Genomic DNA, 114902 nt, shown 5'->3' with positions numbered 1-114902 from the left:
GTCACCGAGGACTCCGTCGGTGGCTGGATCGCCAACAGCCTCAAGGCCATCGACTTCGCGGGCGGCACGGCCGTCCACATCAACGCGGGCGCCGCTGCGCTGGCCGTCGCGATCGTGCTCGGCAAGTCCGCCATGTTCGGCCAGCTGCGCAAGCCGCACAACGTCCCGCTGACGCTGCTCGGCGCGGGCCTGCTGTGGGCCGGCTGGTACGCGTTCAACGGCGGATCGGCCCTGGCCGCGGGCAACTCGGCCGCCATCGTCATGGTCACCACCTTCGTCGCCACCTGCGCTGCCACCCTCGCGTGGTTGGCCGTGGAGAAGATCAAGGACGGCCACGTCACGGGCGTCGGCGCGGCATCCGGTGCCATCACCGGCCTGGTCGCCATCACCCCCGCCTGTGGTGCCGTCACCCCCGTGGGCGCCATCTTCGTCGGCGCGATCGCCGGGGCGATCTGCGTCTACGCCGTGGGCCTGAAGTCGAAGTTCGGCTACGACGACTCGCTCGACGTGGTCGGCGTCCACCTCGTCGGCGGCGTGGTGGGCACCCTGTTGATCGGCTTCTTCGCCAGCGAGAGCATGCCCAACGCCACCAACGGCCTGTTCTACGGCGGCGGGGTCGAGCAGCTGTGGAAGCAGGCCGTGGCCGCGTTCGCCGTGATGGCGTACTCGTTCGTGGTCGCGTTCGCGATCGCCTTCGCCATCAAGAAGACGATCGGCATCCGCGTCGCTCCCGAGGACGAGGAAGCCGGCATCGACGCCAAGTTCCACCGGGACTCGTCCTACGACATGGCCGCCAGCTAGCCGATGCCCCGGCGGCGCGCACGCATTCGGGTGCGCGCCGACCGGGGTTTCTTCGCGCTGCGCAACGTTTCCTCTCCTGATACTTTGATTCTTGACATGAGACAAGGGCTGACATGACCAACGGGACCCTCGCTGAGCGCGCCGAAGAGGCGGGCACCAAGTTCATCCTCGCACTGTTCGTCGACCTGCGCGGAAAGCCGTGTGCCAAGCTGGTTCCCGTCGAGGCCATCGACATGCTGGCCACCGACGGCGTCGGCTTCGCCGGATATGCCGTCGGCGCGATGGGCCAGGAGCCCAAGGACCCCGACCTGGTCGCGATGCCGGACCCGGAGTCGTTCACCCCCATCCCGTTCATCAAGGACGGCCTCGCGATCGTGCACTGCAACCCGCACGTCGAGGGCAAGCCGTGGCCGTACGCGCCACGCAACATCCTCAAGTCACTGATCGCCCGCGCAGGCGACGCCGGCTTCGAGCCGTGGGTGGGTGCCGAGGTCGAGTACTTCCTGCTGCGGCGCGATGCCCGCGGCGAGCTGGCCACCGCCGACGCCGACGACACCGCCGATCAGCCGTGCTACGACGCCCGCGGGGTCACCCGCATGTACGACCACCTGACGACGATCTCCACGGCGATGAACACCCTCGGCTGGTCGAATTACGCCAACGACCACGAGGACGGCAACGGACAGTTCGAGCAGAACTTCCAGTTCGCCGACGCGCTCACCACCGCCGACCGCGTCGTCACCCTGCGCTATCTGCTGTCAATGATCGCCGCCGAGCGCGGCATGATCGCCACGTTCATGCCGAAGCCGTTCGCCGATCGCACGGGAAGTGGCCTGCACCTGCATCTCTCGTTGACCAGTGCCGGTGCTCCGGTGTTTCCTGCCGGTCCGGACGTCCCCGACTCACGTGGCCTCGGACTCTCGGACACCGCCTATGCGTTCATCGGCGGGATCCTCGACCACGCCTGCGCGCTGCAGGCCGTGATCGCCCCGACGGTCAACTCCTACAAGCGAACCGGCGCGGTCACCACTGCCTCGGGTGCATCGTGGGCGCCCAGGACGCCGACCTACGGCGGCAACGACCGCACGCACTACGTCCGCGTCCCGGACGACCAGCGGGTGGAACTGCGCGGCGGTGACGGTTCCGCCAACCCGTATCTCGCCATTGCGGCCGCACTCGGTGCGGGCATCGACGGCATCAAGCGCAGCCTCGACCCCGGCGCACTCGGCGCAGGGTCCGCCCGGACGCTGCCACCCACGCTGCTGCACGCCGTCGAGGACCTGCAGGCCGACCCCGTCGTCGCGGGCGTACTCGACGCCACGGGCGGCGGGGTGTGCGAGTACTTCGCCGGCCTCAAGCGCGAGGAGTTCTTCACCTACCACAGCACCGTCAGCCCGTGGGAGGTCGAGCAGTACCTCACCGCCTTCTAGCGATTCGTGCACGAAGAGGCGCGCTGAGCGCAACTGAACGTGCACGAATCACCCGTTACGAGAGGACAACACCCCATGTGCGGCATCGTCGGGTTGCATCTGCGCAACCCGGATTTCCACCCTCGCCTCGGCGAGCTGCTCACCGGAATGCTCTGCGAGATGGCCGACCGCGGCAGCGACTCCGCGGGCGTGGCCGTCTATGGCGACCCCACCTGGACGCCGCCCGGAACGGCGTGCGTCTCGGTACTCGAACTCACCGATGCCCCCGAGACCGTCGGGACCGCGGTAGGCGGAGCGCTCGGCACGCCCGCGATGGTGTCGGTGCTCGACGCCACGTACCTCGTCACCGCGGACACCACCCCGCAGGCGCTGCAGACCGCCGTCGCCGCCACCTACCCGGAGGCGCTGATCGCGGGGTTCGGCAACGACCTCGCCGTGCTCAAGGGCGTCGGTGATCCCAGGACGCTAGCCAACGCCTGGGGCCTGGCGACGGCGCAGGGCTGGCAGGGCGTCGGACACACCCGGATGGCCACGGAGTCGGCGGTGACCCCGTCGGGTGCGCACCCCTATGCCGTCGGACCGGATCAGTGTCTGGTGCACAACGGCTCGTTCGCCAACCACGCCACGATCCGACGCGAATTGCGCGCTGCGGGTGTGCACTTCGACAGCGAGAACGACACCGAGGTCGGCGCGCGGTTCGTCGCCCAGCAGCTCGCCGCGGGCCGCGACGTGCAGACCGCGTTGAAGGAGCTGTGCGCGACGTTCGACGGCTTCTACACGCTGCTGGTGTCCAACCGTGACTCGTTCGCCGTGGTCCGCGACGCCATCGCCTGCAAGCCCGCGGTCATCGCCGAGACCGACGACTGGGTCGCGATGGCCAGCGAGTACCGCGCGCTGTCGGGCCTGCCAGGAGTGCAGCGCGCAAAGATCTGGGAGCCCGAGCCCGAGGTGGTGTACGCGTGGACGCGTTGATCATGGATCTCGCCGAAACCCCACTGCGCGAGATCAACTCGGCACTGCACGCCGACGACCTGCGTGGCGAGTTCGTCATCGAGAACCCCGCAGGCGCACACAACGTGGCGGTCGGGCTCAACGCACCGGTCAAGGTCACCGTCGCCGGCCACGTCGGCTACTACGCGGGCGGCATGAATCAGCAGGCGGAGATCGTCGTCGACGGCAACGCGGGTACCGGTGTCGCCGAGAACATGATGAGCGGTGTCGTGTGGGTCAGGGGCAACGCCTCGCAGTCGGCGGGTGCGACCGCACACGGCGGCCTGCTCGTCATCGAGGGCAATGCCGCTGCGCGGTGCGGCATCTCGATGAAGGGCGTGGACATCGTCGTCGGCGGCGACATCGGCCACATGAGCGCATTCATGGCTCAGGCGGGCACGCTGGTGGTGCGGGGCAGTGCCGGTGAAGCGCTCGGTGACTCGATCTACGAGGCCAGGCTCTACGTACGTGGCGGCATCGCGTCGCTGGGCGCCGACTGCGTGGCCAAGCCGATGCGCGGCGAGCACCACGAAGAACTCGGCCGACTGCTCAAGGCTGCCGGATTCGGCGACGACGACACCGCGGCCTACACCCGCTACGGGTCGGCGCGCGAGCTGTACCACTTCCACGCCGACAACTCGGAGAGCTACTGATGACGACGTCCGACGACCGCGCGCGTGCCGGTCTGCGCGAGTCGGCCACGTTCGACCGCGCCACGATCGCCGCGATCCAGCGGGCTGCCGACACCGGCGTCTACGACATTCGCGGCTGGGGCGCCAAACGCCCGCTGCCGCACTTCGACGATCTGCTATTCCTCGGCGCGTCGATGTCCCGCTACCCGCTCGAGGGATACCGCGAACGGTGCGACACCGACGTGGTGCTCGGCGGTCGGCATGCGAAGCATCCGCTGCACCTCGACATTCCGGTGACCATCGCCGGCATGTCGTTCGGCGCGCTGTCCGGCCCGGCCAAGGAAGCACTGGGCCGTGGGGCCAGCGCGGTCGGCACGTCGACGACCACCGGCGACGGCGGCATGACACCGGAGGAACGCGGCCAGAGCAAGGCGCTGGTGTACCAGTACCTGCCGTCGCGATACGGGATGAACCCCGACGACCTGCGCAAGGCCGACGCGATCGAGGTCGTCCTCGGCCAGGGCGCCAAGCCGGGCGGTGGCGGAATGCTGCTGGGGCAGAAGATCTCCGACCGCGTCGCGGGCATGCGCACCCTGCCTGCTGGTATCGACCAGCGCTCGGCGTGCAGGCACCCGGACTGGACGGGCCCGGACGACCTGACCATCAAGATCAATGAGCTGCGGGAGATCACCGACTGGGAGAAGCCGATCTACGTCAAGGTCGGTGCCACCCGCACCTACTACGACGTGAAGCTCGCAGTGCACGCGGGCGCCGACGTCGTCGTGGTGGACGGCATGCAGGGCGGCACGGCGGCCACGCAGGAGGTGTTCATCGAGCACGTCGGCGTTCCGACGCTGGCGGCCATCCCGCAGGCCGTGCAGGCGCTGCAGGAACTCGGCGTGCACCGCAGCGGCGTGCAACTCATCGTCTCGGGCGGCATCCGCAACGGCGCCGACGTCGCCAAGGCGCTGGCGCTGGGCGCCGACGCGGTGGCCATCGGCACTGCCGCGCTGATCGCGCTCGGCGACAACCATCCGCGCTACGCCGCCGAGTACGAGAAGCTCGGTAGCGCAGCGGGTTTCTACGACGACTTCCAGGATGGCCGCGACCCCGCGGGCATCAGCACCCAGGACCCCGAACTGGCTGCCCGGTTCGACCCGGTCGAGGGTGGTCGCAGACTCGCGAACTACCTGCGCGTCATGACCATGGAGGCGCAGACGATCGCGCGGGCGTGCGGCAAGGCCCACGTCCGGCACCTCGAACCCGAGGACCTCGTCGCCATCACCATCGAGGCTGCGGCGATGGCGCGAATCCCGTTGGCGGGCACCAACTGGATCCCGGGCACGTGAACACGGCCGACGTCGTCATCGTCGGCGGCGGACTCGAGGGTGCCGCGGCCGCATGGGCACTGACCCAGCGCGGCGTCACCGACGTCGTGGTGTGCGAGCGCAACACCGTCGGTTCCGGCATGACGGGCAAGTCGTCGGGCATCGTGCGGTGTCACTACGGCGTCAGCTCGCTCGCGGCGATGGCCGTCGTCGGTCTCGAGGTGTTCGAGGACCCGCAGCAGTTCCTGGGCGATGAGGCGACTGACATCGGCTTCCGGCAGACCGGTTACGTCGTCGGCGTCGGCGAGCAGAACGTCGATGCCCTGCGCAAGAGCCTCGCCGCCCAGCGCGAGGTAGGCGTGGAGACCGAGGAGATCGACGCCGACGAGGTCGCCGCCATGTGGCCGCACGCCGACCTGACGCCGTTCGGCGCGTTCGGGTGGGAGGCGCGCGGCGGCTACGGCGACGCCTATCAGACCGCGCAGGCGTTCGCAGTGTCCGCGCGGGCCGCTGGCGCCCGGGTCCGTCAGGGCGCCGAGGTGACCGAGGTACTCCTCGACGGCGGGCGCGCCACCGGGGTGCGGCTGCGCGACGGCAGCGAGATCTCGGCGAACACGGTCGTCGTGGCCACCGGCGCGTGGACCCGCCCGTTCCTGGAACCCCTCGGCGTCGACGTCCCGGTCCGGGTGGTTCGCGAGCAGATCGTGATGATCGCGCCCGGCGCGAACGTCTCCGGCGTGCCGGTGTTCTCCGACCTGGTCTCGCTGCAGTACATCCGGCCCGAACCCAACGGCGACCTGCTGTTCGGCAACAGCGACCTGTCGCACTGCGAGACCGCCGACCCCGACGCCTACCCGAACCGGGCGTCGGAGGCGTTCGTCGACCTGGTCGTCGACCGGGTCGGCACGCGCTTCCCCGGCCTCGTCGACGCGGCGATCAGCAGCAGCTACGCCGGCTGCTACGACGTCACCCCGGACTGGAACCCCGTCATCTCGGCGACCGGGATCGACGGGCTGATCGTCGCCGCGGGATTCAGCGGGCACGGCTTCAAGATCGCGCCCGCGGTCGGGCGTCTGGTCGCCGACCTGGTGATCGACGGACGCAGCGCCGACCCGCGCATCCCCGAGAGCGACTTCCGGCTGTCCCGGTTCGACGAGGGCGACCTGCTCAAGTCGCCCTACCCGTACGTCGGTGCTGGCGAGATGCGCTGACCGTTGCGCGGGAGAATGGGACCGTGAGCCCATCCGACGTCGACGGGCCGTTGCTCCGCAACGTGTCCGGCATCGCGCGCGAACGCGACCCCGCCCAGCCCGTCGACGAGGTCGAACTCGAGACGGCGATCGGGCACAACGTGCGGCAGCTGCGTCAGCAGCACGGCCTCACCGTGGCTGATACCGCTGCGCGCGTTGGTATTTCGAAGGCCATGCTGTCGAAGATCGAGAATGCCCAGACGTCGTGCAGCCTGTCGACGCTGGCGCTGCTGGCCAAGGGCTTCGACGTCCCGGTGACGAGCCTGTTCCGCGGGGCCGACGTCGAGCGACCCGCGGCGTTCGTCGAGTCCGGCACCGGCGCCCACATCGTGCGCGAAGGCACCCGGGAGGGCCACGAGTACCGGCTGCTCGGGTCGCTGCGCGGTGAGCACAAGCGGCTGGAGTGCCTGCACGTCACGCTGTCGGAGAAGAGCCAGACCTATCCCCTGTTCCAGCACCCGGGCACCGAGTTCATCTACATGCTCGAGGGCGTCATGGACTACGGCCACAGCCGCTCGGTCTATCGGCTGCACCCTGGCGACTCGCTGCAGATGGACGGCGAGGGCGCCCACGGCCCCGTCGACCTGGTCGAGGTCCCCATCCGCTTCCTGTCGGTGATCGCGTTCCCGGATTCCCAGGTCTGACGGTGGCGTTTTGCCGCGCGGCGGGGCCGGAGTAAGGTCGACGCCGTGCAGCGTGTGCTCCTCCTCGGGCGCCGCGACGGAGTCTGAACCAGACTGGCTCTCCGTCGCGGGTGTTCGCGATGCGCCGGTCTGAAGTCAACACAGACGAACCCGGAGCCACCGCAATGACTACTTACGATCCCACCTCGGCCGATTCCGCCGATGCCTTCACCAGTGCCCGCAGCATCTCCACGCCCGCAGGTCCGGCCCACCCCGGCCAGCCCGCGTGGAACACCCAGCGTGCCTCGCAGATGCCGGTCAGCCGGTACCGCCCGTTCGCCGACGAGGTCGAGCCGATCACCCTCCCCGACCGCACCTGGCCGGACAAGGTCGTCGAGACCGCCCCGATGTGGTGTGCGGTCGACCTGCGCGACGGCAACCAGGCCCTGATCGACCCGATGAGCCCGGCCCGCAAGCGTCGCATGTTCGACCTGCTGGTCCGCATGGGCTACAAGGAGATCGAGGTCGGTTTCCCGTCGGCGAGCCAGACCGACTTCGACTTCGTCCGCGAGATCATCACCCAGGGCGCGGTACCCGAGGACGTGACGATCCAGGTACTGACGCAGTGCAGGCCCGAGCTGATCGCCCGGACGTTCGAGGCGTGCGCCGGTGCCCCGCGGGCCATCGTGCACTTCTACAACTCGACGTCGGTCCTGCAGCGCCGTGTCGTGTTCCGCGCCGACCGCGAGGCCGTCAAGAAGATCGCCACCGACGGTGCCCGGATGTGCGTCGAGGAGGCCAAGAAGTACCCCGACACGCTGTGGCGCTTCGAGTACAGCCCGGAGTCCTACACCGGCACCGAGCTGGAGTACGCCAAGGACGTCTGCGATGCGGTGAGCGAGATCGTCGGCGCCACGCCCGACGCCCCGCTGATCCTGAACCTGCCCGCCACCGTCGAGATGGCGACGCCCAACGTGTACGCAGACTCGATCGAGTGGATGAGCCGCAACCTGGCTCGCCGTGACTCGATCATCCTGAGCCTGCATCCGCACAATGACCGCGGAACCGCCGTCGCCGCAGCGGAATTGGGCTACCAGGCCGGAGCCGACCGCATCGAGGGCTGCCTGTTCGGCAACGGTGAGCGCACCGGCAACGTCTGCCTGGTGACACTCGGCCTGAACCTGTTCAGCCGCGGAATCGACCCGCAGATCGACTTCTCGAACATCGACGAGATCCGGCGCACGGTCGAGTACTGCAATCAGCTGCCCGTGCACGAGCGGCACCCCTACGGCGGCGACCTGGTGTACACGGCGTTCTCCGGCAGCCACCAGGACGCGATCAACAAGGGCCTGGACGCGATGAAGGTCGCCGCGGACGAGGCGGACTCCGACGTCGACGACCTGCTGTGGCAGGTGCCCTACCTGCCGATCGACCCGAAGGACGTCGGCCGCACGTACGAGGCCGTCATCAGGGTGAACTCGCAGTCAGGCAAGGGCGGCGTCGCCTACATCATGAAGGCCGACCACGGCCTGGCGCTGCCGCGGCGCCTGCAGATCGAGTTCAGCCAGGCGATCCAGAAGATCACCGACGGCGAGGGCGGCGAGGTGTCGCCCAAGGAGATGTGGGACGTCTTCGCCGAGGAGTACCTGGCCCCCATCCAGCCGCTCGAGCGCATCCGGCAGAAGGTCGACGCGTCCGAAGTCGACGGCGGCACCGACCGGATCACCGCGACGGTGAAGGTCGACGGCACCGAGCGCGAGATCGTCGGCGCGGGCAACGGTCCGCTGGCCGCGTTCTGCGACGCACTCGGCGCCATCGGGTACGACGTCTCGGTGCTGGACTACTCCGAGCACGCGCTGTCCGCGGGTGAGGAGGCCCAAGCCGCGGCCTACGTCGAGGCGTCGATCGGCGGCAAGACCGTGTGGGGTGTCGGCATCGCGACGTCGATCACGACGGCCTCGCTGCGTGCGGTGGTCTCCGCCGTCAACCGGGCGGCGCGCAGCTAGCGAACGCGAACGCCACGTCGTTGACGTAGGTCTGGCCGGGAAGCAGTGTGATGGACGGAAAGTGCGCGTGGTGTACGGCATCCGGGAAACCCTGTGCCTCCAGGGCCAGCCCCGCGAACGCCGGGTAGCCGGCCACCGCGCCCTTGCCGGTGAGACCCGCCAGGTGTTCGCCGGTGTAGACCTGCAGGCCGGGCTGGTTGCAGGACACCGTCATTCGGCGGCCGCTGCGGGGTTCGTCGACGACGGCCACGTCGCGCATGACGTCGGGCGCCCAGTCGTCGAGCACCCAGTTGTGGTCGAAGGCCACGCCTCGTCCACCGATCGGTGCCGGGGTCCGGAAGTCGAACGGGGTGCCGGCCACCGCGCGCACCTCGCCGGTGGGGATCAGTTCGTCGTCGACCGGTAGGTAGTGCGACGCGTGGACGGTCACGACGTGATCGTCGATGGTGCCCGCGTCGTGTCCGGCGAGGTTGAGGTACGAGTGGTGCACGACGTTGACGACGGTGGGGGCGTCGGTGCTTGCCCGGACTCCGACGTTCAGCGTCGAACCGGTCAGCCGGTAGGTCACCTGCGTCCTCAGCGTGCCCGGGTAGCCCTCCTCGCCTGCTGGGGAGACGCGGTGAAAGCTCACCTCGTCGTCGCTGACGTCGGCCGACCACGACCTGCGGTCGAATCCGCGGACCCCACCGTGCAGATGATGCCTGCCCTCGTTGATGCTCAACTGCACTGCCACACCGTCGATCTCGGCCTGGCCGAGCCGGGTCCGGTTGGCGCACCGTCCGACGGTGGCGCCCATGTAGGCGGGGTCGTCGGCGACGTCTGCGAAGGTCGGTCGCTGCAGCACGACGTCGGCCCACGTACCGTTGCGGTCGGGCACGTGCAGTTCGAGCAGCCGTGCGCCGAAATCGGTCAGTACGGCCCGGCAGGTGTCACTGGTCAGCGTGAACCGTCGAGCGTCGAACCCGCTGCCGTCAGCGGCCACGCAATCGGCTCAGTGCTCGCGCGGACGTTCCGCCGCGGCCTCCGCCGCGTCCGGTTCGATCGGCACGACGGGCCGAATCACCGCCCAAGCGAAGAACATTGCGGCCACGGCGAGCAGGATCAGCCCGACCCACCAGTTCGCGTCGGTGCCGACGTACAGGTCGACGCGGTTGCCCTCCGCGGCCGGATCGGTGTACTCGCCGAGAATCGACGGAACGAATCCGGCGATGGTCAGCAGCACACCGTAGATGGCCAGCAGAGCACCGATGATGTTGCGGATGTCGAAGAGGCTGAACCGCTTCGGCGCGGGAGAACCGGACGACGACGTCATGTTTCGCTCCTCCTAGTGGAAGACGATGTTGAGGATGATGGTGAGTACGAGTGCCACCGAGGCGAGCGGAACGGCCTTCATGTACCACGCCTTTCCGGCACTGTCGGGGTCGGCGAAGATGTCGTGCGAGGTCTCCGAGTACACCAGTCCGACCAGTTCGCTCACCGGCTTGGGTTGGGTCACCATGGTGACCACCACGCTGACGATGATGTCGACGACGAACGCGGTCGAGGCGGCCACGAACGGGACGCCTTGTCCGGGCAGGCTGAACACGCCCATCTCGGAGGCCACGAAGACGCTGACGGCCGAGAGCGTTCCGGCGACCAGGCCGGTCCAGCCGGCCGTCGCCGTCATCCGCTTCCAGAACATGCCGAGGATGAACGTCGCGAACAGCGGCGCGTTGAAGAACCCGAACAGCGTCTGCAGGTAGTCCATCAGGTTCGAGTAGCCGGCCGCGATCAGCGCGGTGAAGATCGCCATCACCGTGGCCGCGACCGTCGCTATGCGGCCCACCCCGATGTAGTAGCGGTCGGGCCTGTCCTTCACGACGTAGGTCTGCCAGATGTCATAGCTGAACACGGTGTTGAACGCCGAGATGTTCGCGGCCATACCGGCCATGAACGACGCGAGTAGACCGGCGATCGCAACGCCGAGCAGACCATTTGGCAGGACGTCGCGGATCATCAGCAACATCGCGTCGTTGTAGGTCACCCCACCTTCGCCAGTGGTCTTCAGCCGGATCACGTCTCCGATCGCAGCCGCGGCGATCATGCCGGGGATCACGACGACGAACGGGATGAACATCTTCGGAAACGACGCGATGATCGGTGCGCGGCGGGCCGAGGAGATCGAATCCGAGGCCATCGCGCGCTGCACCTCGACGAAGTTGGTGGTCCAGTAACCGAACGACAGCACGAAGCCGAGTCCGAACACGATGCCGACCACCGACCACACCGGACTCTCGAAACCGGACAGCGCCTGGCCCGGCCAGGTATTCAGTTGGTCGTTCACCGAAGCGGTCACCGCGCCGTCGGAGGTGGTCTCGACCACCCGTTCCTTCAGACCGCTCCAGCCGCCGACCTTGATCAGGCCGAAGACGGTGAGCGGGATCAGCGCGGCGCAGATGACGAAGAACTGCAGCACCTCGTTGTAGATGGCCGCCGACAGGCCACCGAGCGCGGTGTAGGTCAGCACGATCACGGCCGCGACGATCAGCGAGAGCCACCGGTTCCAGCCCAGCAGCACGTTGATGACCGTGGCCAGCAGGAACAGGTTCACACCGGCGATCAACACCTGCGCGACGGCGAAGCTGATCGCGTTGACCAGGTGGGCTCCCGGACCGAACCGTCTGCGCATGAACTCGGGCACGCTGCGGACCTTGGAGCCGTAGTAGAACGGCATCATGACCACGCCGAGGAACAGCATGGCGGGGACGGCGCCGATCCAGTAGTAGTGCATGGTCGACAGGCCGATTTGGGCGCCGTTGGCCGCCATGCCCATGATCTCGACGGCGCCGAGGTTCGCCGAGACGAACGCCAGGCCGGTGACCCAGGCGGGCAACTGCCGGCCGGAGAGGAAGAAGTCCAGGCTGGTGGAGATCTGGCTGCGCGCGATGACCCCGATGCCGAGCACGAAGACGAAGTACACGGCGATCAACGTGTAGTCGAGGAAACCGACGTTGAGCCGCAATACGGAGTCGGCGGCCAGGATGCTGGACGTCACGCATCTACCCCTTCGTTGGAGCGATCAATTTCACAAGTTCTAACAGGAACTCGCAGAAAGTAACAGGGTCTCGCGCCGAAAGGCGAAAAAACGGGCGATGTTGTTTGTTAATGTGCGGTTCCCACCAGCAGAGGACACGTCAGCCCATGCTCGCCGCCGATCGCCGCGCCGCAATCCTGCGCACGTTGCAGGCCGGTGGGTCCGCGCGCGTCGCCGACCTGGCGGCCCAGCTCGACGTGTCTGAGATGACCGTGCGCCGCGACCTCGACGCGTTGCATGCCCAGGACCTGCTGCGCAAGGTGCACGGCGGCGCGGTGGTCCGGCACAACCGCGGCGAGGAACCGTGGTCGTCGGTCAAGGCCTCTCAGCAGCGTGCCGAGAAGGAGGCGATCGCCGAGGTGGCCGCGAGCACCGTCGAGGACGGCATGACGATCGCGATCAGCGCGGGCACCACCACCACCGAACTCGCCCGCAGGCTCGCGAGGCGACCGAGCATCACGGTGATCACCAACTCGCTCCAGGTGTTCACGACGTTGACCGACCCGTCGGGTGACGGCGAGGACGGGCCACAGGCATATCTCAGCGGCGGCGTGCGCACGCCGTCGGACGCACTGGTCGGCCCCATCGCCGACAACGCGATCGCCTCGTTCCGGGTCGACGCCAGCTACCTCGGCGTGCACGGCTTCGATCCGCGGGTCGGGCTGACCTCCCCCAATGTCGCAGAGGCACAGACGAATCGGATGTTGATCGACATCGGCGCGCGACTGTTCGTCCTGGCCGACCACACCAAGTACCAGGAGATCGGCACCAACGTCTTCGCCCCGCTGGACCGGGTCGACACGTTGATCGTCGACGACGGACTCACCGACCCCGAGCGGCAACTCCTCGCCGCCGAGGTCGGCGAACTACGGATCGCCGAGGTGCATGCCGGATGACCGTACCACTGCACTGGACGCTGGCCGACGGCCGCGACGAGTACTTCTTCGCGCTGCCCGGCCACCCGCCCCGGCCGGTCGCCGACCGGCGTCCGCTTCCCGCCCGCACGGCAGGATCCTCCGAGGTCCGCTTCGACCGTCAGACCGGGGAGTGGGTGATCATCGCCGCGCTGCGGCAGGACCGCACCTATAAGCCGCCTGCCGACCAGTGTCCGCTGTGCCCGGGGCCGTGCGGGGACCGCAGCGAGATCCCGGCGCCAGACTATGACGTCGTGGTGTTCGAGAACCGCTTCCCCAGCCTGTCCGGCGCGAGCGCCGACGTCCCCTTCGCGCTACCGGACGGTGGCGTCGACGAATTCGTCACCGCACCGGGCCACGGACGCTGCGAGGTGATCTGCTTCTCCAGCGATCACACCGGGTCGTTCGCCGGACTGTCCCAGCCGCACGCCCGTCTCGTCGTCGACGCGTGGCGACACCGGACCGCGGACATGTTCGGCCGCAACGGGATCGAGCAGGTGTTCTGCTTCGAGAACCGCGGTGAGGAGATCGGTGTGACGCTCACCCACCCGCACGGCCAGATCTACGGCTACCCGTCGCTCACCCCGCGCACGGCCCACATGCTGGACCAGGCCGACGCGCACCACAGCCGGACCGGCACCAATCTGTTCGCGGATCTGCTGGCCGCCGAGGTCGCCGACGGCAGCCGTGTCATCGCGCGCACTGAGCTGTTCACCGCGTTCGTGCCGTTCGCCGCCCGCTGGCCGGTCGAGGTGCACGTCTACCCGAACCGGCTGGTGCCCAACCTGATCGAACTCACCGACGCCGAGAGCGACGACCTCGCCGCAATCTACCTCGACGTGCTCGGTCGGTTCGACAGGCTCTACCCGACCCCGCTGCCCTACATCTCGGCGCTGCACCAATACACCGGCGTCGGCGCCCAACGCAACGGCTACTTCCACGTCGAGTTCATGTCGATCCGCCGCAGCGCGACCAAGCTGAAGTTTCTCGCAGGATCGGAGTCGGCGATGGACGCCTTCATCAGTGACGTGACGCCCGAGAGCGTGGCGCAGCGGCTGCGGGAGGTGGCGCCGTGATCGCATGGGAGGCACCGGGCCGGATCAACCTGATCGGCGAGCACACCGACTACAACCTGGGCTTCGCGCTGCCGATCGCGTTGCCGCAGCGGACGATTGCGCGTTTCGAACCGTCCGACGACGACGTACTGACCGTCCGCAGCAACCAGTTCGACGGTGCGGTGGACATCGACCTCGGCACCCGGCCCGGCGACGTCGACGGCTGGGCGGCGTACGTCGCCGGGGTGGTGTGGGCGCTGCGCGAGGCCGGTCACCCGGTCCGGGGTGGGCGTCTCGACGTCAACAGCGACGTGGAGATCGGCGCCGGGCTGTCGTCGTCGGCCGCACTGGAGTGCGCGGCCCTCGGGGCGTTCGTCGCGGCCGGCGAGCTGTCGCTGGACCGCATCGAGCAGGCGCGCCTGGCACAGCGGGCCGAGAACGAGTACGTCGGCGCGCCAACGGGTTTGCTCGATCAACTGTCCGCACTGTTCGGCGCCTCGAAGCGTGCCCTGCTGATCGACTTCCGCGAAGTAGCCGTCCAGCAGGTGCCGTTCGATCCCGAGTCGGTCGGGGCGACGCTGCTGGTGATGAACTCCCACGCCGCCCACGAACACGCGGGTGGCGAGTACGCGGCCCGTCGCGACTCGTGCGAACGCGCAGCCCGCGATCTAGGCGTCGAGTCCCTGCGGGAGGTGGTCGACGTCGACGTTCTCGACGCCGTCGGCGACCAGGTGGACGCCCGCCGCGCCCGCCACATCGTCACCGAGAACGCGCGTGTGCTCGACTTCGTCGCGGCGATGCGCGAGTCGGATCTCGTCGCGGCGGGGGCGTTGATGACCGCGTCGCACGCGTCGATGCGCGACGACTTCGAGATCACCACTACACAGCTCGACGCAATCGCCGAAGCGGCTACGGCGACAGGCGCTTTCGGAGCCCGAATGACCGGCGGCGGGTTCGGTGGCTGCGTCATCGCGTTGGTCCCGACCGACCGGGTGGGCGCGGTGAGCGAGGCGGTCGAGGCGGCGATGCGCGACGGCGGCTACCGGGCGCCGACCATCACCGCGACGCGCGCGGCGGCGGGTGCCGGGGCCGTCACCGACTAGAAGAGGGCGTACTGGTCGCCCGTGACCGGGACGTCGACGAACGGCTCGACGTCGCGGCCGCCGACGACGCGCTCGAGCAGCGTCATGAACTCGGCGTCGTGGACGAGCGGAATGCCCATCTCGCCGGCCTGGAAGCCCTTGCCCTGCTCGGGGCGCGGCTGGTCGCACAGCACCAGCGACGTCTGCTGGTCGACGGCGTCGGTGTAGGCCAGACCCGCGTGCAGGATGCGCTCGATCAGCTCCTCGTAGGTGTGCGACACCTCCGCTAGCGCGACGCGCATGCCCTGGACCAGCGGCCGACCGGGCACGTAGAGCCCGGGGTTCTGGTACTCACACGGCATCCGCGCCGCCAGCGTCTTGAGCGGACGGAACTCCTCGTGCGTGACCCGCCCGTTGGGCCACCTGCGCCGGCTGACCGGCCGGACGGGGAGCCAGGCGCGGCGGTCGTGGGCGCCGGCGAGGCTCGGCTTGAGGATCTGCGCGAGCACCAGCGCGTCGTCGAGGGCGTCGTGCGGGCGCATCTGGGTTACGCCCCAGTGCGCGGCGAGCGTCTCCAGGCGGAGGTTCTCGACGCCGAGGCGGAGCCGCCGGGACAGCTCGACGGTGCACATCACGGTGTCGATGGGCAGTTCGACGTCGACGAGTTCGGCCTCGGCGGTCAGGAACGCGTAGTCGAAGCCGACGTTGTGCGCGACGAGGGTGCGACCGCGCAGCACGCCGGTCAGGTCGTCGACGACGTCGGCGAACGTCGGCGCACCCGCCAGCATCTCCGTGGTCAACCCGTGCACGTGCGTGGGTCCGGGGTCGACGCCTGGGTTGAGCAGGCTCGAGAAGCTGCCCTCGACGTTGCCGTCGTCACCGACCGCGAGCGCGGCGACGCTGACGATGCGAGCCTGCCCCGGGCGGAACCCGGTCGTCTCGACGTCGACGACCGCCCAGCCGGATCCCGGCTCGGTGGCCGGTCGGCCCCATCTCGTGCTCACGAATTCGAGGATGGCACGGCTGACTGACAACCCCGGGCCGTCAGCGCCGCGTGTCGCCGACGCACTCGTGCCCTCATAGACTGCCGGGGTGATCGGAGGGCAGCGCAGCGAACGGGCGAGGACCCTGACCGTCCGTGGCCGCGCCGCGTTGTGCGCGGGCGCCGCGGCACGCTGGGCGTCGCGGGTCAGCGGCCGGGGTGCGGGCGCGATGATCGGCGGCCTCGTCGCGATGACGCTCGACAAGTCGATCCTCGGCCAGCTCGGCTCGGGCCGCCGTTCGGTTGTCGTGACCGGGACGAACGGAAAGTCGACCACCACCCGGATGACGGCGGCGGCGCTCGCCACGATCGGGCCCGTCGCCACCAATGCCGAAGGCGCCAACATGGACGCCGGACTCATCGCCGCGCTGGCGGGCGCCAGGAACGCCGACCTGGCCGCACTCGAGGTCGACGAGATGCACGTCCCGCACGTCTTGGACGCGGTGGAAGCCGCCGTCGTCGTCTTACTGAACCTGTCGCGAGATCAGCTGGACCGGGTGGGTGAGATCAACCACATCGAGCGGACCCTGCGCGGCGGCCTGGCCCGCCATCGGGACACCGTCGTCGTCGCCAACTGCGACGACGTGCTGATGACGTCGGCGGCCTACGACAGCCCCAACGTGGTGTGGGTGGCCGCGGGCGGCAGCTGGGCCAACGACTCGGTCAGCTGCCCCAGAAGCGGCGAGGTGATCGTCCGCGAGGGCTCGCACTGGTACTCGACGGGAACTGACTTCGAGCGGCCACAGCCGCAGTGGTGGTACGACGACGCGTGCCTGTACGGGCCCGACGGGCTTGCGCTGCCGATGACGCTGGCGCTGCCTGGCGCGGTGAACCGTGGCAACGCGGCGCAGGCCGTCGCCGCCGCGGTGACCCTCGGCGCCGAACCCGCCGCGGCGGTCGCGGCGGTCGAGACCGTCGACGAGGTCGCCGGACGCTACTCGACGATCGACCTGGGCAGGCACACGGTGCGGATGCTGCTGGCCAAGAACCCGGCCGGATGGCAGGAGGCGCTGTCGATGGTCGACACCGACAAGGGATCGGTGGTCATCTCGGTCAACGGCCAGGTGCCCGACGGGGAGGACCTGTCGTGGCTGTGGGACGTCGACTTCGAGCACTTCGTGAACCACCCGGTGGTCGCGGCCGGTGAGCGCGGCACCGATCTCGCGGTGCGACTGGGGTACGCGGGCGTCGAGCACACGTTGGTGCACAACGCCGTCGAGGCGATCACGTCGTGTCCCCCCGGCCACGTCGAGGTGGTCGCCAACTACACCGCGTTCCTGCAGTTGAGCCGATTGCTGAAGCGGGTGGCGCGATGAGCGAGTCCACGGTCCGGATCGGGCTGGTGCTGCCCGACGTCATGGGGACCTACGGCGACGGCGGCAACTCGGTGGTGCTGCGAAAGCGCCTGCAGCTCAGGGGTATCGACGCCGAGGTCGTCGAGATCACGTTGAACGACCCGGTTCCCGCCGAGCTGGACCTGTACACGCTCGGCGGTGCGGAGGACTTCGCGCAGCGCCTGGCCACCAAGCATCTGATCCGCCATCCGGGGCTGCAGCAGGCTGCTGCGCGGGGCGCGCCGGTACTGGCGATCTGCGCGGCGATCCAGGTGCTGGGTCACTGGTACGAGACTGCGTCGGGTGAGCGCGTCGACGGCGTCGGTCTGCTGGACGTGACGACGTCGCCGCAACCCAAGCGCACGATCGGGGAAGTGGTGTCACAGCCACTGCTCCCCGGGATGACGCAGCGGCTCACCGGGTTCGAGAATCACCGTGGCGGAACGGTTCTCGGCCCGGAGGCGTCGCCGCTTGCCCGGGTGGTCACCGGTGCGGGGAACCGCGACGGCGACGGCTACGACGGTGCGGTGCAGGGCAGCGTGATCGCCACCTATCTGCACGGACCGTGCCTGGCGCGCAACCCGGAGCTGGCCGACCACCTGCTGTCCCAGGTCGTCGGAGACCTGCCGCCGCTGGAACTCGACGAGGTCGAGCAGCTGCGACGCGAACGGCTGGCGGCCCCGCGCCGGGCGTAGGTCACGCGGCGGCCGCGAGATTGCACCCACCGACACATCTACTCGCACTTTCCCGCGCTGCGTGCAATCTCGTGACGTGTCGGTGCGCGGTGGCACATTCCGGACATGGGTCGCCCCCGAATCTTCCTCGGCAGCGAGGCGCTCGCGCGTGGCGACGTGTCCGAGTACGAGCTGCGTCGGTGGCACCAACCGATCCTGCGAGACGTGTACGTCGCCAAACCATGGACACCGAACCTGCGCGACAGGATCGCCGCCGCCTACGTCTGGTCGAAGCGGCGGGGAGTGATCGCAGGCGTCGCCGCGTCGGCGCTGCACGGCGCGCAGTGGGTCGACGTCACGCACCCCGTCGAGTTGATCTGGAGGAACGGCCGCCCGCCTCGCGGGCTCGTCGTCCGCAATGAGGGACTGGCACCGGAGGAGATCACGACGGTCGGCGGCATCCCGGTGACCACGCCTGCGCGCACTGCCTTCGACCTCGGGCGCCATCTACCGCTCGATCAGGCGGTGGCCCGGCTCGACGCGTTGCTGTGGGTCGTGCCGTCGGCGCTGCGAGACCTTCCAGCGGTCATGGCGCGACATCCCGGCGCGCGTGGGATGAAGACGCTCCGCGCGGCGCTTCCTCTGGTCGACGGCGGCGCGGCCTCGCCACGCGAGACGAGGTTGCGGCTCTTGTTCGTCAACGCCGGTCTGCCCAGGCCGTCGACGCAAGTGCCGGTCTTCGACGGGCGGCAGCTGGTGCGGACACTCGACATGGCCTGGGAGGACTACCTCGTCGGCGCCGAGTACGACGGCGACCAGCACAGGACCGACCGGTTCCAGTACGCCAAAGACGTCCGGGTAAAGCGGAAGCTCGACTCCCTCGGCTGGCACGTGCTCTTCGTCATCAAGGAAGACTCGCCCGTGGAGATCGTCAGATCCGCACGCGCGGCGCTGACAGCGCGAGGATGGCGACCGTAGTAGCGCGAGATTGCACCCAGCGCGAGGAAGTGCGGGTGGCGGTGTCGGTGGCTTCAATCTCGCGACCGCAGCGCCCCCAAAACCCGCTTACAACCCCAGGTCGCGCAGGAACTCCGGCTTGTACGCCTCGAGGATCACGTAGCTCGGGTCCGGGGTGGGGCTCGCGGGGGCATCGTCGTCGACGACCTCACCGTCGGAGGGGTCGACCCACTCCTGCGCGGCGGCGTCCCAACGCGAGATCGCGTACTCCGCGGTGATGTCGTCGGCCACCACGAGTTCGCGCACGGTCTTCTCCGCCTGGCGCGCATCCTGCAGGCTGCTCGCGTAGAGCTGGATCCAGTTGCCGTCGCGGGTCACGGTCACGCGGCCACCGAGACGCGAGCGGGCGTCGTCGTCGAGGTTCAGCGTCCGCAGCTTCTCCCAGAACGACAGCCCATGCTCGTCGCTACCCAGCTCGACCTCGACCTTGAACTCTTCGTCAGCCACAGCCACGAACCTATGCCATCGCCCTGCGGCCGGCCAACGCCCTCCCGAGCGTCAGCTCGTCGGCGAACTCGAGGTCCCCACCCATCGGCAGGCCCGACGCGATCCGGGTGACGGAGAGTCCTGGGATGTCGCGCAGCATGCGCACCAGATAGGTGGCCGTGGCCTCGCCCTCGGTGTTCGGGTCGGTCGCGATGATGACCTCGGCGACGTCGACGCCGTCGACCCGCTCGCCGATGCGGTTGAGCAATTCGCGAATGCGCAGCTGGTCGGGTCCGATGCCCGACAACGGATCCAGCGCGCCGCCAAGCACGTGATAGCGGCCCCGGAACTCACGCGTGCGCTCCACGGCCTGCACGTCCTTGGGCTCCTCGACCACGCACACGATCGACGCGTCGCGCCGCGGGTCACTGCAGATGCGGCACCGCTCGTTGTCGGAGACGTTGCCGCACACCGAACAGAACGTCACGCCCTCGCGGACCCTGGTGAGCACCGCGGTCAACCGGTCGATGTCGGGCGGCTCCACCGACAGCAGATGGAATGCGATGCGCTGCGCGCTCTTCGGGCCGATGCCCGGCAGCTTGCCCAGTTCGTCGATCAGATCCTGGACGGGTCCCTCAAACATGGCGTGTCAACGCGTCAGGCCCCCGGGATGCCGAGTCCGCCAAGCCCACCGGCCAGCGGCCCGAGCTTGGACTGCGCGAGCAACGTCACCTGCTGTCCCGCGTCCTTGATGGCGCCGACGACGAGGTCCTGCAGCGTCTCGACGTCATTGGGGTCGACGACCTTGGGGTCGATCTCCACGCCTACCACCTCACCGCTGCCCTTCATCACGACCTGCACCAGGCCGCCGCCGCCCTGGCCGCGCACCTCGGCGTTGGCGAGCGCCTCCTGCGCCTCCATCAGCTGCTGCTGCACCTGCTGGGCCTGTGCCAGGAGCGCTGACATGTCGGGCTGTTGACCGGGTTGCATGACTTCGTCCCCTCGAACGGTGTGGATCGGGCCTTCGTTGAATTCAACTCTGTCGCGTCTTGGTCTCGACTTGGTTGCGCATGTCCGCACGAGCCCGTTTGGGGTTCAAGACTAGTCGCCCGCCGGGCTAGCGTGGCGCCGTGCCAGTCCCAGCCTGTCTGCGTGTCGGCGCCGCCAAGCGCGGCCTCGTGGCCGCGGCCGTCGGCGTACTCGTCGCGGCATCGTCGGTCGCCGGCCCGGTCGCCGTCCCCACCGCCGAGGCCGCGAGCCTCGCCGGGATGATCGTGTTCCTCGATCCGGGTCACAACGGCAGCAACGACGCCTCCATCAGCCGCCAGGTGCCCACCGGGCGCGGCGGCACCAAGGACTGCCAGGCCAGCGGCACGTCGTCGAACAGTGGCTACCCCGAGCACAGCTTCACCTGGGAGACCACGCTGCGCATCCGCCAGCAGCTCAATGCGCTCGGGGTGCGCACGGCGATGTCGCGCGGTGACGACACCGGCCTTGGCCCCTGCGTCGACGAACGCGCGATGATGGCGAACGCGCTCAAGCCGGACGCCATCGTGTCGATCCACGCCGACGGCGGCCCGGCCACCGGACGCGGGTTCCACGTCCTGTACTCGGCGCCACCGCTCAACGAGGCCCAGGCGGGACCGTCCGTGCAGTTCGCCAGGGTGATGCGCGACCAGTTGCAGGGCTCCGGCATCCCGCCTGCCAACTACATCGGCCAGAGCGGCCTCATGCCGCGCTCGGACATCGCCGGGCTGAACCTCGCGCAGTACCCGTCGGTGCTCGTCGAGTTGGGCAACATGAAGAACCCGGCCGACTCCGCACTCATCGAGAGCGCCGAGGGCAGGCAGAAGTACGCCGAGGCCGTGGTCCGAGGGATTGCCGGCTTCCTGGCGACCCGTCCGCAGCGGACCGCCTGACCGTTTCCCCCGTCGCTTCGCTCGCCTAGCCTTCGAGTTCCCTCTTCAGGTTCTCCAGCACCTCGGCCTGGATCTTGCGCAGGCCGAGAGGGGCGAACGTCTTCTCGAAGAAGCCGCCGATACCGCCCGCACCCTGCCACGACGTCTTGACGGTCACGGTCGATCCGGTTCCGGCGGGGGCCACGGTGTAGTTGGTGACCATGGTCGAGTTGGCGTCCTTCTCGATGACGGCGTGGCCTGCGACGTCGACGTTCGCCTTGACGTCGCGGACGCGCTTCTCGGTCGCCTGCAGCTTCCACGTGGCCACGGTGCCCGCACCCTGGCCACCCTCGAGCACCTGGTATCCGCTGTAGTGCGAGGAAAGGATCTTCGGCCGCACGGTCTGGTAGTCGGCGACCGCAGCGAGGACGGCATCCGGCGCTGCGTTGATCAAGACGGTGCTCGACGCACTGACCTGTCCCATCGGTGAAGACTCCTCGTCGATTCGGTGTCGAAGCGGGTCTACCCGCCCCGTGTGGTCGCACCGGGTGCCACCGGGGACTAGCGTATATGTGTGACTGTTGCATCCATGGAAGCGCAGTCGGCCCACGCAGCAGGCGTGGAGAGACTGCTGAAGAGCTATCGCGCCATCCCGCCCGACGCAACCGTCCGCCTGGCGAAGGCTACGTCGAACCTCTTTCGGGCTCGAGCGAAGGCGACCGCCAAGGGTCTCGACACCTCCGGCCTGACCGGGGTGATCTCCGTCGATCCGGAGGCCCGCACCGCCGACGTGGCCGGGATGTGCACCTACGAGGATCTGGTCGCCGCGACCCTGCCCTACGGGCTGTCGCCGCTGGTGGTTCCGCAGCTGAAGACCATCACCCTCGGCGGGGCGGTCACCGGTCTGGGCATCGAGTCGGCGTCCTTCCGCAACGGCCTACCGCACGAGTCGGTGCTGGAGATGGACATCCTGACCGGCACCGGCGAGGTGCTCACGGCATCGCGTGAGCAGCACGCCGATCTGTTCCGCGCCTTCCCCAACTCTTATGGCACGCTTGGCTACTCGGTCCGGCTGAAGATCGAACTCGAAGAGGTCAAGCCGTTCGTCGCGCTGCGGCACCTGCGCTTCACGTCGTTGACCGAACTCGTCGAGACGATGGAGCGCATCGTCGAGACCGGCGGAATCGACGGTGCCCCAGTCGACTACCTCGACGGCGTCGTGTTCAGCGCCGACGAGTGCTATCTGACCCTCGGGGTCAGGACGGGGACGGCGGGACCGGTCAGCGACTACACCGGCCAGGACGTGTACTACCGCTCGATCCAGCACGACGACGGCGTCAAGAGCGACCGCCTCACGATCCACGACTACCTGTGGCGCTGGGACACCGACTGGTTCTGGTGCTCCCGGGCGTTCGGCGCGCAGAACCCCAGGCTGCGCCGACTGTGGCCGCGACGGTTCCGGCGCAGCAGCTTCTACTGGAAGCTGATCGGCTACGACCAGCGGTTCGACATCGCCGACCGCCTCGAGAAGCGCAACGGTAGGCCGCCGCGCGAACGGGTGGTGCAGGACGTCGAGGTGCCGATCGGACGGACGGCCGAGTTCCTCGACTGGTTCCTCGCCAATGTCCCGATCGAGCCGATCTGGTTGTGTCCGTTGCGGTTGCGCGACGAGTCGGGGTGGCCGCTGTACCCGATCCGGCCGCAGCACACCTACGTCAACATCGGCTTCTGGTCGTCGGTTCCGGTCGGACCCGAGGAGGGTCACACCAACAGGCTGATCGAACACGAAGTCAGCGAACTCGAAGGCCACAAGTCGCTCTACTCCGATGCCTACTACTCCCCCGAGGAGTTTGGTGCGCTCTATGGCGGGGAGAAGTACCAGACCGTCAAGAAGACCTACGACCCCGATTCACGATTGCTCGACCTCTACGCGAAAGCGGTGCAGAGACGGTGAGCGCTTGCGCGAAGAGCGAAGGAACGCGATGACCACCCACAAGGAACGCCTGGACGGGCGGACGAGCAAGCTCACCCTGGCCGAGATCCTCGAGATCATGGCCGCCGGCTACGACCTCCCGCTGAAGTTCACCGCGTACGACGGCAGCTCTGCCGGCCCGGCCGAGGCCGAACTGGGCCTGGACCTGCTGACCCCGCGGGGCACCAGGTATCTGGCCACCGCGCCCGGTGAACTCGGCCTGGCCCGCGCGTACGTCTCCGGCGACGTCGAGCCCCACGGCGTGCATCCCGGCGACCCGTACGAACTGCTGCAGGCGCTGGCCAAGAAGCTGGACTTCAAGCGGCCTTCGGCGCTCACGCTGGCCAACGTCGTGCGGTCGATCGGCGTCGAGCAGCTGATGCCGATCGCGCCACCTCCGCAGGAGACCCTGCCGAAGTGGCGGCGAGTCGCAGAAGGGTTGCGTCACAGCAAGACCCGCGACGCCGAGGCAATTCACCACCACTACGACGTGTCGAACGAGTTCTACGAGTACGTACTCGGACCGTCGATGACCTACACGTGCGCCTGCTACGCCGATGCCGACTCGACGCTCGAAGAGGCGCAGGACAACAAGTACCGCCTGGTGTTCGAGAAGCTGCGGCTTCGGCCTGGCGACCGTCTGCTCGACGTCGGTTGCGGCTGGGGCAGCATGGTCCGCTACGCCGCACGGCACGGCGTCAACGCCATCGGCGTGACGCTGTCCAAGGAGCAGGCACTGTGGGCGCAGAAGGCCATCGCCGAGGAGGGGTTGAGCGACCTCGCCGAGGTTCGCCACGGTGACTATCGCGACATCCGTGAGATCGGGTTCGACGCGGTGTCGTCGATCGGCCTGACCGAACACATTGGCTTGCAGAACTATCCGGCATACTTCGGCTTTCTCGAGTCGAAGCTGCGCCATGGCGGGCTGCTGCTCAACCACTGCATCACCCGCTCCGACAATCGGTCCGGTGCGCACGCCCACGGCTTCATCGACCGCTACGTGTTCCCCGATGGGGAGCTGACCGGGTCGGGTCGCGTCATCGCCGAGGCGCAAGACGTCGGACTGGAGGTCCTTCACGAGGAGAACCTGCGGCACCACTATGCGATGACGTTGCGCGACTGGTGCGCGAACCTGGTCGACAACTGGGACGCCGCCGTTGCCGAGGTCGGGTTGCCCACCGCGAAGGTGTGGGGCCTATACATGGCCGGGTCGCGACTGGGCTTCGAGGTCAACATGATTCAGCTGCACCAGATTCTGGCGGTGAAGCTCGACGAGCACGGCGGCGACGGCGGACTGCCGCTGCGCCCGTGGTGGACGCCCTAGCCGGCGTCCTCGATCCGCCGGGCGCCCAGCTCGGTCTGCAGCAGCTCCAGCGCCACCTCCTCTGGATCGCGCCGTGGTGCGGGGTTCTCGCTCTGCGCCTCGGCGAGCATGCTCTCGACGTCGTCGGGCGGCGGCTCGAAGGCAGCCGATGGTTCGGACTGCGCCCGCTGCTGGTTCGGACTCGCCGCCGAGGGAGCGCCGGCCTCGCACCGGACGTTCCAGTTCACGCCGAGTGCGTCCTTGAGCGCCTCGCGGATGATCTCGACGTTGCGGGCTTCGTTGATGCGCTTGGCCAGCGGCGCCGACACGTGGTTGAGCACCAGGGTGTCACGCTCGACCGCGACCACTATTGCGCCGTCGAGCATCACGTCGGTGGTGCGACGACGCTCCCGGACCTTCTCGCGCACCGTCGACCACAGGTTGCGCACCGCGGCGGCATCGGGCTGCCCGGCCGTGGGTGCCTCCGCCTGCGGCGGCGGGGTGGCGGCCACCGGTTCCGGTCGAGCTGGGGGTTCCGGTCGAGCTGGGGGTTCCGGCCGCGCGACGGGCTGCGGCGGCGCGGCCGGTTCGGGCCGGACGGGTTCGGGCGCGGGCGGCGGTGCGGCCGGCTGCGGCGGCGCGGGTGGCGTGGGTTCGGCGACCTGTCGCGCTGCCGCGGACTGCCGCACCGGAGGTGGAGGCAGCGGCGCAGCTGCGGCGGGTGCGCGGGTCGGAGCGGGCGTGGGCGCCGAGGCGGCGGGTGCCGCTGCCGTAGGAGTCGCCGCAGCGGGTGCCTGATTACTGCGCCGGGCGTACTGCCTGGCGGGCGCACCGAGTGTCGATCCGCCCGAGCCGGACTGCGCTGCCTCGTCGGCGGGGATCGAGACGTCCAAACGGGTCTCGATGCGCTCGATGCGTTGCAGCAGTGCCGATTCCGTGTCGCTGGCTGACGGCAGCAGCAGCCGCGCGCACACCACTTCCAGCAGCAGTCGCGGTGCGGTGGCGCCACGCATCTCGCCGAGACCGGCGTGCACCACCTCGGCGTAGCGGGTCAGTGTCGCGGTGCCGAGCCGCTCGGCCTGACCCCGCATGCGCTCGAGGACGTCGGCGGGAGCGTCGACCACGCCGCGGGCAGCGGCATCGGGCACGGCCTGCAGGACGATCAGGTCGCGGAACCGCTCGAGCAGGTCGGTGCCGAAGCGCCGCGGGTCGTGCCCCGCGTCGATCACGGCCTCGACGGCGCCGAACAGCCCAGCCGCATCCCCGGCCGCCAGCGCGTCGACGGCGTCGTCGATCAGCGCCATGTCCGTGGCGCCCAGCAGCGACAGCGCACTCGGGTAGTCGACCCGGTTGCCGTCGGCGCCTGCGAGCAGCTGGTCCAATACCGACAGGGTGTCGCGGGGTGAGCCGCCGCCTGCCCGGATCACCAGAGGGAACACCGCATCGTCGACGACGACGCCCTCGCGCTCGCAGATCTGCTCGACCAGGCCGCGCATCGTCTTGGGCGCCAGCAGCCGAAACGGGTAGTGGTGGGTGCGCGACCGGATCGTCGTGAGCACCTTCTCGGGCTCGGTGGTCGCGAACACGAAGATGAGGTGTTCCGGCGGCTCCTCGACGATCTTGAGCAGCGCGTTGAACGCCTGAGGCGTGACCATGTGCGCCTCGTCGATGATGAAGATGCGGTAGCGCGACTGCGCGGGGGCGTAGAACGCGCGGTCGCGGAGTTCACGCGCGTCGTCGACACCGTTGTGGCTGGCCGCGTCGAGTTCGGTCACGTCCAGGTTGCCCGGCCCGTTGGGGGCCAGTGCCACGCACGAATCGCACACGCCACAGGGCGTCGGCGTCGGCCCCTGCTCGCAGTTCAGCGAGCGGGCCATGATGCGCGCCGACGACGTCTTGCCGCAGCCTCGCGGACCGGAGAACAGGTAGGCGTGGTTGATGCGCCCCGAGTTCAGCGCATTGGACAGTGGCTCGGTGACGTGTTCCTGCCCCACCACTTCGGCGAAGGAGGAGGGTCGGTACTTCCGGTAGAGAGCCACGGAAGCAGGCTACCGAGAATGGCCGACGAGCCGGAACCTAGTCGCGCGCCAGCAGCGACTCGGTCGCGGCCAGCAGCGCGCACGTCGCCAGGCCGTCGATCGCCTCGCGCAGGTCCGGCAGCGACGGGAACGTCGGCGCAATCCGAATGTTCTTGTCGTCCGGGTCCTTTCGGTACGGGAACGAGGCTCCGGCCTCGGTCACCGCGATGCCCGCGTCCTTGGCCAGCGCCACCGTGCGCTTGGCCGTTCCCGGCCACACGTCGAGGCTGACGAAGTACCCGCCCTTCGGGTCGGTCCAGGAGGCGATCTTCGACTCCCCCAACCGGTCGGCGAGGATCTCCGCGACGAGCGCGAACTTCGGCGCCAGCAGCTCCTGGTGGCGCCGCATCTGCAGGCGCACGCCGTCGGCGTCCTTGAAGAACTGCAGGTGGCGCAACTGGTTGACCTTGTCGGGGCCGATCGTCTTCTTCCCCGCGTGCTGCAGGTACCAGGCGATGTTGCCCAGCGATCCGCCGAAGAAGCTCACCCCCGCGCCAGCGAAGGTGATCTTCGACGTGGAGGCGAACACCAGCGGCCGGTTCTGGTTCCCTGCGGCCGCGGCCAGGCCCAGGACGTCGACCTGCCGGTCGAAGTCGTGCGTCAGCGTGTGCACGGCGTAGGCGTTGTCCCAGAAGAGGCGGAAATCGGCTGCCGCGGTACGCATCTGAACCAGACGGCGGACCTTCTCCCAGGAATAGGTCGCACCCGTCGGGTTCGCGTACATCGGCACGCACCACATGCCCTTGATCGCGGGATCCGCCCCGACGAGTTCCTCGATGAGGTCGACGTCGGGACCGTCCTCGTGCATCGGCACGGGGACCATCTCGATGCCGTAGCTCTCGGTGATCGCGAAGTGGCGGTCGTAACCCGGGGACGGGCACAGGAACTTGATGCCGGTGCCGTCGCGCTGGTCCTCGATCCAGGGCCGGGCCGAGTCGACGCCGCCGTGCAGCAGGGAGAACACGACGACGTCGTTCATCATCTCGAGGCTCGCGTTGTTGCCTGCGATGAGGTTGGGCACCGGGATGCCCAACAGCTCCCCGAAGATCGACCGCAGTTCGGGCAGTCCGTGCAGACCGCCGTAATTGCGGGTGTCGGTGCCGTCACCGTCGCGGAAGTCCTCGCCGGGCAGCGTCAGCAGGGCATTGGACAGATCCAACTGCGCGGGCGAGGGCTTGCCCCGGGTGAGGTCGAGAACCAGTTTCTTGGCCTGGAGTTCGGCGTAGTTGCGGCGTTGCAGCTCGTGCTGCGCCTGCAGTTCGTCGCGGCCGAGGGATTCAAACGACACGGCGCGCCTTTCACCGAAACCACCGGGCCACCACGGCCCTGAAAAGAAGGGGACCCCGCGCACCCGCCAGAGCCCATTGACCCTTGCTGCCTTCCGGCCCTGGGGGAGTTCACAGGATGGACGCCGCGCGGGGTCCGGAGACGAGTGTAGTACCCGGCCAGATCGGGCTCGACGGGTGCAGACGCGCTCGGCTGGTGGGAGTGACCGGCGGGGTCGGCTACCATGGCCCGCGGAGGATTCGCCTAGTGGCCTATGGCGCTCGCCTGGAACGCGGGTTGGGTTAATAGCCCTCAGGGGTTCAAATCCCCTATCCTCCGCACTCGGATTCGGGGTGCGATCGGCGGACTCGCCGGTCGCACTCCGGGTACCGAAGACACCTGACTCGAGGAGGAGCATGCGGCGCTGGATCGCGATCCTGTGGCACGCATCGTTCCTGATCCTTGCGGGTGGGTTGTACTTCTTCTTCGTTCTGCCCCGCTGGTACGAACTGACCGGCGAGTGGAACTCCACGCTCGGCACGGCGATGCGGATCCTCTGTGCCGTATTGATCGGTCTGGCCGCGTTGCCCGTGGTGTTCACGTGGCTCCGGTCTCGCAAGCCCGAGTACGGCACCCCGCAGCTGGCCCTGACCTTGCGCGTCGGCGCGATCGCACTGCACGTCCTCGCCGCGCTGCTCATCGCCGGCGCCGCGGTCAGCGAGATCTGGCTGAGCCTCGACGAGGTCGGCCAGTGGCTGTTCGGCGTCTACGGGGCGGCCGCCGCAGTCGCCCTCCTCGGTGCGCTGGCCTTCTACCTGGCGTACCTGGCGGAACTGCCACCTCCGCCGCCGAAACCGCTGAAGACCAAGAACAAGGCGTCGAGCCGCGGTCGCGGTCGGGGCAAGGTCGCCGAGACCACCCCCGAGACCGAGACCACCCCGGAGACCGAGACCACCGAGGTCACCGAGCCCGCTGACGCCACAACCGAGGGCACCGACCCGAACACCACCGACGACGCACCAGCCGACACCGAGGCCGACGCAACGGGAGTGACCGCAGCGACCGATGAGTCCGCTGAGACGGCGCCCGGCGCCGACGGTAACGCCGAGGGACCCGAGAGCGACAAGGACTCCGGGGGGTCCGTCGGCAGGCTGCGCAATCGCCGCTCGACCGGAAAGCCCTCGTCAGGACTGTTTCGCCGCAATCGCGGCGGGGTAGCCCTCGACGACTGACCAGCCGAGACGCCCGCGTCGACAGCTGGCCGTGCTGCCCCCACCATGGAGTAAGCGCGGGATCCAGCGAGTCGTAAGGCGGCGCATGACCAGAATTCTCTTCCGATGGCAGCTCGTCCTCGGTGCACTGTTGGCGATGACCTTGTCGCTGGTGGCACCGACGGCGGCCAACGCGGAACCGGCAGACCTCACTTCGGCCATCCGGGCCGTAGAGCCTGCGACGGTCCGCATCGACACCACCATCGAGTACCAAGGGGCGATCGGCTCGGGAACCGGTTTCGTCATCGACCCGAACGGTGCGGTCGTGACGAACTACCACGTCGTCGCCGGTGCGGACACCATCACGGCAACGGTCGCCGGCCGGTCGTTCACCGCTGACCTGGTCGGCTACGACAGGACCAGGGACATCGCCGTCCTGCAGCTGCGTGGCGCGGGCGGCCTGCCCACTGCGGCCATCGGTGACTCGTCGGCGCTGCGAGAGGGCGAACCCGTCGTCGCGCTGGGCAATGCCCGCGGCAGCGGCGGCCCGCTGACCAACGAGGCAGGCACCATCACGGGGTTCGGCCGCTCGATCAGTGCAAAGGACGAACTCACCGGCAGTTTCGAGCAGATGACCGGGTTGATCGAGTTCGCGGCCCCCGTGCGGGCGGGCGACTCGGGCGGACCGGTGGTCGACTCGTCGGGCCGCGTGGTCGGCGTGACGACCGCCGCGACCGTGAACTTCCGGATGGGCCCGGGCGGCGCCGGTTTCGCGATCCCGATCAACGACGCGCTCGCGACGGCCGGTCAGATCAGGGCGGGCGTGCGCTCCGACAGCATCCACATCGGGCGCCCGACACTGCTGGGCGTCGGCGTCAGCACCGGCGATCAGGATCCGTCGGTGAATGGCGTGATCGTGCGCGAGGTCATCCCCGGCGGACCCGCCCAGGCGGCCGGACTGCAGAACGGCGACGTGCTGATCAGCCTCGACGGCGCGCCCGTCGACTCCGCGACGACGCTGACCAACGTGCTCGATCGGCACTACCCGGGCGACGTCGTCGACCTGGTGTGGATCGACCGGGCGGGTCAGCAGATCAACGGCAAGGCGACGCTCACCTCGTAGTCTGGCCCGGTTCGACGATCTCGCGGATTCCCGGTTCTGGAAGCGCCGCGTCCCTATGCTGAGCGAGTGCCAAACAACACTCCCCTCCGCGTCGTCCAATGGACGACGGGCAACGTCGGCAAGAGTTCCGTCGCGGCGATCGCCGCCAACCCGGGCCTCGAACTCGTCGGTCTCTACGCGTGGTCGCAGGACAAGGTCGGCCGCGACGCCGGCGAACTGGCAGGCATAGAGCCGCTGGGCGTCGCGGCGACCAACGACGTGGATGCGTTGCTGAAACTGCAGCCCGACTGCGTGGTCTACAACCCGATGTGGATCGACGTCGACGAGTTGGTGAAGATCCTGTCCGCAGGCGTCAACGTCGTCGCGACGGCCTCGTTCATCACCGGACACAACCAGGGCGAGGGTCGCGATCGCATCGCCGAGGCCTGCGCACGCGGGGGCTCGACCATGTTCGGGTCGGGAATCAGCCCCGGCTACATCAACTTGCTGGCGATTCTGACGGCAAGTATCTGCGACCGGGTCGACAAGGTGACGATCGACGAAGCAGCCGACACCACCTTCTACGATTCGCCCGCCACCGAGAAGCCAGTCGGCTTCGGCAGGCCGATCGACGATCCCGATCTGCTGACGATGACGACTCAGGGCACCGGCGTATTCGGCGAGGCAGTACGTCTGATCGGTGATGCGCTCGGCGTCGAACTCGACGAAGTGCGCTGCGATGCCGAGTACGCGCAGACCACCGCCGACCTCGATTTGGGCTCCTGGACGATTCCCGCGGGCTGCGTCGCCGGGGTGTACGCCAGCTGGAAGGGCATCCTCGCTGGTAAGACCGTCGTCGAGATCAACGTTCGCTGGCGGAAGGGTCAGACGCTCGAGCCGGACTGGAAGATCGAGCAGGACGGCTGGGTGCTCCAGGTCGACGGCAGGCCGACGGTGAAGAACGTCATCAGCTTCCTTCCTCCCCCGGACTTCGAGGCGACGACGCTCGAGGAGTTCATGGTGCTGGGCCACATCATGACGGCGATGCCGGCGATCAACGCCATCTCCGCCGTCGTGGCCGCCGAGCCGGGCATCGCGACCTACAACGATCTGCCCCTGACACTGCCCCGCGGCGTGGTTGCCAGCAGCTAACGAATAGCCCGTAGCCAGGGCGTTTGCCAGCGCCGGAGATGCCCCGCCGGGCGAGGGAAGGTGCTTGTTGCCCCTCTGAGCCGTGGTTACATTGCATGAGACGGAGATCACTCGGCAAGGGAGTTGGGTCTTGATGGCGACGTGGGTGCTGGCTTACCTGGGTGGGTGGACGGTTAGCGCCGTTGTCGCCTACCTGGCGGCACGACGGCTGTGCGAGACCGGTACCCCGGCGGGACGAACCTTTGCTCTGGCCGTCGTCGGCGGACTGTTCTGGCCGCTGTTGCTGGTCGGCGTCATCGAGATGAGTTCGGTGGCCGTGTGGTCTGCCGCGAGGTCATGGCGCAAGCCGGCCACGGTCCCGGAGTCGTGGATGACCCGCACACCGGACCGCATGCTCCTGGCGATGCGCTAGGCGCTTACTTGACGGCGTTGCCATCGGCGTCCCAGTGAGCGTCCACCTTCTTGCTCGGCTGCACGCGGGGCGGCTCCCCTGGCATCTTCGGATAGCTCGGCGGGTACGGCAGGTCGCCCAGTCCGCGCTCCTCCTCGTCGGCCTTCACCATGTCCAGCAGCGGGTCGATCGAGTGGGCCACGTCCTCGATGGCCGCCCACGGGTTGGGCCGACCCGCCACGAAGTCGGGCACCGTGACGATGGTGTAGTCGTCGGGGTCGGCGTCGGCGAGTTCGTCCCACGACAGCGGCGTCGAGACCGTCGCGAGTTCGGTACGTCGCGCCGAGTACGCCGACGCGAACGTCCGGTCGCGCGCGTTCTGGTTGTAGTCGATGAACAACCGCTGCCCCCGCTCCTCCTTCCACCACGACGTCGTCACCGCGTCGGGCGCCCGCCGTTCCACCTCGCGCGCCAGAGCGATGCCCGCCCGCCGGACTTCAATGAAGTCCCAGTCGGGCTTGATTCGGATGAACACGTGTACGCCACGACCGCCGGAGGTCTTCGGGTACCCGGCCAGGCCCAGCTCGTCGAGCAGTGGCTTCAGCACGTCGACCGCGATCTCGCGGGCCTCGACGAAACCCGTGCCGGGCTGCGGGTCGAGGTCGATCCGCAGTTCGTCGGGGTGCTCGGTGTCAGGACAGCGCACCTGCCAGGGGTGCAGGGTCACGGTCCCCATCTGCGCTGCCCACACGATGGCGGCCGGGTGCGTCACCTTCAGCGCGTCGGCGGTGCGGCCCGAGGGGAACGTGACGGTGCAGGCCTCCAGGTAGTCGGGCCGCTTCACCGGCAGCCGCTTCTGGTAGATCTCCTCGCCGCCGATGCCGTCGGGGAAGCGCTGCAGATGCGTCGGACGGTCGCGCAGCAGCGCCACCATCGGTTCGGCGACGGCGCGGTAGTACTCGACGAGCTTGCCCTTGGTGCCCGCGGCGCCGAGCTTCGGAAAGTAGGGCTTGTCCGAATTCGTGAGGCGCACCATCACGCCGTCGACGTCCAATTCGGTTGCAGGACTGGGCATCCCTATCCCCTCTCCCCGTGGGCCGCGCCTTCCAGCACGTCGAACAGGTCGTAGTTGAGCGGTGTGTCCAACTGATCGAAGGTACAACTCGCCGGGTCGCGGTCGGGGCGCCAGCGGACGAACTTCACGGCATGCCGGAAGCGCTCCCCGTCACTGCCCGCGCCCTCCATCTGGTCGTAGGCCACCTCGCAGACCTTCTCGGGCCGGATCGGTATCCACCGCTTGTCGGCCGCGGAGTTCCAGCGCGACGGCTCGCCATCGTTGACCTGATCGCCCTCACGCAACGGCTCGAGTTCGGCCAGCATCTTCAGCCGGTCCTTCGTGGTGAACGACGCAGCGCCACCAACCATTTGGAGTTCACCGTCGGGACGGTAGAGCCCGAGCAGGAGGGATCCGATGCCCTCGCCGCTCTTGTGGATCCGGTAGCCGATCGCCACGCAGTCCGCGTCGCGGGCGTGCTTGACCTTCACCATGTCGCGCTTGCCGGGTAGGTAGCGGCCGTCGAGGCGCTTGGCGATCACGCCGTCGAGGCCTGCGCCCTCGAACGTCGTCAGCCAGTGCGTGCCCTGCTCGGCCTCCTCGGTGGTGCGGGTGACGTGACACCACGTCTTCTCGTGCACCGCATCCGCCAGGGCCTCCCGTCGCACCCGGAACGGTTCGGCGAGCAGCGACCGGTCGCCGGTGGCCAGCGCGTCGAAGCCGATGAAGTGGGCGGGCGTCTGCTGTGACAGCAGCTTCACCCGGCTTGCGGCTGGGTGGACGCGCTGGCTCAGCGACTCCCAGTCCAGCCGGGTGCGGCCGTCGATCTCGCGGGGCACCACGATCTCGCCGTCGAGGACGCAGCGGGGCGTCAGTTCCTCGCGCAGGGACTTGAGCAGCTCCGGGAAGTAGCGGCCGAGATCCTTGCCGTTGCGCGACTGCAGCATCACCTCGTCGCCGTCGCGGAACACCAGCGCGCGGAACCCGTCCCACTTGGGCTCGTACGACCAGACGCCGGGGTCGTCGGGCACCTTGGCAGCGGCCTTGGCCAGCATCGGTTCCACGGGGGGCATGACCGGTAGGTCTGCGGTGAAGGGCACGGTGTCCATCCTGGTTCACGGGTCGGCTCGCGGTAGGTGGACTACCCATCGCGGGGAAACTCATCACGAGGGCGCGACAATGGGCCGGTGCACCTACCCGTCATGCCCCCGGTGTCGCCGATGCTGGCGAAGTCGGTCCCGCACATCCCCGCAGGCCCGCCCGCGCTCTCCTACGAGCCGAAGTGGGACGGGTTCCGGTCGATTTGCTTCCGCGACGGTGACGAGGTGGAGTTCGGCAGCCGCAACGAACGGCCGCTGACGCGCTACTTCCCCGAACTCGTCGCCGCGGCGCTGGCCGAACTGCCCCCGCGCTGCGTGGTCGACGGTGAGATCGTGGTCGCGGGTGCCCAGAGTCTCGACTTCGACGCGCTGCAACTGCGGATGCATCCGGCGTCGTCACGCGTGCGCATGCTGGCCGAGAAGACACCGGCGGCGTTCATCGCGTTCGACCTGCTGGCAATCGGCGATGAGGACCTCACGGCGCGGCCGTTCGGCGAGCGGCGGGCAGCGCTCGAGCAGGCGATGGCGGCGTCGGGGCCGTCGTTCCACCTGACGCCGGTGACCACCGATGTCGGAACGGCGCACCGCTGGTTCGACGAGTTCGAAGGCGCAGGCCTCGACGGCGTCATCGCCAAGCCGCTGACCATCACCTATCAGCCCGACAAGCGAATCATGTTCAAGATCAAGCACGCTCGCACCGCCGACTGCGTGGTGGCGGGCTACCGCCTGCACAAGTCGGGTGCCGATGCGGTGGGTTCATTGATGCTGGGGCTCTACGACGACGCAGGCGACCTCGCCTCCGTGGGCGTCATCGGCGCATTCCCGATGGCCACCCGGCGCACGCTGTTGGCCGAATTGCAGCCGCTGGTAGTGCCGTTCGACGAGCACCCGTGGAACTGGGGCGGCCATGCGGTCGAGAGCCCAACGCCGCGCAATGCGGGCTCGCGGTGGAATGCCTGCAAGGATCTGTCCTTCGTGCCGTTGCGACCCGAACGCGTCGTCGAGGTGCGTTACGACCACATGGAGGGCCAAAGATTCCGGCATCTACCGCAATTCAACAGGTGGCGGCCTGACCGGGACCCACGGTCGTGCACCTTCGAGCAACTCGAGCAGCCGGTGGGATTCGACCTCGACGACATCGTGCCGGGGCTCGGGTCGACCAGGAGGTGACGGCCTCGGCGGTGCCCAGCCTCTATGGTGGGCCACGTGTCCTCGGCGTCCGTTCCTCCGGTAGAGCCCTCGCCGTGGACGCCGCGGGAGGCCGAGTTGCTCGCCGTGACGCTTTCGCTCTTGCAGGACCACGGTTACGAGCGGCTGACGCTGGAGGCTGTTGCCACCACCGCCCAGGCCAGCAAGGCCACGATGTACCGGCGGTGGCCCTCGAAGGCCGACCTGGTGCTCGCCGCCTTCATCGAAGGCGTTCGGCAGAGCGTCGTACCGCCCGACACCGGCACCCTGCGGGGTGATCTGCTCCACCTCGGCGGAGCCATCCGGGACCACTGCGCCAGGCATGCCGGCAGCATGCGGGCCGTGCTGGTCGAGGTGTCGAACAACCCGGCACTGCGCGACGCGATGCAGCACCAGTTCCTCGACCAGCGCAAGGCCCTGATCCAGTCCATCCTGATGCGGGCCGTCGACCGCGGCGAGATCCACCGCGCCGCGGTCAGCGACGAACTGTGGGACGTGCTCCCGGGCTATCTGATCTTCCGGGCGGTCTTCGCCAATCGGCAGCCCACCGCGGAGACGGTCACTGCTCTCGTCGACGACGTGATCATGCCTTCGCTGACGCGCACCATCGGCTGACCGACTCTCCTTCTCGCCCGGCGGGAACTGCGGTTTGCGCAGTTCACGGGGTGAATGTCAAGACTTGCCGACACCAGTCCCGTACCGTACCGTTCCGCTCGTTGGTCGATCTCGCGCCGCAGTGCTGCGACTGGAGTCGTCGCCACGAAGGTGTATCGATAACCGTTGAAAGGCGACCACGTGAAGCGGGTGTCGGTCGGTGGCGTCGTCAGGCGCCGGTGGGCTGTGATCGTGGCCGTCGTGGTCGTGGCGATCACGTCGTTCGCGGTCTACCGGTTGAACGGCATCTTCGGCTCCAACGACGTCGTCTCGCGGCCGAGCGCCGACTCGCTGGAGAACCCCGACTTCAACCCCAAGCAGGTGCTGTTCGAGGTGTTCGGCCCACCCGGCACGCTCGCCACCATCAACTACCTGGACAAGGACGCCCAGCCCCAGCGCGTCGACGACACGCCGCTGCCCTGGTCGACCACGTTGACCACCACTGACCCGACGTTGTTCGCCGACCTCCGCGCCCAGGGCGACGCCCAGCCCATCGGATGCCGCATCACCGTCAACGGCATCGTCAAGGACGAAAGGTCCACCGACAACGTGAACGGCTACATCGCCTGCCTGGACAAGTCCGCGTGAGCGCACACGCCGTCGAGGAGGTCCGGCAGTCCCGGGTCGCCCGCAACATCCGGCGCTTCGCCGTTCCCATCCTGCTGATCTGGGTGGCGATCGCCGCGCTGACGAACGTCGTCGCCCCGCAGTTGGAGGTGGTCGGAGAGGCCCGCTCGGTCGGGCTGAACGCGCCGGATTCGCCGTCCATCAAGGCGATGCGGCACATCGGTCAGGTCTTCGAGGAATTCGACTCGGACAGCGCCGCGATGATCGTGCTCGAGGGCGATCAGCCGCTGGGCGCCGACGCGCACGCGTTCTCCGACGTCCTGGTCGACAAACTCGGCGAGGACACCAAACACGTCCAGCACATCCAGGACTTCTGGGGCGACCCGCTGACCGCAGGCGGCTCGCAGAGCAAGGACGGCAAGGCCGCCCTGGTGCAGGTGTACCTCGCAGGCAATCAGGGCGAAGCGCTGGCCAACGAGTCCGTCGACTCGATCCGCGACATCGTCGCCAGCGTGCCGCCGCCGCCGGGGGTCAAGGCCTACGTCACCGGCGCCTCACCCCTGATCACCGACAACTTCGAGGTCGGCAACGAGGGCACGAATCAGGTCACCGCGATCACGTTCCTGGTGATCGCCGTGATGCTGCTGTTCGTCTACCGCTCGGTGGTGACGATGCTCATCATGCTGGTCGCCGTCGCGGTGGAGCTGGCCGCGGCGCGTGGCGTGGTCGCCTTTCTCGCCGACTCCGGTTTCATCGGCCTGTCGACCTACTCCACCAACCTGCTGACGCTGCTCGCGATCGCAGCGGGTACCGACTACGCCATCTTCGTCGTCGGCCGGTACCACGAAGCACGCTCGGTAGGCGAGGACCGAGAAGCGGCGTTCTACACGATGTTTCGCGGCACCGTCCACGTGATCGTCGGATCGGGACTCACCATCGCCGGTGCGGTGTACTGCCTGAGTTTCACCCGATTGCCCTACTTCCAGACCCTGGGGCTGCCCGCGGCCCTCGGCGTGCTCGTGACACTGGCGGCCGCGCTCACCCTCGGTCCGGCAGTGCTGGTGATCGCCAGCCACTTCGGCCTACTGGAACCCAAGCGCATCGTGCGGACCAGGGGCTGGCGGCGCATCGGAACGGTGATCGTCCGGTGGCCCGGGCCGGTGCTCGTTGTGACGCTCGCGCTGGCCGCGATCGGGCTGCTCGCCCTCCCCGGCTACAAGACCAGCTACGACGCACGGCCCTACCTGCCTGCCTACGCCCCGGCCAACGTGGGCTACGCCGCCGCCGAACGGCACTTCTCCGAGGCGCGGCTCAACCCCGAACTGCTGATGGTCGAGACCGACCACGACATGCGCAATCCCGCCGACATGCTGATCCTCGAACGCATCGCGAAGGCCGTGCTGCACACCCCCGGAGTGTCACTGGTGCAGTCGATCACGCGACCACTCGGGACGCCGATCACGCACAGTTCCATACCGTTTCAGATCAGCGCCACCAGTGCCAGCCAGATCATGAACCTGAGTTACCAGCAGGCACGGGCTCGCGACATCCTCAAGCAGGTCGACGCGACGTCGACGTCGATCGACATCCTGGAGAAGCAGCTGGCGTTGCAGCAGGCCAGCGCTGCTGCGACCGACGAACAGGTGCGGGCGTTCCACGAGACCGTCGAAGTGGTCAACGAAGTGCGGGACAACATCGCGAACTTCGACGACTTCTTCCGGCCCATTCGAAACTACTTCTACTGGGAACCGCACTGCTACGACATCCCGTCGTGCGCGGCGCTGCGGTCGGTGTTCGACACGCTCGACGGCATCAACGCACTGAGCGACAAGTTCACCCAGATCACTGCGAGCCTGGACAAGCTCAACGCCCTGCAACCCCAGCTCGTCGCGTTGATCCCGCCGCAGATCGCCGTGCAGGAAACCAATCGCGAGTTGCTGCAGTCGAATTACGCAACCACGGCAGGCACCGACGCGCAGTCGGAGGAGGCCTTGCAGAACGCGACGGCGATGGGTCAAGCCTTCGACGCCGCCAAGAACGACGACTCGTTCTACCTGCCGCCGGAGGCGTTCGACAACCCCGACTTCAAGCGTGGCCTCAAGCTGTTCCTGTCGCCGGACGGCAAGGCGGCCCGCATGACGATCACCCATGAGGGCAATCCGGCGACACCCGAGGGCATCTCGCACATCGACGCCATCAAGAACTCCGCGTTCGACGCGATCAAGGCGACGCCGCTGTCCGATGCCAGCATCTACGTGGCCGGTACCGCGTCCTCCTACAAGGACATTCAGGATGGCGCGAAGTACGACCTGATCATCTGCGCCCTGGCGGCGTTGGCGCTGATCCTGCTCATCATGATGTTCATCACCAAGAGCATCGTCGCCGCGTTGGTCATCGTGGGGACCGTCGCGCTATCGCTCGGTGCGTCGATCGGACTATCGGTACTGGTGTGGCAGTACATCTTCGGCATCCCGTTGTACTGGATCGTCGTTCCGCTGGGCATCATCCTGCTGCTCGCGGTCGGCGCCGACTACAACCTGCTGCTGATCTCCCGGTTCCAGGAGGAAGTGGGCGCCGGCCTGAAGACCGGCACCATCCGCGCCATGGCCGGAACGGGCGGGGTCGTCACGGCGGCCGGGCTGGTGTTCGCCGCGACCATGTCGTCGTTCATCTTCAGCAATCTGGTGGTGCTCGGGCAGATCGGCACCACCATCGGCCTCGGGCTGCTGTTCGACACGTTAATCGTGCGATCGTTCATGACGCCCGCCATCTCGACGCTGCTCGGCCGCTGGTTCTGGTGGCCGCAGATCGTCCGCACCAGGCCTGCCAGTCAGATGCTGCGCCCCTACGGGCCGCGACGCGCGGTGCGCGACCTGCTGGGACGGGAGCCGGGCGACAAGCCGGCGTGACTGGCGTAAAGGTGCACCAACCCGCTTGCCACGGCGTAGCGGGGACCGTGCACGCCGTCGACGTCGGCGCGGCCCACCGCGATCGGCACGCTGCGCAACGCCTCGGCGACCGCACGCAGCAATTCGTCGTCCATTGCGCCACCGCCGGCGAGCACCAGCGCCGTCGGCGGGGTGTCGAACGCCCGTAGGCACCGGGCGATGTTCGCGGCGATCGTCTGCCGCTTGATCGCCAACCGCAGGCTGCGCCACTCCTCGGCGGCCAGCCGGTTGGAGAACGGCACGAGGCCCGCGCTGCCGCGGGTGCAGAGCCTGCCGATCGCCTCCGACGCCGCGGGCGAGTCGAGGAACACACGACGCCCATCCTCCTCGTGCGCGACGTGCGGGCCCTCCACCCGGATCGCAGGCGTTCGCTTCACCTGCTCGGCGAGCGCGCGCGGGATACCGAGCACCCGGGCGACGGCGACCGTGATGGTCTCCCCCGCTCCCGCGGCGACGACCGTGCCGCCCCTGCCGACGAGATCGATGGTGCCGCCGCCGATGTCGCACACCACCGAGTCCGGCGGTAGGCCCGGCGTGGTGCGGGCACCCCAGGCCGCGGCCTCCGGCTCGGTCGCGAGGGTACGGGCCGGCCTACCGGTCAGTTCGGCGACTGTGACCGCCGCGTCGGACACCTCGTCGGCGGCGAGCATCGCGACGACGGTGCCGCGCGCGTCGGCCACGCCGCGGCGCAGCCAGGCGCCGTCGTCGATCGTCGCGAGGTCGGTGAAGAAGGCGTCGGAGACCGCGATGCCGTGTTCGGCGGTCGGTACGGCGCGCAGCCTGATGTGCGTCACGCAGCCCGGGGGTGCCAGGCGCAGGACCGCGTGCGCCTGGGCCGGGGTGTAGCGCACCACCTCTCCGTCGACCAGGCAGTCGACGTAGTCGTCGTCGACGGCGGGCTGCGGTGGCGGCTCAGTGCGAAGGGTGACGGCGATGGCCGAGGCGTCGGCCAGTTCGCGGCAGAACTCCGCGACGTCGTGGATCGCGCCGTGCTCGACGCCGAGCGCGGCCGACAGCGCGATCGGATCGGCCATCGCCCGGTAGGAGCGGCCCTCCTCGACCACTTCGACGGCGATCAGCGCACCGGCGGGCACGTCCACGTCGGCTTCGTCGACGACGGGGACGTCGACCGGGATGCGGTTGCGGATCAGCACGGCGTCGTCCTGGGCGACGACGACTCCGACCACGCGCCTGCCACGTCCCACCGCGTCGGTGATCGCGCGGGCCGCGTCCTCGAAGTCCGTTGTCGCGTCCACGGTTACGACGATCGGGCCGTCGGTCGCGTCGTCGGCGAGCGCGGCCAGCGGCACGTGCCTGCCCACCCCGTACCCCGCGCCGGCCGGGGTGCTGGCGTCCGGTCGACGCAGGCTCCGCACCGGCGCCCGTGGTGAGGTGGCCGGTGGCAGCGGCGCGGTCGAGGTGTCGACGGGGCGCAACGCCGAGAGCACCAGTTCGTCGGCGGCGATGTCCGCGTCGACTTCGATCCTGTGCAGCAGCGCTGCGGCGCCATGCAGCGAGTCCTGCGACCCCTTGCGCCCGCGCGTCGGCGCCTGGCCGTGTGCGAGCGGTGTCACCGATCCGTCAGTGACGCGGGCGAGGACGATCTCGGTGGTGTGGTTGCCGACGTCGATGCCGGCCAGCACGGTCAACGCAACAGGCCGCGCCGGGCGTACACCGTCGCGGCCTGTTCGACCAGTGCCGCGCAGCGGGTCGCGCCCCGCGCCTCCAGGGACGCCCGCAGCTCGTCGAGCTGGCCTGCCGTCGACCGGTACGGGCGCAGCGCCTCGTAGAGCGCCATGACGTCTTCGTCGTCGATGGTTGCGAGTTCAGCTGCGCGCAGGAAGTTCTCGGCAAGCTGCGGATTGCCGCCCTCCTCGGCGACCGCGGCCTGGTGCGCCAGGACGGCCGGGTCCATCCGCAGGTCCGACAGGCCGAGCTTGCCGTCGACGGCGTTCTCGACGGTGATGTCGACGCGTTCGCCGCTCATGGCCGACGCACCTCGACGGTGACGGGTGGTTCGCCGGGCTCGCACGCTTGGCGTTCGAGGGACACCAGCGCGACGGCGCGCGCGTGGTACCGCGCCGAGATCGACTCGTCGGTGCCGCCGGTGAAGATCGGCACGGGCGCCATCCCCTTGGCGTGGCGGGCCGCGTTCTTGCCGAGATCTCGGTACATGCCCGCGGTCAACAGCGGTGCCACGCTGAACAGTTCGAGGTTGGCCAGCGGCGCCAGGTCGCGCCGGTGGATCAGCGACGTGCCCTTGCCTTGCAACCCGATCCCGATGCCCGACCCGGACAGTCGCGCGGCGGTCAGCCCGATGAGTCCGACGTCGATGGTGGAGCGCACCCGCACCAGCCGGGGCACGCACCCCTCCTCCTCGAGACCGGCCGAGATCTGCCGGAGCACCTCGCCGACGGTCAGTCCGCACAGCGTGAGCCAGACGCTGCGGCCCCAGGCCGGCGACAGGCCGATGCACACCTCGCGTGGGTCGCTGCCCTGCCGCGCAGGCTCGACGTCGGTGACGATCACGTGCCCGTAGTGCTCGGCCTGGTCGGCGGTCAGCTCCGAGGACGTCCGAGCCTGCCGGATCCCGTCGATCTCCGATTGCCGGTGTGCAGTCGGCGCGTAACCGGTTCCCGGGCCCGCGTAGTCGTTGGGGTCGGTCAGCTTGGACAGCACGCGGAACTCGTCGTCGAAGATCGCCGAGGTCTGCAGCTGGTCACCGCGCAGCCGCTCCTCGGTGAGCCGCGTGATCGCCTGGGCCTCGTCGCCGAACCCGGTGCGGTGCAGCGCGGCGATCACGTCGAAGACCGTCAACTGCCGGGCCTCGATGGACGCGGCCGCCTCGGCCACGATCTTCGGGTGCCCGGGCGGCAGGTCGCGGGACCCGTTGGCGAACACCACCTCCTCGACGCGGTCGTCGTCGTAGTCGGCGAGCCCCAGGTCGCGGTAGACGGCCTGCACGGCCTGCGCCGCGCGGCGACGTACCGCCTCGAGGTGGTCGGCCGAAACGGTGCGCAGGCCGCCGTCGGCGCCCCAGTCGCGCTGCAGGACCAGGAAGTCGTCCATGTCGTCGGAGTTGAAGTTGGACAGCGCGAAGGCGTTGTCGTAGCGCGGGATCGACCCGAATCCGGAGAAGACGAAGTCGGCACCGGCCAGCAGCACGGGCAGCGTGTGGGCACTGCGCCGGATGTCGGATTCGGAGATCAAGTTGTCGTTGCCCGCGCACGACTCGAGGTCGCGCATCATGACCATGAGGTTCTCGGCGAGCAGTTCCTTCATGCCCTCGGGCACCGATGCCACCACGCCGACGCCGTCGATGCCGCCGTTCTGCACGCCCTGGGAACCCAGCGCCCGCGCCAATGACACGCACCGCGACTCGAGGTAGAGGATCGAGCACCGCTCGGCCGCGCCCATCAGCACTTCGGCGCCACCGCCGCTGGTGACGCGCATCTTGAGGCCCCGGGAGGCGTAGGCAGACGTCAGGATGGCCTTGCTGAACGGGGTGTCGTCACCGTCGACGAACACCTGCTCGGTGCCGTAGATCGAGATGGTCTCGGCATAGCTGGTGAGCCCGCGCAGCCCGAGGCGCAGTTCGAGCGCTTCTTCGATGGAGCACTGCGCCATCGCCCCTGGCGTCCCGACCTGGCTGCCGATCAGCAGCGCCACGGCGTTCGACGGTGCGTCACCGAGCACGGGCACGGTGGTCTCGACCTCGCGGAAGCCGTAGGCCACCGCGCTCGCGGCGTCGGCGGCGATGAGGAGCGGGTCGTCGAGCTGGTTGGTGACGTGCGCCTGGTTGCTCGGGGTACGCCTCGCGCGCAGCTTGGTCATCGCCATCTGCATCTCGACGGGGCTCAGCAGTGCCACGACCCTCGCGAGTTTGGCGGGGGTGGTGCCGCCGATCAGCCGCACCACCTCCGCCCGCGGCACGTTGACGTCGACGGCCATGCGGGCCAGCACGGCGTCGTCGAGTGCCATCGCCTCGTCCGCGACCGCGAGATCGATGCCGTAGCGGGCGATGAACTCGTCGATCACGTCGAACTCGGCGACGGACTTGCCGTCGAGTTCAAGCACCTCCCCGTCGCGCACCAGCAGCGACGGGGAGGGGTCTTGGGGACTGCGCATCGCGATCAGGCCGAGGTCGGCGTCGGCGACGCTGAACCCGTCGAGGTTGACCGGTTTGGCGTTGAGCACCTTCATGCGGCCCAACTCGCTCACGGCGAACCCCTTCCCTGATCGACGACGATCAGTCGCGGATTTCGTTGTCCTCGAACACGACCCGGCCGATCAGGTCGTAGCGCCGCGGGTCACGCAGCTTGAAGTACAGCGACATTCCCGCACCGAATACGAACAGGCCGACCACGATCCACGGCGTCAGCTTGAACAGCAGCGTCCCCGATGCCGCGCCTGCCGCGGACTCCTTGTGCTCCCACAGCAGGTACACGACGTACAGCATGCCGACGCCACCGAGCAGTGGCGCGAGGAACGTCTTGAACCAGTGCGCACTGGACGGGTGGTTCTTGTGGAAGTGGAAGTACGCGATCACCGCGAAGGCGCACAGCGACTGGACGATCAGGATGGCCATGGTGCCGAGGATCGCCAGCAGCGTGTACATGTGCACGTACGGATCCATGCCCGCGACGAAGAACGCCAGGATCAGCACCAGCGTGATGCCGCTCTGGACGAACGATGCGATGTGCGGCGACCCGTGGGTGGGATGCGTTGCGCCGAGCGTCTTCTGCAGGCCCTTGGACAGTCCCTCGCGTCCGAGTGCGTACAGGTAGCGCGACGCGCAGTTGTGGAAGGCCATGCCGCAGGCGAACGAACCGGTCACGAGCAGGATGTTGAACAGCGTGATGGCCCACTCGCCGTAGGTGTCGCGGACCGGGCCAAAGAAGATCTCCGAGGAGGTGTCCGCACTCTGGGCGAGTTCGATGGACTGCTGCGGGCCGGTGCCCGCGATCGCCATCCACGACACGAACACGTAGAAGAGGCCGACGCCCAGGACGGCGATCATGGTCGCGCGGGGGATGATTCGCTTCGGGTCCTTGGACTCCTCGCCGTACATGGCGGTCGACTCGAAGCCGACCCACGACCAGAACGCGAAGAACAGGCCGAGGCCGGCGCTGGCGCCCGCGATGGCGGCCGGGGTGAACGCCCCGATGGGGTTGAGCGTCTCGGCGATGGCGAAGCCGTCGGGCCCGCCGCCCTTGACCAGCACCGCGATGGCACCGAGCGACAGCATGACGATCTCGGTGACCAGGAAGACGCCGAGCACCTTGGCGGTCAGGTTCACGTCGAAGTAGGTGAGGATCGCGTTCAGCACCAGCATCAGCAGCGCGGGGATGATCCAGTGGATCTCCACGCCGAACTGCGACGACAGGAAGTTCTTGAAGAAGAACGAGAAGATGCCGATCAGCGAGGCCTCGAACACGATGTAGGCCATCGTGATCAGCAGGCCGCTGGCCATGCCGACCACGCGGCCGAGGCCGTGGGAGATGTAGCCGTAGAACGCACCGGTCGTGGTGATGTGCTTGGCCATGGTCGCGTAGCCGATGGCGAACAGTCCGAGCACGACGGTCGCGACGATGTAGCCCGCCGGCGCGTGCGAACCATTTCCGAAGCCGACGGCAATCGGAACGTTGCCGACCATTGCGGTGATGGGCGCGGCCGTGGCGACCGCCATGAAGATGACCCCGAGGGTTCCGACGGCGTTCCGCTTGAGCCGCTGGACGGAGTCACCCGTGTTTTCGTCGCGCGAAACGACTTGATCGGTCATGTCTTTCGGATGCCTTCCCAGTGAACGGTAGGAGTCGGGCATGGCTCTGGTGTGGCCCATCCCACAACCGACCAACGTATATTGGCACTACCAAATAGACTCCGCAACCGGAACGGCGACCTTTTTTCGGTCAATGGTATCCATTGACATAAATGGTCCGACCATTTTAGGGTGAGTCCGACGCAGCCCGACGAACTCACCACAGGAGTCTCGTGTACGACTACGGCACATTCTCGTTCGAGTCCAAGACCCAGGTGTTGGAACGGGCGAAGACGTTCTGGAACCCGGACAAGACGCAGTTCTGGACCGACGCCGGGGTCGATCTGGTCATCGACCGCCGGGAGGGCTACTTCCTCTGGGACATGAGCGGTCGCCGGCTCATCGACATGCACCTCAACGGTGGCACCTACAACCTGGGCCACCGCAACCCCGAGGTGATGCAAGCACTCGTCGACGGCATGGCGCACTTCGACGTCGGCAATCACCACTTCCCGTCGGTCGCCCGCACCGCGCTGGCGCAGCGACTCGTCGAGTCCGCGCCTGCGTCGATCAGCAAGGTGGCCTTCGGCTCCGGCGGTGGCGAGGCCATCGACATCGCGCTCAAGAGTGCCCGCCACGCCACCCAGCGCCGCAAGATCGTCTCGATCGTCAAGGCCTATCACGGGCACACCGGTCTCGCGGTCGCCACCGGCGACGATCGGTTCGCGAAACTCTTCCTCTCCGATCAGCCCGACGAGTTCATCCAGGTGCCGTTCGGTGACGTGGACGCGATGGAACAGGCCGTGCGCGGCCGCGACGTCGCCGCCGTGATCATGGAGACCATCCCCGCGACGTACGGCTTCCCCCTGCCGCCGCCGGGCTACCTCGAGGCGGTCAAGGACCTCTGCGTGCGCTACGACGCGCTCTACATCGCCGACGAGGTCCAGACGGGCCTGATGCGCACCGGCGAGATGTGGGCCATCACCAAGCACGGCATCGAACCGGACATCATGGTCGCGGGCAAGGGCCTCTCGGGCGGCATGTACCCGATCACCGCGGCGATGCTCGGCGACCGCGCCGCCCAATGGCTCGACCAGGACGGGTTCGGCCACATCTCCACCTTCGGCGGCGCCGAACTCGGCTGCGTCGCTGCGATCAAGACCCTCGAGATCAGCGGCAGGCCCGAGGTGCGGTCGTCGGTGCACTACATCGCCGACGTCTTCGCCAAGGGGTTGGCCCGCATTCAGGCCGACTACCCGGACTGGTTCATCGGCATCCGCCAGAACGGCGTGGTGATCGGACTCGAGTTCGACCACCCGGAGGGCGCCAAGTTCGTGATGCGCGAACTGTACGAGCGCGGGGTGTGGGCGATCTTCTCCACGCTCGATCCCCGTGTGCTGCAGTTCAAGCCGGGCCTGCTACTCAGCCGTGACCTGTGCGAGGACGTCCTGGATCGCGTGGACGTGGCGGTCGGCGCGGCGCGCGACTCGGCGGGCAATTCAGCCACTGGACGGAGGAAGTCGTGAGCACCATGCCTGCGGTGAGCCACCTGCTCGAGCGTGCACGCTGGGCTGCGGGCGCATACGCCGAGTACGACCAGACGGCGGTGACCGCGATCGTGACGGCAGTCGCCGACGCCGCCTACGCCGAGTCCGAACGCTTCGCCGCCGCCGCGGTCACCGAGACCGGGATGGGCGTCGTCGCCGACAAGGTGCTGAAGAACCGCGCCTGCTCGCGCGGGATCGTCGAGTACTACCGCGGCGAGGACTTCGTCTCCCCCACCATCGACCACGCCCGCAAGATCGTCGAGATCCCCCGTCCCGCAGGCGTTGTGCTCGCGCTGACGCCGACCACCAACCCGGTTTCGACGATCTACTTCAAGGTGATCCTCGCCCTGATGACCCGCAATGCGGTCGTCGTGGCACCTCACCCCCGCGCCCGGCAGTGCTCCGTCGACGCGGTGCACGTGCTGGCCGAGGCCGCGGTGAACGCCGGCGCCCCCGACGGCATCGTGTCGGTGGTCGAGGAGCCGTCCATACCCCTCGTCGAAGCCCTGATGGCCGACGAGCGCACCGACGTCATCGTCGCCACCGGCGGCACCGGCGTCGTGCGTGCGGCGTACTCGTCGGGCAATCCGGCACTCGGGGTCGGGCCGGGCAACGTGCCGGTCTTCGTCGACGCCAGTGCCGACGTCGAAGCCGCGGCCCGTCGCATCGTCGACAGCAAGGCCTTCGACAACTCGGTGCTGTGCACCAACGAATCCGTGCTGATCGTCGAGGAGGCGGTCGCAGGCAAGCTCAGTGCGGCACTCACCCGCAACGGCGCGCACATCCTCGACGAGGACGGCGCGCATCGGTTGCGCCAGTTCATGTTCCCCGGCGGGAAGCTCAACACCGACGTGGTGGGCCGCTCGGCGGCGTGGATCGCCGAGCAGTTCGGCCTGCGCGTGACGCCGAAGACCCGGCTGCTGGTCGCGCCCTTCACCGACGTCGTCGGCGAGGAGGTGCTCACCCACGAGAAGCTCTGCCCCGTCCTCGGCATGACGACCGTGGTGGGCCCCGATCGCGGCATCCGCGCCGCCCGCGCCGTGGTCAGGATCGCCGGAGCCGGGCACTCGGCGGCGATCCACAGCGAGGACCCGCGCGTCATCACCGACTACGCCGCGCAGGTGCCGGTGCTGCGGGTGTCGGTCAACGTCGGCAACAGCACCGGAAGCTCGGGCCTGGACACGAACCTCGCGCCGTCGATGACGATCGGCACGGGTTTCGTCGGACGCAGCTCGATCGGCGAGAACCTGCAGCCGCACCACCTCGTCAACCACACCCGGATCGCCTACAACGCCGACGCCGGCGTGGTGATGCCGAGCTTCTCGGGCATCTCGCCGTGGCGGGCGCCCGCAGGTCCGGTTCCCGCATACCCCCTGGCTTCCAACGACTCTGGCGCCGTGCCGCAACCGGTCCGTCGCGACGCCCGTCCGGCCGGTGCCCGGTCCAACGATCCGGGGATCGAGGCGCTGCGAGCCGAACTGCGCGCGTTGGTCGTCGAAGAACTCGCTCAACTGATCAAGAGGTGACCCGTGGCTGAACTGCGTTCGTTCATCTTCATCGACAGGCTGCAGCCGCAGACGATGTCGTACCTCGGCACCTGGATCAAGGGTGCCCTGCCCCGCGCCGACATGGCGGCCCAGATCATCGAGGTGGCACCGGGTCTGGACATCGAGGGCGTCACCGACGTCGCCCTCAAGCACGCCGACGTCATGGCAGGCGTGCTCGTGGTGGAGCGCCAGTTCGGCTACCTGGAGTTCCACGGCGAGACGGGATCGGTCAAGGCCGCCGCCGATGCGGCCCTCGACGAACTGGGCGGCAGTGCCGACTCGGCCACGTCCCCGACGATCCTGGCCTCGCGGATCATCTCCAGCGTCGACCGACAGCACGCATTCCTGATCAACCGCAACAAGATCGGGTCGATGGTCCTGGCCGGCGAATCGCTCTACGTCCTGGAGGTGGCCCCCGCGTCGTACGCGATCCTCGCCACCAACGAGGCCGAGAAGGCAGCCGACGTGAAGGTCGTCGACTTCCGGATGATCGGTGCGACCGGCCGGGTCTACCTGTCCGGCACCGAGGCCGACGTCCGGCAGGCGGCCGCCGCAGCCGAGGACGCGCTGCGACGGAGCGGGTCGTGACGTCCTTCGACCGCGAGCAACTGCGCCTCCTGGTCAGGGAGGTCGTGCGCGACGCCGTCCGCGACCTGTCGCCGCAGGCGCCGAACTCCGCACCACCGCCCACGGCGCCGACGCCGGTCGGCACCTCTGCCCCGGCACCGGTCGGGCCCGTTCCGACGGGCCCGCTGGCCGCCGACGAACGCCGCCGCACCGAGACAGTGCGGATCGGCTCGGACGCCGATCTCGACGCCTTCGTGCGGACGCTGCTGCGTCTGTTCGAGAACCCCAAGACGCGAGCCGATCTGCGCAACGGCAGGCTCGACTTCCGCCTGGCGGGCACGCACCGGGGCTCCGGCGGGTCGACCCACCGGATCGAGCGCGGCGCCGTCACCGAACGGCACGTCGCCGAGATCGCCGACAGCGGCGCCACGCTGGTGCTCGGGCCGCGGGCCGTGCTCACCCCGCTCGCGCGGGAACGTGCCCGCGCGCTCGGCATCACCATTCAGAAGGAGCGCACATGATCACCGAGGAGCCACGATGATCCGGGGAACCGTCACCGGCCAGGTCTGGTCGACCCGCCGCATCGAGGGCGTACCTCCCGGCGCCTTCCTCGAGGTCGAGGTCGACGGCGCCGGATCCCGCCTCATCGCGTTCGACGTCCTGGGCAGCGGCGTCGGCGAACAGGTCCTGGTGGCCCAGGGCTCGGTGGCGGCCGGCTGGTTCACCGGCACACCACCTCCGGTCGACGCCCTGATCATCGGTTCCATCGACCCCGATTCCACCAAGTAACCACCACCACGAAGGAGAAACACCATGGCCAGCAACGCGATCGGAATGATCGAGACCAAGGGCTACGTCGCGGCACTCGCCGCCGCCGATGCAATGGTCAAGGCAGCGAACGTGACCATCACCGACCGCCAGCAGGTGGGCGACGGCCTGGTCGCCGTCATCGTCACCGGCGAGGTGGGTGCGGTCAAGGCGGCCACCGAGGCAGGTGCCGAATCCGCCGCGCAGGTGGGCGAACTCATCAGCGTGCACGTCATCCCGCGCCCCCACAGCGAACTCGGCGCGCACTTCTCCCTCGCAGCCCAGTAGTCCCGCTCGATGGCCGCGATCGACACCGCGACCGGCACGGGGACGCGGACCGACATCCGCGTGTACCTGTTGGTCGAGGATCTCCAGCAGCAGTTCGCCGCTTACCTCGGGACTCCGACCCGGGCCCGCGGGTATCCGCCGTACGCCGGTGATCACGCACTGATCGTCGAGGTGTCCCCCGCCCTGGCGATCGAGCGGGTGATCGACCTCGCTCTGCGGGAGGTCCCCGGCATCTCACCCGGAATCCTCTACGTGGAACGGCAATTCGGCGTGCTGGAGATCCACTCCGCCGATCTGTCCGACGTGCGTCGGGCAGGTGAGGCGATCCTGGCGGGCACGGGCAACGCGGCTGCCGATCAACTGCGCCCGCGAGTGCTCTACCACGACATCATCGAGGACATCACCGATCAGCACGCGGTGATCATCAACCGCACCCGGCAGGCGTCCATGGTGCTGCCCGGCCAGTCGCTGCTGGTCTACGAGATGACGCCCGCGCTGTTCGCGGCGGTCGCGGCGAACGAGGCCGAACGGGTCGCCCCGGGCCTCACCCTCGTCGACGTGCAGATGATCGGTGCGGCGGGCAGGCTGTACATCGGCGGAAGCACCGGCGACGTCACCGCGGCCAGGGACCGCATCACGGAGGTGTTGGCCGGCATCGAAGGACGGGACCACTGATGGACGCACCCGAGATGGACGACCCGCGACCCGAGGCGACCTTCGTGGCCGACGACGTCGAGGTCGCCGAACTGGCCTTGGCGTCCTACGACATCTCGCCCGAGTCGCGGCTGCGACTGCTCAACCTGTCCGAGAACGCCACGTACGCAGTCGAGGACGCGACCACCGGGGACAAGTCGATCCTGCGGGTGCACCGTAAGGACTACCACCGGCGCCACGAGATCGAGTCCGAACTCGACTGGCTCGAGGCGCTGCGGCGGGACAGCGACGTCACCGTCCCCACGGTGCTGCCCACTCGCGACGGGCAGCGCGTCGTGACGGTCGAGCACGACGGCACCGCCCGCCACGTCGTGCACTTCGACATGGTGGCAGGCGTCGAGCCCGACGAGGAGACACTGACGGTCCACGACTTCCACACGCTGGGCTGCATCACCGCATCGCTGCACGACCATTCGCGGTCGTGGACGCGTCCGCAGGGCTTCGGCAGGTTCTCCTGGGACTGGCGGCACAGCCTCGGCGACACCCCGCGCTGGGGCCGCTGGCAGGACGCCGTCGGCGTCGGCGAGTCCGAGGCCGTCACGCTCGGGCGTGCGGCGCAACTGCTCGAGCAGCGGCTGGCCGACTACGGGACGGGCCCGGACACGTTCGGCCTCGTCCACGCCGACCTGCGCCTGGCCAACCTGCTCGTCGACGGTGACACCATCACCGTGATCGACTTCGACGACTGCGGATTCGGTTGGTACTTCTACGACTTCGGCACCGCCGTGTCCTTCTTCGAGGACGACCCCGCCGTGCCCGAGTGGCAGGAGGCGTGGGTGTCGGGCTACCGGTCGCGGCGCCCACTGGCATCATCGGACGAGGCGATGCTCCCGAGCTTCGTGCTGCTACGCAGGCTGCTGCTACTGGCGTGGATGGGCTCGCACAGCCATTCGCGTGAGTCGCAGGCCATGTCGATCACCTACGCCGAGGGCAGCTGCGCCCTCGCCGAGCGGTACCTCACCTTCAACGGCCAACGCCTGGCCTGACCCAACCCGCCACGAAATCGATACATCCCCCGTCGCTTCCCTCGCCCCACCGAAAGGCACCCCAATGTTCACCTCACTGCAAGGCCGTACCGCCGTCGTCACCGGCGGCAGCAAGGGAATCGGGCGGGGCATCGCCGAGACGTTCGCCGACGCGGGCATCAACGTCGTGCTCACCGGCCGCAATCAGGCCGACGTCGACTCCCGCGTCGATGCCCTCGCGGGCAAGCCCGGCGCGGTCAGCGGCATGTCCGCCGACGTCGCGAGCCCCGAGGACTGTCGCCGTGTGGTCGCGACCGCCGTGGAGCGGCACGGTGGGCTCGACATCGTCTGCGCCAACGCCGGCATCTTCCCGTTCGGGCGGCTGGAGGACCTGACGCCCGACGACCTCGAACAAGTACTCGGCGTCAACTTCAAGGGCACCGTGTACATCGTGCAGGCGGCGATGGAGGCGCTCACCGCCAGCGGCCACGGCCGCGTCATCGTGACGTCGTCGATCACCGGGCCCGTCACCGGCTACCCCGGCTGGTCGCACTACGGTGCCAGCAAGGCCGCACAACTCGGTTTCCTGCGCACCGCAGCAATGGAGCTGGCGCCCAAGAAGATCACGGTGAACGCGGTGCTGCCCGGCAACATCGTCACCGAGGGCCTGATCGGAAATGGCCAGGAATACATGGACCAAATGGCCAAGTCCATCCCCGCGGGCCGACTCGGCAGCGCGGCCGACATCGGCAACGCCGCACTGTTCTTCGCCACCGACGAGGCCTCGTACGTCACGGGTCAGACGCTGATCGTCGACGGCGGGCAGATCCTGCCGGAGTCCGCCGAAGCACTCGCCGAGATGTAGTTGCCCCGTGGATGGGTACCCATCCCCTAGAATTGGTCGTACCAAATCGTTCGGGAGGGGGTTCGGTGCCGACGCCAACCGAACAACTGCGGCGCCGGATCGTTGCCGACATCAACGCCGGGCAGCCGGGCACCAAGCTCGGCAGCGAACGCGAACTGGCCGACCGCTACGGCACCAGCCGGTCGAGCCTGCGGCAGGTGCTCGCCGCGCTGGAGGAGGCTGGGCTGGTCGATCGCGTCATCGGCCGGGCGGGCGGGATCTTCGTCAGCCACGCCCAGGTGCAGCGCAGCCTCTCCGACGTGGTCGGGGTACCGGCGTTCCTGGCCAACCAGGGGTACGTGGCAGGCACCAGGGTGTTGTCCACGAAGATCACCGCGCCCGAACGCGCCACCCAGCAGGCACTGCGCGTCGGCGCCGACGACTTCGTCGTCGAGATCCAGCGGGTCCGACTGGCCGACGGTTCGCCGATCTCGCTCGAACTCGCACAGTTTCCCGCCGACGCGTTCCCCGGCCTGCTCGAACAGCAACTGGGTGGCTCGATCTACGAAATCCTGGAGGAGCGTTACGGTTTGGTGACCGCGCGGGCCGACGAGCGGATCGAGGCGGTGAATGCCACGGCCGAGGAGGCCACGCTGCTGGGCATCAAGCCGCGCTCGGCACTGCTGCTCATCACCCGCATCACCTACGACCAGCACGGGACGCCGTGCGAGTTCTCCCGCGACCTGTTCCGCGGCGACCGGACCCGACTCGCCGTCACGGTGCAGGGGCGCGGTATCGGCGTGCAGTCCTCGGTCGACACGGCGACCGTCGCCCTGCAGAGCCAGGAGTCGCAGATCAAGGCCAGTTGACCTCGACCGCAGTTGAGGTTGCAGGGTGAGGGCATGAAACCGATACGCGCAGATCTGTGGGAGACCCGGATCGACAACCCCTTCCCCGGCCTGACCACGCACGCCTACCTGTGGACCGGCGGTCCCACCGGCAACGTGCTGTTCTACGGCACCGCAACCGAAGACGACTTCGACGGCATCGAAGCACTCGGCGGCGTCAGCCACCAGTACCTCTCCCACCGCGACGAGGCAGGCCCGATGCTGGCACGCCTGGCAGCCCGGTTCGGTGCCCGATTGCACGCTCCCGCAGCCGAACTCGACGAGATCGGCGCGCATGCCCACGTCGACGTGCCGCTGTCCACGCGTCACGTCGACTCGTGTGGCATCGAGGTGATCCCCACCCCGGGGCACACGCCGGGCAGCACCTGCTACCTGGTGCCCGGGGCATACGGCCAGACCTACCTGTTCACCGGCGACACGATCTTCCTCGGCGACGACGGCGTCTGGACGGCCGGGTACATCCCGCCGATCAGCGACGCCGCGACCCTGGCCGACAGCCTGCGCACGTTGGCCACGTTGAAGCCGGATCTGGTGATCTCCAGCGCCTTTGCGGGCGAGACGGCCGTCCACGTGAGCGGCGGGAAGTGGGCGGACTGCGTGGCCCAGGCCAGGGAGCGGCTGTCGTCGTCGGCGTCCGCCTAGCAGGCGACTAGATTGCGGGCATGGCGCCCGACCCCGCAGGCAGGTTCGCCCCCAGCCCGTCGGCCGACCTGCACGTGGGCAATCTGCGCACCGCCGTGCTGGCTTGGCTGTTCGCCCGACGGACCGGCCGCCGGTTCCTGGTCAGGGTCGAGGACCTCGACGACCGGACCTTCCCCGAGGTCGCGACGCGGCAACTCGCCGACCTCGCCGCGATGGGGCTGACGTGGGACGAGCCGCCCGAGTACCAGACCGCGCACGCCGCCCGGTACCAGGCAGCCGTCGACGAGCTGGCCTCGCGCGGCCTGGTCTTCGAATGCTTCTGCAGCAGAAGGGACATCCTCGCCGCCCCACGCGCACCGCATGCTCCCGAGGGTGCCTACCCCGGCACCTGCCGCGACCTCACCGTCGCCGAGCGGGCGGAGCGGGCCGCGTCGTCGGGCCGCCCGCCTGCGCTGCGGCTGCGCTCGTCGGTCGACGCCTACACGGTGACCGACGTGCTGCACGGCGAGTACACCGGTGTCGTCGACGACTTCGTGTTGCGCCGCGGTGACGGCGTGTTCGCCTACAACCTCGCCGTCGTCGTCGACGACGCCGCACATGCCGTCGACCAGGTGGTGCGCGGTGACGATCTGCTGCCCTCGTCCCCGCGGCAGGCGTACCTCTGCACGCTGCTGGGGCTGCCGACGCCGACGTACGCCCACGTTCCCCTGGTCCTCAACGCCGAGGGCAAGCGGCTGGCCAAGCGGGACGGCGCGGTGACGCTCGGCGAGATCGGGGCCGACCGCGCGCTGGCCCTGATCACCGACTCGCTGGGCTACACCGCGACCACCGTGGCCGGCATGCTTGCCGAATTCGACCCGGCACGGTTGCCGCGCGAGCCGTGGGTATATCGGGCCGGGTGAGCAGAACCCTTCGCGAATCGGGCGAGCATTGCTACCGTCCGCCCGTGACAACCATCATTCGCCGGGCACTGCTCGCGATCTTCCTCGTCGCGGCCGTCGTCCTGGGTGCGGCCGCATGCGGGTCGTCCGACGACGCCGGCGGCGACCCGATCAAGTCGGCAGGCGTTCTGCGCGTCGGCACCGAGGGCGTCTACGCACCGTTCAGCTACCACGATCCCGCGACCGGCGAACTCGTCGGCTACGACGTCGACGTCGCGAAGGCCGTCGGCGAGAAGCTGGGCGTGCGGGTCGAGTTCGTGGAGACGCCATGGGATTCGATGTTCGCCGCCCTGGAGGCCAACCGCTTCGACGTCGTCGCCAACCAGGTGACCATCAACGCCGAGCGCCAGGCCAAGTACGACCTGTCGCAGCCGTACACCGTCGGCGAGGGCGTCATCGTCACTCGCGCGAACGACGACTCGATCAAGAGCCTCGCCGACGTCAAGGGCAAGACCGCCGCCGAGAACGCGACCAGCAACTGGTCGGAGGTCGCCCGCAACGCCGGTGCCCGGGTCGAGGCCGTCGAGGGGTTCACCCAGGCCATCACGCTGCTCAACCAGGGCCGGGTCGACGTCGTCATCAACGACAGCATCGCCGTCTACGCCTACCTCGCGGAGACGGGCGATAAGTCGGTCAAGATCTCCGGCACCGTCGGCGAGAAGAGCGAGCAGGGCTTCGCCGCGCGCAAGGACAGCGGCATGCTGCCCGAACTCGACGGCGCACTCGGCGAACTCCGCGCCGACGGCACGCTGACCGAGATCTCGAAGAAGTACCTCAAGGCCGACGCGACCGGAGCACCGGCGTCCACGCCGATCCGGTCGGCAGGAGTCCTGCGGGTCGGCACCGAGGGCACCTACTCGCCGTTCAGCTACCACGACCCGGCAACCGGAGAACTGACCGGATACGACGTCGACGTCGCCAAGGCGGTCGGCGAGAAACTCGGCGTGCCAGTCGAGTTCGTCGAGACGCCGTGGGACTCGATCTTCGCCGCGCTCGAGGCGAACCGCTTCGACGTCGTTGCCAACGAAGTCACGATCACCCCGGAACGCCAGGCGAAGTACGACCTGTCCAGACCGTATTCGGTCGGCGAGGGCGTGATCGTCACCAGAGCCGACGACGACTCGATCACCTCGCTGGCCGACCTCAAGGGCAAGACGACCGCCCAGTCGACCACCAGCAACTGGGCGCAGGTCGCCCGCGACGCCGGCGCCAACGTCGAGGCCGTAGAGGGTTTCGCGCAGGCGATCACCCTGCTCAACCAGGGCCGCATCGACGCCACTGTGAACGACAGCATCGCCGTGTACGCCTACCTCGCCGAGACCGGTGACCAGTCGGTGAAGATCGCCGCCGAGACCGGCGAGCGCAGCGAGCAGGGCTTCGCCGCGCGCAAGGACAGCGGCCTGCTGCCCGAACTCGACGGCGCCCTCGACGAACTGCGGGCATCGGGCACACTGACCGAGATTTCGCAGCGCTACCTCAAGACCGACGCGACCGGCACCGCCGCCGGCGCGCAGCAGAGCGGCGAGGATCCCCAGGACGTGCCGCAGGTCCGCTCGGCATGGCAACTGGTGCTGGACAACCTGTGGCCGCTGGCCAAGGCGGCATTGACGATGACGATCCCGCTGACCATCATCAGCTTCGTCATCGGCCTGGTGATCGCGCTCGGGGTGGCGCTGGCGCGGTTGTCGTCGAACGTGGTGCTGAGCAACGTGGCCCGGTTCTACATCTCGATCATCCGCGGCACCCCGCTGCTGGTGCAGCTGTTCATCGTGTTCTTCGCGCTGCCGGAATTCGGGGTGAAGATCGACCCGTTCCCCGCGGCGGTCATCGCGTTCAGCCTCAACGTCGGCGGCTACGCGGCCGAGATCATCCGCTCGGCGATCCAGAGCATCCCGAAGGGCCAGTGGGAGGCAGCCGAGACCATCGGGCTGAACTACGTGGGAGCGCTGCGGCGCATCATCCTTCCGCAGGCCGCCCGCGTCGCCGTGCCACCGCTGTCCAACACGCTGATCTCGCTGGTGAAGGACACGTCGTTGGCGTCAACGATCCTGGTGACCGAGCTGTTGCGGCAGGCGCAGATCATCGCGGCGCCGACGTTCGAGTTCTTCGCTCTCTACGGCACTGCGGCCGTGTACTACTGGGTGATCTGCCTGGCCCTATCGTTCGGTCAGAATCGCCTCGAACACCGACTCGAAAGGTACGTGGCGCGATGACCGAGCCCGGCGACAGCACGGCAGCCGAGAGCGGACCCGAGTACCGGGTCACCGCCGACGGCATCGAGAAGGCCTTCGGCGACAACAAGGTGCTCAAGGGCGTGTCGTTCCGCGTCGCGCGCGGCACGGCCACCGCGATCATCGGGCCGTCCGGCTCCGGCAAGACCACGCTGCTGCGCGCGCTCAACGCGCTCGACGTGCCGGACTCGGGCGTCATCCGCGTCGGGGAGGAGGAGATCGACTTCTCCCAGCCCGTGCCCAAGGACCGCCTGCGCCGCTATCGGGCCCAGAGCGGGTTCGTGTTCCAGAGCCACAACCTGTTCCCCCACAAGACCGTCCTGCAAAACGTGACCGAGGGACCGGTGTTCGTCCAGAAGCACCCCAAGGAGCAGGCCGAGGCCGAGGCACTCGAACTGCTCCAACAGGTCGGGCTTGCCGAGAAGCGCGACCAGTACCCGTTCCAGCTCTCGGGTGGCCAGCAGCAGCGCGTCGGCATCGCGCGGGCGCTCGCGCTCAAGCCGAAGGTGGTGCTGTTCGACGAGCCCACCTCGGCGCTGGACCCCGAACTCGTCGGCGAGGTGCTGTCGGTGATCAAGGACCTCGCGGTGGAGGGGTGGACGCTGGTGATCGTGACGCACGAAATCCAGTTCGCCAGGCAGGTTTCCAACCAGGTGCTGTTCACCGACCAGGGCGTCATCCTCGAGCAGGGGACACCCGCCGAGGTGCTCGAGAACCCGAAGGAAGACCGCACCCGGCAGTTCCTGCAGCGCATTCTCAACCCGCTGTAGGCCGGGCTCCCCTTTCGCCGAACGTAGGTTACCGTCACGGTTTTTCGCGAATTGCGTGGCGGTAACCTACGTTCGCGGCAAGGGTGGTGGGATGGGACAGCCGAAGGACATGGAAGCAGACGTCGTCATCGTGGGAGCGGGGCTCTCGGGGCTGATCGCCGCGCGGACGGTGCTCGAGGCGGGACTGACACCGCTGATCGTCGAGGCCGACGATCGCGTGGGTGGGCGCATCCTGACCGAAGAGGCACTGCCGGGCATACCGCTCGACCTCGGCGCCCAGTGGATCGGCGACACCCATCACCGCATGTTCGCTCTCGCCGCCGAACTCGGCGTGGAGACGTTCGCCCAGTACGACGAGGGCGAGACGTCCTACGACCTGGCGGGTAGTGGGGTCATGCGGGAGAACGACTTTCACTCCCGCTACGGCGAGGAGCTGACCCACCTCGAACGCGTTCTGCGTACGCTCGACGAGCTGGCCGCCGAGGTTCCCGCCGACGCGCCGTGGCTGGCGCCCCACGCAGCGGAGTGGGACGCGATCACGGCCGCGGCCTGGTACGACGCGCAGGGGCTGTCGGTCATCGCGCGCACGCTGCTGGAGATCTGCACCGTCGGCATCCTCGCGGTGCCGACCGCCGAGGTGTCGTTCCTGCATCTGCTGTTCACGATCCAGACCTGCGGGGTCACCTCGGAACTGTTCGCCGAATCCGAGGGCGGCGCCCAGACCACGCGATTCGTCGGCGGCACGTCCGAGATCCCCCGCCGTCTCGCAGCCCTGCTGTCGGAGCACATCGTGCTCGACGCGCCGGTGCAGCTGATCGAACACGCGGCCGACGGCGTCACCGTGCACTGCCGCGGCGGGCGCACGTTCCGCGGCCGCCGGGTGATCGTTTCGATCTCACCCACCCTCGCGGGCAGGATCGCCTACGACCCGCCGCTGCCCGGTGACCGGGACCAGCTCACTCAGCGGATGCCGAATGGTTCGGCGATGAAGGCGTTCTTCGTCTACGACGAGCCCTTCTGGCGCGCAGAGGGTTTGAACGGTCAGCTGATCTCCGACGTCGGCCCCGCACGCATGTCCAACGACACCTGCGTCCCTGGCGACGACCACGGCGTCATCTTGCTGTTCCTCGAGGGCGAGCAGGCCAGGGTCGCCAACCGGCTCACCGCGGCGGAGCGCCAGGCGGCGCTCACCGACGAACTGGTGCGCCACTACGGCAGCCGAGCAGCGCGGCCGCAGTTCTACGTCGACGGCGAGTGGTCGGACCGGCAGTGGACGCGCGGCTGCTACAACGCCAACATGGGTCCGCTGGTATGGACGACCTATGGCTCGACGCTAGCCGCACCCATCGGCGTGATCCATTGGGCGTCAACCGATACCGCGTCGTCGTGGAGCGCCTACATGGAGGGTGCGGTCGAGGCGGGCGAGCGGGCCGCCCACGAGGTGATTCGTGCACGCTGAGGCGCGCTGACCGCGCCTGAACGTGCACGAATCGCTCAGGCCCGGGCTGCGGCGGCCAACAGCTCGTCGCGGAACCGGGGGTGGGCGATCGCGGCGAGCGCCTCACCGCGTTCGCGGACGGTCTTGCCCTCCAGTTCGGCGACGCCATACTCGGTGACGATCATGTCGACGTGATGCCGGGGCGTCGTGATCACCGCGCCCGGGCCGAACGACGGCACGATCCGCGACTGCAGTTCGCCGTCCTTCTCGTACGTGGCGGGCAGGCAGATCAGCGAGCGATCGGACAGCTGGAGACCAGCGCCGGCGACGAAGTCCTCGGCGCCGCCGATGCCGCTGAACTGCTTGCCGTTGATGGTGTCGGCGACCACCTGGCCGTGGACGTCGATCGCGAGGGCGCCGTTGATCGAGATCATGTCGTCGTTGGCGCCGATGACCTCTGGTGAGTTGACGACCTCGACGGGCAGGAACGCGACGTCGGCGTTGTCGTCGAGCCACTGGTAGAGATCCGCCGACCCGAATGCGAACGTCGTGACGCTCACCCCGTCGTACTGCCCCTTGCCCGCATTGCTGATCTTGCCCGCGCGGTGCAGTTTCATGCAGCCGTCGGTGAACATCTCGCTGTGCAGGCCGTAGTCGCGGCCGTCGCCCTCGGCCAGCAGCGTCGCGATCTGGTTGGGGATCGAGCCGATGCCGGTCTGCAGCGTCGCCCCCGACGGAATGCGCTCCACGGCGTACTTGGCGATGGCCTTGTCGGCGTCGGTGGGTTCGGCGTCACCGCCGGGCAATTCCAGCGGCGCGTCGGTCGAGTGCACCAGGACGTCGATCTCGTCGACGTGCAGTGCGTGCCGGAATGTCTTCCCGGGTCGCTCCGCTCCTGCCCGCCGAGACGACTCCCCCAGCCCGTGGGTCCTGGGATAGGCGTCGGACACCTCGACGACGAGTAACCGATCGGGATCCGCGCCCGCACGGCGCAATTCGCCGATCGTCCCGCCGGCGTGCAGCGACAGCGAGCACCAGCCGTCGGCGTCGGGTGGCGTCGCGACCGTCGTCATCACGCGCGGCGCCTGCCGTTCGAGCAGCGGGCCGAAGCGCCGGAAGTCGGCGGGCGTGAACCCGATGTCCGCACCCGCGCCCAGCAGCGCCCGCTCGAGCGGGCCGAAGAAGCCCGACAGGTAGTGCACGCCGGGGCGAGTGAACAGTTCGGTGAGGACCGCGAGCAGCGCGCCGTAGACGCGCAGATCGGTCCAGTCCTCGCGTTCGCCCAGCGCCCGCAGGAACGCAGGCGGCTGGCCGGGACCGAGCGGTATGCCCAGCGTGTCCTCGGGGTTGAGCCGCGCGGCGGCCTGCTCGGCGGTCAACTCAGTCGGCATGGCGCGACCCTATCCCGGCTACAGCGTGACGGGCAGCGACTCCATGCCGCGCAGCGTGAGGTTCGGCTTGTAGACGGGCTCGCCGCCGATCGTCGCGCCGGGGAAGCGAGCCGTCACCGCACGCAACGCCACCGACGCCTCCAACCGGGCCAGCGGCGCGCCAAGACAGAAGTGCGGCCCCTTGCCGAAGCCGAGGTGGCGGATGCCATCGCGGTCGGGGTCGAAGACGTCGGGACGGTCGAATGCCTCGGGGTCGCGGTGCGCCGCGGCGAGCAGCATCATCATCGTGTCGCCCTTGGCCAGCCGAGTGGATCCGATGGTCAGGTCCTCCCCCGCGATCCGCATCGCGAGCTGCACCGGCGGGTCGTGGCGCATGGTCTCCTCGACCACCGCGGCCACCCGGCTCGGGTCGTTCGCCAGCGCCGTCCACTGCCCGGGCTGGCGGAGCATCGCGAGCATGGCGTTGGCGATGAGGTTGACCGTCGTCTCGTGCCCGGCGATCAGCAGCAGGTTGCACGTTGCGACGATCTCGTCCTCGGTGAGCTGGTCACCCGCTTCCTCCGCCGCGATCAGCCCCGAGATCAGGTCATCGCGGGGCGCGCTGCGGCGCAGGTCGATCAGTTCGCGCAGGTAGCCGCGCAGCCAGTCGCCTGCCTGCAGCCGTTCGTCGACGTTGTCGGGCATCTCGCCGGTGACGGTGATGAACGGGTCGAGGGCCTGGGCGAGCACGGCCGAGGCGCGGCTGAACTTCGGCTCGTCCTCCAGCGGCACCCCGAGGAGTCGGCAGATCACCGCAACGGGCAGCGGGTAGGCCAGGTCGGAGATGACGTCGAGGCGGCCGGCGTCGGCCACGCGGTCCAGCATGTCGTCGACCATCGCGGTGATGTCGGGCTCGAGCGCCTTGACCACCTTGGGCACGAACGCCTTGCTGACGAGCCTGCGCAGCCGGGTGTGGTCGGGCGGGTCGAGGAACAGGAACCCGGGCGTCCCCAGCGGGCGGACCACCTCGCCTTCGGCCATGCGGCGCTGCACCATCGTCGACTTGGTGCCGTCGCTGGCCGAGTCGGGGTGCCGGAGTACGTCGTCGCAGTCGCGGAACCTGGAGAACACGGCCAGATGCGCCTCCGGCAGCAGCAGTGGGCCCGACTCGCGGATCCGTTCGTAGACCGGATACGGGTCGGCGCGGTTCGACGGGTCGAGCAGCTGCATCAGCAGCGTCTGCGCTTGCGCTGTCGTCATCCCTTTATTGTGCACGCGTGGAGTAGTACCGGCCCAGCACGTGGTCGCGGAGGTCGTCGAACCGCCCGGCCGGGATCGCCTCGCGGATCTGGTCGACCAGACGAATCGTGAAGCGCTCGTTGTGAATCGTGCACAGCGTCGAGGCCAGCATCTCCTTGGCCTTGAACAGGTGCCGGACGTAGGCGCGCGTGTAGTTCGCGCAGGTGTAGCAGTCGCACTCGGCATCCAGCGGGGTGAAGTCCCGTTTGTAGCGGGCCCCGGTGATGTTGTACCGACCGTCGGCGGAGTAGATCGACGCGTTGCGCGCCACCCGGGACGGCGACACGCAGTCGAACGTGTCGGCGCCCGCGGCGACGGCGGCGAACAGGTCGTCGGGCTCGCTGATCCCGAGCAGGTGCCGGGGCTTGTCGGCGGGCAGCTCGTCGGTGACCCAGCCGATGATCGTCGCCAGGTTCTGCTTCTCCAGCGCCCCGCCGATGCCGTACCCGTCGAAGCCCCTGCCCTCGTCGTCCACGATCTCGGTCAGCCCGCGGGTCGCACGCCGTCGCAGATCCTCGTACTGCGCGCCCTGCACCACGCCGAACAAGGCCTGGTACGGCTTGTCCGCGCGCTCGACGGTGAGCCGCCGGTGCTCGGCCAGGCAGCGGACGGCCCAGTCGTGCGTCCGCTGCACCGACGTCTCCTGGTAGCCGCGGGTGTTGACCAGCGTGGTGAGTTCGTCGAACGCGAAGATGATGTCGGCGCCGAGCTGATGCTGGATGCCGATCGACACCTCCGGGGTGAACCGGTGCTTCGACCCGTCGAGATGCGACCGGAACGTGACGCCGTCGTCGTCCACGTGGGCCAACCGTTCCTTGCCCTCGGCGATGACGTCGTCGGTCTGCAGCCGCCCCGCATCCATCGCGAGCACCTTCTTGAACCCGACGCCCAGCGACATCACCTGGAAGCCGCCGCTGTCGGTGTACGTGGGGCCCGGCCAGTTCATGAAGGCGCCGAGTCCACCCGCCTCGTCGACGACGTCGGGCCCGGGCTGCAGGTAGAGGTGGTAGGCGTTCGCCAGAACCGCTTGCGCGCCAACGTCTTTCATCGTCTCCGGCAGGACGGCCTTCACCGTGGCCTGGGTGCCGACGGCGATGAACGCCGGGGTGTGGATGTCGCCGTGCGGGGTGTGGATCACGCCGACGCGTCCGGCCCGGCCGGACAGCTCCGCCTCGACCTCGAAGAATGGGCGGGTGGGAGCGGTCACGGTCGTTGATTCTCGCATCCCCACCGGCCTGCTGGATTCCGCCGACGTCCGCGCAGATGACACCGGCTGCCGAATTTTCGCCGAAAGCCTGGACCCCGGGTCAGCGGCACGCCATCATACGGAGGATGACCCACCGATCTTGATGGGTCGCGATCACCGAAGGAGAACACCCGTGAAGCGTGGCTTGCTGATTGCCCTGAGCGGCGCGGCGTTGGTCGCCGGCCTGTCCGGTTGCTCGTCGAGCGAAGAGGCGTCGCCGAGTTCCTCGTCGTCCGCCTCGTCGGAGTCCAGTTCGTCGGCCTCGTCGTCTGCTTCGGAATCGGCAAGTGCCGAAGCCGGGGGCTCGAAGGTCAGCATCGACGGCCAGGACCAGAAGATCGACGGCACGGTGGTCTGCCAGGCCATGGGCGGCAACATGAACATCGCGATCGGCCAGGGCACCACGGGCATCTCGGCCGTCGTCAGCGAGGGCGACACGCCGACCGTCACCGCCGTCGGGCTCGGCAACGTCAACGGCGTGACGCTCGCCGTCGGTGCGGGCGCTGGTGAGGCCACGGCCGTCAAGGACGGCAACACCTACAAGATCAGCGGAAACGCCACCGGAATCGACATGGCCAACCCGATGTCCCCGGTGAACAAGCCATTCGAAATCGAGGTCACCTGCCCGTAGCCCCGGCTCCGGTCACACGCCAGCGACGGCGACGTTCCCGACGGGGGCGTCGCCGTTCGCGTTGCCGCATCCGGCACGCGGCCGTCGGAAACCGGGCTGGACCTGCCGGTGACGCGGTAGCGTCCATGGCGCGCGGACGTTGCGCAGCACGAAATCGGGGGAATGCGTGGCTCGACATCAGCATCGACAGCAGCGGAGGACCAGGACCGCGGCCCTGACCGCGGTCGCCACGGCGAGCGTGTGCAGCACCCTGGTGCTCGGTGCGGGGCTCACTCCGAGCACCCCGCCGGTGAGTTCCGCGGTGACGCTCGCCAGCACCGTGATCGGCGCCGGGGGACGTTCGGACGTATTCGGCGAGAGGGTTCAGGCCAAGCTGTCCGGCACGGTGCAGCCCGCGGGCTTCGGGTACGCGCCGGTCGTCTACCCCGCGAACTACGATCTCGCAGGCAGTCGGGACGCGGGCGTTCCCGTGATGCTGGCGGAGATCTCCTCACGGTCGGCCGAAGCGCAGCTGACGGCCGTGGGTTACTCCGAGGGCGCGCTGGTCGCCGAGCGGGCACGACGCGAGCTGCAGGCGATCCCGGTGGACGCGCCACCGCCCACCGGCCCGCCGCCGCCGACGTCGCAGCTGACGTTCGTCATGATCGCGTCGCCGTTCGCCCCGAACGGGGGCATCTTCGGCCGTTTCCCGGGCCTGAGCATCCCCTTCATCATCGACCCCGTCGCGCCCAGTCAACCGACGCGCTACCACACCACCTATCACGCACTCGAATACGACCCGATCGCCGACTTCCCCGCCTACTTCAACCCACTGTCGGTGCTCAATTCGGTGTTCGGGATCCGGTACGCCCACCCCGACCGGCACTACAACCCGATCGATCCGGCCACCGCCCCCAAGGTCACGACCACGGTGGTGAACTCCGCGGGAGGTATCGACACCTACGTGCTGTACCGGAACGCGCATCTGCCGCTGCTGGGGCCGATCCGGGAGATCTCCGCGAACCTGGGCCTGACGCCGCTGACGCGGCCACTGCTCGCCGTTATCGAGCCGCTGCTGCGCCTCGTCGTCGACATGGGTTACACCGACCGCACTTACGCGACGGCAGGCGAGCACGTCCCGTTCTCGCTGATCACGCCCCCGGGCAAGATCATCGAGGCCCTGCTCGGCGTCCCGGGTGCGCTGATCCGGGGCGTCACCGACGCGGTGACCGGCGGTGCGCCGGCCCCCACAGTGCGGGTGTCGGACAGCGCACCCACCACCTCGGCCCTGGCCCGATCCTCCGCTGCGGACACCGACGAAACCTCTACCGTCGCAACGGCATTGGACGACGAGCCCGCGACTGACGCGGCGCCCGCCGCCACCGAAAGCGACGACGGCCTGCGCCCCACCCTGGTGTCGGACGGCAACAAGGTGACCCCCGGCGGCGTCGACCCGGGACCCGCCACCAGCGTCGGCAGCACGGACACCGCCGAGACGGTGGCCCCGGAACCGGAGGCCGAGACCACCACCCCCGAGACCTCCGCCCCCGAGACCAGGGCCCCCGCCCCCGAGACACCGGCGGAGGCCCCGTCGACCGACGACGCGACCGACGACGCGACCGACGACCCGGCGAACGACGCAGCCGCCGCGTAACGCGAACTACGCTGCATCCATGGCCGATCCGCGACGCGCGACCCATGCCGACGTCGCGGCGGTCACCGCCCTCGTCGCAGAGGCCTTCGCGATGTACGTGGAGCGAATCGGCAAGCCGCCCGCGCCCATGCTCGCCGACTACGGCGCGCTGCTCGACGAGGGCAGGATCTGGGTGATCGACGGTACCGACGGCTTGCTCGGCATGGTCGTCACGCTGGCAAAGCCCGACCACCTGCTCCTGGACACCGTCGCCGTCGCGGAATCGGCACGCGGCGGTGGCTACGGCCGAATCCTGTTGGACCGAGCCGAACTCGACGCAGCCGAACTGGGTCTGACGGAGGTGCGGCTCGTCACCAACGAACTCATGACCGAGAACCTCGAGTACTACCCGCGTCGCGGTTACACCGAGACCGGCCGCGGTACCCAGGACGGCTACCGCCGGGTCTTCTTCAGCAAGGCGGTCGGGGCTACTGCGCGCTCGCCGCGGGCCGCACGATGATCTCGTTGACGTCGACCTCGCGCGGTTGCCCGACGGCATAACCGATGGCGTCCGCGATCGCCGAGGCAGGCAACGCCACGGCACGGTAGGCCTCCATGGCGTCGCGAGCGCCCGAATCCGAGATCGACTCGGCCAGTTCGGACTCCGTGACACCAGGTGAGATCAGCGTCACCCTGACGTCGCCGTCGGACTCCTGGCGGAGCCCCTCGGTGATCGCACGCACGGCGAACTTCGTCGCGCTGTACACCGCCGACGTGGGCACCACCTCGTACGCGCCGACCGACGCCACGTTGACGACGTGTCCGCCGCCCTGCGCCGTCATCACCGGCAGCACGGCGCTGATCCCGTGCAGGACACCCCGCACGTTGACGTCGATCATGCGGTCCCATTCGTCGACCTTGCGCGCGGACAACGGCGACAGCGGCATCACGCCTGCGTTGTTTAAGATGACGTCGACGCGTCCGAAGTGTTCCCGGGCTGCTGCCACGAAGCGCTCGACGTCGGCCGCGTCGGTGACGTCGAGACGCCGGAACGCGGCCTGCCCACCGGCGGCGGTGATGCGACCGACCAGTTCCTCGAGCCGGTCGGCGCGCCTGGCGCCCAGGAACACGCGGTGGCCATCACGTGCCAGTCGCAGTGCGGTGGCTTCCCCGATGCCGCTGCTGGCACCGGTGATCAGAACGACCTTCTCGTCGTTGGACATCTTCTTCCTTCTCTCTCTCCGCCGTGGTGGCGATTCTCAAATGGCTTGCTGGGTGGGCAGAATGGTGATCTCGGTCAGGTTCACGTGACGCGGCACCGACGCGATGAACGCCACGGTCTCGGCGACGTCGGCCGGGCTCAGCACCTCGATCTCGGTGAGCAGGTCGGCCATCAGCTTGCTGGCGTCGGGGTCGGTGACGTGGTCGGGCAGTTCGGTGTCGACCATGCCCGGTTCGACGGTCGAGACGCGGACCATCTTGCGGCCCAGCTCGACCCGGAGCAGCCGCGTCAGCTGGCTCAGGTACGCCTTCGTGCCGGAGTACACCGAGAACTTCTCCAGCACGCGCGTCGCCGCGATGGACGACGTGGTGATCAGATCGGCGGGGCCGCCCGCCGCGCCGGCTGCCACGAGCTGCGGCACGAACGCACCGATCGTGTTCATCACCCCGGTCACGTTGAGGTTGATCTGGCGCTGCCAGTCGTCGACCCGAAGGTCGTCGATGGCCGAGACGAGCTGCACGCCGGCGTTGGCGAACACCAGATCTACGCGCCCGAGTTCTGCCGCTACCCGCTCGGCGGCGGCGGTCACGGCGTCGCGGTCGGTGACGTCGAGCGGAACGGCCAGTGCGATGCCGCCGTCGGCGGTGATGCGCTCGACCAATGCGTCGAGGTTGTCCTTGCGACGGGCCGCGACCGCGACCTTCGCACCGAGCCCCGCCAACCGCAGCGCGGTGGCCTCGCCGATGCCGCTGGACGCTCCGGTCACCACGGCGGTGCGGCCGGTCAGCGGGGTGGATGCGATGACTGTCGACATGACGTGTTCCTTTCTCCATTGATTGCGCAGCCGGATCACTGCACTCGAATCAACCACCCGCACTCCCGCCCAGAGGGGCCCAAGGGTGCCCAGCCGATCGGGGGACAGAATGGGCCACCCTCGAAGATGCCGAGGCCCGCATCGCACGTCAGACTGGTGTTCGTGGACGACCACCGCAACGACCTCGCCGAGTTCCTCAGTAGTCGACGCGCCCGGATCAGCCCCGAGGAGGTCGGCCTGCGAGGCGAGTTCGCCCGCAGGCGGGTGCCGGGTCTGCGCCGCGAGGAACTGGCGCAGTTGGCCGGCGTGAGCGTCGACTACTACACCCGGCTCGAGCAGGGTCGCAGCCGCAGCGCGTCGGTCGACGTCCTAGACGCACTGGCCACGGCGCTCCGGCTGAACGACGCCGAACGCGACCACCTGCACCGGCTCGGCCGCCCGCAGCCGGCCAAGCGCAGGAGTCGCCCCCGCCCCCAGCACGTCGACCCGACCACGTTGCACCTGATGGAGCGGCTCGACGACGCGGCGTCACCGGCCTTCATCCTGGGTCGCCGGCTCGATGTCCTCGCGCACAACCGGCTGGCGGGCGCGCTCATCACCGACTTCCTGCGTCTGCCTGCGCCGCAACGCAATCAGGCCCGGTTCGTCTTCCTCGACCCCCACGCCCGCGAGCTGTACGAGGACTGGAAGCAGGTGGCGATGGACACCGTCGCGATGCTGCGCGACGACGCGGGCAGACACCCCGACGACCCGAAGCTCTCCGAACTGGTCGGCGACCTGTCCATCCACTCCGAGGAGTTCCGTACCTGGTGGCCGCGCCACGACGTGCAGCGCCGCAACACGGGAACCAAGGGCTACCACCACCCGGTGGTCGGCGACCTCACCGTGCGCTACCAGGCGTTGAATCCGGGCGGCGACGAGGACCAGACGCTGATCGTCTACACCACCGACCCCGGTTCACCCTCGGACACCGCCCTGCGGCTCCTCGCCAACTGGCACGAGCCCGAACCCGAGACGCCGCCCGAGCGGACGGCCACGCTCCGAGAGGACGCAGATCGATGAGTCACGACGAAGCAGGCGAGCAGGCGATCGCCGTGGTGCGACGCAACACCGAGGAGGTGCAGGGGCGCGGCGACTTCGAGCTGTTCGAGGAACTGTTCGCCGACGACTTCATCGACCACACGCCCCAACCCGGCACCACCGCCGACAAGGACGGCGTGCGGATCCTGTATCACCGCCTGCGCGAAGCCTTTTCGGACTTCCGCCCGGAGATCCACTGGCAGACCGTCGACGGCGATCTCGTCACGACCTTCAAGACCTACCACGGGACGCACCGCGGCGACTTCCTCGGCATCGCCCCGACCGGCCGCACCGTACGGTTCGACACCGTCGACGCCATGCGGGTGCGCGACGGGCGCATCGTCGAACACTGGGGCGTCGCCGATCTCTACGGCGTCGTCGGTCAGCTCGGGGCATCCGGCGGCGGGCCCGGCTAGACGCCCCCCTGCTAGACGACGCTGGGCCGGCCGAACCGGGTGAACGTACCCGGGGAGAACAGCGCCCTCAGCCGCTCACCGGCGGGCGTGACACCCGCCGCGGCCACCAGTTCGTCGGCGATCCCCACGACCTCGGCAGCGCGAAACGTCCACGGCGCATGCTCGTTCGGCACCCACCACGTCCGGCCTGCCTTGCGGGTGTGAGCGCCCCACCGCGCGGTCAACCACGTCTCCAGCGACGTGGCGGTGACGGGTGCGCCGACGTCGACGGTGACCTCCGAGCGCAACCCGCGGTCCGGCCACCGGCGCGCGGTGACGTAGGTGATCCGATCGCCGTTGCGGGTCAACCGCATTCGTGCCCAGGTGTATGGAAGGCCAAGCGTCGCACGGGAGATACCGACCATCGCGAGGCGTTCGGTCTCCAGGGACCGGAACAGCACGCCGTGCCTGCCGCGATCGTCGGTGGAGTACAGCCGCACGTTGGTCTCGAGGAAGTCACCGAAGTACGGAACGGGCACCGGGGCGACGAACGACAAGTCGCACATGGCGAACGGGATGAGGCCGACGTAGGTCATGCCGTCGGCGAACACGTCGGGGCGGCAGCCTGCAGGAAAGAGGTGGGCGACCGCGGCGGGGTCGACCGGCCAGTGCAGGAAGACGAGGTCATTCCACCGTTGGGTGGTGAAGACCGGCGACGGGAGCGGCGGCGCGTCGACCGGGAAGTTCGTCAGCGGGTCGGATGCGGTCGGCACACGTCGATCGTGCCACGCGGGCGGGTCAGCCCTGCGGCGGCGACCAGTAGGCGAGCATCTCGGCGAACGTGTCGAACGCCGGGCGCGAGACACCGTAGGTGGCCTCGAGGTGGATGCTGAGCGGGAACCCGAGATCGGCGACGCCGTCGACGACGCGCTTGTAGAGGTCGACCAACGCAGTCCGCTTGTCGCCGGGCTCCATGCCGGCGAGGCTGCGCACGAAGTCCTGCTCCGCCGCGACGGCCGCGTTCCCGGGGTCCTGGATCAACCACTTGATCAGGCCGACCTTGGACTCGACCTTGGGGACGAACCCGAACGACAGCAGGATCTCCGGACGGTGATCGGTCTCCCTCGCGAACTGCTGCAGGAAGTCGACGATCGCGTCCGAGTAGAGCAGCTGGGTCATGCCGTAGGTGGCGCCCTGCTTGCACTTGAAGTTGAACCGGCCCTGCTCCCCGTCGCGGGTGGGGATCAGGATGGCACCGCGGTTGGGCACCAGCTCGTCGTAGATCGACAAGGCGTCGGTGGGGGCCACACCTGCGCCTTCGCCGTCGCTCATGGTGCGGGGCACGCCAACGAACGCGATGCCGTCGAAGCCTGCGGCGCTCAGCTCGGTCAGTCGCGCGCGCAGCGCCGGTTCGTCGAGGAACGACGTCACCTGCGTGCACAGACCGCGCACGCCGGGCAGCTCCGGCTTGATCGTCGACCAGTAGTCCAGTACGTCGAGCTTGGGCTTCATCTCGATCGGACGGTCGTCGTCCTCCTCGATCATCCCGGGGATCATGACGTGCCCGATCCGGCCCTCGATGCCCGCCTCCGCCGACAGCGTGACCACCTTGTGGGCCTCGTCGATCGCGAACTGTGGTCCACGCTCGACGTTGGACGGTACGAGTTCGAGCGCAATGGTGTTCAAGGCCACGGAGCCGCTCCTAGACGTGTATGTGCGCCGCGCTGCCGCGGCGGCGGCCCGTTCACCTCGTCGTGAGCGGCACCGGATTCGCATTCACCCCGTGTTCGACGTCTGACGCCGCCACTGGGATGTCTGCGGCCATTCTCGCAGGTTGGCGTCTGCATCGGCCAATGGCCCGTGACGTGCGCCGATGCCCTCGCAGCCAGGAACGTGACCCAGGCAACACCACATTGGCGATTGGGCCTGTCGAGAACCCGGGTAGCCAAAAGTCCGAGGCGCACAGTGCGTCAAACAATCCAGACACGAACGGGGATGAGATAGATGTCCAACACGGACACCACCAACCTGCTCGCGCAACTGCGTGCGGTACTCGAATTGACCAATACCGAGGTGCAGGTCGCCGAGACCCGCATCACCCAGGCTCGGACCGAGGCCGTCGAGCGCGAGCTGACCGAGAACGCCCGTCACGGTCGTGAGCGCGCGCTCAAGATTCAGGCCGCCATTCGCGCACTCGGGGGCTACCCCGACGTGATCGCACCGTTCTTCGGACGCGTGGCGGCAACGGTGAAGGCCCTCGGCGAGCAGGCCGGACCCTTCGACGAGGCTCTGCTCGGCGACCTTGCGCTGGAGCACCAGCTGCTCGATCGGTCGCGCTACTTGAAGGCGCTCGCCGTGGCTGCCGGCAACAAGGACGTGGAGAAGCTGGCCGCGGAGCTGATCACCGCGCATACCGCGACCGTCGACTGGCTCACCACCGTGCTGGCCGAGGACGCCCTCGGTGGCCCGGCCGCATTGCGCCGGACCCCGACCCAGGCCGCAGCAGGCATCGCGGTCAAGATCGCCAACCTGCCCCTGACCTGGTCCACGCGTGGCATCGACCGTGCGCTCGACGCGATCCGCAACACGCAGCCGGCACTCGAGGGTCTGGCCGACCGCGGTGCACAGGCCGGCTCCGTCGCCGCCAAGGCCTTCTCGGCCTCGCGTGACGCGGCGCTCGAGACCGCCGAGAAGGTGACCCGCGACGCGGGTGCCGACGATGCGGCCGACGTGCTGCACTCACTGCGCACCGCAGCCGGTGTCGTTCAGTCCTACGAACTCCCGATCGCCGACTACGACGACCTGAACGTCAGCTCGGCCGTCGCCGCGGTCAAGGATCTCACCGATCCGTCCGACATCCGCGCCGTGATCGCGTACGAGGAGCAGCACAAGAACCGTGCGAGCGTCGTGTCCGCCGCGCAGACGCGCGTCGCCGAGATCGCCCGCGAAGTCGTCGGCGTTTGACCGCCCGAACGAAGCGAAACCCCGGCCACTTCGGTGGCCGGGGTTTCGTGTGTCTGCTACTAGTCGTCAGCCGCGACCGGTGCTGGACTGCAGTTCGTCGATCATCTCCGACGCCTGCGCCTTGGTCAGGTCCTCGGGCACCTCGCGCTTGGCCTCCTGGGCGAGCGTGTGCAGATAGCTACGCTGCGCCCCGGTCATCGGCTCGTCACCGGTGACCCAGTCGGACGGATCCTTCTCGGCATTCTCATTGGGCGCCTGCTGCGCCTGGGTGTTCTCTTCGCTCATGCCATCGGTGATACCCAGGCGAACAGGCGTTCGAAACATGCCGATTTCAGACCCGCGCGCCGCCGTCGACGCGCAGGATCGCACCCGTTACGTACGAGGCCCGATCACTGAGCAACCAGGCGGCAGCCTCGGCCACCTCGGCCGGGTCGGCGCCCCGCCGCAGCGGCGTATCGGCGTTCAGTCGCTCGATGACCCCGGGGCTGGCGGTCTCCCATTCGCGGATCATCTCGGTCAACGTAGTGCCAGGCGCGATCGCGTTGACGCGGATGTCCTCCGGCCCGTACGTGACGGCCGCCGACTCGGTGAGGCTGTTCACCGCCCGCTTCATCGCGCCGTATGCGGGGAGTTCGGGGTTGGCGCCCAGGCTTCCGACGCTGGAGGTGTTGACGATCGCTCCCGATCCCGCCGTGGCGCGGATCGCGGCGACCTCGGCGGCCATCGCGACGTACACGCCGCGCAGGTTGACGCCGTACGCCAGATCGAAGTCGGCCTCGGTGACCTGGTCGAGGGGACCGGGCGGGACGATGATCGCTCCGTTGTTGAACGCGGCGTCCAACCGCCCGAAGACCTGCACCGTCCGGTCGACCGCGGCTCGCACCGAGTCGCCGTCCGCCAGGTCGCAGACGACGAACTCGGCATGCCCACCGGCGGCGGTCACCTCGTCCACGACCGCGACGAGTTGCGCCTCCGTTCGCGCTGCCAGCATCACGCGGGCTCCCTCGCGGGCGAAGAGCTTCGCCGCAGCCGCGCCGATGCCTCGGCCTGCGCCCGAGATGAAGACGACCTTGTCAGTCAGCAATCCAATGCCGTTCGTGGTGTTCACGTTCTCGAGTCTCATCAGGGTTCGCCCCGTCATCCAGGTACACGCGATACCTGGCTAATCGGCGTGGACGCCGCAAGATGGTGGCGTGGACAAACGCGAACTGGGTGCCTTCCTGCGCAGCAGGCGGGAACGCATCACCCCCGCCGACGTCGGACTCCCCGCGGGTCCGCGACGCCGCACCCCCGGTCTGCGCCGCGACGAAGTAGCGCATCTGGCGTTCATCTCGACCGAGTACTACACGCGCCTGGAGCAGGCCCGCGCCCCGCATCCGTCCCGCGAGGTGGTGGGAGGGCTCGCACGGGCACTGCGCCTGACCGACGCCGAACGCGTGTACCTGCACCGCCTCGCCGGGGTCGAACCCGCGGCGGCGCCAGGGCCGCCGCGCCAGGTCCGGCAGAGCATCCTGGATCTGCTGCATCGCCTGCCGAACGCAGCGGCGTTCGTCATCTCGGCGACGTACGAGGTGATTGCATGGAACGACCTGGCCTGCGCGATGATGGAGGACTTCTCCGCGCTGTCGCGCCGTGACCGCAACCTGGCCCGCCGCGCGTTCCTCGGACCGCACACGGAAGGACGGCGCCTGTATGGCGTCTCCGATGCCGACGAGTTCGCCCGCACCTGCGCGCTGCACCTGCGCGGCACCGTAGTGCGCTACCCGGACGACCCCGAGACCGCGGAGTTGATCGACGAATTGCGCACGGGGAGCCCGGAGTTCGCGCGACTGTGGGCCGACCACGACGTCACCGCCGCGACGACGCTGTGCAAGACCTTCGACCACCCGCTGGTGGGGCCGGTGTCGGTCAGTTGCGACGTGCTCGACATCGCCGACCGCGATCAGCGGGTGGTCGTCTACACCGCCGAACCCGGGTCGCCGTCCGACGAGGCACTGCGGCTGCTGTCGGTCGTCGGAACCCAGCGAATGGACGTCCCTGGCTGACCTACCGCCTGACCCGCCGAGACCCGATCCCCGTCAAAGCGCCACCGGGTACGGCCGTTCACTGCCAGGATCGGGCCGTGACGGGGAGGCCAAAGGGGGTCGGCGTGGAGCAGTTGTCGGCATGGATGGGCGCAGGGCTCGTCACGGCGGGCCTGTCGGCGGCGATGCTCGCCGGTGCCGGCGTGGCGATGGCCGACACCGATGGCAAGTCGAGCGGCTCGGACGGAACGTCGTCAGCGAGCACGTCGGCTGGTTCGACGGCCGGTTCGTCGGCTGGTTCGTCGGCGCCGAAGACTTCCGATTCGGACACCGCGACCAAACCAGACCCGAAGCCGGATCCGAAGGATTCCGAACCCGCCGAGGCCGAGCCCGAGCCCGAGGCCGGCACCGGCACCGACACCGACGTCGAGCCCGAAGCCCCCACGCCCGAGCCCTCGCCCGAAGAGCCCGCGCCCACGCCCGAGAACGACGTCGACGCCCCGACGCCGGACACACCGAAGAACGACTCGACTCCCCCGGCGGACCCCACAGCTCCCGCCACGAAGCCCGACTCGGTCGTCGCACCGCCGCGGGTCATCGAGCCCGATCCGGTGACGTCACCAAGTGATGACACCGCCGACACTGACGCCCCCGCCACGCCCGAGCAGACCACCGGCATCGTGACACCCGTTGGCGCGCAGTCGGTCACGGACACCACTACGGCTCCGGCAGCCCGGATCACCCAGTCGATCACGGCGGTGACGCCGCCGGCCCCGCCGTCGCTGCTCGACGTCGTGGGCTCGGTGATCGCAGCCGTCGTGGTCAACGTCGGGTCGCTCGTGATCAACACGTTGCAGGCGCTCGAGGCACTCGTCCAGGGCCCGCCGGTGCTGCCGCCGGGCAGCACCGTCACCGTGCGGAGTTCCACGATCGAGCTGAACACCGGGCAACGCGTCGCCGCGAACTGGTACTACCCGCAAGGGGACGTGCCGCCGACGCGAATGATTCTGCTGCAGCATGGATTCCTCGCGCAGGGGCCGATGTACAGCTACACCGCGGCGAACCTGGCTGCCCGCACGAACAGCATCGTGGTGACGCCAACGCTGCCGTCGAACGTGTTCGCCGGTGACGACGCCTGGCTCGGCGGATCGGGCATGGCGTCGGCGATTGCGGACCTGTTCGTCGGCGACCGTGTCGCGCTCACCGAGAGCGCCATCGCAGCCGGATATGCGACGCGCTACGGCCTGAATCCCGAAACGGCGGCGCTGCCAACCAAGTTCGCGATGGCAGGCCACTCACTGGGCGGCCACCTGGTCGCGGGAGCCGCAGGGTTCCTCGCCGAGAACGGCGCCGCCCGCGAACTGGTCGGCGTCATCACGCTCGATGGCGTGCCGCTGGGAACGACCATGCCCGACGCCCTGGTCAAGCTCGACGCCTACGAGTTGGCGTCCGGGCACTACGTACCGATCCGCGAGATCGGCGCACCCGCCAACTACCTCAACTCGTCGAGCAACGTGAAGCAAGCGCTGTCGGCAGCACGACCCGGCCGCTTCAACGGCGTCGTACTCAACGGCGGCGTGCACATGGACTCGATGCAGGGCGGCAACCCCCTCATCCAGTTCGCCGCCTTCGTCGCCGCCGGGTTCCCGCAGCCACGGAACCCGGCTGCGGTGCAGGAACTCGCCGTCAGCTGGCTCGACGACTGGTTCGACGGTCGGACGGACGTCGGTGACGACCTGACGCCCGGTACGACGATCAGCATCCCGACTCCCAAGGGGATTGCGCGCGGCGTCGTGATCGGCAAGGCACCTGCGTTCGCCGAGATCCTGGAGTTCGCCCCGTCGGGTCCGGCGGCAGTTCCAGCAACCGACGCCCCACTCACCCGGCTAACTGCCTGAGGATCGGCGGGCTGCGCACCAGAGCGCGCTGAGCGGTCGTATGTTGTCCCCATGGCTGACATACCCGGCTTCGACGATCGACTCGACCGCGCGCTGCGGGCGCAGGCCGCCCGCGCGGGCGAATCGATCGACGTCTACGTGCAACGCGCGGTCGCGGCGCGGTTGCGCAACGACCTCGAGTCCTCCGGTGACCCGGAGTACGCAGTCCTGCTCGACCTGCTGAGCCGCATCGCCGACGACGCGGTGACCGTCAACGTCTCGGGCCTCCATCCAGTGCTCGATGACCCGGTCCGCCTGCAGGCGCTGCGGGACACCGGCCTGCTCGACTCAGACGCGGACCCGTCGTACGACCAGATCGTGTCGATGGCCGTCGAAGCACTCGGTGTGTCTGCCGCGGCAGTCTCACTGGTCGACGATCATCGCCAGTTCTTCAAGAGCGTGCTCGGTTTACCGGAGGGGGTGCGGGAGACCCCGATGTCCCGCTCGGTGTGCCGTTACGCCGTCGCCACCGGAGAGCCGCTGGTGGTCGAGGACGCCCGCACCCATCCCATGCTGCACGACCACCCTGCCGTCACCGATGGCACTTTGGTTTCCTACGCGGGCATCCCACTTATCGATCCGGCGGGCCTGGCCATCGGCACCTTGTGCGTGTGGGACGACAAGCCGCACCAGTGGAGTACCAGCCACGTACAGATCCTGGACGACCTCGCACACATCGTGAGCGAACGCGTCTTCTCCGCGAAATAGCGCTTCTCGGTGCGTTATTCACCGCTTACGTAAATGAAACGATGCCTCACTGACTACGTGTGTTCGCAATTCGCGAGCAAACTGCCGCATGATCTTCATGGGTACGGGGTAGTTTCATCCTCGTGAATGGCTGTGTGAGGTAGGTCACCGTGGCTACGCCCGTAATGTCACCCCGCGCCGGCGTCCGGCTCCCGGCCGCCGTGCCCAAGCCCGAAGCCGTCCGGCGGTCGTTGCCCGACCTGCTCCGTCGCGACCCGTTGCACACGGTCGTCACGGTCGTCATCGACGTGGCGGCAGCCGTGGTAGCCGTCGCCGCCGCACTGGCGCTGGGCCGCGGCACTGAGACCCAAGCGCTGGTCGGAGCACTCCCTTGGCTGTTCGTGCCAATGGTTCTCGCGCTATTGGCTTCGCATGCGATGTACCGCCGTAGCCTGCGCCGGAACTTCCTCGACGAAATCGGACCGGTCGAGACGTCCGTTGCGCTGGCGACGCTGGTGCTGCTGACGATCATGCTGGCGGCCGGATCGCAGGGCAGGCCCGGCGAGGTCGTGGCCCGGATTTGGGTGTGCGCGGCGGTGCTGTTGCCCACCGCGCGCCTCGTCCGCGCCGTCCTGCAACGCACGTTGCGGCAGCGTTTTCGCTCGGCTGCCCCCACTCTCGTCATTGGCGACGGACCCATATCGCACCAAATAATTAGTCGAATGCAGCAAATGCCCGAATACGGTTTGCTGCCGGTGGGCATCTTGCGCGCAAGTTCCTACGTTCCGCGTGAACGAGAGGATCTGCCGGATTTCCTGAACGTCCCCCACCTCGGTGCCCCACTCGACCTCGAGGACGTCGCTCGCGCCACGCACGCGGAGGAACTGATCGTCGGATTCTGCGACGACGTGCACTTCGACGACATCGTCGGGGCCGTCCGCGCCGCACAACGCCTCGGCATGCGGGTCTGGGTCGTGCCGCGACTGCACGACGCGGTCGGCAACCGGGCGCGCGTCGAACACCTCGGCGGTCTGCCCCTGCTGGTCCTGCCGCACGTCAACCCGCTCGGCTGGCAGTTCTGGGTCAAGGGTTTCTTCGACAGAGTCCTCACCACCCTCGGGCTGATCCTGATCTCGCCGATCTTCCTCGGGCTGGCGCTGCTGGTGCGCCTCAGTTCGCCCGGCCCGATCTTCTTCAAGCAGAAGCGCGTTGGCCGCGACGGCAAGGTCTTCGACTGCTACAAGTTCCGCTCGATGCGACCGCCACGGGAATCCGACGCGGCGTTCGAGTTGAAGTCGGGCGCCGCACCCGGCGGGGTCGAGGGAATCGACCGCCGCACCCGAATCGGCAAGATCATGCGGCAGACGTCGCTCGACGAACTGCCGCAGCTGCTCAATGTCATCAAGGGCGACATGAGCCTCGTGGGCCCCCGACCCGAGCGGCCCGAGTTCGTCGCACTGTTCGAGGCCCAGATCCGCCGCTACGGCGAACGTCACCGCGTGAAGGCCGGCGTGACCGGATGGGCGCAGGTGCACGGACTGCGCGGTCAGACGTCCATCGCCGACCGCGCCGAGTGGGACAACTACTACATCGAGAACTGGTCGATCTGGCTCGACGTCAAGATCCTGTTCCTCACCGTGCGCGCGGTGCTCAAGCGCGCCGAGGACTGAGTGCCGCCGTGACGCTGCCCGTGCTGCTCGTCCTGGGCACGGTCGCGACCGCGATCGCGATGTTCACCACCGCCGCGATCTACCGCAGACCGCAACGCGGACTGCTGATCCTGGCCGCCCTCACACCGCTGCACGGCCTGCTGGGCATCCTCCCACTGCCCGGCATCGCGGCGGGCTGGAAGGAAGGCCTGCTGATCCTCACCGCGGTCTGCGCGTGGCTGCGGCGCGCCCGCACGCCCGTACCCCACCGCCGAGCGCCCCTGCACGTGCCCTGGTGGCCTGCCGCCGCACTCTGGCTGGTCGTCGGAAGCGTCTCTGCGATCGTGGTCTTCGGCTGGTTCGGCCTATTCGCCATCAAGGTGACGTTCTTCTTCATCGCCGTCGTGGCCGTCATGTGGTTCGCCCCGTTCGACGCCCGCGACCGCGACCACTTCGTCAGCATCCTGATGGGGATGGCGGTACTCGCGTCCTTCGTCGGCATCGGCCAATTGATCGTAGGACCCGGCACTTTGGTTTCACTCGGTTACGAGTACGGCCGTGAGGTCAGGACCTCGGGCGGACTGCTCAGAACGTTCAGCACGTTCGTCCAGCCGTTCCCGTTCGGGCTGTACGTGATGCTGGCGCTGCTCGTCGGCGGCGCAGTCGCGCTCGCCGAGCCCTGGCGCCGGCGCAACCTGGCATTCCTGTCGCTGTCGCCGATCATGGTCGTGGCGATGGCGAGTTCCATCGTCCGCGCCGCCATCCTCGGCCTCGTCGTCGGCATGCTGTGGCTGGCAGTGCTGAGATTCCGCTCGCTGTTCCTGCCGCTGGCGGTGGGCGCCGTGGCCGTCGCCGTGGTCATCCCGTTCGTGCCGTCCATCTCCAGGGTGTTCCTGTCCTCGAGCAGCCTCGGGGAACGGGGCGCCGGGTGGAGCGACATCATCGACAGCATCCTCGTGCACCCGGTGGGTCTTGGTCTCGGTGCGAGTGGTGCTGCGGCGGATCGGATGTCGACCGCGCAGGGCGTGACGTTCAGCGGCGTGTCGACGAACTATCAGCCGGACAACTACTACGTGAAGATGCTGCTCGAACTCGGCCCGGTCGGGCTGTGGCTGGTGCTGGCGATCTTCATCACCGCGGTGACCTGGACGACCCGTCTCGCGTGGACGCTACCCGGCCGCGACGGTGCGCTCGCGCTCGGCATCAGCGCATCGCTGATCGCCGGCATGGTGGCCAGCCTGGTCGCCACCTACCTCGAGATCTTCCCGATCGACGTCTACTTCTGGCTCTTCTTGGGGGTGATTGGATGCGCAGCAGCGCAGCACGATGCGTCTACGGAGCGCTCGCTCTCCGGCCCGGCGGCAGCGGGGTACAGACCTACATCCGCGAGTACCTGAGAGAGGTCCCCGCGCTCCTGCCCGACGCCGAGATCGCCGCCGTCGTGCAGCGCGACGCCGTCGACGACTTGCCCGGCGAGGTGCGCCCCGTAACCCGACCGGTGTCCTCCGGCGCCGTCCGTGCCGTCCTCGGCAGCTTTCCGACGTTCTCCTGCCAGGCCTTTCATGCCTTGGACGTCGATCTGCCCGTCGCGACCCATGCCTTCACGATCGCCACCGTGCACGACCTCTCGGTGTTCGACATGCCATCGGCCTCCACCAGGTTCCGCGCGGCAGGCGAGCGGCGTCTCGTCAGCCATGCGCTGCGGAAGGCAGACCTGCTGCTCGCGGTGTCACAGTTCACCGCCGAACGCATCAAGGCGATCAGCGGCCGCGACTCCACCGTGGTCGAACTGGCTCCCGCGTGCTGGGCACGGCCACCCGAGGCCCGCCAGATCGCCGCGGTGCGTGCGAAATATGGTCTACCCAACCGGTTCGTCCTCCAGGTGGGCACGGTGGAGCCGCGTAAGGACGTGGCGCTGGTCGCCGAGGCTGCAGCGGCACTCGACGTGCCCTGCGTGCTCGCGGGCGCCGGATCCACCGGACCCGCCGCACCTCGCACGGCGGTCGGGCTGGGCTACGTCGACGTCGAAGACCTTCCCGCGCTGTACCACATGGCCACGATCACGGCCTACGCCTCGAAGTACGAGGGGTTCGGACTGCCCCCCGTGGAGGCGATGGCGTGCGGTGCGGCCGTAGTGGCCAGTGCGGTGGGCGCACTGCCACAGGTAGTGGGTGACGGTGCCGTCCTGCCGAAGTCGTCGCGCCTGGCCGACTGGGTCGCGGCGATGCGTCCGCTGCTGTGCGACCCCGCCGCGCGGGACGATCTGCGCGCCAAGGCCTTGCAGGCCGCCGCGACGATGACGTGGCACCGGACCACGGAACTGTCCATCAAGGCCTGCCGCGATGCCGGGGCGCCACTGTGACCGACGACCCGATCGCCGAGGGCGCCGAACCCGTCACCGACTACCGCGAGGTCGCCGCCGATCCTCGGGCTGCCGCACGCGCCACGATGATGGTCCTGGCCAGCCGCGTCGTCGTGGCCGCACTCGGCTGGGTGGGCAGCGTGGTCGTCGCCCGCTCCCTCTCCTCGGAGGAATGGGGTCAGTTCAGCTTCGTCTTCGCGCTGCTCGGCGTCATGTCGATCGTCACCGACCTCGGCGTCGGCCGCGTGGTGCTCGCCCACCTGATCGGTGCCGATCGCGACGAGATCGCCCGCACCGCATCGTCGTTCATCGCCCTGCGTACCGTGCTCGGCTTGGTGGGCTACGTCTTCGCCGTCGGTTACGTGGTATTGCTGCGCTACCCCACCGAGGTCGTGGTGGCCACCGCCGTGGCGGGCCTCGTGGTGGTGCTGGCCACGCCGAGCCATGCGCTGACGGTGCTGTTCCAGAGCAGACACCGGATGTCGCTGGTCGCCGTTGCCGAAGGTCTCGGGCAGGTGTTGCAACTCGCGCTCACCATTGCGGCAGCGGTCTTCGCTCCGGCACTGCTGATCTTCGTGCTGCCCGTGGTCGCCAACGAGCTGTTCAAGCTCGTGGTCAAGGGCTTCGGCGTGACCCGCGAATCCGTCGGCATCTCACCGTCGCGTCACCTGGACCCCCGGCGCTGGAAACCCATGCTGGTCGAGGCCGTTCCGCTGGCGATCGGCTTCGCGCTCACCGTCGCGATGATGAAGATCGACATCCTGATGCTGAGCCTGATGGACACCTACGACGCCGTCGGCCTCTACTCGATCGGCTACAAGTTCTCCGACGTCATCGACACCTTCGCGCTTGCTGCGGCCGCGCCGATCAGCACGCTGCTGGTGGCCGCCTGGCCGGCGGATCTCGACGCCTTCCGGGAGCGGACGCGCACCGCGGCAACGTTGTTCGGCCTCGGCGGCGCCGTGTGCGTGGTGGCGTTCTGGCCGTCCGCCGAGCCGCTCATCCGCCTCCTGTACGGCGAACGCTTCGCACCATCGGCGTCGGCCGCCCGCCTGCTGGTGGTCGGGGCCGCACTCACCGCCCTGATCATCCTCGGCATCTTCCTGCTCACCGCCGCGGGCAAGCAGCGCAGCTACCCGTGGGTCGCGGTGGTGGGCCTCACCGTCAACGTCGCGCTCAACCTGATCCTGATCCCGCGGCTGTCCTACGACGGCGCGGCGATCTCGACGGTGGTCACGTGGGCCGTGGCCGTGACGCTGCTATGGGTCGTCATCCACCGCACGATGCCCGTCGGTGGCCTGCTGCCGCTGCGACAGCTCGCGGTGCTCGTCGCACTCGTCGTGGTGCTGTCGGCGGCGGGCACCGCCGTGGTCGACCGTCTTCCCGGGCTGTGGCCGCTGGTGTCCGTGGTAGCGGTGGCCGTCCTGGTCGGTCTGGCCTATGCACTGCGCCTGCTCGTCGGAGTCCCCCTGCCGATGCGGAGGAAGTCGACATGACCGCGTCGCCGCTGCTGTTCGTCGCGCACACCGGCAACGTGTCTGGAGCGGAGAAGGTTCTGCTGCACCTCGTCGCGGCGGCGGTCGGCGAAGGACGGCCCGTCACGGTCGCCTGCCCGACCGGCCCGCTAGCCGAACGGCTGCCCGAAGCAGTGGCGCACGTCGAGCTGCCGCCGCTGGGTCTCGGCGGCGAGTCGGGCGTCGCCCGCGTCGTAGGCGCGGGGCGGCTGCTGGGACGCTGGATGCGGGCGGGCCGGATCCTGCGGCCGCTGATCCGTCGCCGCGAAACCGTCACCATCGTCAACTCCCTGTTCGCGCTGCCCGCGGTCCGCGTCGGCGGCGGCCGTTCCAGCGCGTCCTGGCTGGTGCACGACACGGTCGTGAACGGCAAGCAGCGGGCCGTCACGACCATCGGCAAGCCCGCCATCCGCAAGGCCGTCGCGGTGTCCGAAGCCACCGCGGACCCGTTGCGCACCATGGGCTTTCCCGTCGTCGTGGCACACAACGGCGTACCGTGGCCCGTACCCCGCCTGGGCGGCGATCTGCACTCGCCGCCGGTGGTCGGCATGCTCGCCCTGCTGACGCCATGGAAGGGCCACCGCGTCCTGCTCGATGCCGTCGCGCGGCTGCCGCACGTCGAACTCGAGCTGGCAGGCGGCAGCTTTCCCGGCGACGCGGGCTACGTCGCCGAACTCGAAGCGCGGGCCACCGCACCCGATCTGGCGGGGCGGGTGCGCTTCCTCGGTCACGTCGACCCGGCGGCCGCGATGGCAGGGTGGGACGTCGTGGTGTCCGCCAGCGTGCTCCCCGAAGCCGGTCCGCTCAACGTCCTCGAGGCGATGTCCCACGGACTGCCCGTGGTGGGCAGCGACCACGGCGGCACCAGCGAGTTCCTTGCAGGCGGTGCGGGTGTGCCCTACCCGGCCGGAGATGCGGCGGCGCTCGCGGCGGCAATTCAACGGGTGCTCGACGACGCCGAACTGCGCCGCTCGGTGGGCGACGCGGCGCGGGCGTACGTCGCCGCGCACCACGACGTCAACGCGACCATTCCGGCGATGCTGCATGCGCTGGCGTCCTGAGATCCGGCGCATGGCGCTGGCACTCGGTGTCGTGCTGACGATGGTCGTCGGCCTCGAGCTGCTGAACGTCGCGCGGGCCGACGACGCCTCCGACTGCGGCGCCGCCACTGCCAAGGGACGCGTCGGGGCCGCCCAGGGCTCCGACGTCTTGACCATGTCCGACGACGACCTGGCGACGCTGCTCGATCGCGTCACGGCGGCGGGGATGTGGTCGATGCGCATCGACGTCGACTGGACCCGTGTCGAACCCCGGCAGGGCAGCATGGACTGGTCCGACGTCGACAGGGTGGTCGACGCGGTCAGCGGCCGCGGCCTCTGTCCGCTCGGCCTCGTCACCTACGCGCCCGACTGGGCCTCCGACCACCCGGACGCCAGCGGCGGGTACTTCGCGCCGACCGATCCCGAGTCCTTCGCGGCGTTCGCGGGCGCGGCGGCGCGGCGCTACGGATCCCGCATCTCGGTGTGGGAGGTCTGGAACGAGCCCAACACCGTCAACTACTTCAAGCCCAAGCCCGACCCCGCCCGGTACGGCCTGTTGCTCGCCGCCGCCAGCCGCGCGATCAAGGCCGTCGATTCGGACGCGACGATCCTCTCGGGCGGCCTGGCACCGGCCGAGGACAATGGTCGGGACATCGCGCCCCTGACCTTCCTGCGGGGGATGTACGCCAACGGCTCGAACCGGTACTTCGACGCGTTCGCGATCCACCCATACAGCTACCCCGCACTGCCCGACGATCCCAGCACGGCGGCATGGAACACCGCGCAGCGGATGTGGGACATGCGCACCGTGATGGTCGACGGCGGCGACTCGTCGAAGACGGTGTGGATCACCGAGTGCGGTGCACCGACCGGAACCGGCCGACGCGCGGTGACCGACGCCGTACAGGCCGACACGCTGCGCCAGTTGCTCGCGGTCGCGGAGAACACGCCGTGGATAGGCGCCGCCTACGTGTACGGCATGCGCGACAGTGGATCCGACGCCGCCGACACCGAACAGAACTTCGGCATCCTGCGGCGCGACTTCACTCCGAAGCCCGCCTACGACGTGGTCCGCGGATTCGGGGAGGCGGGCGCGTGAGAGTTTGCGAACCGATCCGTGCGGTTAGCCATATCCCGCGGACGATCTCGGTAGCATCGGGATCCCACGTCGACGACACCTCGGGCCGCAACACTGCACCCGGGCAACCGAAGGAGTCCGGTTGGTGACCGTGGAGGACCCGGTGCACCGGGGTGACGTACCGCCGCCCGTCGACCTGGCAGGACACCTGCGCGAATTCGCACGCGCACTGGTGCCCGCACTCGTCGTGGCGCTGCTCGTCGGCGGACTCGTCTTCGCCTTGCGAACGACGTTCGCCGAGAGGGAATATGCCGCCAATCTGGTCACCGAGATCACGCCATCGGGTGAACTGGTGCCCGGCGACGCGTTCGTCGAGCAGATGCGTGCACCGTTCATGGGTCTCGCCCAGGACACCACGGTGCTCGACCAGGTGCTCTCCGAGGTGGACACCGACTGGGACGCACAGACCCTGAGCGAGCACGTCGAACTGTCCAAGGGACCGGCGCCACAGATCCTGATCTTCACCGCGACGGCCGATTCACCCGAACTCGCCGAGCAGATCGCCCGTTCCATGGTCGTGACGGTCAGCCAGGCCGCGTTCGCCAACCACAGTCGCGAGATCAGCGCGCAGCTCGACCAGATCCAGGCGACCATCGGTGCCGAGGAGGCGCGCAACGCGACGCTGCTGCCCGAGGACCCGGCCAGGCCCGAGTCGGACCGTCAACTCGCCGAACTGCGAGGACAATTGGCGACGTTGCAGAATTCTGGCGGCGACACGCTGACGCTGCTGGCGAGCCCAGCCCAGGACACGTCGCCGGTGTCGCCTCAACCCGTGTCCGAAGGACTCGTCGCCGGTGTGGTGACGCTGATCGTCGTCGCCGAACTGATCGTGGCGTGGCGCAGCCGGATCGGCAAGAGACCCAACCGAACCTGGGCGAGGCGGGTCGCCCGCCGCTACGGCGCACACTTCGACCCGTCCACGGTGCCCGCGGGCGAACTCGACCCGCTGACGTCGGCCAAGTTGGTGCAGGCGATCCGCGACGGCAGACCCGCACTGCTGCTCGTCGGCGAACATGCCGCCGCACCACCGTCTCTCACCTCGGCGCGGGATGCCGACCGCGGCCGCTTCCGCACGCTCTTCGACGCGCCACTGGCCAGCCCGTGGTGGCAGCGGGTCAACGCCGGGGCCGCGGGCACCGCCGTCGTGGTGGTGTCGGTCACCGGAACCGATCGCGCGGCGGCCGAACGCGCACTGCGCCAGTTGGCGAACCTGCACGTGCCGCGAAACCTGGTGCTGCAGCGCGCGGGCCGGCACGACCGGCGTCGCGCGAAGAGCGCCCCCGCGGCGTCCCCGACCGAGAACACCGAACTGAATCAGGCCAACCACCATGACCGCTGAGCGCATCGCCATCGTCCACGAACGCTTCACGGAAGTGGCCGGGTCCGAGCACGTCGTCGAGCAGCTGGCGCTGCAGTGGCCCGGCGCCGAGGTGTACGCCAGCATCGTCCGGCCCGAAGGCGTCTCCCCCGGGCTGAGCCGGCCGCCGAACGCGACGTGGCTCAACCCGATCTACCGCCGGGTGTTGCGGGAGAAGTCCTACGCACCGGTGATGCCGTTGATGCCGAGCGCATTTCGACGACTCCCGATCGGTGACGTGCAGGCCGTGATCGCCAGCCATCACGCCTTCGCCACCCAGTCGGTGTTCGCGACCGACGCCCCGGTCATCGCCTACGTGCACAGCCCGGCCCGCTGGGCGTGGGATGCCTCGCTGCGCGCGGGTGAGGGCGGCGGAGCCCTGGGTGCGGCCATCCTGACCGGACTGGCGGCCATCGCCCGCCGCGGCGAGACCAAGGCCGCCCCACGGCTGCACACCGTCGTCGCGAATTCCTCGGCGGTGGCACAACGCATCTCGGAGTGGTGGAACCGCGAGGCCGTGGTGGTGCATCCGCCCGTCGACACCCAGGGGTTCACGCCCGACCCCGGCATCGAACGCGAGGACTTCTTCCTGCTCGCCGGCCGACTGGTGGCCTACAAACGGCCCGACCTGGCGATCGAGGCAGCGCGGCTCGCCGACGTTCCCCTGGTGGTCGCCGGTGACGGGCGCGCGATGAAGACGTGTCGGGAGATCGCCGGGCCGAAGACGACGTTCCTCGGCCGGGTCTCACACGATCGATTGCTGGATCTGCACCGCCGTACCCGTGCCCTGTTGATGCCCGGGGTCGAGGACTTCGGCATCGTGCCCGTCGAATCGATGGCAACCGGTACACCGGTGATCGCCCTCGACGAAGGCGGTGCCGTCGACACCGTCGTGCCGGGCGTCACCGGACTGCACGTGGCCAAGGGTTCGGACCGGCAGGTCGCCGAGGGCTTCGCCTCCGCCATGCGCGATTTCGACCCGTCGCAGTTCGATGCGACGCGAATCCGCGCCTGGGCGGAGGGCTTCTCCCGCGACACCTTCCGTCGACGCATGCAAGAGGTCGTCGATGCCACCGTCTGACCGCTGGTACCGCTCGACGGTGCTCGACCGGGCGCTCGCCCCGAGTCGCACCGTGGCCACCGTGGGTCCGGTGGCTGGCCTCGACGTCGACCGGGCGCGCGCCGTACTGGCGGCAGCGGGGGCACACCCGCGTGCTCGACTCGCGCTGCAGCCGTCGCCGACCGATCGAAAGTGGGCCAGCGACAACGGCGTCGGTGAGCGGGTGCACCGCCGCGACGACCTGCCGACCGCGGACCTGGGTGCACTGTTGACCACGGTTCGGCACCAACCGGGCCCGCAGCGACCACTCGACGCGTTGCTCACCGGCGACCACGTCGTGGTGGACTACTCGCACGGGGTCGGCGATGGACAGTTGGGCGTGGCACTGCTGTCGGCGCTGAGCGGCGAAGTCGACGATGCGCGGTCGGGGTCACTGGCACAGGGTCTTCCACCCGGTGCCACGCGGCGTGCGGTGACGCGGCACTTGCGCGCTCACCCCGGGGCGATGCGCGACATCGCCCGCCTGCGCTCCGAGAACAAGACCGACGCCGGCGATCGGCCCACCCGGTCGATCGAGCGCTGGCAGGACCACAACCGAAGCGCCACTGCGTATCTGCCGCCTGCGGCGGTGGCCGAGGTGCGGTCCTGGACCAAGGCGAACGCGCCCGGCGCCACCACCGCCTCGGTCACCGTCGCACTCTGGCGGGCAGCGCTGCGGGCGACCGGGGCCCAGATCGACGACCGGTTCATGATGCTGATGAACTGCAGGCGCTACCTCGCGCCCGAGTTCCAGCAGTCGCAGGGCAATTTCGCGGTGGCCATGCCGATGCGCCTACCGTGGTCCGCATCCCCCGCGGAGGTCGCCGCCCTGGTGCGTCGCGTCTACGACTCCGGATGGCCGCTCGTGGTGCTGCTGATGGCCGAGGCCAAGTCTCTGGTCGGCAGGGGCGAGACGGGTCTACCGCCGACGACGTACGACGCGTCCGGCCGAATTCGCCTGTCGGTCAGCGATCTCGGTCGGCTGTCGACCTTCGATCACGTGACGTGGGCGCCTGGCGAACGCCCTCCCCAACTGGCCGCGTACCTGGAGCCCGACGGACCGGATGCCGTCACCCTGCTCGTCAGTGAACTCGCAGGCGGGCGCACCTTCACCGCGACGTTCTGCAGCGCGGTCGTCGAGCCCGACCTCGTCGACGCGGCGCTGACCCGGATGTGCAGTGATCCGCTGGGCACACTGCTGACCGTCAAGCACTGACGTGACCGGCCACGCGGGCAGGCGCCACGGCCGGTCGATGACCGCGCTGCTGCTCGCGCTGGCGCTGGCCCTGTCGGGCTGCGCCTCCGAGCCGTCACCCGAGACAGCGCCGTCCGCCGCACCGATCGGGGCACGCGGAACCCTGCTCGGCGAACCGAGCCCGCTGCCCGTCTTCCCCGCACTAGACCGGTTGTCGCAGCGCGCCATCAAGGTTCGCTACCAATCCACGTCGGGGATCGACGGGTCTGCCGCGACGGTGTCGGGCGTCGTGTTCGTGCCCAACGGCGATCCACCCGAGGGCGGCTGGCCGGTGGCCTCGATAGGTCATCCGACGGCCGGGCTCGGCAGCAGCTGCGCACCGTCGTCCTACCCCGGGTTGATGGGCAACGCGGGTACCGTCGCGGCATTTCTGACGTTCGGCTTCCTGGTCACGATGTCGGACTACGAGGGCCTGGGCACGCCTGGTCCGCATCCCTACCTCGAACCGAAGTCGGCCGCATACAACGTGATCGACGCGGTACGGGCCGCGCGGGAAGTCGTACCCGAGGCCTCGACCTCGTGGGTGGGGTACGGCGTCTCGCAAGGTGGACAGGCGGTCTGGGCGGCCAACGAGCTGGCCACCGAATACGGCTCGGGCCTGAACCTGGTCGGCTCGATCAGCGTCGCGGCTCCCACCGACCTGCGGCCGCTGGTCGACGCGATGGTCGACGGCACTCTCACCGTCGAGCAGCGCGTCCTGATGCCGAGCATCCTGCGCGGACTTCGGGCTGCTCACCCCGAACTGCGCATCGAGGACTACCTGCACGGCACCATGCTCGAACGGATGAACGCGTTCGCCGGATGCGAGAACGAGAACTCCGAGGTGAAGGGGTTGATCGCTCAGGCAGCGCCGGCGAGTGACTTCACGCCGTCCAGCCCGGAGGCGGCAGAAGTGCTACGACGCATCCTCGGTGGCGACGCGCTGCCCCAGCGGCGGGCGAGCGCACCCATGCTGGTGGCCTACGGCGACGAGGATCGGGTCGTGCTGCCGGCATGGACCGCGGCGGCCGTCGCGCGTGCGTGCGGGATGGGCGACGTCGTCGACACGGTGGTGGCGCCGGGCCAGGGCCACGGTCAGTTGGATCTCGGCGCCGTGCCTGCCGAGTGGACCAAGGCGAGGTTCGCCGGCCTACCTCCGACGAGCACGTGTCCGCCACCCTGACGTGACACTTTCTACCGGCCATGTAAGGCAATCCTTGGTCGACGCTCTAGTGTGACGGTCAACAGTCCCGCGATCCTCGAGGATGGTCTTCAGTGAGTGGTGAACAAGCCGGACTCCGTCTACTCGTCGTCGGAGCCTCGTCGGGTATCGGGCACGCCGTTGCGACCAGCGCGGCGTCTCAGGGCGCCAAGGTGGCAGTCGCCGCGCGGCGAATGGACCTGCTGAACGAACTCGCGACGGCCATCGGTGGGTTCGCATTCGAACTCGACGTGGCCGACTCCGCCTCGATCGGTCCGGTCGTCGATGCGGCCGCCGAGGCGCTCGGCGGGCTCGACGCCGTGGTGTTCACCAGCACCGTCATCCCGTTCGCCCACATCGAGGACACCGACGTCGTGACGTGGGTGCACGCGTTCAGCGTCAACACCGTCGGCGCCAACAACGTGCTGCGCGCAGCGTTGCCGCACCTGTCGGAGGACGGCGTCGTGCTGGTCGCCTCCAACAACGACGTCGGCCGCCCCCGGGCGGGCGTCGCGGCCTACGGTGCGAGCAAGGCCGCACTCGACGAGATCCTGCTCGCCTGGCGCAACGAGCATCCCGAGCTGTCCATCGTCCGTGTCGGGATCGGCCCGACGCAGGACACCGAGATCCTCCGCGGCGCCGACCGGGAACTGCTGTCCCAGTTGATGAAGTCGTGGGTGGAGCACGGTCAGTTGCCCGAGCAGATGTCTCAGCTACAGGACGTGGCGAACACTCTGGTGTCGCTGGTGATGGCGGCGGTGGCGAACCCCAGCGTGGTGCCGGAGGTCGTGCAGTTGGCGCCGCGCATCCGTCGGGGCGTCAAGCGCCCATAGGTTCGGCAGAATTGGCGGCGTGACGACCTACCGCACCGTCGACGTCGACGGCATCGACGTCTTCTACCGCGAGGCCGGGCCCGCGGATGCTCCGGTGCTGCTCCTCCTGCACGGCTTCCCCTTGTCGTCCCGGATGTGGCAGCCGCTGATGGACCGGCTCGCCGACCGGTTCCGGCTCATCGCCCCGGACTACCCGGGCTTCGGGCACAGCTCGTGGCCAACGGACTTCGAGTACACCTTCGACCACGTCGCCGGCGTCGTCGAGCGGTTCACCGAGGTAATCGGTCTCGAGCGTTACGCGCTGGTGGTGCAGGACTACGGCGGGCCCGTGGGAATGCGGCTGGCGGTCCGCCGACCCGAACGCGTGCGCGCTCTGGTCGTGCAGAACGCGGTCAGTCACGAAGACGGCCTCGGACCCCTCTGGGAGACGCGCCGGGCGTTCTGGGCCGACAGGGCCGCCCACGAAGATGCGTTGCGAGCCAACTTCTTCTCCCCCGCGGCAACGCGTCAGCGTCACGTCGGCAACAGTCCACGTCAGCAGGGCTACGACCCCGACCTGTGGACCGACGAGCTCGCATTCTTGAATCAGCCTGGGCAGCAGGACATTCAGACCGACCTGTTCTACGACTACCGCACCAACGTCGCGTCGTACCCGGCGTGGCAGCAGTGGTTGCGCGACACTCAGCCGCCGCTGCTGGTGGTGTGGGGCCGCTACGACCCGTCGTTCCGGATCGAAGAGGTCGCGGCCTATCAGTGCGACGTTCCAGCCGCCGAGGCACACGTCATCGACGCGGGCCACTTCCCGCTCGACGAGCAACCGGATCTCGTCGCACGGCTCACGGGTGACTTCCTCGGGCGACTCTGAGTGCGCCTCGCGGGTTCGCCCGCACCGAGCACGGTGTGGGCTCCTTCATTTTGCCGAGTGACCTAGGACACCCGTGCGGGCACCGCGTGCGACCGGGTTGAGCCACGACGCTGCGTGACGCGCGCGTAATTTTTGGGCGCGGAGAAGCGGATCGGCGACGCGTCCGCTTCCTGTGAGGCTTCACCTGCATGGACCCCGCCCGACCCCTCTGCTCAAGATCAAGTGGTTCGCCGACAAGGGTCGCCTTAGTTAGGCAAGGCGTACCTATTGTTTATTAGGTAACCCTCAGCTAATCTTCACGGGCCACTTAGGTAACCCACCCGCACCACAGGAGACACCGTGCAATTTGCCCTACCTGCCGACTCGCCGGCCGGCGACTACTCGCCGAGCCGCACGACGCCGACCAGCCGCACCAAGATGATGGTGGCCAGCGTCGCAATGGCGAGCGCAGGCGCTCTCGTCGTCACACCCGTGACGCCGGCGCTGCCCGAACTCGTCCAGCAGCGTGCCGTCGAACTCGCGGCCGTCGCCAACCCGTTGGTCACGCTGCAGCAGACGATCGCCAACACGTTCAACAACCTGGGCGCATTGACCACGGCCTCGGCGGCTGCGACGACGAACGCGACCGCGGCACTGACCAATCCGGCGGTGTACCAGCAGATCGCGAACTTCATCGCGGCCAACGCCACCAACCCGGGCCCACTGCTGTCGCAGCTCGCCAACTTCCAGGCGAACTTCGGTTCGATCATCAGCACGGGCACCGCGGCCTCGAACGCCGCCCTTCAGCAGTCGCTGGAGCTGCTGCCCGCCACCCTGACGAACGCGTTCAACTTCTTGCGCACCGGCCAGTTCGTCGAGGCGTTCAGCGAGCTGAACATCTACTTCCTGGTGCGGTTGATCGAGCGTCCCGGCAACCCGCTGGTGCCGCTGTTCAACATCCCCGGTGACATCGCGGCCGCGCTGCCGGGCGGGCAGATCGTCGCGAACGTGCTGGACTCGCTGCTCACCCGCGGCGTGTTCTCGGGCCTGACCCGCGCCCTGTTCGTCGCGCCGATCACGGCGACCCTGCAGACCGCCGAGATCCTCGACGCCGTGCGCGCCGCGGTCGTCGTGGGCGACTTCGGAACGGCGATCAACGAACTGATCAACATGCCGATCAGGGTGGCCAACGCCTTCGTCAACGGCTACGTGCCGAACTTCCCGACGCGGTCGTTGTTCCAGGGATTGCTCAGCCCCAACGGTCCGCTGGACTACTTCCTGGTGGACCTGCCCAACGCGATCTTCACCGCGCTGAACGCCTCGGTGGCCCCGCCCGTCACGCCGACGGTCACCACCGCAGCGCTGACGACGACGTCGCCGACCGACATCCCCGCGGCCACCGCGTCCCTGATCTCGATCGAGGCACCAGCCCCCGACGCGGCCGAGGCCGTACCGGCGGCCGACGCGACCGAGGCAACGGAGACCGGCACCGCCGCACCTGCCGCCGAGACCCCGGACGTCGAGACCCCCGCCGTCGAGCCGGTTGCCGTCGAAACCCCCGAGGTCGAGACGCCTGCCGCTGAGACCCCGGACGTCGAGACCCCGGCCGTCACACCGGTTTCCACCGAGACCGAGACCGAGACGGGTAGCAACAAGCCCACCAGCACCTGGGGCAGTGACAAGTCCGACACCACCTCGGGTTCGGACGCCGGCACGGGCACCTCGGGCAGCACCGGCGGCAGCACCGCCGGCGGCAACGCGTCGGGTGGCACCGCCACCTCGGGCAGCGACGCCACGGGCAGCGACGCCTCCGGCAACGATTCCGGTAGCGCCTCCACGGACAGCGACAAGTCCGGCGGCAGCGACTCCGGCAGCTCGGGTGGCGACGAGTAAGCACGGAACGAAGTGACGAACGGCCCCCTCGGCGACGAGGGGGCCGTTCTTCTTTGGCGAAAGAAAACCGCCCCTGACTGCCGTGGCAGCGGGGCGATTATGGCGGTGGCGGAGGGATTTGAACCCTCGGACGGGGGTTACCCGTCACACGCTTTCGAGGCGTGCTCCTTAGGCCGCTCGGACACGCCACCGTGTGGCAGCTTACCGGCAACCGCGCCGCGCCCCTAATCGCGCCCAGACTGCGGGGAGATCACTCCCGACGTTGATTTCGCGATCTGATAGCAGTCTCGGCGGGGGTCAGCGCATCCGCGCGAAGAACGCCTCCAGCGGCGCGGCGCACTCGGCCGCCAACACCCCACCCCGGACCTCCGGGCGATGGGTGAGCCGCCGGTCGCGGACCACGTCCCACAGCGAGCCGACCGCACCGGTCTTCGGCTCCCAGGCCCCGAACACCACCCGCGCCACGCGGGCCATCACCAGCGCGCCCGCGCACATCGTGCAGGGTTCGACGGTCACCGCCAGGGTCGTGCCCTCGAGTCGCCACCCGTCGCCCAGCGCCTTGGCCGCGGCACGCATCGCGATGATCTCCGCGTGGGCAGTCGGGTCACCCAGTTCCTCCCGGGCGTTGGCGGCCCGGGCCAATTCGACGCCGTCGGGACCGAACACGACCGCTCCGATCGGGACGTCGGCCGGCCCTGCCGCCGAGGCGGCCTCGAGCGCGACGCGTATCAAGCGCTCGTCGGTGCTCAACGGTCCAATTTGTCGAGCACCGCCGCCAGTTCGTCGGCGAAGCCCATCTCCTGGGCGATGCGGCCGAGCTGCTCGTCGGCATACTCGTCGTCGGAGAGGATGATGCTCAACACGCTGTCGGACAGTCCGAGGTCGGACAGCAGACCGAGGTCACCCTCCTCGAAGGGGTCCTCGTCCTCGAGGTCGTCGAGATCCATGTTCGCGTCGAGCTTGCGTAGCACCTCTTCGGCGATGTCGTAGTCCAGGGCCGCGGTGGCATCGGATAGGAACAGCCGAGTCCCCGCGGGTGCGGGCCGGACGATCACGAAGAACTCGTCGTCGATGTCGAGGAGTCCGAAAACCGCGCCGGCGCTGCGCATCTCGCGTAGCTCCGTTTCAGCGGCCTTGAGACTCGTCAACGCGGCGCGTTTCATCGACGTACAACGCCACTTGCCATCCTCGCGAACGACGGCGATACCGAAGCCGTCGGGGAGGTCTGCGGCCTGGTTCTGCGCCTGTGCACGCTGTGCTCCCATGAGCTAGACGCTAGTCCTCAACGACGCCCTTTGACCAGCGGTGAAGGCCAAGCCCTGCGCCACCTCGACGAGGCCGTATGCCAACCTAGATTCATGGGGAGTCCACGGAGCAGACCGCAGGTCTGCGTACTCGGCTTGGGATTGATCGGCGGATCACTGATGCGGGCCGCCAAGGCCAGCGGCTTGGACGCATTCGGCTACAACCGCTCGATGGACGGGGTCGAGGCCGCGCGCTTCGACGGCTTCGATGCCTCCAACTCGCTCGACGGCGTACTGGATCGTGCCGCCCAGGCCGACGCGTTGATCGTGCTGGCCGTGCCGATGCCCGCGCTACCCATCATGCTCGACCACATCCGCAGCACGGCGCCCGACTGCGCGCTGACCGACGTCACCAGCGTCAAAGGCGCTGTCCTACAGGCAGTGCGCAAGCACGGTCTCGCCGACCGCTTCGTCGGTGGACACCCGATGGCCGGCACGGCGCACTCCGGTTGGGCGGCGGGTGACGCCAAACTCTTCGTGGGCGCTCCGTGGGTGCTCAGCGTCGACGACGGCGTCGACCCGGCCGTGTGGGCGACGGTCATGCACCTGGCGTTGGCCTGCGGTTCCTTCGTGGTGCCCGCGCGGTCCGACGAGCACGACGCCGCCGCTGCCGCCATCTCGCACCTGCCGCACCTGCTGGCCGAGACGCTGGCCGCCACGGCAGGCCACGTCCCGCTCGCGTTCGCGCTGGCCGCCGGGTCCTTCCGCGACGGCACGCGGGTCGCGGCCACCGCACCGGACCTGGTGCGCGCGATGTGCGAGGCCAACTCCGAACAGCTGCTCGGGTCGTTGGACCAGGCCATCGACCTGCTGACCCGGGCACGCGCCAGCCTGGCCGGGTCGGGGTCGGTGGCCGAACTCGTCGAAACCGGCCATGCGGCCCGGATGCGCTACGACAGCTTCAGCAGGCCACAAATTCTGACGACGACGATCGGCGCCCCCGACTGGCGCGACGAACTCGCCGCAGCAGGCCGGGCCGGCGGGGTGATCAGATCCGCTCTGCCAGTCCTGGGTAGTCCAGGATGAAGCCGTCGTCGTCCACGCTGATGGCGGTGTTCGCCAACGGCGACGACAGTTCGATGGCGCCGTCGACACTCGCGTAACCAATGGTCTCGAGTTCGACGGTCAGGTCGGGCAGGCGGACGTAGACGACCGGCAGCGACACCGACTCGCCGCTGCGGTGCACACCGGTGCGGCGGATCGGCAGGGCGTTGAAGAACGGACTGAACGCCACGTCGACGTCCAGCGCGGTCTCGAACGCCGAGCGCTTCGTCTGATTCTGGTGGTCCTGGACCAGCCACATGTTCTCTTCGTCACGGGCGATCGACAGCTGGCGTTCGCGTTCGGCCAAGGTGACCGTGACCGACAGCCGCTTGGTAGCGCCTGCGTCGTTGGTGACGAGGTCGTACGACGCGCTGAACGCGGGATGCGTATCCGACGCGGCGGCGACGATGCGGCCATACGCCTTAATGCGGTTGCCCGACACTTGTACCCGGACCGACTCCATCCGGGTGCAGTCGTGGGCACGCCACGTCAGCACGGACGGCCAGGTACCTGGGGTCTCCTCGGAGCGGTCTGCTGCACTCACCCCTCTACCGTAGGCGACGGACCCTCGCGTTCGTAGCGGCCTGGTGAACTGGCTCCAGATCGAGACGAACTCGCGCTCGACAGGGCGATCTCGTCGCTCAGGAACGGCTGCGGCAGGTCGCCGGAACGGCGGAAGCGGTCGGCTCCCGGTTCGGCCGCCCACACCGCGAACGCCAGCAGCGCATCCAGGATGAGGGCCAGTGCGGTGACCATCAGCGCGCCGACGAGGGCCAGGTAGAACTCCCTGACCTTGATGCCGTCGATGAGGTATCTGCCGAGCCCGCCGAGGCTGGCGTACGCGGCGACGGTCGCGGTGGCGACGATCTGCAGCGTCGCCGTCCGGAGCCCGCTGAGGATGAGTGGCAGGGCGTTGCGCACCTCGACGCGCAGCAGCACCTGCATCTCGGTCATGCCCATCGATCGGGCGGCGTCCACCACCGAGCGGTCGACGTTGGCGATGCCGGAGTACGTGCCTGCCAGCAGTGGCGGGATGCCGAGCAGCATCAACGCGACGGTCGGCGGGATCAGCCCGAGACCCCACAGCAGCACGCCGAGCAGCAGGACGCCGAGCGTCGGTAGTGCGCGTAGTGCGTTCACACCGGTGACGACCAGGAAGGTGCCGCGCCCGGTGTGACCGATCACCATGCCGATCGGGATCGCTATGAGCGCCGAGAACACCACCGCGATGGCGGTGTACTCGAGGTGCTCGAGGATGCGGGCGCCGAGCCCGGCCGGGCCCGCCCAGTTCGCGGCGGTGAAGATGTACGACAGCGCCTGAGAGAGGAAGTTCACCGGGCACCCGCCTTCGCGGCGCGGTCGGTGCGCACCCACGGTGTGGCGAGCTTGCCTACCAGCATGATCAGCGTGTCGATGACGATCGCGAGCACGAAGATCGCGATGATGCCCGCGATGATCTGGTCGCTCTTGTCGGCCTGGTAGCCCTCGGTGAACCAGGTGCCGAGACCACCGATGCCGATCACCGAGCCGACCGACACCATCGAGATGTTGGTGACGGCGACGACCCGCAAGCTGGCGACGAGCACCGGAACGGCGAGCGGCAACTCCACCTTGAGGATTCGCTTGAGCGGCGTGTAACCGACGGCGGTGGCCGCGTCGAGCACGGCGGGCGGAAGCGCGTCGAGCGCCTCGGGCACCGCCCGCACCAGCAGGGCGACCGTGTACAGCGTCAGCGCCACGATGACGTTGGCCTGGTCGAGGATTCGAGTCGGGATGACGAGCGGCAGGACGACGAAGAGCGCAAGCGAGGGGATCGTGAAGATGATGCTCGCCGTCACCGTCGTGATCCGCCGCAGCGCCGTCGTCCGATGCACGAACGAACCCAGCGGGACCGCGATGACCAACCCGAGCAGCAGTGGAAGCAGCGACAACCACAGGTGGATGAGCGTCAGCTCCCACGCGTCGTCGAGATGGGTCAGCAGATAGTTCACGCGGTCTGCTCACCCCAGTGGTCGCGCGGGCGGTTCTTGAGCGCAGCGAGGACGTCGTCGGCCCGGACACCGCCGATCACCTGCTTGTTGGCGTCGACGGCCACCCCGAGGCCCGACGGCGACGACAGCGCAGCGTCGAGCGCCAGCCGCAGCGAACCACCCGGCACGAAGAGGGACCCACCGGCAATCGTGCTGTCGTACAGCGACTTTCCGTGCCGGTGCAGGCCCACGCCGCTGGCGTCGATCCATGCGTACGGCGACCCGTCCGGCCGGAGCACCAGGGCCCACTCGCCCGGCTTCAGGTCGAGTGCGTCCACACCGGGCTCATTGACGGTGCGCACGTCGTGCAGCGGGACGTCCCTGGCATCGGTGAACTGCAGGCCGCGGTAACCGCGATCGGCGCCGATGAAGCCGGCCACGTCGTCACTGGCCGGGTTCGACAGCAGCCGCGCGGGTGCGTCGTACTGCAGCAGCACGCCGCCCCGGCCGAACACCGCGACCCTGTCGCCGAGCTTGAGCGCCTCGTCGATGTCGTGGGTGACGAAGACGATCGTCTTGCGCAGTTCGCTCTGGAGCCGCAGGATCTCGGTCTGCAGTTCCTCGCGCACCACCGGGTCGACCGCGCTGAACGGCTCGTCCATCAACAGGATCGGCGGGTCGGCAGCGAGTGCGCGCGCCACGCCGACGCGCTGCTGCTGCCCACCCGACAGCTGCGCCGGGTACCGGTTGGCCAGCTTGGGGTCGAGCCCCACCCGCTCCATGACGTCGCGGGCGTTCTTGCGGGCGGTCCGCCGCGACTCGCCCATCAACACCGGGACCGTCGCCACGTTGTCGATCACCCGAAGGTGCGGCATCAGGCCTGCGCTCTGGATGACGTAGCCGATGCCGAGACGCAGCTTGACGGCGTCGACCTTGGTGACGTCGTTGCCGTCGACGGTCAGCGTGCCCGACGTGGGATCGATCATCCGGTTGATCATCCGCATGGACGTGGTCTTGCCACACCCCGATGGGCCGACGAACACCGTCAGGGTGCCCTCGGGCACCGTCAGGGTGAGGTCGTCCACGGCGACCGTGCCGTCGGGGTACGTCTTGGTGACGTTCTCGAAGGAGATCACGCGTTTACCCTCACTCTTCTGGTCTTCGCGCGAGCGCTCATCCGATCGCCTTGTCGAAGCCGTTGTCCTGCACCCACTTCTGTGCCGCCTCATCCGGGTCCATGCCACCGTTGCCCGACGTGGCGGTGTTCATCTCGATCAACGCCTCGGTGGTCAGCTTGGCCGATACGGCGTTGAGCACCGACTTCAGCTGGTTCGACATCTTCTGCGACGCCACCAGTGGCACGACGTTGGCAGCCAGGAAGTTGTTCTTCGGGTCCTCGAGGACCACCAGGTTGTTCTGCGGGATGGCCGGCGACGTGCTGAAGATGTCGGCGGCCGTCACCGTTCCGTCGACGAGCGCGCGGACCGTTGCCGGGCCGCCGCCGTCGCTGATGGAGACGAAGTTGGCCTGGGGGACGTCGAGGCCGTACTTGGCCTTCAGTCCCGGTAGGCCCTCGGCACGGCTGATGAACTCCGACGGCCCGCCGAACTTCACCTCGGGGGAGTACTTGGCGAGATCGCCGATCGTCTTGAGGTTCCACCGCTGTGCGGTCTCCGACGTCACCGCGACGGTGTCCTGGTCGTTGGCGGGCGACGGCGTCAGGATGGAGAGGTCGCCGGGGATCTTGTCGTAGAGCGCCAGCAGCACGGCCTGGGGGTCGGTGACCTCGTTCTCCTTGTCGAAGTACTGCAGCAGGTTGCCGGTGTACTCGGGGATCAGGTCGATCGAGTGGTCCTGCACCGCCGGGATGTAGGTCTCGCGACTGCCGATGCCGAACTGGCGGCTGATCTCGAAACCGTTGGCCTCCAGCGCCTGGGCGTAGATCTCGGCGATGATGTTCGACTCCGGAAAGTCCGCCGAGCCCACCTTGATCGACTTCAGGTCGCCGGATATCTCGCCCCCGCCTAGCGGATTCGAGCTTCCACAGGCAGACAGCAACAGCATCACGAGTGCGGCGAGGGCGATCGGCCCCCGGTAGCGCACTGCTCCTCGCGCCGACTTCATTACGGACGTCCCTTCGACGTATCCCCCACCAAACAGCGACAGTAACGGCCCACACGGCGCGTCGCCCGCCTTTGGATCGTCAAGGTCATGCGCAACGGGTCCGTCATATTCGTTTAATTCCGATGCCGGAGGGGCAAGGATGCACGTATGAGTACCGACCCGCACGTGCCGCCCGTCGATACGGGGTCTTCGGCGCCATTCGATCCCCCGGCGCACACGTCGGCGTCGGACTCTCCGGCGCCCAACCCCCCGCCGCCAGCCAGCCAGGTCAAGTTCACCCGCGCGGGTGCCCTGTGGTCGTCGCTGATCATCGGCTTCCTGGTGTTGATCGTGCTGCTGATCTTCATCGCGCAGAACACCGAGTCGACCGCCTTCCAGTTCCTCGGCTGGAACTGGAGCCTGCCGCTGGGGGTGGCCATTCTCTTCGCGGCCGTCCTCGGCGGGCTCATCACCGTGCTCGCGGGAGCGGCGCGCATCTTCCAGTTGCGGCGTGCGGCCAAGAAGAACTACAAGGCCGCGATCCGCTGATTCAGCGGATCGAGACCAGTTCGTCGATCGAGTCGTTGGGCAGGTTGCCGTCCACCACGGCCCGCACCACGGCCGAGTTCAGCGTGATCGACCCGTTGTGGTTGTCGAGGAACGCGGTGTCGGCGGCGTCGCGACCGGTGCTGATCCGCACCAGTGTCTGCCGCGGCGCCAGCAGCGTGGCGTCCACCACTCGCCACACGCCGTCGACGTAGGCCTCTGCGACGGCATGGAAGTCCATCGGGTCGCATCCGGGCGCGTACACCGCGACGAGCCTCGCAGGGACGTTCACTGCGCGCAGCAGCGCGACGACGAGGTGGGCGTAGTCCCGGCACACGCCCGCACCTGCGAGCAGCGTGTCGGCGGCGCCGTCGATCGGATCGGACGAGCCGGGCACGTAGTGCAGCCGCGTGCCGACCCATGACGACACCTTCGCCAGCACCGTCGCCGAGTCGACGTAACGGCCGAACTCGGTGGCGGCGAAGCCGAAGAACTTGTCGGCCTCCGCGTAGCGGCTGGGCCGAAGGTAGGTCGACAGGTCGATCTCGGTGACGGGTGCGGGATCGGCCTGGCCGATGACCGTCGCGCTGTAGCTCGCGAGGAGCTTGCCCTTGCCCGCGTCGAACTTGTGGATGCGGTTGCCGTGGTCGCCGATGATCTCGGTTGCCTCGATCTCCTTGCCGTTCAACGTGAACGAGAGCGACTCGGTGATCTGGGCCCCGGGATGCGGGGCGACGGCGATCTGGAATTCGAGCGTCGTCGGCGCGTCGATCCAGACGTCGAGGTCGACGCCGACGTCGCGCTTGAGCGTCGTCTCGGCGCCGGACTCCGGCGCAGGCGCCTCTGCGGTGGCGTGCGGGGTCACTGACGGCATGGCGACCGCCTTTCCTGTTCGTGGGAGTCTCGCGACGGGCGCGAGCAGCCCCGTGCCTACCCCATCACGACGGACGTGAAACCGCACGTCGTGCGGGTGTGAGCGGACTTACCCCGCTGTTGCGTTGGTCAGCGCAGTTCGGCGAGTCCCATCGCGATGCATGGCCCGACGGCCTCGCCGACCTTGTCGCCGTACTCGGTGCCCCCACCCATCCGGTCGCGGAACTGGATTCCCGCGGCGATGATGCCCAGCTTGAAGTACGCCAGGGCCATGTAGAAGTCCCAGTGCGCCAGGGGCTGGCCCGCGGCCACCGAATACTTCTGCGCCAGTTGGTCAGCCGACGGGATCAACTCCGACGCCCATGCCGCGTCTGCGTGCACGTTGTGGAACGTGGGGTGCCGGTAGACGCACATCAGCGCGGCATCGCTCAGCGGGTCGCCGAGGGTCGACATCTCCCAGTCGAGCACGGCGCGGACCTTGGTGGGGTCGTCGGCGTCGAGCATGGTGTTGTCGATCCGGTAGTCGCCGTGGACGATCGAGCTGCGACTCTGCGGCGGGATGCGTTCGCCGAGCTTGGCGTGCAGCAGGCGGACGTCGGCGTCGCGTGGGTCGTCGTCGGTCTTGATCAGGTCCCACTGCGAACCCCAGCGGCGCACCTGCCGCTCGAGATAGCCGGTCGCCTTGCCGAAGTCGCCGAGGCCGACCGAGTCCGGGTCGACGGCGTGCAGGTTGGCGAGCACCTCGATGAGTGCGTCGACGCAGGCGTCGATCGTGGCCTGATCGCCCAGCGCCCGTAGTTCGTCGGTGTGCCGCACGACCCGGCCGGGGACGTACTCGACCATCTGGAAGGTGGTGCCGATGGCCGCGTCGTCGTCGGCCATCGCCACTGCGCGTGCGACGGGCACGTTGGTTCCCGCCAGCGCGGCGACGACCTTGAACTCGCGGGCCATGTCGTGAGCCGACGGGGTCAGACCGTGCAGCGGTGGTCGGCGCAGGACCCACTTCGACGCGTCGTCGGACACCAGGAACGTGAGGTTGGACCGTCCGCCGGCGATGAGTTCGGCGCGCAGGTCACCCGTGCGCGGAACGTCGATGGACCGCAGGTGCCGGTCGAGGGCGGTGAGGTCGAGGCCGTCGGGGCTGGCGGTTGCGTCGGGGGAAACGTCCGTTGTCACGGCACTTGTCTACCACCGCTTGTTTCGCGGCAGCAGATCCCATACGTGTTCGGTGCCGTTGATCGAGGCCACCCCCAGCTTGCCCTCGCGCGATGCGAGCAACCGGGTGATTCCCGCGTAGTCCACCTGCACGCACAGCAACCGCTCGGTCTGCATGACGTCGTGCACCAGCGCATTGATGACGCCGCCGTGGCTGAACAGCGCCACCGTGTCGTCGTGCTCGGCGCCCGCGACGATGTCCTTCACGCCCTCCAGAACCCGGGCGACGAACGCGTCTTCGTCGACCCCGCCGGGCAGGTGGCCGTCGATCAGGCGCTGCACGTCCTCCTGCGACGCCTCCTCGATCGGCGTGTAGTGGGTGAGGTCGCGGTCGTACTCGGCCAACCGGTCGTCGACGTCGACGTCCAGGCCCAGTGCGTCGGCGACGGGCTGAGCCGTCTGCAGGGCGCGGCGCTGCGGGCTGCTCACCAGCCGAGTGATCGGAAACCGCTTGAGCGCCTCCGGTAGTCGGCCGGCCTGCTCGACGCCCTCGGGCGACAGGTCGGGGTCCGATCCTTGACCGGGTGCACTGCGCAGCGGCAGCGCGTGCCGGATGACGAGGAGTTGCATGAGCGCCTTTCTCGATCTTGCCCGTGCCACCCTATGGCCCGTGCGAGCATCACCGGAGAACGGGACCGGTGCAGGAGGATGACATGGGCTATGCCGACGACCTGTTCGACCTGACGGACCGGGTGGTGCTGGTCACCGGCGGCAGTCGCGGGCTGGGCCGCGAGATGGCGTTCGCGGCAGCTTGGTGCGGCGCGGACGTCGTGATCGCGAGCCGTGACCTGGAGTCGTGTGTCATGACCGCAGAGGAGATCTCGGCCTCGACGGGCCGGGCGGCGTTCCCCTATCAGGTGCACGTGGGCCGGTGGGAACAGCTCGACGGACTCGTCGACGCGAGCTACGACCGGTTCGGCAAGGTCGACGTCCTGATCAACAACGCAGGCATGTCACCGCTCTACGATTCGCTGACCTCGGTGACGGAGAAGCTGTTCGACGCGGTGGTCAACCTCAACCTCAAGGGTCCGTTCCGGCTGTCGTCGCTGATCGGCGAGCGCATGGTGGCCGACGGCGGCGGGTCCATCATCAACGTCAGCTCCACCGGATCACTGCGGCCCGACCCGCACATGCTGCCGTATGCGGCGGCCAAGGCTGGGCTCAACGCACTCACCGAGGGGCTTGCCAAGGCCTACGGGCCGACCGTGCGGGTCAACACGCTGATGGCCGGCCCCTTCCTGACCGACATCAGCAAGGCCTGGAACCTGGGCACCCAGAGCGACCTGCCGTCCAATCCGTTCTCCGGTCTGGGCCTTCAGCGCGCAGGCCAGCCATCCGAGATCATTGGCGCCGCACTGTTCTTGGCGTCGGACGCATCGAGCTTCACCACCGGGTCGATCCTGCGCGCCGACGGTGGCATCCCCTAGAACTCAGGGGGTGATGATGTCGAAGGCGGGGTTGGGCCGGTCGAGCGTCCCGAGCAGCGCGGGCAGCACTCCGGAGTCGCCGGTGACCTCGAAACCGGGCGAGGCGAGGTCGCCCGCGGCCAACCGAACGAGCCTGTCCTTGGTCGCCAACCGCAGCGTGGCGTCGGCGGTCGACTCGTCCGCGGTCACCTTCCGGTACACCAGGACCCCGTTGCGCAGCGTCAGCCGATAGTTCGCCGCCGAGTCCGCGAAGGTGACGTCGATGGCGAGGTCGAGGTCCCAGGCGCGCGGCCCGTTGACGCTGATGGCCAACACGTCGAACATCTGCTCCGGGGTCAGCTGAGCCAGCAGCGACGGCGAGGCCGACTGGGTCGGCGTGCCGAAGTTGCCGTCGCGCAGTTCGGTGGCGCCGGAGAGGAAGAAGTTCCGCCATACGGCGTTCTCGCTGCCGTACGCCAGCTGCTCGAGGGTGTCGGCGTACAGGTCGCGGGCGGCGGGATGGCTCTGGTCGGTGAAGATGGCGTGGTCGAGGAGCGTTGCAGCCCAGCGGTAATCGCCGTCGTCGAACGCGGCGCGGGCGATCTCGACCACGCGGTCCAGCCCGCCCATTGCGTCGACGTAGCGGGGCCCGATCGCCTCCGGCGGGTGCGCCCACAGCCGGGCCGGATTGCCGTCGAACCAGCCCATGTAGCGCTGGTAGACGGCCTTGACGTTGTGGCTGACCGACCCGTAATACCCGTGGGTGTGCCAGGCCTTCTCCAGCGCAGGCGGCATCTGAAAGGTCTCGGCGATCTCGATCCCGGTGAACCCTTGGTTCAGCTGGCGCAGCGTCTGGTCGTGCAGGTACGCGTACAGATCCCGTTGCAGCGACAGGTATTCGACGATCTGCTCTTGCCCCCAGGTCGGCCAGTGGTGCGAGGCGAAGACGACGTCGGCGCGATCGGCGAACGAGTCGATCGCCTCGGTCAGGTAACCCGCCCAGCCGTGCGGGTCGCGCACCAGGGCCCCGCGCAGAGTCAGCAGGTTGTGCAGATTGTGCGTGGCATTCTCTGCCATGCACAGCGCCCGCATCGCCGGAAAGTAGAAGTGCATCTCGGCGGGCGCCTCGGTGCCCGGCGCCATCTGGAACTGAATCTCGACGCCGTCGATGGCGTGCGTCTCGCCGGTCTCCCGGATGTCGAGCGTCGGCACGATGAGCGCGACTTCCCCCTTCGACGTGGTCTGGCCCAGCCCGCAGCCGACCTGGCCCTGCTCGCCTGGCGGCAGTGCGGCGCCGTACATGTAGCCCGCGCGGCGAGCCATCGCCGTTCCGGCGTAGACGTTCTCCTGCACCGCGTGTTCGGTGAAGCCCTCGGGGGCGATGACCACCACCCTGCCCGCGTCGACGTCGGCCTGGCTGGTCACTCCGAGGACGCCGCCGAAGTGGTCGACGTGACTGTGGGTGTAGATGACGGCGACGACGGGTCGCTCGCCGCGGTGCCGCCGGTAGAGCCCGAGTGCAGCCGCTGCGGTCTCGGTGCAGACCAGCGGATCGATGACGATGACGCCGGTGTCGCCCTCGACGAAGGTGATGTTCGACAGGTCGAGTCCCCGGACCTGATAGATGCGGTCGACCACCTCGTAGAGCCCCTGCTTCGCGCAGAGCGCGGACTGCCGCCACAGGCTGGGGTGCACCGTCGCGGGGGCGTCGCCCCGCAAGAACGCGTAGGCGTCGTTGTCCCACACCGTGCGTCCGTCGGCTGCGGTCACGACACCGGGTTCCAGTGCTCCGATGAACCCGCGGTCGGCGTCGGCGAGGTCGCGGGTGTCCTCGAACGGCAGATTGGCGAGATGTTGGGCGTGGGCGGCGGTGATGGCGGCAGACGCCGGGCGAGACTCCATGGCGTCGAGGCTGCCACCGCGATCGCCGCAACGGAGTGAATTGGCGACCGTCGGATCCGACGTTCATCGACTTGTCAGTGGGTGGTCGTAGAATCGAACACATGTTCGACATGCTGGACTTCGACCCCGCCACGGTGGACGAGGCCGGCCTGATCGATCGCATCGCCCAGTTGGAGCGGCTCAAGGCGACCGCCGCCGCAGTACAGGCCCGCATGACCGCCGCCCTGGACCTGAAACGCCGCACCGCAGAGGCCGACGCCGGGATTCCGCTCCGAAAGCGCGGCCAAGGCCTGGCCTCCGAGGTCGGTCTGGCGCGGCGGGAGTCACCCACGCAGGGCAGCCGCCACCTCGGGTTCGCCCGCGCCCTGGTCCACGAAATGCCCCACACCCTGGCCGCCCTGGAATCCGGGATCCTCTCCGAGTGGCGGGCCACGCTGCTCGTCCGGGAATCGGCCTGCTTGGAGGTCGAGGACCGCCGGACCCTGGACGCCGAGATGTGCGCCGACCCCGCGACGCTGGTGGGCAAGGGCGACACACGGATCGAAGCCGACGCCAAGGCGATCGCCTACCGCCTCGACCCCCACGCCGTGGTCGACCGCGCGCGCCGGGCGCACGAGGACCGGTGCGTCAGCATCCGGCCCGCCGCCGACACCATGGCCTGGGTCAGCATCCTGCTGCCCGTCGCCCACGGCGTGTCGGTCTACGCCACCCTCAAACGCGCCGCCGACACCACCTGCGATGGACGCAGCCGCGGCCAGGTGATGGCCGACACGGCCGTGGAACGCATCACCGGCCGACCCGCCGACGCCCCGGTACCGGTGACCGTCGATCTGGTGATCACCGACGAAACCCTGCTCGGCGGAGACACCGAACCCGCCCGCGTTCCCGGCTACGGACCGATCCCTGCAGCGGTCGCCCGCCATCTGATCTCCGACGCCGTCGGCGACGACCGATCCCGAGCCACCCTGCGCCGGCTCTACCGCCACCCGAGGACCGGGGCGCTGGTGACGATGGAGTCCCGCGCCCGACTGTTCCCCACGGCGTTGGCGGCGTTCATCGCGCTACGCGACGACACCTGCCGCACCCCGTACTGCAACGCACCCATCCGCCACACCGACCACGCCCAACCCAACGCCCGGAGCGGGCCCACCTCCGCACTCAACGGCAACGGCCTGTGCGAAGCGTGCAACTACGCCAAGGAAGCACCCGGCTGGCGCGTCCGCACCCGCGACCAACACGGCTGTCACACAACCGAAGTCACCACACCCACCGGCACCACCTACAGCTCGAAGGCACCGCCGCTACCCGGCCGTCGCCGCATCGACCTCGGCGAGGTCGAACGACGCGTGAGCATCGCCATTACCGGCCACGCTGCGTGACTACAGGTAGGACGTCACCCGGCTGACCTCGTCGTCACCCTGCCCCGCCGCCACGGCTGCGTCGGCAGATCGGCGAAGCGCCTCCAGTGCAGCGGTGTCCGCGCCGGCGTCACGGGACGCGTCGATCAAGTGGCGCAGCGACGACGCCAGCGACGACACCGAGGCGTCGCTGTCGCCGTGCCGATCGGTGCCCACGCGTTCGGCGATCTCGTCGAGTATCGGAGGCAGGATCCCCACGATCCCGTGCGCGTGCGGCAGCAACTCGGCCGGTCCGATCCCGTTGCTTCCCGCCACCTTCAGTGCATGCATGAACCCGCCGACCGACGTCCAGAACAGGTCGAGCAGCGCCATGTCGAAGCCGGCGGCCCGTCCCACCTCGTCGCCGACCCACGTCGGCGTCGCCAGCGTGGTGAACGTGGCCTGGTGCACGTCGTAGAGATCGCGCGGTCCTGCAAACAGGATGCTGGCGTCCGGCGTGCCGATGGTCACCGTCGGCGTCATGACGGCACCGTCGAGATATCGGCCACCGAGCTTCTCGACCAGCGCGGCCGTCCGGCGCGCGCATTCGGGTGCATCCGACGACAGTCCGACGATGGTGCGCCCCGCGACTGCTTGCCCAGCGGAGTCCACGATGGCGTCCAGCGCAGCGTGGTCCACCACGTTGATCATCGTCAGGTCGCTCGCGGAGATGGCCTCGGCCGGGCTCGGCGCCCACCGCGCACCACGCGTCAGTAGGCCGGCGGCCTTCGATTCGGTGCGATTCCAGACGGACAGCGGAAGATGCGCGTCGAGCAGGGCGCCCGAGAGTGCCTGCCCCATTGGTCCGAGCCCGATGACGGAGAGGGTTGTCATGCCGCCGCCTCGGAGTGCTTGATGCTCTCGATCACGCGGGCGAACCCGTCGCGACCGTGCCCGGCGTCGATCTGACGGTGGATCAGGCGTTGCACGACGTCGACCACTTCGGTGCTGATGCCCTGCTGTCGGCTGGCGTCGAGGATGTCGGTCAGGTCGGAGAAGTACAGGCTCTGCTGACCGGGCAGTGAGTAGTCGCCGCCGTCGATGACCTCTGCGTACTCGGTGAGCGCGGGGAGCACGGCCTGCAGCCACGCGACCGCGCGGGTCGCGAACTCCTTGGCGGGCACCCCGGCGGCACCCACCATCGCAGCGCCGTGGAAGAAACCGGCGAACATCACGTACATGCCCGACAGCAGCGCCAGGTCGTACATCGACGCCATGCCAGCGTCGTGACCGAAGTACTCTGCGGCACCCCATGTCTCGAGGAGTTCGCGCGAGTCGTCGAAGAGGTGCCGGGAACCGCTGTACAGGACGCTGGAATTTGGCGTCCCGATCATTGGAGGCGTCGCCATGATGCCGCCGTCGAGATACTCCGCACCCGCGGCGGCAGCCCACGCCGCCAGCTCACGCGCGCCGTCAGGCGAGGTGGTCGTGAGATTGATCAGCCGGTGGCCGGCGAGCCCGTGGACCACGGGATCGAGCACCTCGTGCACCGATGCGATGTCGAACAGACACACCACCACCGTCGGCGCCGCCGCGATCGCGTCGGCAGGGCTGCCGGCGACCGAAACACCGCTCAGGACATCGGCTTTGGATCGGTCGCGGTTCCATGCGGTGACCGGGAACCCGGCGGCGGTGGCGGCTCGGATCAGGGCCGCGCCCATCTCGCCGACCCCGAGGAACGAAACGGGTGTGAGTCTTGGGTCGTCCATGGCACCATCGTGAAAGTGCGCATCCCGTTCGACAAGTACCCACTATTTAGTGCGGTACTTACTTCGACGAAAGCAATGGCGGTGACCAGCAGTGACTCAACTCGGCAGATACACCTGCGGCCTGGACGCGGCGATGGACGTCGTCGACGGGAAGTGGAAGCCGCTCATTCTGTGGGAGCTGCAGGACGGGCCCAAGCGGTTCAACGCGTTGCACCGCAGCCTGACCGGCATCTCGCAGAAGATGCTGACGCAGAATCTCAAGGAACTGCAGCGCCACGGCGTCGTCCACCGCGAGAGCTATCACGAGGTACCACCTCGGGTCGAGTACTCGATGACGCCCGCGGGCCGCGAACTGCTCGATGCACTCGAGCCGCTCGGCGATTGGGCGACCAAGCACATCGGACTGATCTGCGCGGCAGACGCCGGCTAGCCGCGGCTCTCCAGCCACTGCTGAGCGCGCCGCTTCGACGCCTGTGACATCCAGGCGTCCTGGATCAGCTCGGTCAGTTCGTCGAGCCCGACGCGGTGCAGTTCGCTGGCGCGCACCAGCACGGACCTGTGGCCGTTGAAGTGGTCGGTCGTGAAGAAGGGCGACGACTCCTCCTGAACCAGCGCAAGCTTGTCGGCGTCCGACTCCACCCACAGCACGATCACGTCGTCGAAGGGTGCGTCGGGTCGCTTGGTCCGGAAGAACACGAATGACTTTCCGCCCACCTGATAGATCGAGTTGCCCTTCGAACCATCGACCCGGGTGACGTGCGGCATGGACGACGCGATCCGGTGCACGTCCGCCGCGGTGGCCGGACGGTCAGACACGGTGCAGCACGACGTCGTCGAGCGACCCGTCCGCGACCGTCGCCGTCATGTACGTGCAGAACGGCTGACGGCGCCGGTCGGTCGGCGAACCGGGATTGAGCAAGCGCAGCCCCGTGTCAGCCGTCGCATCCCACGGGATGTGACTGTGGCCGAACACCAGTACGTCGGTGTCCGGATAGAGCCGCGCCATGCGCGCATCGCGCCCGGCGGACTGGCCCGTCTCGTGCACGACGGTGAACCGCACGCCCTCGAGTGTCTCGTCCGCACGCTCGGGCAATCGCCGGCGCAACTCCTCGCCGTCGTTGTTGCCCCAGCAGCCGATCAACCGGCGGGCACGCCCTTCGAGATCGTCGAGCAGCGAGGGTTCGACCCAGTCCCCCGCGTGGATCACCACGTCGACGCGCGCGACTTCGTCCCACACCGCGGGAGGCATGTCCTTGGCGCGCTTGGGTACGTGAGTGTCGGCGATCAGGAGCAAACGCATCGAAATCGACAATAACGGACGCCGAATCGCGACCGAAAGCGTCGGTTGGTTGCTGACCACTGACCTGGCCGACGGTTGAAGATAGGTCAGGCTTGCTTGACAAAGAGTGGCGACGTGCCCAACGATGGCCTCGATCTGGGGGTTCGCGTCCTGAAGAACAGAATTCAGCCGGTGATCTTGACCGCAGGCATCGCCGTCGCCGTGTTTGCCACCTGGCTCGGCGCAGGTTGGGGCGGACCGGACGTCACGGCGGCCGTCAGCGCGCTGGGCTCACTCGGATTCTCCACACTCGCCTTCGGGTGCGCGCTCACCGCCGCGATCCGCACCCCGCTATTGCGCGGTCGCGCGTGGCTGGCCGTGGCGGTCGGACTGTTCGGCTGGGTCGTCGGCGATGCCATCTGGGCCTGCTACGGGCTCGTGCTGCACGCCGAACCACCGTCGCCGTCCATAGCCGACGTCGCCTACCTGGTCCTGCCGGTCGGCACCATCGTCGCGTTCGTCATCACGGCGTCCGCGCGGCGACTGGTCGGCCTGCGACCGCTCATCGACGGCCTCATCATCACGTCGTCGCTCTTCCTCGTCTCCTGGGTCGTCGTGCTGCGACAGATCTTCGCCGCCTATCAGGGAAGTCGCGCGGAACTGGCGACGTCGCTCGCCTACGCCGTCGCCGACGTCTTCATGGTGGCCATCTCGGTGCTGGTGCTGACCTCCGCACCACCGAGCCATCGGCGGGTCCTCGCGCTGGTCACCGCAGGCCTGACGACCCTGGCGATCACGGACTCGCTGCTGGTGTACCTCAACGCCAGGGGCGTGCGCACCAGCGACCTGCTCGTCGTCGGATGGGCCGTCGGCCTGGTGCTGCTGAGCGCGGGCGCCCTGCTCGCCATCCGCAACACGGACCACGAGGCGCCCGGCAAGCCGCACTCGTCGCGACTGTGGCAGTGGCTGCCCTACGTCCCGATGGCCATCGCCGCCGCCGTCGGGCTGATCTTCCTGTCGTCGATCACGGCGGCCATCCCAGTGCTCGTTTCGGGCGGAGTCCTGGTGGGCGCGGCCCTGATCCGGCAGCTGATCATGCTGCTGGACAACAGAACCCTGCTGGACGCCGTCGCGGATCAGGCTCTACGCGATCCGCTCACCGGGCTGGCCAACCGCCTACTGTTCTCCGATCGCCTGAATCACGCGATGGAGATGCGCGACCGCGACGGCCGCCGCGTCGCGGTGCTGTCGCTCGACCTCGACGAGTTCAAGCTCGTCAACGACAACCTCGGACACCCGGCCGGTGACGCGCTGCTGCGCGCCGTCGCCGAACGGCTCGTCACCGTCGTTCCGACCGGCGACACGGTCGCGCGCCTGGGCGGCGACGAGTTCGCGATCCTCATCGAGGATGGACCGCAGCCCGCCGAGACCACGGCGCAACGCGTGGTCGAGGTGTTCGACAAGGCGTTCTTCCTCGAGGGCGAAGAGGTGTTCATGCACCCCAGCGTCGGATTGGCCGTCACCCCCGGCCTCGAGGACGACGAGGCGACTGCCGACGAACTGTTCCGCCGGGCCGACATCGCGATGTACGCCGCCAAGCGCGCCGGCGTCGGAGGTGTGCAGACCTTCACCGCCGACATGCGGCACGTCGACCGCACCGAAACGCAGAGTGCGTCATGGCATTCAGGCAAGCGCCGACGCTCCCCCGTCGCGGGAATCCAATTGCTCGGGCAGCTGCGCCGGGCCATCGACGACGACGAACTCGACCTCGTCTACCAGCCCAAGATCAGCCTCACCACGGGCAACACCGTCGGAGTCGAGGCGCTGGTGCGCTGGCCCCATCCGGAGTTCGGCGTGCTGACCCCGAACCAGTTCCTGCCCCTGGTGCGCCAGAACGGCCTGATGGGCGCGGTCACCGATCTGGTGCTGTATCGGGCCGCCCACGACGCGGTGACGTGGTACGACGCCGGTCAGTGCGACATACCGGTCGCCATCAACCTGTTCGCGCCGTCGCTCAACGACCTGGCCCTGCCCGACCGCATCGCCGCCGCGCTGGACCGCACCGGCCTTCCGCCGGCAGCGCTGTCGGTCGAGATCACCGAACACCTGCTGCTGGCCAACATCCGGCGGGCAGGCGGGGTCATCCAACGACTGCGGGCCAACGGAATCCGCATCGCCATCGACGACTTCGGCAGCGGATACGCCACCATGAGCTACCTGCGCGACCTACCGATCGACGAACTGAAGCTGGACCGCCAATTCATCGCACCGGTGCTGCGCAGCGAGCGTGCGGCGGCCATCGTCCAGTCGGTGATCGACCTGGCCCACGCGCTCGGAATCGCTTGCGTCGCCGAGGGCGTGGAGAACGAGGACACCGCCAACTGGCTGCGCGAGGCAGGCTGCGACGTCGCCCAGGGCCACTACTTCGCCCGGCCCATGGCGGCCGAGGCACTGCGGGAACGGTGTCAGCTCGGCTGCAGCAACTCCGCCATCTTCCCCATCACCAACTGAAGGGCCGAGAACGGCCGGATCATCACCTTGAACGACGTGATCAGTCCGTCGCCGTTCCACGCGATCATGTCGATGCCGTTGACGTACTTGCCATCGATCGTCGCGGCGAACTCGAGGACCGCCGACTCTTCCGCGAACCACTGGCCCTCGTAACGAAAGTCCGTGCCGCCGAATACCTTCGCGGCCGCGGTCAGATACATCGCCGTCTTCTCCCGTCCCTCCTGCGGCGAGAACAGCGCCGGCGAGTGGAACACGACCTCGTCGGCGAGCAGGGCGTCGAGCACGGCTGGATCGTGCCCGCCAGAGATGAAGTCGTGCCAGCGTTCGATTGCGGGAGGTGTCATGCCTCCATCTTCGCAAGCGGCGCCTTCCGCGATCGCCGAACCACCACGAGCAGCATGGCGGCCATCGCGACGGTCGACGTCTGCGGAACGACGGTGAATCCGAGATCTCTGAGGATGCCCACCTCCACCGGGCTGAAGACCCTGATGCCGAGACCAGTGTCGGTCTTGGCGTTCATCATCATCTGATTCGCATCGGTGAACGTGGCGTCGTCCAGGTGCGAAACCGAACTGCCGCTCTCCCACGGATTCGGAGTGAACAGCGGCACCAGCCCGCCATAGGCGGCGACGGCATGGGCGCCCCCGAAGAACAGTCCACCCTTGGCACCGGTCAGGTTGCCGTCGTAGGCCGTGTTCCACCGGTATCCAGACCCGATCGGCTTCGCGCCCGTCGACGTGACGATGAAGCGGTCCATGGACGTCCACGACCGCCCGGTGTTCTTGCCCCGCGCGTCGATGTAGGACAGGAAGCCGAACGAGTGCAGCAGCTCGTGCATCGCCGTGGACGCGAAGTCGTACTCGTCCGGGCCGACGGAGTCACCAAGCCCCCACGCGTGCCCGAAGTTCCACTCGATCTCCCCGTCGGCGGCGGATCCGTTGGCGTCGACGCCGCTGATGAGCTTGTTCTGCACGACGGTCCGGAGGAAGCCCGCCGTTTCGCTGACGAGGTTGCTACCCGCTGCGGCGAGCTTGTTCGACGCCGCCGAGTTCTCCGCGGTGACGTCGTAAGTGATGACGACCGGTGCGGTGACCAGGAATTGGGTTGCCATCCCGTCGGCGGCCTTGCGCAGGGCGTCACGGGCCTCGGCGGACCAGTACTGCGCGCCGGTCGTGTAGTTGAACGAGAACGTGATGGCACCCTGGTTCAGCAGCACGCCCGCCGAGGTGCCCACGCCCCGGAAGGGGTTGATCAGGTTGAGGTCCGTCCCCATGTCGTCCGCCGTGATCACGAAGGTATCGACGCCGTTGAAACCGGCGCCTGGCGTGTAGGTGTAGAAACCGTCGGGGTTGAGGAGCACAGTGCCCCGGCTCGGCGCCTTGGAGAGGCGATAGACCAGCCTGTCTCCTTCAGGGTCCACCGCGTCGACGCGGCCCGCGATGGGCCCACTCGACGAATTCACAACGATCGGCGCCACCGTCGGCGCCTGGTTGAGGAACGTGCGCCGCGCCGTCCACAGCGCGCCTTCCAGGTGCACCTTGAAGACGGGATGCAGCGGTAGCGCGTCGATCAGGGACCGGACCGAGGACGTGAATGCGTTGAGCTGAGCAGTGATGGCCTGCTGCCGCGCGTCGTGCGAGCTGACCGCCTGCAGTGCCCACGGCGGTGTGGGCGCTGGCGCCGCGGCGGCCTGGGCGGTCTCTGGTGCCGCGGCGGTGGTGACGGTTGACTCGACGGGGATGTTGACGGGCGCAGCCGCTGCCGCGCGCGCGGGCGCGGGCTGAGGCTCGGGCGCTACGGGTGGTGCATCGTTAGCGGGCTTCGAGACCTTGGCCAGCTCTGGGTCGGCGGTGGGCTTCGACTCTTTGGTGGGCTCGGTTTCTTCGTCGTCTACCTCCGAGACCTCGTCGTCGTCCTTGGCGGGCTCGCGGTCGGCGACGGAAGCGGTGTCGTCTTCGTCGTCGTTCGAGGCGGTCGCGCTATCGCTCGATGCCGGCTTCTCATCCTTGGACGACGGCTTGTCGTCCTTCGACGCCGTGGAATCCGACGAGGCCGACGACGACTGGCTCGAGTCGTCGGCGCCCGCAATGCCGACCGCCGGGCCCACCGCCGACCAGCCGAGCAACGCCGCGCTGACACCGGCCGACGCCGCGCCGACCTTGAGCCAACGCACCACGGCGAAACCGTCTGCCCGACGACCATTCGTCCGTACGTTCGAACGATGCGCTGCCATTTTGTCTCCTTCGTCAATATCTGACGGTGACGGTATCCGGCGGTCCGGCGCGACGCAGCGGTTTGCGGCCGGCGAGTCTGCGGCGACGTGCGCCCGCCGGGTTCCGTTTGGCGATCGACCGGGCTGGGCAAGCACGGGTCGGGTCGATCGACCCGCATTCGACTGGGAAGGTCGTAGACCGTTGAGCACTGTTGATGACGTACTGGCCGATCTGTCCGAGGCGTACCCACGCATGAGCCGGGACGACTTCGACAAGATCGTCACGCTGGCAGGCGCGGGCCCGAGTGAGGGCAGCGGGCTGAGCGTCGCAGTGGCGCTGGAGCCGATCGTGCCGGCAATCGGCGACCGTTTGAAGAACTCGAACGCCAAGGACACGGCGGAATACCTGCGCCTGCTGCGAGGAGCGGCCAGCCACGTCGTATCGCTCTGGGAGG

Annotated in this window: 111 protein-coding genes, 2 tRNA genes and 1 other RNA gene (2 of these 114 only partly in view); 70 read left to right on the top strand and 44 right to left on the bottom strand. The window is 68.7% G+C overall.

What is annotated here, in order from left to right; translation table 11 throughout:
- From G6N61_RS22325 to leuA, 8 genes are all read left to right on the top strand, one after another.
- Window positions 1–801 carry the 3' portion of an ammonium transporter gene (locus tag G6N61_RS22325; protein ID WP_163925020.1) on the top strand. 453 nt of this gene lie to the left of the window's left edge, so 801 of the gene's 1254 nt are visible here — the last part of the coding sequence; its start codon lies beyond the left edge, outside the window; it ends in the stop codon at window positions 799–801.
- Between the two features lie 113 nt (window positions 802–914).
- Window positions 915–2231, top strand: coding sequence for a type III glutamate--ammonia ligase (glnT, locus tag G6N61_RS22320; protein ID WP_163921184.1), 1317 nt, complete (start codon window positions 915–917; stop codon window positions 2229–2231).
- 75 nt (window positions 2232–2306) lie between these two features.
- Window positions 2307–3203, top strand: coding sequence for a class II glutamine amidotransferase domain-containing protein (locus G6N61_RS22315; protein ID WP_163921181.1), 897 nt, complete (start codon window positions 2307–2309; stop codon window positions 3201–3203).
- A gap of 2 nt (window positions 3204–3205) precedes the next feature.
- Complete coding sequence (locus tag G6N61_RS22310; protein WP_163925019.1) at window positions 3206–3874, top strand: protein glxC; 669 nt, start codon at window positions 3206–3208, stop codon at window positions 3872–3874.
- Complete coding sequence (locus G6N61_RS22305) at window positions 3871–5202, top strand: FMN-binding glutamate synthase family protein (RefSeq protein WP_163925018.1); 1332 nt, start codon at window positions 3871–3873, stop codon at window positions 5200–5202. Before G6N61_RS22310 ends, G6N61_RS22305 begins: the two co-directional genes overlap by 4 nt.
- Window positions 5199–6392 carry an NAD(P)/FAD-dependent oxidoreductase gene (locus G6N61_RS22300; RefSeq protein WP_163921178.1) on the top strand — a complete coding sequence of 398 codons (1194 nt, stop codon included), beginning with the start codon at window positions 5199–5201 and terminating at the stop codon, window positions 6390–6392. Before G6N61_RS22305 ends, G6N61_RS22300 begins: the two co-directional genes overlap by 4 nt.
- A gap of 23 nt (window positions 6393–6415) precedes the next feature.
- Window positions 6416–7075, top strand: a complete 660-nt coding sequence (locus G6N61_RS22295) for a helix-turn-helix domain-containing protein (protein WP_163921175.1) — start codon at window positions 6416–6418, stop codon at window positions 7073–7075.
- Between the two features lie 164 nt (window positions 7076–7239).
- Window positions 7240–9060: a 2-isopropylmalate synthase gene (gene leuA, locus G6N61_RS22290; RefSeq protein ID WP_163921171.1), complete on the top strand. Its 1821-nt coding sequence runs from the start codon at window positions 7240–7242 to the stop codon at window positions 9058–9060.
- Here leuA and G6N61_RS22285 read toward each other — a convergent pair.
- The 3 genes from G6N61_RS22285 to G6N61_RS22275 are packed head-to-tail and all read right to left on the bottom strand — an operon-like array spanning window position 9038 to window position 12094.
- On the bottom strand, window positions 9038–10042 hold the full coding sequence (locus G6N61_RS22285; RefSeq protein WP_163921168.1) for an aldose epimerase family protein: 1005 nt from the start codon (window positions 10040–10042) through the stop codon (window positions 9038–9040). The genes leuA and G6N61_RS22285 overlap by 23 nt on opposite strands.
- Before the next feature lie 9 nt (window positions 10043–10051).
- A complete protein-coding gene (locus G6N61_RS22280) occupies window positions 10052–10372 on the bottom strand; it encodes a hypothetical protein (protein ID WP_163921166.1) in 321 nt (106 codons plus the stop codon).
- A gap of 12 nt (window positions 10373–10384) precedes the next feature.
- Window positions 10385–12094 carry a sodium:solute symporter family protein gene (locus G6N61_RS22275; RefSeq protein ID WP_163921162.1) on the bottom strand — a complete coding sequence of 570 codons (1710 nt, stop codon included), beginning with the start codon at window positions 12092–12094 and terminating at the stop codon, window positions 10385–10387.
- Window positions 12095–12240: 146 nt separating this feature from the next.
- On the opposite strand from G6N61_RS22275, the gene G6N61_RS22270 reads away from it, so the two are divergent.
- The 3 genes from G6N61_RS22270 to G6N61_RS22260 are packed head-to-tail and all read left to right on the top strand — an operon-like array spanning window position 12241 to window position 15205.
- Window positions 12241–13029 (top strand): DeoR/GlpR family DNA-binding transcription regulator, encoded by a 789-nt coding sequence (locus G6N61_RS22270; RefSeq protein ID WP_163921159.1) that lies wholly within the window; start codon window positions 12241–12243, stop codon window positions 13027–13029.
- A complete protein-coding gene (galT, locus tag G6N61_RS22265) occupies window positions 13026–14123 on the top strand; it encodes a galactose-1-phosphate uridylyltransferase (protein ID WP_163921156.1) in 1098 nt (365 codons plus the stop codon). Before G6N61_RS22270 ends, galT begins: the two co-directional genes overlap by 4 nt.
- Window positions 14120–15205, top strand: a complete 1086-nt coding sequence (locus G6N61_RS22260; RefSeq protein WP_163921153.1) for a galactokinase — start codon at window positions 14120–14122, stop codon at window positions 15203–15205. The genes galT and G6N61_RS22260 overlap by 4 nt, the downstream gene beginning before the upstream one ends.
- Here the strand turns inward: G6N61_RS22260 and G6N61_RS22255 are convergent.
- Window positions 15202–16188 carry a DEDDh family exonuclease gene (locus G6N61_RS22255; RefSeq protein WP_235887253.1) on the bottom strand — a complete coding sequence of 329 codons (987 nt, stop codon included), beginning with the start codon at window positions 16186–16188 and terminating at the stop codon, window positions 15202–15204. The two genes, G6N61_RS22260 and G6N61_RS22255, sit on opposite strands and share 4 nt — an antisense overlap.
- An 88-nt stretch (window positions 16189–16276) precedes the next feature.
- On the opposite strand from G6N61_RS22255, the gene G6N61_RS22250 reads away from it, so the two are divergent.
- From G6N61_RS22250 to G6N61_RS22240, 3 genes are all read left to right on the top strand, one after another.
- Window positions 16277–17542 (top strand): Mur ligase family protein, encoded by a 1266-nt coding sequence (locus G6N61_RS22250; RefSeq protein ID WP_235887252.1) that lies wholly within the window; start codon window positions 16277–16279, stop codon window positions 17540–17542.
- Entirely contained in the window at window positions 17539–18255 is a 717-nt protein-coding gene (locus G6N61_RS22245; RefSeq protein WP_163921144.1) for a type 1 glutamine amidotransferase, read from the top strand. Before G6N61_RS22250 ends, G6N61_RS22245 begins: the two co-directional genes overlap by 4 nt.
- A gap of 105 nt (window positions 18256–18360) precedes the next feature.
- Complete coding sequence (locus tag G6N61_RS22240; RefSeq protein ID WP_163921142.1) at window positions 18361–19212, top strand: type IV toxin-antitoxin system AbiEi family antitoxin; 852 nt, start codon at window positions 18361–18363, stop codon at window positions 19210–19212.
- An 87-nt stretch (window positions 19213–19299) separates the two neighbouring features.
- On the opposite strand, the gene G6N61_RS22235 is transcribed toward G6N61_RS22240, so the two are convergent.
- From G6N61_RS22235 to G6N61_RS22225, 3 genes are read right to left on the bottom strand one after another with little or no spacing between them, the layout of a single operon-like run.
- The gene (locus G6N61_RS22235) at window positions 19300–19698 is read right to left on the bottom strand and encodes a hypothetical protein (RefSeq protein ID WP_163921140.1); all 399 of its coding nucleotides are present in this window, start codon (window positions 19696–19698) and stop codon (window positions 19300–19302) included.
- Window positions 19699–19708: 10 nt separating this feature from the next.
- On the bottom strand, window positions 19709–20320 hold the full coding sequence (recR, locus tag G6N61_RS22230; protein WP_163921138.1) for a recombination mediator RecR: 612 nt from the start codon (window positions 20318–20320) through the stop codon (window positions 19709–19711).
- Between the two features lie 14 nt (window positions 20321–20334).
- Window positions 20335–20667, bottom strand: coding sequence for a YbaB/EbfC family nucleoid-associated protein (locus G6N61_RS22225; RefSeq protein ID WP_163921136.1), 333 nt, complete (start codon window positions 20665–20667; stop codon window positions 20335–20337).
- A gap of 140 nt (window positions 20668–20807) precedes the next feature.
- On the opposite strand from G6N61_RS22225, the gene G6N61_RS22220 reads away from it, so the two are divergent.
- Entirely contained in the window at window positions 20808–21596 is a 789-nt protein-coding gene (locus tag G6N61_RS22220) for an Rv3717 family N-acetylmuramoyl-L-alanine amidase (RefSeq protein ID WP_163921133.1), read from the top strand.
- A gap of 25 nt (window positions 21597–21621) precedes the next feature.
- On the opposite strand, the gene G6N61_RS22215 is transcribed toward G6N61_RS22220, so the two are convergent.
- Window positions 21622–22059, bottom strand: coding sequence for an SRPBCC family protein (locus tag G6N61_RS22215; RefSeq protein ID WP_163921132.1), 438 nt, complete (start codon window positions 22057–22059; stop codon window positions 21622–21624).
- A gap of 105 nt (window positions 22060–22164) precedes the next feature.
- Here G6N61_RS22215 and G6N61_RS22210 point away from each other — a divergent pair, with 105 nt between their 5' ends.
- On the top strand, window positions 22165–23529 hold the full coding sequence (locus G6N61_RS22210; RefSeq protein WP_276078632.1) for an FAD-binding oxidoreductase: 1365 nt from the start codon (window positions 22165–22167) through the stop codon (window positions 23527–23529).
- 28 nt (window positions 23530–23557) lie between these two features.
- Entirely contained in the window at window positions 23558–24871 is a 1314-nt protein-coding gene (locus tag G6N61_RS22205; RefSeq protein ID WP_163921128.1) for a class I SAM-dependent methyltransferase, read from the top strand.
- Here the strand turns inward: G6N61_RS22205 and G6N61_RS22200 are convergent.
- The 3 genes from G6N61_RS22200 to ffs all read right to left on the bottom strand — a co-directional run bounded on the left by G6N61_RS22200 (window position 24868) and on the right by ffs (window position 28355).
- Window positions 24868–26889 (bottom strand): DNA polymerase III subunits gamma/tau, encoded by a 2022-nt coding sequence (locus tag G6N61_RS22200; RefSeq protein ID WP_163921126.1) that lies wholly within the window; start codon window positions 26887–26889, stop codon window positions 24868–24870. The genes G6N61_RS22205 and G6N61_RS22200 overlap by 4 nt on opposite strands.
- A gap of 37 nt (window positions 26890–26926) precedes the next feature.
- On the bottom strand, window positions 26927–28216 hold the full coding sequence (locus G6N61_RS22195; RefSeq protein WP_163921123.1) for an aspartate aminotransferase type Ic: 1290 nt from the start codon (window positions 28214–28216) through the stop codon (window positions 26927–26929).
- 44 nt (window positions 28217–28260) lie between these two features.
- An RNA gene (gene ffs, locus G6N61_RS22190) (signal recognition particle sRNA small type) lies at window positions 28261–28355 on the bottom strand.
- 92 nt (window positions 28356–28447) lie between these two features.
- Here ffs and G6N61_RS22185 point away from each other — a divergent pair.
- From G6N61_RS22185 to G6N61_RS22165, 5 genes are all read left to right on the top strand, one after another.
- A tRNA-Ser gene (locus G6N61_RS22185) sits at window positions 28448–28533 on the top strand.
- A 77-nt stretch (window positions 28534–28610) separates the two neighbouring features.
- Window positions 28611–29426, top strand: a complete 816-nt coding sequence (locus G6N61_RS22180; protein WP_163921120.1) for a lipid uptake coordinator LucA — start codon at window positions 28611–28613, stop codon at window positions 29424–29426.
- 85 nt (window positions 29427–29511) lie between these two features.
- On the top strand, window positions 29512–30528 hold the full coding sequence (locus G6N61_RS22175; protein WP_163921117.1) for a S1C family serine protease: 1017 nt from the start codon (window positions 29512–29514) through the stop codon (window positions 30526–30528).
- Window positions 30529–30594: 66 nt separating this feature from the next.
- Window positions 30595–31659 (top strand): NAD(P)H-dependent amine dehydrogenase family protein, encoded by a 1065-nt coding sequence (locus G6N61_RS22170; RefSeq protein WP_163921115.1) that lies wholly within the window; start codon window positions 30595–30597, stop codon window positions 31657–31659.
- Window positions 31660–31792: 133 nt separating this feature from the next.
- Window positions 31793–32071 (top strand): hypothetical protein, encoded by a 279-nt coding sequence (locus G6N61_RS22165; RefSeq protein WP_163921112.1) that lies wholly within the window; start codon window positions 31793–31795, stop codon window positions 32069–32071.
- A 4-nt stretch (window positions 32072–32075) separates the two neighbouring features.
- Here the strand turns inward: G6N61_RS22165 and ligD are convergent, their stop codons facing one another.
- Both ligD and G6N61_RS22155 read right to left on the bottom strand, forming a co-directional pair.
- Window positions 32076–33125: a non-homologous end-joining DNA ligase gene (ligD, locus tag G6N61_RS22160; RefSeq protein ID WP_163921109.1), complete on the bottom strand. Its 1050-nt coding sequence runs from the start codon at window positions 33123–33125 to the stop codon at window positions 32076–32078.
- Between the two features lie 2 nt (window positions 33126–33127).
- The gene (locus tag G6N61_RS22155) at window positions 33128–34177 is read right to left on the bottom strand and encodes an ATP-dependent DNA ligase (protein WP_407666500.1); all 1050 of its coding nucleotides are present in this window, start codon (window positions 34175–34177) and stop codon (window positions 33128–33130) included.
- Between the two features lie 114 nt (window positions 34178–34291).
- Between G6N61_RS22155 and G6N61_RS22150 the strand changes: the two genes are divergently transcribed.
- From G6N61_RS22150 to G6N61_RS22135, 4 genes are all read left to right on the top strand, one after another.
- Window positions 34292–35374 carry an ATP-dependent DNA ligase gene (locus tag G6N61_RS22150; protein WP_163921103.1) on the top strand — a complete coding sequence of 361 codons (1083 nt, stop codon included), beginning with the start codon at window positions 34292–34294 and terminating at the stop codon, window positions 35372–35374.
- A gap of 24 nt (window positions 35375–35398) precedes the next feature.
- A complete protein-coding gene (locus G6N61_RS22145; protein ID WP_163921100.1) occupies window positions 35399–36007 on the top strand; it encodes a TetR/AcrR family transcriptional regulator in 609 nt (202 codons plus the stop codon).
- 180 nt (window positions 36008–36187) lie between these two features.
- Window positions 36188–36634, top strand: a complete 447-nt coding sequence (locus G6N61_RS22140; protein WP_163921098.1) for an MmpS family transport accessory protein — start codon at window positions 36188–36190, stop codon at window positions 36632–36634.
- Window positions 36631–39522, top strand: coding sequence for an MMPL/RND family transporter (locus G6N61_RS22135; protein ID WP_235887250.1), 2892 nt, complete (start codon window positions 36631–36633; stop codon window positions 39520–39522). Before G6N61_RS22140 ends, G6N61_RS22135 begins: the two co-directional genes overlap by 4 nt.
- Here the strand turns inward: G6N61_RS22135 and G6N61_RS22130 are convergent.
- The 4 genes from G6N61_RS22130 to G6N61_RS22115 are packed head-to-tail and all read right to left on the bottom strand — an operon-like array spanning window position 39459 to window position 45343.
- Window positions 39459–41204, bottom strand: a complete 1746-nt coding sequence (locus G6N61_RS22130; RefSeq protein WP_163925017.1) for a diol dehydratase reactivase ATPase-like domain-containing protein — start codon at window positions 41202–41204, stop codon at window positions 39459–39461. The genes G6N61_RS22135 and G6N61_RS22130 overlap by 64 nt on opposite strands.
- A gap of 2 nt (window positions 41205–41206) precedes the next feature.
- Complete coding sequence (locus tag G6N61_RS22125) at window positions 41207–41548, bottom strand: diol dehydratase small subunit (protein ID WP_163921095.1); 342 nt, start codon at window positions 41546–41548, stop codon at window positions 41207–41209.
- Entirely contained in the window at window positions 41545–43764 is a 2220-nt protein-coding gene (locus tag G6N61_RS22120; RefSeq protein WP_163925016.1) for a propanediol/glycerol family dehydratase large subunit, read from the bottom strand. Before G6N61_RS22120 ends, G6N61_RS22125 begins: the two co-directional genes overlap by 4 nt.
- 46 nt (window positions 43765–43810) lie before the next feature.
- Window positions 43811–45343, bottom strand: a complete 1533-nt coding sequence (locus tag G6N61_RS22115) for an APC family permease (protein WP_163921092.1) — start codon at window positions 45341–45343, stop codon at window positions 43811–43813.
- Between the two features lie 212 nt (window positions 45344–45555).
- Here G6N61_RS22115 and G6N61_RS22110 point away from each other — a divergent pair, with 212 nt between their 5' ends.
- From G6N61_RS22110 to G6N61_RS22040, 15 genes are all read left to right on the top strand, one after another.
- Window positions 45556–46848 carry a class-III pyridoxal-phosphate-dependent aminotransferase gene (locus G6N61_RS22110; RefSeq protein WP_163921090.1) on the top strand — a complete coding sequence of 431 codons (1293 nt, stop codon included), beginning with the start codon at window positions 45556–45558 and terminating at the stop codon, window positions 46846–46848.
- A gap of 5 nt (window positions 46849–46853) precedes the next feature.
- The gene (locus tag G6N61_RS22105; protein WP_163925015.1) at window positions 46854–48395 is read left to right on the top strand and encodes an aldehyde dehydrogenase family protein; all 1542 of its coding nucleotides are present in this window, start codon (window positions 46854–46856) and stop codon (window positions 48393–48395) included.
- A 3-nt stretch (window positions 48396–48398) separates the two neighbouring features.
- Window positions 48399–49004, top strand: a complete 606-nt coding sequence (locus G6N61_RS22100) for a BMC domain-containing protein (protein WP_163921088.1) — start codon at window positions 48399–48401, stop codon at window positions 49002–49004.
- Window positions 49001–49504 (top strand): hypothetical protein, encoded by a 504-nt coding sequence (locus G6N61_RS22095; RefSeq protein WP_163921086.1) that lies wholly within the window; start codon window positions 49001–49003, stop codon window positions 49502–49504. The genes G6N61_RS22100 and G6N61_RS22095 overlap by 4 nt, the downstream gene beginning before the upstream one ends.
- 16 nt (window positions 49505–49520) lie before the next feature.
- Window positions 49521–49772, top strand: coding sequence for a EutN/CcmL family microcompartment protein (locus G6N61_RS22090; RefSeq protein ID WP_163921084.1), 252 nt, complete (start codon window positions 49521–49523; stop codon window positions 49770–49772).
- A 24-nt stretch (window positions 49773–49796) separates the two neighbouring features.
- Window positions 49797–50078 (top strand): BMC domain-containing protein, encoded by a 282-nt coding sequence (locus tag G6N61_RS22085; RefSeq protein WP_163921081.1) that lies wholly within the window; start codon window positions 49797–49799, stop codon window positions 50076–50078.
- 9 nt (window positions 50079–50087) lie between these two features.
- A complete protein-coding gene (locus G6N61_RS22080) occupies window positions 50088–50753 on the top strand; it encodes a microcompartment protein (RefSeq protein WP_163921079.1) in 666 nt (221 codons plus the stop codon).
- A complete protein-coding gene (locus G6N61_RS22075; RefSeq protein WP_235887249.1) occupies window positions 50753–51778 on the top strand; it encodes a phosphotransferase enzyme family protein in 1026 nt (341 codons plus the stop codon). The genes G6N61_RS22080 and G6N61_RS22075 overlap by 1 nt, the downstream gene beginning before the upstream one ends.
- 64 nt (window positions 51779–51842) lie before the next feature.
- Window positions 51843–52622, top strand: coding sequence for a 3-oxoacyl-ACP reductase FabG (gene fabG, locus G6N61_RS22070; protein ID WP_163921077.1), 780 nt, complete (start codon window positions 51843–51845; stop codon window positions 52620–52622).
- A gap of 65 nt (window positions 52623–52687) precedes the next feature.
- Window positions 52688–53470, top strand: a complete 783-nt coding sequence (locus tag G6N61_RS22065) for a GntR family transcriptional regulator (protein WP_163921074.1) — start codon at window positions 52688–52690, stop codon at window positions 53468–53470.
- A gap of 33 nt (window positions 53471–53503) precedes the next feature.
- Window positions 53504–54151: an MBL fold metallo-hydrolase gene (locus G6N61_RS22060; RefSeq protein WP_163921072.1), complete on the top strand. Its 648-nt coding sequence runs from the start codon at window positions 53504–53506 to the stop codon at window positions 54149–54151.
- Between the two features lie 20 nt (window positions 54152–54171).
- Window positions 54172–55053, top strand: coding sequence for a tRNA glutamyl-Q(34) synthetase GluQRS (gene gluQRS, locus G6N61_RS22055; protein ID WP_163921070.1), 882 nt, complete (start codon window positions 54172–54174; stop codon window positions 55051–55053).
- A 53-nt stretch (window positions 55054–55106) separates the two neighbouring features.
- Window positions 55107–57305 carry an ABC transporter permease subunit gene (locus tag G6N61_RS22050; protein ID WP_407666499.1) on the top strand — a complete coding sequence of 733 codons (2199 nt, stop codon included), beginning with the start codon at window positions 55107–55109 and terminating at the stop codon, window positions 57303–57305.
- Window positions 57302–58093: an amino acid ABC transporter ATP-binding protein gene (locus tag G6N61_RS22045; protein WP_163921068.1), complete on the top strand. Its 792-nt coding sequence runs from the start codon at window positions 57302–57304 to the stop codon at window positions 58091–58093. The genes G6N61_RS22050 and G6N61_RS22045 overlap by 4 nt, the downstream gene beginning before the upstream one ends.
- A 91-nt stretch (window positions 58094–58184) precedes the next feature.
- Window positions 58185–59552, top strand: coding sequence for a flavin monoamine oxidase family protein (locus G6N61_RS22040; RefSeq protein ID WP_163921066.1), 1368 nt, complete (start codon window positions 58185–58187; stop codon window positions 59550–59552).
- A gap of 35 nt (window positions 59553–59587) precedes the next feature.
- Here the strand turns inward: G6N61_RS22040 and G6N61_RS22035 are convergent, their stop codons facing one another.
- From G6N61_RS22035 to tgt, 3 genes are read right to left on the bottom strand one after another with little or no spacing between them, the layout of a single operon-like run.
- Window positions 59588–60922: an acetyl-CoA hydrolase/transferase family protein gene (locus G6N61_RS22035; RefSeq protein ID WP_163921064.1), complete on the bottom strand. Its 1335-nt coding sequence runs from the start codon at window positions 60920–60922 to the stop codon at window positions 59588–59590.
- 18 nt (window positions 60923–60940) lie between these two features.
- Window positions 60941–62161 (bottom strand): cytochrome P450, encoded by a 1221-nt coding sequence (locus tag G6N61_RS22030; RefSeq protein ID WP_163921060.1) that lies wholly within the window; start codon window positions 62159–62161, stop codon window positions 60941–60943.
- A 4-nt stretch (window positions 62162–62165) separates the two neighbouring features.
- Window positions 62166–63407: a tRNA guanosine(34) transglycosylase Tgt gene (gene tgt / locus G6N61_RS22025; protein ID WP_235887248.1), complete on the bottom strand. Its 1242-nt coding sequence runs from the start codon at window positions 63405–63407 to the stop codon at window positions 62166–62168.
- Between the two features lie 172 nt (window positions 63408–63579).
- Between tgt and G6N61_RS22020 the strand changes: the two genes are divergently transcribed.
- From G6N61_RS22020 to G6N61_RS22010, 3 genes are all read left to right on the top strand, one after another.
- Window positions 63580–64077, top strand: a complete 498-nt coding sequence (locus G6N61_RS22020; RefSeq protein ID WP_163921054.1) for a lipoprotein LpqH — start codon at window positions 63580–63582, stop codon at window positions 64075–64077.
- 166 nt (window positions 64078–64243) lie between these two features.
- Window positions 64244–65710: a PE-PPE domain-containing protein gene (locus G6N61_RS22015; RefSeq protein WP_163921051.1), complete on the top strand. Its 1467-nt coding sequence runs from the start codon at window positions 64244–64246 to the stop codon at window positions 65708–65710.
- Window positions 65711–65729: 19 nt separating this feature from the next.
- Window positions 65730–66209, top strand: coding sequence for a GNAT family N-acetyltransferase (locus G6N61_RS22010; RefSeq protein WP_163921048.1), 480 nt, complete (start codon window positions 65730–65732; stop codon window positions 66207–66209).
- Here the strand turns inward: G6N61_RS22010 and G6N61_RS22005 are convergent.
- Both G6N61_RS22005 and G6N61_RS22000 read right to left on the bottom strand, forming a co-directional pair.
- Window positions 66178–66912: an SDR family oxidoreductase gene (locus G6N61_RS22005; protein WP_163921045.1), complete on the bottom strand. Its 735-nt coding sequence runs from the start codon at window positions 66910–66912 to the stop codon at window positions 66178–66180. The two genes, G6N61_RS22010 and G6N61_RS22005, sit on opposite strands and share 32 nt — an antisense overlap.
- A 36-nt stretch (window positions 66913–66948) precedes the next feature.
- A complete protein-coding gene (locus G6N61_RS22000) occupies window positions 66949–67725 on the bottom strand; it encodes an SDR family oxidoreductase (RefSeq protein ID WP_163921042.1) in 777 nt (258 codons plus the stop codon).
- A 162-nt stretch (window positions 67726–67887) separates the two neighbouring features.
- Here G6N61_RS22000 and G6N61_RS21995 point away from each other — a divergent pair, with 162 nt between their 5' ends.
- Both G6N61_RS21995 and G6N61_RS21990 read left to right on the top strand, forming a co-directional pair.
- On the top strand, window positions 67888–68787 hold the full coding sequence (locus G6N61_RS21995) for a helix-turn-helix transcriptional regulator (protein WP_163921039.1): 900 nt from the start codon (window positions 67888–67890) through the stop codon (window positions 68785–68787).
- A complete protein-coding gene (locus G6N61_RS21990) occupies window positions 68784–69221 on the top strand; it encodes an ester cyclase (RefSeq protein ID WP_163921037.1) in 438 nt (145 codons plus the stop codon). Before G6N61_RS21995 ends, G6N61_RS21990 begins: the two co-directional genes overlap by 4 nt.
- Before the next feature lie 11 nt (window positions 69222–69232).
- Here G6N61_RS21990 and G6N61_RS21985 read toward each other — a convergent pair whose 3' ends face one another.
- Window positions 69233–69973 (bottom strand): YqjF family protein, encoded by a 741-nt coding sequence (locus tag G6N61_RS21985; protein WP_235887247.1) that lies wholly within the window; start codon window positions 69971–69973, stop codon window positions 69233–69235.
- A 25-nt stretch (window positions 69974–69998) separates the two neighbouring features.
- Complete coding sequence (locus tag G6N61_RS21980; protein ID WP_163921034.1) at window positions 69999–70892, bottom strand: mycobacterial-type methylenetetrahydrofolate reductase; 894 nt, start codon at window positions 70890–70892, stop codon at window positions 69999–70001.
- A gap of 312 nt (window positions 70893–71204) precedes the next feature.
- On the opposite strand from G6N61_RS21980, the gene G6N61_RS21975 reads away from it, so the two are divergent.
- Window positions 71205–72164, top strand: coding sequence for a DUF8129 domain-containing protein (locus G6N61_RS21975; RefSeq protein ID WP_163921032.1), 960 nt, complete (start codon window positions 71205–71207; stop codon window positions 72162–72164).
- A 66-nt stretch (window positions 72165–72230) separates the two neighbouring features.
- Here the strand turns inward: G6N61_RS21975 and G6N61_RS21970 are convergent, their stop codons facing one another.
- The gene (locus G6N61_RS21970; protein ID WP_163921031.1) at window positions 72231–72449 is read right to left on the bottom strand and encodes a DUF3072 domain-containing protein; all 219 of its coding nucleotides are present in this window, start codon (window positions 72447–72449) and stop codon (window positions 72231–72233) included.
- Between the two features lie 46 nt (window positions 72450–72495).
- On the bottom strand, window positions 72496–73287 hold the full coding sequence (locus G6N61_RS21965; RefSeq protein WP_163921029.1) for an SDR family NAD(P)-dependent oxidoreductase: 792 nt from the start codon (window positions 73285–73287) through the stop codon (window positions 72496–72498).
- A 70-nt stretch (window positions 73288–73357) separates the two neighbouring features.
- On the opposite strand from G6N61_RS21965, the gene G6N61_RS21960 reads away from it, so the two are divergent.
- From G6N61_RS21960 to G6N61_RS21885, 16 genes are all read left to right on the top strand, one after another.
- Window positions 73358–74209 carry a helix-turn-helix transcriptional regulator gene (locus tag G6N61_RS21960; protein ID WP_163921026.1) on the top strand — a complete coding sequence of 284 codons (852 nt, stop codon included), beginning with the start codon at window positions 73358–73360 and terminating at the stop codon, window positions 74207–74209.
- 77 nt (window positions 74210–74286) lie between these two features.
- Entirely contained in the window at window positions 74287–76086 is a 1800-nt protein-coding gene (locus tag G6N61_RS21955; RefSeq protein ID WP_163921024.1) for an alpha/beta hydrolase, read from the top strand.
- A 51-nt stretch (window positions 76087–76137) separates the two neighbouring features.
- The gene (locus G6N61_RS21950; protein ID WP_163921022.1) at window positions 76138–76833 is read left to right on the top strand and encodes a GAF domain-containing protein; all 696 of its coding nucleotides are present in this window, start codon (window positions 76138–76140) and stop codon (window positions 76831–76833) included.
- Between the two features lie 164 nt (window positions 76834–76997).
- Window positions 76998–78482 (top strand): sugar transferase, encoded by a 1485-nt coding sequence (locus G6N61_RS21945; RefSeq protein ID WP_163925011.1) that lies wholly within the window; start codon window positions 76998–77000, stop codon window positions 78480–78482.
- Window positions 78483–78490: 8 nt separating this feature from the next.
- Window positions 78491–79858: an O-antigen ligase family protein gene (locus tag G6N61_RS21940; protein WP_235887245.1), complete on the top strand. Its 1368-nt coding sequence runs from the start codon at window positions 78491–78493 to the stop codon at window positions 79856–79858.
- Window positions 79768–80823, top strand: coding sequence for a glycosyltransferase (locus G6N61_RS21935; protein WP_163921018.1), 1056 nt, complete (start codon window positions 79768–79770; stop codon window positions 80821–80823). The genes G6N61_RS21940 and G6N61_RS21935 overlap by 91 nt, the downstream gene beginning before the upstream one ends.
- Window positions 80820–82319 (top strand): flippase, encoded by a 1500-nt coding sequence (locus tag G6N61_RS21930; protein ID WP_163921012.1) that lies wholly within the window; start codon window positions 80820–80822, stop codon window positions 82317–82319. Before G6N61_RS21935 ends, G6N61_RS21930 begins: the two co-directional genes overlap by 4 nt.
- Entirely contained in the window at window positions 82316–83398 is a 1083-nt protein-coding gene (locus G6N61_RS21925) for a glycosyltransferase family 4 protein (protein WP_163921009.1), read from the top strand. Before G6N61_RS21930 ends, G6N61_RS21925 begins: the two co-directional genes overlap by 4 nt.
- The gene (locus G6N61_RS21920) at window positions 83382–84476 is read left to right on the top strand and encodes a glycoside hydrolase 5 family protein (protein WP_235887244.1); all 1095 of its coding nucleotides are present in this window, start codon (window positions 83382–83384) and stop codon (window positions 84474–84476) included. The genes G6N61_RS21925 and G6N61_RS21920 overlap by 17 nt, the downstream gene beginning before the upstream one ends.
- Before the next feature lie 124 nt (window positions 84477–84600).
- Entirely contained in the window at window positions 84601–85854 is a 1254-nt protein-coding gene (locus G6N61_RS21915) for a YveK family protein (RefSeq protein WP_235887243.1), read from the top strand.
- Entirely contained in the window at window positions 85844–86953 is a 1110-nt protein-coding gene (locus G6N61_RS21910; RefSeq protein ID WP_163921006.1) for a glycosyltransferase, read from the top strand. The genes G6N61_RS21915 and G6N61_RS21910 overlap by 11 nt, the downstream gene beginning before the upstream one ends.
- Window positions 86940–88187: a hypothetical protein gene (locus tag G6N61_RS21905; protein ID WP_163921003.1), complete on the top strand. Its 1248-nt coding sequence runs from the start codon at window positions 86940–86942 to the stop codon at window positions 88185–88187. The genes G6N61_RS21910 and G6N61_RS21905 overlap by 14 nt, the downstream gene beginning before the upstream one ends.
- A gap of 1 nt (window position 88188) precedes the next feature.
- On the top strand, window positions 88189–89388 hold the full coding sequence (locus G6N61_RS21900) for a lipase family protein (RefSeq protein WP_235887242.1): 1200 nt from the start codon (window positions 88189–88191) through the stop codon (window positions 89386–89388).
- A 92-nt stretch (window positions 89389–89480) separates the two neighbouring features.
- The gene (locus tag G6N61_RS21895) at window positions 89481–90239 is read left to right on the top strand and encodes an SDR family oxidoreductase (protein WP_163921000.1); all 759 of its coding nucleotides are present in this window, start codon (window positions 89481–89483) and stop codon (window positions 90237–90239) included.
- Between the two features lie 19 nt (window positions 90240–90258).
- Window positions 90259–91104, top strand: coding sequence for an alpha/beta fold hydrolase (locus tag G6N61_RS21890; RefSeq protein ID WP_163920997.1), 846 nt, complete (start codon window positions 90259–90261; stop codon window positions 91102–91104).
- Window positions 91105–91443: 339 nt separating this feature from the next.
- Window positions 91444–92976: a hypothetical protein gene (locus G6N61_RS21885; RefSeq protein ID WP_163920994.1), complete on the top strand. Its 1533-nt coding sequence runs from the start codon at window positions 91444–91446 to the stop codon at window positions 92974–92976.
- 100 nt (window positions 92977–93076) lie between these two features.
- On the opposite strand, the gene G6N61_RS21880 is transcribed toward G6N61_RS21885, so the two are convergent.
- The 3 genes from G6N61_RS21880 to G6N61_RS21870 all read right to left on the bottom strand — a co-directional run bounded on the left by G6N61_RS21880 (window position 93077) and on the right by G6N61_RS21870 (window position 94241).
- A tRNA-Ser gene (locus G6N61_RS21880) sits at window positions 93077–93167 on the bottom strand.
- Window positions 93168–93273: 106 nt separating this feature from the next.
- The gene (locus G6N61_RS21875; protein WP_163920991.1) at window positions 93274–93726 is read right to left on the bottom strand and encodes a nucleoside deaminase; all 453 of its coding nucleotides are present in this window, start codon (window positions 93724–93726) and stop codon (window positions 93274–93276) included.
- Window positions 93723–94241, bottom strand: a complete 519-nt coding sequence (locus G6N61_RS21870; RefSeq protein WP_163920988.1) for a tRNA adenosine deaminase-associated protein — start codon at window positions 94239–94241, stop codon at window positions 93723–93725. Before G6N61_RS21870 ends, G6N61_RS21875 begins: the two co-directional genes overlap by 4 nt.
- A gap of 93 nt (window positions 94242–94334) precedes the next feature.
- On the opposite strand from G6N61_RS21870, the gene G6N61_RS21865 reads away from it, so the two are divergent.
- On the top strand, window positions 94335–95306 hold the full coding sequence (locus tag G6N61_RS21865; RefSeq protein ID WP_163920985.1) for a prephenate dehydrogenase: 972 nt from the start codon (window positions 94335–94337) through the stop codon (window positions 95304–95306).
- Here G6N61_RS21865 and G6N61_RS21860 read toward each other — a convergent pair.
- From G6N61_RS21860 to G6N61_RS21840, 5 genes are read right to left on the bottom strand one after another with little or no spacing between them, the layout of a single operon-like run.
- Entirely contained in the window at window positions 95269–95868 is a 600-nt protein-coding gene (locus G6N61_RS21860; RefSeq protein ID WP_163920981.1) for a putative glycolipid-binding domain-containing protein, read from the bottom strand. The two genes, G6N61_RS21865 and G6N61_RS21860, sit on opposite strands and share 38 nt — an antisense overlap.
- On the bottom strand, window positions 95865–96659 hold the full coding sequence (locus tag G6N61_RS21855; RefSeq protein WP_163920978.1) for an ABC transporter permease: 795 nt from the start codon (window positions 96657–96659) through the stop codon (window positions 95865–95867). The genes G6N61_RS21860 and G6N61_RS21855 overlap by 4 nt, the downstream gene beginning before the upstream one ends.
- On the bottom strand, window positions 96656–97315 hold the full coding sequence (locus G6N61_RS21850) for an ABC transporter permease (protein WP_163920975.1): 660 nt from the start codon (window positions 97313–97315) through the stop codon (window positions 96656–96658). Before G6N61_RS21850 ends, G6N61_RS21855 begins: the two co-directional genes overlap by 4 nt.
- Window positions 97312–98430: an ABC transporter ATP-binding protein gene (locus G6N61_RS21845; protein ID WP_163920972.1), complete on the bottom strand. Its 1119-nt coding sequence runs from the start codon at window positions 98428–98430 to the stop codon at window positions 97312–97314. The genes G6N61_RS21850 and G6N61_RS21845 overlap by 4 nt, the downstream gene beginning before the upstream one ends.
- Before the next feature lie 37 nt (window positions 98431–98467).
- Window positions 98468–99418: an ABC transporter substrate-binding protein gene (locus tag G6N61_RS21840; RefSeq protein WP_163920969.1), complete on the bottom strand. Its 951-nt coding sequence runs from the start codon at window positions 99416–99418 to the stop codon at window positions 98468–98470.
- A 147-nt stretch (window positions 99419–99565) separates the two neighbouring features.
- Between G6N61_RS21840 and G6N61_RS21835 the strand changes: the two genes are divergently transcribed.
- A complete protein-coding gene (locus G6N61_RS21835) occupies window positions 99566–99946 on the top strand; it encodes a LapA family protein (protein ID WP_163920966.1) in 381 nt (126 codons plus the stop codon).
- 1 nt (window position 99947) lies between these two features.
- Here the strand turns inward: G6N61_RS21835 and G6N61_RS21830 are convergent, their stop codons facing one another.
- The 3 genes from G6N61_RS21830 to G6N61_RS21820 form a co-directional block, all read right to left on the bottom strand.
- Window positions 99948–100817, bottom strand: a complete 870-nt coding sequence (locus G6N61_RS21830) for a transglutaminase-like domain-containing protein (protein WP_163920964.1) — start codon at window positions 100815–100817, stop codon at window positions 99948–99950.
- A 128-nt stretch (window positions 100818–100945) separates the two neighbouring features.
- Window positions 100946–101992: a phosphotransferase family protein gene (locus tag G6N61_RS21825; RefSeq protein WP_163920961.1), complete on the bottom strand. Its 1047-nt coding sequence runs from the start codon at window positions 101990–101992 to the stop codon at window positions 100946–100948.
- 9 nt (window positions 101993–102001) lie between these two features.
- On the bottom strand, window positions 102002–102601 hold the full coding sequence (locus G6N61_RS21820) for a histidine phosphatase family protein (protein WP_163920940.1): 600 nt from the start codon (window positions 102599–102601) through the stop codon (window positions 102002–102004).
- 83 nt (window positions 102602–102684) lie between these two features.
- On the opposite strand from G6N61_RS21820, the gene G6N61_RS21815 reads away from it, so the two are divergent.
- A complete protein-coding gene (locus G6N61_RS21815; RefSeq protein ID WP_163920937.1) occupies window positions 102685–103458 on the top strand; it encodes an SDR family NAD(P)-dependent oxidoreductase in 774 nt (257 codons plus the stop codon).
- A gap of 3 nt (window positions 103459–103461) precedes the next feature.
- Here G6N61_RS21815 and G6N61_RS21810 read toward each other — a convergent pair whose 3' ends face one another.
- Complete coding sequence (locus tag G6N61_RS21810; RefSeq protein ID WP_163920934.1) at window positions 103462–105339, bottom strand: alkyl/aryl-sulfatase; 1878 nt, start codon at window positions 105337–105339, stop codon at window positions 103462–103464.
- Window positions 105340–105440: 101 nt separating this feature from the next.
- On the opposite strand from G6N61_RS21810, the gene G6N61_RS21805 reads away from it, so the two are divergent.
- On the top strand, window positions 105441–106718 hold the full coding sequence (locus tag G6N61_RS21805; protein WP_163920931.1) for an HNH endonuclease: 1278 nt from the start codon (window positions 105441–105443) through the stop codon (window positions 106716–106718).
- On the opposite strand, the gene G6N61_RS21800 is transcribed toward G6N61_RS21805, so the two are convergent.
- Both G6N61_RS21800 and G6N61_RS21795 read right to left on the bottom strand, forming a co-directional pair.
- On the bottom strand, window positions 106719–107570 hold the full coding sequence (locus G6N61_RS21800; RefSeq protein ID WP_163920928.1) for an NAD(P)-dependent oxidoreductase: 852 nt from the start codon (window positions 107568–107570) through the stop codon (window positions 106719–106721).
- Window positions 107567–108445, bottom strand: coding sequence for an NAD(P)-dependent oxidoreductase (locus G6N61_RS21795; RefSeq protein ID WP_163920925.1), 879 nt, complete (start codon window positions 108443–108445; stop codon window positions 107567–107569). Before G6N61_RS21795 ends, G6N61_RS21800 begins: the two co-directional genes overlap by 4 nt.
- 91 nt (window positions 108446–108536) lie before the next feature.
- Between G6N61_RS21795 and G6N61_RS21790 the strand changes: the two genes are divergently transcribed.
- Window positions 108537–108875 (top strand): winged helix-turn-helix transcriptional regulator, encoded by a 339-nt coding sequence (locus tag G6N61_RS21790; RefSeq protein ID WP_163920922.1) that lies wholly within the window; start codon window positions 108537–108539, stop codon window positions 108873–108875.
- Here the strand turns inward: G6N61_RS21790 and G6N61_RS21785 are convergent.
- Window positions 108872–109261, bottom strand: coding sequence for an MmcQ/YjbR family DNA-binding protein (locus G6N61_RS21785; protein ID WP_163920919.1), 390 nt, complete (start codon window positions 109259–109261; stop codon window positions 108872–108874). The two genes, G6N61_RS21790 and G6N61_RS21785, sit on opposite strands and share 4 nt — an antisense overlap.
- Window positions 109254–109745 (bottom strand): metallophosphoesterase family protein, encoded by a 492-nt coding sequence (locus G6N61_RS21780; RefSeq protein WP_163920916.1) that lies wholly within the window; start codon window positions 109743–109745, stop codon window positions 109254–109256. Before G6N61_RS21780 ends, G6N61_RS21785 begins: the two co-directional genes overlap by 8 nt.
- A gap of 114 nt (window positions 109746–109859) precedes the next feature.
- Between G6N61_RS21780 and G6N61_RS21775 the strand changes: the two genes are divergently transcribed.
- Window positions 109860–112235 (top strand): putative bifunctional diguanylate cyclase/phosphodiesterase, encoded by a 2376-nt coding sequence (locus tag G6N61_RS21775; RefSeq protein WP_163920913.1) that lies wholly within the window; start codon window positions 109860–109862, stop codon window positions 112233–112235.
- Here G6N61_RS21775 and G6N61_RS21770 read toward each other — a convergent pair.
- Both G6N61_RS21770 and G6N61_RS21765 read right to left on the bottom strand, forming a co-directional pair.
- Window positions 112190–112579, bottom strand: coding sequence for a nuclear transport factor 2 family protein (locus G6N61_RS21770; RefSeq protein WP_163920909.1), 390 nt, complete (start codon window positions 112577–112579; stop codon window positions 112190–112192). The two genes, G6N61_RS21775 and G6N61_RS21770, sit on opposite strands and share 46 nt — an antisense overlap.
- Complete coding sequence (locus G6N61_RS21765) at window positions 112576–114411, bottom strand: Ig-like domain-containing protein (RefSeq protein ID WP_163920906.1); 1836 nt, start codon at window positions 114409–114411, stop codon at window positions 112576–112578. The genes G6N61_RS21770 and G6N61_RS21765 overlap by 4 nt, the downstream gene beginning before the upstream one ends.
- 238 nt (window positions 114412–114649) lie before the next feature.
- Between G6N61_RS21765 and G6N61_RS21760 the strand changes: the two genes are divergently transcribed.
- Window positions 114650–114902, top strand: partial view of a hypothetical protein gene (locus G6N61_RS21760; RefSeq protein WP_163920903.1) — the 5' portion only. The gene runs 65 nt beyond the window's last position; only the first 253 of its 318 coding nucleotides appear in the window; it begins with the start codon at window positions 114650–114652; the stop codon falls past the right edge of the window.

This window comes from Mycolicibacterium arabiense (genome assembly GCF_010731815.2).
Taxonomy (GTDB): domain Bacteria; phylum Actinomycetota; class Actinomycetes; order Mycobacteriales; family Mycobacteriaceae; genus Mycobacterium; species Mycobacterium arabiense.
The sequence above is the reverse complement of the archived record's forward strand: the minus strand, read 5'-3'. Positions and strand labels throughout refer to the sequence as shown.

Excerpts from the sequence above, each read along its gene's own strand:
- glnT (WP_163921184.1), top strand. The coding sequence starts at position 915 with ATGACCAACGGGACCCTCGCTGAGCGCGCCGAAGAGGCGGGCACCAAG.
- G6N61_RS22315 (WP_163921181.1), top strand. The coding sequence starts at position 2,307 with ATGTGCGGCATCGTCGGGTTGCATCTGCGCAACCCGGATTTCCACCCT.
- G6N61_RS22310 (WP_163925019.1), top strand. The coding sequence starts at position 3,206 with ATGGATCTCGCCGAAACCCCACTGCGCGAGATCAACTCGGCACTGCAC.
- leuA (WP_163921171.1), top strand. The coding sequence starts at position 7,240 with ATGACTACTTACGATCCCACCTCGGCCGATTCCGCCGATGCCTTCACC.
- G6N61_RS22280 (WP_163921166.1), bottom strand. The coding sequence starts at position 10,372 with ATGACGTCGTCGTCCGGTTCTCCCGCGCCGAAGCGGTTCAGCCTCTTC.
- G6N61_RS22270 (WP_163921159.1), top strand. The coding sequence starts at position 12,241 with ATGCTCGCCGCCGATCGCCGCGCCGCAATCCTGCGCACGTTGCAGGCC.
- galT (WP_163921156.1), top strand. The coding sequence starts at position 13,026 with ATGACCGTACCACTGCACTGGACGCTGGCCGACGGCCGCGACGAGTAC.
- G6N61_RS22245 (WP_163921144.1), top strand. The coding sequence starts at position 17,539 with ATGAGCGAGTCCACGGTCCGGATCGGGCTGGTGCTGCCCGACGTCATG.
- G6N61_RS22240 (WP_163921142.1), top strand. The coding sequence starts at position 18,361 with ATGGGTCGCCCCCGAATCTTCCTCGGCAGCGAGGCGCTCGCGCGTGGC.
- recR (WP_163921138.1), bottom strand. The coding sequence starts at position 20,320 with ATGTTTGAGGGACCCGTCCAGGATCTGATCGACGAACTGGGCAAGCTG.
- G6N61_RS22225 (WP_163921136.1), bottom strand. The coding sequence starts at position 20,667 with ATGCAACCCGGTCAACAGCCCGACATGTCAGCGCTCCTGGCACAGGCC.
- G6N61_RS22215 (WP_163921132.1), bottom strand. The coding sequence starts at position 22,059 with ATGGGACAGGTCAGTGCGTCGAGCACCGTCTTGATCAACGCAGCGCCG.
- G6N61_RS22210 (WP_276078632.1), top strand. The coding sequence starts at position 22,165 with ATGGAAGCGCAGTCGGCCCACGCAGCAGGCGTGGAGAGACTGCTGAAG.
- G6N61_RS22205 (WP_163921128.1), top strand. The coding sequence starts at position 23,558 with ATGACCACCCACAAGGAACGCCTGGACGGGCGGACGAGCAAGCTCACC.
- G6N61_RS22180 (WP_163921120.1), top strand. The coding sequence starts at position 28,611 with ATGCGGCGCTGGATCGCGATCCTGTGGCACGCATCGTTCCTGATCCTT.
- G6N61_RS22175 (WP_163921117.1), top strand. The coding sequence starts at position 29,512 with ATGACCAGAATTCTCTTCCGATGGCAGCTCGTCCTCGGTGCACTGTTG.
- G6N61_RS22165 (WP_163921112.1), top strand. The coding sequence starts at position 31,793 with ATGGCGACGTGGGTGCTGGCTTACCTGGGTGGGTGGACGGTTAGCGCC.
- ligD (WP_163921109.1), bottom strand. The coding sequence starts at position 33,125 with ATGCCCAGTCCTGCAACCGAATTGGACGTCGACGGCGTGATGGTGCGC.
- G6N61_RS22155 (WP_407666500.1), bottom strand. The coding sequence starts at position 34,177 with ATGCCCCCCGTGGAACCGATGCTGGCCAAGGCCGCTGCCAAGGTGCCC.
- G6N61_RS22145 (WP_163921100.1), top strand. The coding sequence starts at position 35,399 with ATGGTGGGCCACGTGTCCTCGGCGTCCGTTCCTCCGGTAGAGCCCTCG.
- G6N61_RS22125 (WP_163921095.1), bottom strand. The coding sequence starts at position 41,548 with ATGAGCGGCGAACGCGTCGACATCACCGTCGAGAACGCCGTCGACGGC.
- G6N61_RS22120 (WP_163925016.1), bottom strand. The coding sequence starts at position 43,764 with ATGAAGGTGCTCAACGCCAAACCGGTCAACCTCGACGGGTTCAGCGTC.
- G6N61_RS22115 (WP_163921092.1), bottom strand. The coding sequence starts at position 45,343 with ATGACCGATCAAGTCGTTTCGCGCGACGAAAACACGGGTGACTCCGTC.
- G6N61_RS22105 (WP_163925015.1), top strand. The coding sequence starts at position 46,854 with ATGCCTGCGGTGAGCCACCTGCTCGAGCGTGCACGCTGGGCTGCGGGC.
- G6N61_RS22090 (WP_163921084.1), top strand. The coding sequence starts at position 49,521 with ATGATCCGGGGAACCGTCACCGGCCAGGTCTGGTCGACCCGCCGCATC.
- G6N61_RS22085 (WP_163921081.1), top strand. The coding sequence starts at position 49,797 with ATGGCCAGCAACGCGATCGGAATGATCGAGACCAAGGGCTACGTCGCG.
- G6N61_RS22080 (WP_163921079.1), top strand. The coding sequence starts at position 50,088 with ATGGCCGCGATCGACACCGCGACCGGCACGGGGACGCGGACCGACATC.
- G6N61_RS22075 (WP_235887249.1), top strand. The coding sequence starts at position 50,753 with ATGGACGCACCCGAGATGGACGACCCGCGACCCGAGGCGACCTTCGTG.
- fabG (WP_163921077.1), top strand. The coding sequence starts at position 51,843 with ATGTTCACCTCACTGCAAGGCCGTACCGCCGTCGTCACCGGCGGCAGC.
- G6N61_RS22060 (WP_163921072.1), top strand. The coding sequence starts at position 53,504 with ATGAAACCGATACGCGCAGATCTGTGGGAGACCCGGATCGACAACCCC.
- gluQRS (WP_163921070.1), top strand. The coding sequence starts at position 54,172 with ATGGCGCCCGACCCCGCAGGCAGGTTCGCCCCCAGCCCGTCGGCCGAC.
- G6N61_RS22045 (WP_163921068.1), top strand. The coding sequence starts at position 57,302 with ATGACCGAGCCCGGCGACAGCACGGCAGCCGAGAGCGGACCCGAGTAC.
- G6N61_RS22040 (WP_163921066.1), top strand. The coding sequence starts at position 58,185 with ATGGGACAGCCGAAGGACATGGAAGCAGACGTCGTCATCGTGGGAGCG.
- G6N61_RS22035 (WP_163921064.1), bottom strand. The coding sequence starts at position 60,922 with ATGCCGACTGAGTTGACCGCCGAGCAGGCCGCCGCGCGGCTCAACCCC.
- G6N61_RS22030 (WP_163921060.1), bottom strand. The coding sequence starts at position 62,161 with ATGACGACAGCGCAAGCGCAGACGCTGCTGATGCAGCTGCTCGACCCG.
- G6N61_RS22010 (WP_163921048.1), top strand. The coding sequence starts at position 65,730 with ATGGCCGATCCGCGACGCGCGACCCATGCCGACGTCGCGGCGGTCACC.
- G6N61_RS22005 (WP_163921045.1), bottom strand. The coding sequence starts at position 66,912 with ATGTCCAACGACGAGAAGGTCGTTCTGATCACCGGTGCCAGCAGCGGC.
- G6N61_RS22000 (WP_163921042.1), bottom strand. The coding sequence starts at position 67,725 with ATGTCGACAGTCATCGCATCCACCCCGCTGACCGGCCGCACCGCCGTG.
- G6N61_RS21990 (WP_163921037.1), top strand. The coding sequence starts at position 68,784 with ATGAGTCACGACGAAGCAGGCGAGCAGGCGATCGCCGTGGTGCGACGC.
- G6N61_RS21975 (WP_163921032.1), top strand. The coding sequence starts at position 71,205 with ATGTCCAACACGGACACCACCAACCTGCTCGCGCAACTGCGTGCGGTA.
- G6N61_RS21970 (WP_163921031.1), bottom strand. The coding sequence starts at position 72,449 with ATGAGCGAAGAGAACACCCAGGCGCAGCAGGCGCCCAATGAGAATGCC.
- G6N61_RS21965 (WP_163921029.1), bottom strand. The coding sequence starts at position 73,287 with ATGAGACTCGAGAACGTGAACACCACGAACGGCATTGGATTGCTGACT.
- G6N61_RS21950 (WP_163921022.1), top strand. The coding sequence starts at position 76,138 with ATGGCTGACATACCCGGCTTCGACGATCGACTCGACCGCGCGCTGCGG.
- G6N61_RS21945 (WP_163925011.1), top strand. The coding sequence starts at position 76,998 with ATGTCACCCCGCGCCGGCGTCCGGCTCCCGGCCGCCGTGCCCAAGCCC.
- G6N61_RS21935 (WP_163921018.1), top strand. The coding sequence starts at position 79,768 with ATGCGCAGCAGCGCAGCACGATGCGTCTACGGAGCGCTCGCTCTCCGG.
- G6N61_RS21925 (WP_163921009.1), top strand. The coding sequence starts at position 82,316 with ATGACCGCGTCGCCGCTGCTGTTCGTCGCGCACACCGGCAACGTGTCT.
- G6N61_RS21920 (WP_235887244.1), top strand. The coding sequence starts at position 83,382 with ATGCGCTGGCGTCCTGAGATCCGGCGCATGGCGCTGGCACTCGGTGTC.
- G6N61_RS21910 (WP_163921006.1), top strand. The coding sequence starts at position 85,844 with ATGACCGCTGAGCGCATCGCCATCGTCCACGAACGCTTCACGGAAGTG.
- G6N61_RS21905 (WP_163921003.1), top strand. The coding sequence starts at position 86,940 with ATGCCACCGTCTGACCGCTGGTACCGCTCGACGGTGCTCGACCGGGCG.
- G6N61_RS21870 (WP_163920988.1), bottom strand. The coding sequence starts at position 94,241 with ATGGGAGCACAGCGTGCACAGGCGCAGAACCAGGCCGCAGACCTCCCC.
- G6N61_RS21865 (WP_163920985.1), top strand. The coding sequence starts at position 94,335 with ATGGGGAGTCCACGGAGCAGACCGCAGGTCTGCGTACTCGGCTTGGGA.
- G6N61_RS21840 (WP_163920969.1), bottom strand. The coding sequence starts at position 99,418 with ATGAAGTCGGCGCGAGGAGCAGTGCGCTACCGGGGGCCGATCGCCCTC.
- G6N61_RS21835 (WP_163920966.1), top strand. The coding sequence starts at position 99,566 with ATGAGTACCGACCCGCACGTGCCGCCCGTCGATACGGGGTCTTCGGCG.
- G6N61_RS21830 (WP_163920964.1), bottom strand. The coding sequence starts at position 100,817 with ATGCCGTCAGTGACCCCGCACGCCACCGCAGAGGCGCCTGCGCCGGAG.
- G6N61_RS21820 (WP_163920940.1), bottom strand. The coding sequence starts at position 102,601 with ATGCAACTCCTCGTCATCCGGCACGCGCTGCCGCTGCGCAGTGCACCC.
- G6N61_RS21815 (WP_163920937.1), top strand. The coding sequence starts at position 102,685 with ATGGGCTATGCCGACGACCTGTTCGACCTGACGGACCGGGTGGTGCTG.
- G6N61_RS21810 (WP_163920934.1), bottom strand. The coding sequence starts at position 105,339 with ATGGAGTCTCGCCCGGCGTCTGCCGCCATCACCGCCGCCCACGCCCAA.
- G6N61_RS21805 (WP_163920931.1), top strand. The coding sequence starts at position 105,441 with ATGTTCGACATGCTGGACTTCGACCCCGCCACGGTGGACGAGGCCGGC.
- G6N61_RS21800 (WP_163920928.1), bottom strand. The coding sequence starts at position 107,570 with ATGACAACCCTCTCCGTCATCGGGCTCGGACCAATGGGGCAGGCACTC.
- G6N61_RS21795 (WP_163920925.1), bottom strand. The coding sequence starts at position 108,445 with ATGGACGACCCAAGACTCACACCCGTTTCGTTCCTCGGGGTCGGCGAG.
- G6N61_RS21780 (WP_163920916.1), bottom strand. The coding sequence starts at position 109,745 with ATGCGTTTGCTCCTGATCGCCGACACTCACGTACCCAAGCGCGCCAAG.
- G6N61_RS21770 (WP_163920909.1), bottom strand. The coding sequence starts at position 112,579 with ATGACACCTCCCGCAATCGAACGCTGGCACGACTTCATCTCTGGCGGG.